Genomic DNA, 96789 nt, shown 5'->3' with positions numbered 1-96789 from the left:
GTTGCCTCCGGCAACATGACGCGCCGTCACTTCGCGACGGAATGCTGTTGCGTTGCTCCGCAACGCTGGAGGAGAGGGTGGGGCGGGTGCCGCTACTCTTTGTGATTTTCGTGAGGGTCGGCGGGGGTGGCTGGTGGTTCGGTGGGAGTGCCGGCTGAGTAGGCTGTGTGCCGTTGGTGGGGTGTTTTGGCTGGTCAGCGGCTTGTGTAGTTGTGTTTCGGTGGGCCCCGCGTCGCCCTCCGGGCTCCTTGGGCCCGCTCTCTTGTGGTTACAGTATGGCAGCAACAAGAGGGGGTGGCAAGCGGGTCGGCGTCGGCTGCTTTCTGACGGTTCATCATAACCATACTCGGCGACGGCTGACAACTGGTCTACACCACCAGAGTAATAGAAAAGGGTCGGTGGCACTTGAAACGAGGTTTCAGGGCCTTGCCGGGATGAAATCTGACAAGAAATCAGAGAAAGCGGCAACAATGCGGTGTGCGCCGCTGCTTATTCTCCGTCAGAAGCCGCTCCATAAAGCGTAACAAACTCGGCCCGAAAACCTGTTACGTAATCCCCCAAGATTTCAACACGTAACACTCGGACGGGAAAGGCGAATTACGCCTTAGCCCGGCAGCCCGGAGCCGGCGGCGACGGTCGAGGGGCGGGCGGGAGGACGCGCACGCGAGCACGCCAGCCGGGACCGGGGGCCGGGCCGGACACCACCAGCGGCCGCAGACCGGGCCCAGGGCCGGACGACGGCCGGACCACGAGGCTGACGGGGCGCGGCACGGCGAGGGGCAGACGGCCGGGGGCGGCATGGCGGACCGGGACGCGGACGGGCCGGGCGCCCGGGGCCCCCGGCGGCACGGCGAGCGCGCGGTCGGGGCCGCAGGGCGCGAGCGCGGCGAGGCCGTCGGCCTCCGGCTCGAGCTGGAGGCCGACGGCCGGCGGCGGAAGGCGGCGCAGCCCGGGCGGCGGGCCGCGGCCAGAAGGCGCAGCTGGTGGCCTGCGAACGAACGGGGCCGGCCCGGCACCACACGGGCCGACGGGCGAGCGGGACCTCCGAGCCGGGTTCGACGGCACGGCGGCGACCGGCGCGACGGCAGACCGAGCCAGGAACGCGGCGAGGAGCCACACCACCAGGACCACGAACACACGGGCACCGTGCGGGGTGGCACCCGGCCCGCGCCGCAGACGACGGCACGCAGGCGCGGACACCGACCAGCCCGCGCCCACGCCCGCGGCGCGGGCGGCGCACGGGGAGCGGCGGGCGCAGCCGGGAGCCGGGGGCGGCGGCGGGCGGCAGAGCGGCGCGCAGAGGGCCGGGGGCCGGGGAGCCGGGGCGGCGAGGCGAGACCCGACGGACGGCAACGCGGGCGGCGGACGCGGGGAGCGGCGACCGGCGGGCGGCGCGGCTGGGCCGCAGGCGCACCGACGGCGCAGGGGTCGGCGGGGAGCGGCCGCGGGCGGCGCACGGGGCCGACGGGCGGCGATGGCGGAGCAGCGCACAGTCACACCACCACCAGGAGGAGCCCGAGCTCCCAGCCCGACACAACCCGACGCAGCGCAGCCGGGCGCAGCCGGACAGCGCCGGGACGCGGCCGGCCCGGCAGGCCGCCGGCGCCGGCGGCCGGGGAGCGGCGACCGGCTCGGCGCCGGAGCGGCGGACGGCGGGGAGCGGCGGACGGCGGGGAGCGGCGGACACCCGGCGCGCGGAGGAGGGGCGAGGCAGGCGGACACCCGGCGCGCGCGGCGAGCGGGGGAGGGCAGAAGAGGACGGCCAGGGCGACGGGGGCGGGGGCGCTACGTTGCTTAATTGGATTTACTGCGGTAGAGTTTGAGGCGTCGGGGCGAGTGATCACGCTCGTCGCCTCACCGCCCCCCCTCAGGATCGCGCCTACCCGAGCAGGAGGTCTCAATGAACAAGCTGGTGATCGGTCGCACAGCCGGAATTGTGCTGGGCCTCCTGCTCGGGCTCGCGGCCCTCGCGGTCCCCGCATACGCCCTCTACGCACTGCATACAGAAGGCATGTCGGGCCTGTCGGCTGTGATCGGTTCACACCCCGGCTGCCGCTAGAAAATCTCTCGGGGTCGGCCGACACACTCCGGCCGACCCCACCCCGTCCACCAACCGACACCCTCCACCTGGAGCACTCATGCCCGCTCTCGCGAACCTCGATCTCGACGCGCTCAACTCAGCGACCAAGTACCCCTCGATCCTCACGTACCACGAGCTCGATCCGCGCAGCGGCGGGCTGCTGGAGACCGCGACCGCCTTCAGCGGCGACGTCATCCTCACCGAGAAGATCGACGGGACGAACGCGCGGATCATCACCCTCCCCGGCGGCGACTACTTCCTGGGCAGCCGGGAGGAACTGCTCTACGCACGCGGCGACAGGATCTGGAATCCCAAGCTCGGGATCGTCGAGGCGCTCCGCCCGCTGGCCGAGCGGATCAGCGCACCCGCTGACGGCATCCGCGTGTACTACCTGGAGGTCTACGGCGGCAACAAGATCACCGCCGCGAGCAAGCAGTACACCGGCGGAACGACACTGGGGCACCGCCTCTTCGACGTGGCGGAGATCGACGCCGCGACCCTGGAGCTCCCGCAGGCCCGGATCGCGAGCTGGCGCGACGGCGGCGGCCAGTACTTCCACACTGAGGACGAACTCACCGAGACCGCGTCAGAGGAGGAGATCGAGATGGCGCCCCGCCTGGCCAGGGTCGCGGCCAGCGAACTGCCCACGGGCATCGATGAGATGCAGGCCTTCCTCACCCATCACCTGTCCAAGACCCTGGTCGCCCTCGACCCGGACGCCGGTGGCCGCCCCGAGGGCATCGTTCTGCGGACCACGGACCGCTCCGTGATCGCCAAGGCCCGGTACCAGAACTACGCGCGCACCCTCCAGCTCCGCGCCAAGCGCAACTGACACCCCGCCCTTCCGGCAAGCAAGGGCGTCAAGCGGGGCGGGAGCGCAGCCTCCCGCCCCGCTTGTGGGTGCCCACCAGAACCGTGCTGAGCCCTCATCACGCCGCCCCCCTGGCTCCTTCGCCGATCGGATAGATGACGTGGATCCCGTTAGCGCAACCCTTGCCGACCTGATCGGCCGCTACCCCTGCGCCTACAGCAACCGAACACAAGCGCTCCATCAGGCGCTGATCGTGCTCGGTAACGGCATGGTGTGGAGGCACGGCCTCCTGGTCGACCGGGCCGGAGACCCGCGAGACTGCAGGGACATCCACCAACGTTCCCGGCTTACGGCAGCCGAGACCAAGTTGTACGCCGCGGCCGGCATCACCCCGTCCACGGAACAGATCACCGGCGCCTGCCCGGCCGAGCCGGTGCGCGCCCGGGCCGCCGAGCTCGCCCATGAGCCAGGGCCGCTGGACCGCGAACCCTACCCGCCCAGCCTCCAGATCCCGCTGTTTCTCATGCCCGCGGACGCCGATCCGCACTGGCAACACGCCGCGCGCGAAATCGCCGCCGTCGTGGCGCCCTTGTGGCAACAGCCGTCCGTGGCTGTGCTTGCCACCGAGAACGAGTACACCGCCCACCAGCGCACAGCCGCCCTGGAGCGCATTGCCGCCCTGCTCACCTGACCCGTACCGCCAAGGCCGGCACGGCACACGAGGAGGACGGCGGGCGGGCGCGAGGCGGTAAGGACACGTCAGCCCTCTATTGCATAATTGGAATTACTGCCGTAGGCTTAGGTCAGGTCGGGGCGCAGGCAGCTCGCACGCTGGTCAGCACTCCCCGCCTCCCCCATCCCTTCACCGCTTGGAGTACCGATGCGACCCACGCTGATCGATCCGTACACCTTCGTCATCCGCCGCCTGTTCCTGGCCTTCCTCCCCGAGGCCGAACCCGGCGAGTGCATGTGGTGCGAGGAAGGAAATCGGCCTGGCGAGCGTCGGTCACTGGATCAGCTGTTCAGTGAGGAATGGATCGGCGACCCGGGCGTGAGCCTCACGAAGAAGCTGGGGGCCCTATTCGCAGAGCTGGGCTTCTGCGGCTTCGAGGCCACCAACGAGGAGCGGGAAGCCTGGACGGCGGCCAACGGCGGCCCCGATAGCGCTGCTTCGCCGGTGGAGCGCGCGGTCCGCCAACTGCACTGGGACACGGTCATGGCGGGGGTGCTGCAGGAGCACACGTCCATCTTGGGTCACACCCACCGGTACCTTCCTGAGATACACCACCGACTCGCCGAGTGGTTCATTTCCCTTGGATACCCGGCGACCCTCGATATCACCATGGATCGCCCCGGACTCCACGACTTGCCCTGACGGGGCAGGCATCATGATTGGACCGGGCCCGACCACCCCGGAGGCCTTGTGACCACCCCTACGCCCTCATCCGCGTCCGCACCGACGATCGCCGATCGAATCCGCACGCTGGCCGAACGCCGTGACGCACTCGGCCGACCGCTCGTCTACGAACACCTGCCCGCCATCCTGGACGGCTCCCGCCTGCCCAGCTCCCTCGACATCGCCCTCATCGCGACCGAAGCCGACGTCCTGGTTGAGCTCCTGCTCGGCACACGCCCGCGCAGGGCCGTCCTCACCTACGCCGACCTCTGGATGCTGCGGTAGCCGATGCGCGGCCGCAAGCCGATCCGAGTCACCGGGCGCACCGCAGCCCCTCGACCGTCCTGGCTGGCCCTGCCGCAGCGGCCAGCCGGCGCAGGCCGACCGTGCGGCGGCGCGAACCCCCATCGAATCAAGTTGCTTAATTGGATTTATTTCTGTAGAGTGGAGCTTGTTGTCAGCCAGTCCGCCCGACTCTCCGACGGGCGCACCCGACAGCCTCCCCGAGCGCCCTCAGGAAGGAATCCCCCATGAGCAGCACCCGCACCAACGACGTCCATGCCGAGCGTGACCGCCGGATGCACGCGGAGAGGCTCACGACCGCTGCGCATGCGGGTAAGTCCAACGCGCTGCGACGGGGCACCACCTCGTTGGAGCGGCTGCGGGCGCCGGAGCTGACGGCTGAGAACGTCCGCATGGACGGGTTCTTCGAGGCCATCACGCTCGCCCAGTACGAGACCGGACTGTGGCAGGCCCTCCTCGACACCCTCCAGTCGAGCCGCGACGCCGTGGCCACCTGGCACGGCCAGTTGGCGAAGGCGGAGCTCGAAGCAGAGCGTCCGGAGGGCGGCATGGGCAATCCCGTTGCCGATGCCCGCCGTCACCTGTGGCTCGAAGCCAACCGCAACTTCGCCCGGGACGCCGCCGACTCCTTCCGTCGCGTCAGCTGACCCATGCGGGCCGGGGCCCCGCCGCGCGGCGGGGCCCCGGCCCGCGACCCCTTGAAGCATGCCGGCGGTGGTCGCCGACTACCTCAGCGCCCCTGCCTCGCTGCGCTACGACCGCTACTCGCAGGAGCGCTATGGGCGGCATCACGACAGCAAGTGCAACCGGCGCCGGCGGCCCCGGCCGCGCCCACGGCCCATCAGGGCCGCGCCGCGACTGCGAGTTGGCGGAGCGGCCCTCCCCCTACTGATCGATTGGACCCCATGAACGACTTCCGCCCCACCGACGCCGCCCTGGCCGGCCTGCGCCTGGACCCGCACGCCCGTCATGTGCCCGCCTGGATGTACGTCCAGCGGGCCGGGGACGGGACGGTCTCCTTCGTGGGCTCCAGCCGCGTCAGCGAGCCGGGCGGCCATGCCAGGGACGCGGACCACCCGCTCCACTACGGCAGTGCCCGCACTCATCAGCTCATCGTGGGGGAGTTGGTGGTCCGGCCTCATTTCATCGTCGGCACCGACGTCCTGCGCGGTCAGGGCCTGGGCGGCATCGCGGCGCTGGGCGGCCACGACCTCGCCCGGTATCTCGGCTGCGGGGACGTGGTCCTCGACCCGTACGGCAAGCTACCGCTCTAGTTGCTTAATTGGATTTATCGCTGTAGGGTAAGGTTCATCGGGTCGGCCACTTCGGGCCCGCCCTACTTCTCCGGAGGTTCAGACATGCAGCAGCGCATCAGGCATCTCCTGTCCACGGCGACCGCCAGCTTCCACGTGTCTCATCGCGCGGGCGACCCGTTGCCCCGCGACCGGTTATGACCGCGCGGCACGCGCCGCCTCCGCCCCCGCCCCATTCCGCCCCGGGCGGGCTTCCCCCGCCCGGGCCCCAGTACCGGGCGCGGCCCGCGCCCCTTCGGCGCGGGCCGCGCCGTTTCCAAGGAAGCCGACATGCCGCTCGACCTGACCTTCCCCGGCAGCCTCAACCGCGAGCCCCACTACCGCCGATACCTCCGGCCGGAGGGGACGATTCACGTCGTGTGCGTGCAGGACTTCGACTACAGGGACTACGACGCCTCCCGGTTCGTCGACGAGGACACCTTCCCCACCAGCGTGGAAGCCGAGACCGCGCCGATCTCCACCTGGCGGCTGGTCCACGCCGTCGAGCGCGGTGAGGACCAGGAGACGCGGGCGCAGGCCGCACGGAACCTCGAAGCGGTCCGCTGCCACGTCACCACGCCCGGACACCGCCCGCAGTGCCGTCCGCACGACTGCCGGTGCGGCTGTCCTCGAACCCAGGACTGCCAGGACTGCCACCGTTGCGTGTGCTGGCGCTCCGCGTGCTGCGCCGAGCAGCCACAGAACCACTGACAGCCGAAGGACATGGGAGCGGGGCGGGAGGCAGTGCCTCCCGCCCCGCTCCCATGTCCTTCGGCCGGCCTGCACCTCGAGCGCGGGACCGCTCAGGCGCCGAGGCCCACATAGGAGACGTACGTGTAGGCACCCCAGTCGCTGTCCAGGTCGGCGATGACGTCGTCCCAGATCTCCTCGAGCTTCTCGCTGTCACCCTCCCGCATGGCGTCTACCGCGTCGTCCCAGATGTAGCGGACGTTCGGCAGGAATCGGTGCGCCTGTTCGCCCATGAGGTTCCGGCGCCGTGCGGGCTCGTCGACGAGATCCTGGTTGATGGGGTGGATCTCGATGGACGTGCCCCGGCCGCGGTTGTTCAGGTGCTGCTTGAAGGCCCCCAGGTTGTTCAGGAACCGCTCGGTGCGCAGGTTCCAGTACGCGGTGTCGATCTTCTCCTTGTTCGCGGGCAGTGGCTGTTGCGTGCCGTCGAACCACTTCTTCATCGTGCGCGGTGTCACGTCGATGCCGGCGTCGGCCATGGCCTGCCGGCCGGCGTCGCTGTCGAGGTAGTTCAGCCGCGCGTTCAACCCGCGGTTCGTGGTGACCGGGGAGCGGATGCCACCCTCGCGGATCTGCCGGGACAGGGCTTCCTCCATGGCCGCGCCGAGCGCTTGGCCGCCGCGGACGTTCTCCGGGGAGCGGTTCGCGCCGAGGCGGCCGAAATTCCTCCAGCCGCTGTCGTCGTACGGCATGGGTTAGTTCTCCCCGAGGGTGTAGAGGCGCTTCTTCTTCATCTCGCCGGGCATCCGGCCTTCTTTCCAAATCTTCTGCCAGTCGCCGACGAGGTGGATCTCGTCTACGCCGGCGACCTGCACCAGCGTAAGGCCTTCCTGATAGGCCCGGTGGGCTTTCAGCCAGAGGCTCGCGAAAGCCTGCGACCGGATGATGTGGACCCAGTCGGCTCGCCGGAGTTCCTGGTTCTTTCCTGATTCACCGATGGTTGAGGTAAATCGGGAGTACATCGCCTTGACGTACTCCTCGGTGGGCTTGTCGGATTCCTGGATTGCCTTGGTGCGTGCCTCGTTCAGGATTCGGCGGAACTTCTCCAGCAGGGCTTCCGTTCCGCCCGAGGTCCATGATTCCAGAATCCTCGGCGGGGCGGATAGGCCGAGTTCGTTGCAGCGGATCAGGAGCCGGACGGTGGCTTCGTCCAGCAGGTACGGGCCCGGCTCGACCCGTCCGCCCAGCGGGTTCGGGAGGTCCTCGTGAGGCCATTCGAAGTGGTCAACGCGGTGGATGCCGGACTCCTTGGGGAGGAACCCGCGGGTGTGGTGGCGCAGGGCGCCGATCGGCAGGTGAGTCTTGAAGGCTGACAGGTAGGCGCAGTTGGTGTCGAGGGCCGTCACGTCCAGCGGCTTTTGCATGCCCTTCTTCACCGCGGTTCGCAGGGCTTCATTGCGCCACTTGTGGCGCCCTTCCCAGATCTGGTCGGATTCCTTCTGTGACGGCTTGGAGAGGAATTCCAAGGGCTCCGGGTACACGGAATGCTCGTATGTGGCGCCGACCCTGGAGAGCTTGAACAGGGCCATAGCGTCCGGCACGGCCTTGCGCTTGAGTAGCTTGATCGCCTCGTCGACGTCGCCGTTGGTCTCCTGGAGCGCCTGGTCCACGGCGGCCGCGATCTTGTTGGTGAAGAAGGTGTAGGTGCGACCGCGCCGGACGTTGCCGGTGTCCTCCGGCGGCACCGTGGTGTCCTGGAACGTCGCCGATGTCTCCTCGTCCGGGTCGTACGGAGCATCGGCGGGGATCTGGTGCTCTTCGGTGTCCCGGGCCGGCTCCTGGACCGTCAGGGAGGCGGCGGGTGCAGGTACGACCGCCGGCGTGATGCCGGCGGCGGCCGCAGCGCGGGCGTAGGCCTCCAGTGCAGCCCGGAGCTCTTGTGTCTCCTCGGTGTGCGGAAGTCGCAGGCGCTGGCCGGCCAGGGACGCTGTCCGCGCCCTCGCCTCCTTGATGGCCTGGTCGTCGCCCGTGCGGAGCGCGTCTCGCAGCTGGGACAGAGCGGATCGGGCAGTGAGGGACAAGGGCCCGGCCTCGGTGAGCAGAGGAAGGGCCGCAGCGACCAGTTCGGCCTCCGCCGGCCCGAGCTCCTTGGTGGCCGCCGGTGTGTCCTGCGGGTCCGGCGCCAGGGTTGTGGGGCGTTCCGGGCGGGGCGCGGAAACGGCGGGCGGCATCGGCGGGCGGGCGGCGGCGTATGCGGTCAGTGCCGCTGCCAGGCGTCGGCCCTCGTTGGTGTCCGGGACTGTCGGGTGGCGGGCGGCAAGGTCGGCCACCGACGTCCGCAGGTCGCCCAGGTCGCCATGGTCCCCGGTGCGGGCCGCTTGCCCGAGCGCGGACAGCGTGCCACGCAGTCGCGCGCCGATACCTTCTGCTGCCCCGGAGATGAACGGGTGCGCCGCCTGAAGGAGTTCGTGCTCGATCTCGTCCGTGATGCTGGCGCTGGGCGTCGTGGTCGGGGTGGGCGGGTTGGGGTCGACGGCCTGCGGTGCCGTGGGCTCCGCGGCCTCGAGCGGATCGGTGAAGCGGGCACACGCCAGGTCCGCCCGCAGCTCGGTGCTCGCCAGGATTCCGAAGTCGCGTTCGGCGTAGGTGACTTCTGCCCGCTCGTCGGTCCGTGTCACTGTCAGGGTGACGTCGGCGTCCAGCGCCTCGACGAGGGGCGTCTCGTCTGTGTCGACCGCGGCCACGACGGGGATCTTCAGGCGTCGCGCCACGTGGGTCAGCGCCTGTGCTGCGGCCGGCAGGGCCCGCCCGGACAGGGGCACCGATGGGTCGTGGACACGCTGCAGTCGGTCCACTACGACCAGGGCGAGCCCGTCGACGTCCTGCGCGGCCTCGGCAATGTCCGATGCGGTCAGCCCGGCCCCGTCGTCGATGTGCCAGACGTTTCCGCCCAGACGCGACAGCAGTTCACCCACGCCGTTCGCCTTGTCCTGCTCGTTTTCGGTGAGCTGGCCGGTGCGCAGGGCGCGGTAGTTCACCCCGGCCTCCGCCGCGATGACGCGCATCGCCACATCGGTGCGGGTCAGACCGGATGCCGCGTAGAGCACCGGGAGCTGTCGGCGCAGCGCCGTGTCCCGCGCTGCGGCTGCCACCAGCAGTGAGGGACCCGCGCCCGGGGCGCCCGCCACCAGCGTCAGCTTCCCGGGCTGCAGGCCGGCCACGACGCGGTCCAGGGCGGGGATTCCGAACCAGGCTGCCTCCGTCGGCGGCGTGTCGGATCCCTGAGGGGCCAGCACCTCCTGGAGGACGGCCTCCAGGGCCGCCACCGGCCGACGGCTCACCGCTCCGGTTCCGGCCTCGAAGTTGGCTGTCGGCTGGTCTGCAGGCGGTGCGTCGGCCCCGGGCGGAGGTTCGGCCGCGACAGCGACCGAAGCGACTGAAGACCCGGTGTCGGCAGGCGCGGCCGACAGCTCCTCCGGGGCCGCGGCATCGGTCCGGAGGTGATCGGCCGACGGTGTCACGCCGGGCTGGTGTGCGGTGGCTCTGGCCGCCTCGTTGCGAGCCATGAGGACCGCGAGCGGCTTCCCGTTCCGCGCCACCACCACGCCGCGCGCAGCGTCCTGTGCTGTCGGCTTGGCCACCTCCTCGACCAGGGCGTCGAGTTCGCCGAGGACGTCGTCCGCGTCGTGCACGGGCCACGTCTTGAGCAGGCCTGCACGTTCGGGGTTCAGCGCCACGACGGGGATCAGCACCGCGCGGGGCGCCGTCGTGGACCGCGACCGGTACACCTCCACCCACACCTCGCCTGCTTCGGCTTCGTCCAGCAGCGACGTCCAGTCCCGGGTCACCTCTCGTACCGACAGCGTGATCTGTCGGCGCCCGGGCGCGGGAATCCGGATCGGGCCGCCGTCGTCAGGGAGCAGCGCGGCATTCACCAGTACGGCAACCGGCGTCTTGTAGTCCAGCAGGACCTGCGGCGTCCCCGGGGTGCCTTGGCCCCCGCTCCCCGCGGCCGCGGCCACCAGGTCCCCCAGCTTGGGCCGGGCAGCCGTTTTGGACAGCGACGGCCATCCTCCGACCTGCGCCCGCGCCGCCGCATCGAGCGACTTCAGCGACACCAGGGCGGCCCGGACCTCCGTTCGCCCCGTCCCCTTGGTCACGACCGTCACGACACCGTCTCGTGCCTTGTCTACGAGGGGATACAGCTGCGTCCGCGCCACCGAGACGCGCAGCACCTCGGGCGCGCCGTCGGGGCCGGCGCCTGCCCACACGGGCCCTGGCTCCGCCTTCGTCGCGTCGGGCGGTACAGAACGATCAGACATAAAGCACTCCAGGAGACGAGGCATCCCGATGCGGCGTGGCCGCCGCAGCAACACAAGAACCCGTAACAGACTGTCGGGTCGACACCGTAACAATAGCCCCGCAGCCACCACGACACCCGCAGAATACGTAACAAATCCCGGAACGCGGGAGGGTGGCGCGCCGCAGAGTCCGTAACACCCGGATGACTAAGTTGGTTAATTGGAAATACTGCCGTAGGGTTTCCCGTATGGATCGCACCGCACTCGCCCGCCGCTCAGCCACTGCGCTCGCCGCCCACGCCCCACACGTCACCGGAGCGGTAGCGCTCGCCGCCCTCGCGCTGCTCGTACTCCCCTTCGACGGCCCGATGGCCAAGTTCATCATCGGGTTCCTCAGCGGAATCGTCGGCGGCAGGCTCGGCCCCCGAGTCGCCGCGCACCTGTCCAGCAGCAAGAGCTGACCGCCCCCGCGCGCGGGGGCGTGTGCTCGGCCCCCGCCGTCTGATCACCCTCACCCGGGACCTGCGACCGCAGGTCCCGGCCGGAAGAGAGAAGCGACAAGCATGCAGATCACGATGCCGTGCGGACTGGGAATCGGCCCCGGCGGACAGTGCTCCGCCGCCATGTGCTTCAACGCCGCGACCCACGTCCTGGAGCACCACACCGACTCCGGCGTCTGGCGCGCGGGGGCGTATTGCACGCCCTGCCTGAACCGGAAGGTCCGGCCGGCCGCGCAGGTCGCGACGGCCGACGAGCTCGACATCATGTACGGGCGCACCGGGCGCATGAACGGCCTTCCCGATGACACGTGGAAGATCCGCGCCTTCGCGCCCGACGAGCTCGCCGAGCTGGAGGCGATCCGCAGCGGCGCCCTCCTCAGCCTGTACGTGGGACCCGGCAACTTCATCTGGGCGACCCAGGCCGACATCGAGGCCGATCGTGAACGGCGCACCGCGGAGGAGGCCGCCAAGCAGGTCAGGCGGAGCCGCTCTCGCCTGTGACGCACCGGGCACACCGGGTGCGCGCGGACACCGGACACGGCTGCCGGTCCACACCCGAGGCCCTCAGGCGGGGCCTGCGCACGAGGGCGCTGCGTGGACACCGCCCCGATGGATTGCATAACTGGATTTACTGCTGTAGTATTTGAGTTGTTGGCGCGGCAACCACTGCGAGCGCCAAGCGCCCACCCAACTCCCGGAGGTTTCCAGTGGCCAGCAAGCGCAGCATCCGACAGCTTCTCTCCTCCGCAACCGCTGCCACGTTCGGCGCCAGCCTGACGCGCCGCCCCGCCCCGGAAGTAGGCGCAGAGAACGAAGGCCGCCGCAGCGAAGCCGTCAAGATCGCGTCGCCCCTCGACCCTCGCACCTACGGCAACCACCGCTTCCACGGACAGGACGGCGTGGTCGAGTGCTGACGGGTCGTGGGGCGGGGGGTCATGCGAGACGCCTCGATTCCCCGCCCCACGACCGTCACCTTCACTGGATCACCCGCAGGCGCCTTTCCCGCCCGACACACCTCAGGAGGCTTCGATCATGCGCAAGTGCAGAGCGTGCGACACCGTCAACAACCCTACGGAAAGGGTCTGCATGGTCTGCGACACGCCCTTCCCCCTCTCCCGCGTGCGCATCAACCTGACCGGCCGCAGGCGGCCGCGCCGGGCGCTGAAGGCGGGTTGACCGCGCCCGGCGGGGGAGGTGATCTCGCCCCTCCAGCAGGTGAAGGCGAGATCACCTCCCCCGCCCCGTGCTGCTCAGGCATCCTGTCGGGGCGGTGAATCCACCGCCCCCGAAACCGAAACCCCGGAGGTTCACACCGTGAAGAAGTTCGGAACCATCCCCCGCGCCCCGTGGCCTCGCTGGGCCCTCCTGTGGGGCGCGCCGTGCGTCGCCGTCGCCTTGGGCTCGATCGGCACCGGCCTCATGGTCGGCGCGCGCTCCGCCACCGGCACCGCCCTCGTGATCGTCGGCGCCGTCGGCGCCCTGTTCGCCTTCGTGCTCACCATGCCCCGGCGCACCGACAGCCACGAACCGGGGTGATTTCACCCCGCACCGTCGCCCCCCTGGCCGCTCACCCCGAGCGGCCATCAGTATTTCCAATTGCACAATCGCCGCTCGCGGGCCTCCGCCCGCACCCCGGCCGCCCCGGCCGCCCGCACCGCCCCCGGCCGCCGTGGCAAGCCCCGTGGGCCCGGCAGCCGTCGAGCCACCCGCCACAACCCAACGCACCGCCGCAGCCAGTCGCACCCCCTCCAGCCTCACCCTGTCCGATGCCGCACCTGTCGTCTCCACCGCTCGCTGGTCTCTGTGTCCGTCCTTCATTCGTCGTCCGTTCTCCGTGTGTGCTCTCCTCCGCTGCTCTGCTCTCCTCCGTTCTGCTCCTCTGCTCCTATTCCTCCTCAACCGCCGGCCTCTGGTACCCCTTCGCACGTGCTGATGCTTGGCCAACTAGCCCTGTAGGGAAGTAGTCGGCGTGCGTGGCGGCTCGGAATTCACGCCCTGAGCTGGAGTTTTGCACCTGTCGACTCATGTCTGCGGCGGAACCCAGGATGACACCTAGGGCGCGACCCGGGGCATGACCTAGGACGCGACCCAGGATGTGACTCAGGGCGCGACCCGGCGATACCGGCCAGAACGATGCGCCGCGCCTCCCGGGCAACGAGCCGCGAGGCGCGGCCCGATTGGGCTGCCGCCTCGGTGGAGCCCTCTCCCGATCACCACGGAAGCCGGGGCAGGGGCAGGGGCGGAAGGGTGCCTGCCGGCAGCCGCCGTTCGCGTCGCCCGGCCCGGGCCGCGGCTTCCACGCAGACCTGCGTACGGCGCCGGGAACGTCGCAGAGTCCAGCCAGGGCGAATTCTCCCCACCGGTCGGCGTGAGGCGGGAGGTGAGATCACCCCTCGTCAGAGGTGAGCCGGGGTGATCTCACCTCCCCGCCCGTACGTAGGGGTGTTCTCTCCCCCGTCAGAAGCCGAGGCGGAATCACCCCCCCCCAGGCGCGCCGGTGCCCTGGCCGTCCTCCGGCAGAAGGGGGAGACGGAGGGAGGTGATTCCGCCCCCGGGACTCGTGACCGTGCTCGCCGGCAGGTCCACGGGCGCCAGACACCCGCAGAGGTGGCGCTCCCCCCGGCTGTACGTGAAGCCATGGCCGTGGCAGTCGGAACAGTCCGGGTCGTGCGCCTGGGGTGCGCCCGCGGTGCAGTCGATGGGTTCGGCCCAGACAGGCACGAAGATGCCGTCGCCCTGGTCGTCCCAGGTAAGGGTGACCATGACAACTGCCGTCCCGCCGCAGCCGCCGGGGCAGTCCGGCTCGTGGGACTGTTCGATCTCGTCGGGGTGCTCGTCGAGGTAGGTCTCCAGCAGGTATTGGCGCGCTTTCTCGTCGCTCGTGCGTGGGCGGCCGTCGCTTTCGCGCACGAGGTGGCCGGCGCGCGCGGCGGCCTGCGCGGCGGCGCGGTCGGCAGGCGCAAGCGCCGCGGCACACCAAAGCAGCAGGCCCCGTGCGATGTGGTGCGCGCGCACCTGGGTGGCCGTCTGGAGGGAGTCGCCCCGCCGTCGGCACTCCCTGGCCACGGTGTCCGTCCAGAGCATGGTGCGGACGAGCCGCGACTCCGTCGGGCAGTACAAGGGCATGTCCGCCCGCTCGGGGGCCGGGTTGTGCACTGCCGTCAGTCCGGCCGCCGGCTGCGGCATGACGTCGGTGCGGCCGTGCAGGGCTGCGTAGTTGGTGCGCAGGTAGTCGATTCCGGACCGGGGAGTGGTGGGTAGGTGGAAGCCGTCGTGGGCGAGGAGGTTGGTCCCGAGCCCGCGTGCCGCCTCGTGAACGTCCAAGTCGTGGGCGCCGCGCAGTGCGAGGACGTCGTACAGTGCGCCGAGGTGGATGAGGTGGGCGCGCTGGATCCGGTGGACCTGGTCGTCGCGGAAGGTTCCCGGGTGCTCGAAGATGGTGTCGCGCTGTGCATGGGCCCAGCAGGCCTCGAGGATCATGCGTTGGACGGAGGCCTGCTCCTGGGCGTACGCAGCGACGGTGTGCTCAGGCAGTGGTGGCAGGGAGGCGGGCACGGGTGTTCTTCCTGGTCGGTGGGTGGGGGTGGTGTGCGGGGATGAGCGCGGTGCAGTCCGTGATCGTGACGCCGTCGAGGTGTCCGAGGTCGTCGTAGGTCAGCTCGACTTCGAGTTGCCCGTGTTCCGTGAGCGGCTTTCGGCACAGGCCGCAGGGCACGCGGGCGAATGCGCCGGCCGGGTGTGCGGCGAGCTGGCGGACGTGCCTGCGCTCCAGGACGAGTTGGGCGGGCCGGCCGTGCGGGGCGGAGCGATTCCCGTGCGCGAGGTGAAGAAGGGCCTCGGCGGGGTTGAACGTGGCTGGTCGTTGCGGGCGGGTCATCATGAGCTCCTGTGCCGTCGGAAACGCCCGGGGCCCGGCATTGCCGGGCCCCGGGCGGTCGAAGTTCAGAAGTGGTCGCCGATGTCGACGCTGTTGTACTCCTCGCGCGAGACGGTCTCCCAGTCGGTCTCCTTGCCGTCCTGCAGCTTCAGCTCCCACTTCGCGGGCTTCTTGTATCCCTTGAAGACGCGCACGGTGGTGGTGCCGCACGGTGCGGAGGGGACGCCCTTGTCGGGCGTGCGGACGCCCGGCGTCGAGCGCGGCGGGTTCTTCGAGGTGTCGGTGCGCGGCGGCTGCGGTGCGTCCGGCTGGTCATCGCTCGTGTCGGCGGGCGGCTTGGGCTTGGGCTTGGGACCCGGCTTGGCGAGCGTGGTCCGGAGCGTCTGGGTGCGGGTGGACCGGCAGGGGGCCGGCCGCTCGACCTGCTCGTAGACGGGGTCCTGGGCGGCCCGGCTGCGCTTGTCGATGACCTTGCCGTGGTCGAGGTCGGTGTCGGAATCCTCGCATCCGACGAGGGTGAGAGCTGCGGTGGTGACGATGGTCGCGGTCGCGATGACCGACCGCACAGCGGCGGAGCGCACGATGTGTCCTTGGGTGTGGTGGCGTTGGGTACGGGAGGGGCGAGCGGGCGGTCGAACGACGGTCGAGCGACCGCCCGTCGCGTGTCAGGCCCGGGGAAGGCCCGAGACCAGGCGGTTGTAGAGCTCGGCGTTCGACAGGGCCAGCGGGTCGGAGCCGACGGCGCTGACGCCGGTGTTGCCCGGGAGGCCGGAGAGGACGCCGAACGCTTCCGCTTCGCCGAACGGGACGAACTGCCAGCGCACGTTCTCGCCCTGCGTGGACCGGAGGAAGTCCCTGGTCGCGGGCGCGTCCTGCGGGGCGCCGTCGGTCTGGAACACGACGAAGGCCGGCGTGCCCCTCTTGTAGGCACGGGAGGAGCGGTAGTGGGCGATCACGGCCTCCATGGCCGGGCGGTAGCGCGTTCCCCCCATGGTTCCCAGGGAGTTGTGCAGCTGCCCGATGCGGCCCTGGTGGGCGCCGAGGTTGACGTCGACGAGAGCCTGCGGACGCCGGAGCAGGCCGCCTCGCGCGATGGTGTGCATCTCGGTGGAGAAGAAGCCGACCGGGACCTTGCCGTCGTCGTCCAGGTGCGCGGACAGGCTGAGGATCTGGTCGCTCAGCCGCTGGACCGAGCCGTCGTTGAAGAAGTCCGTCATCGAGAGGGAGCGGTCGATCACGAGATAGACGGCGGCACGGCCGCCGAGGCGGTCGCTCTCGCGGAGACTGGTCTCGGCGTCCTTGTACATGTCGATGAGGTCGGGCGCGGTGCCGGCGACCTTGTCGAGGCTGATAGCCGAGGTCTTCTGAAGGGAGTGGGTGGCCACGAGTTTGCTCCTTGGCGGGGTGGTACCGGCGAGTGGGTCATGCATAGAGGTGTGCTGCGCGCGGGCCGTGTGACAGGAGGCGTGGGATTTCTTGCGCCGGGCCCGGGGCTGTGTGCCCCGGGCCGTGCTCGGCTTCCGCTGTCAGTGGGGCAGAAGTTCGTCGAGGAGGCGGTCGATGTCGACGGCCTTGGACTCCTGGCCTGCGGCGACAACCGCGTAGGTCTTGGCGAGCCACTCCTTGATGGGGGCTGCCATCCCTTCGAGGCGTGCGTATCCGTCGGGGGTTTCCAGTTCGATGCTGATGCTGCGGTCCTGAAGCGGGCCGACCGGGGTGATCTTCACATCGCCGAGCCCGGCGGGTGCCGTGATGCCCTGGGCGAGCAGCTCCCGGGCGAACGTCCATCGCACGACCTCGTCGGGCGTGACGTCGAAGGAGAACTGCACCGCGTAGGGGTCGGTGTCCTTGTAGTAGAGCCGCACGGGGACCGGCACACGTGTGTCCGGGTCAGCCACGAGCGTCATGTGAGTCTTCAGTTCCAGGCCGGGAAAGCCCATGGGTGATTCCTGTTCTTCGGCGGGAGGCGCACGGCGAGGCGGGCGGCGGAAGGCAACGCCCAACCGATACCCAAACAGTACAGCTATATTTCCAATTAAGCAACACTCTTAATGTGGGTCCGCTGATCGACGACCTCTGCCCCGGCAGTCGAGGAGCGCAGCAGGCCCGAGGGGCGGATCTTGATCGACTGAACGGTCTGCGCAGGTCGCCATCGGCTTCCGATCGCCACAGCGACCGATCGGATCGGCTGCCCTGAGCCGATCGCGACCAGTCGGGATCCGATGCCGGCCGATCAGCGGGCCATTCATGACAGGGCCTCGATCGCCTCCTTGAGGGCGGACAAGTAGAGGCCGCGGGGCGAGCCGTCCAGCTCCCGGATCCGCTCGGAGGACAGGTCGACCTGCGAGGCGTCCAGCTCGCGACGCAGGGCCTTGCCGAGTTCGCGGAGCCGGTCGATGTCGCTCTTGTCGTCCCAGCGCCCCCAGCGGTCGGCGTCGTGTCGCCGCAGATGGGAGTGCAACTGGTCGTAGGTGAGATAGGCCGGATCATGCTCCAGCGTGAACGCCTCCCGCAGGATGCGGACAATGCCGGGCAGGGGCTCGGCGCCGCCCTGCTCGGCGGCAGGGGTGCCGGAGTCCAGGAGTTCCAGGAGCTCGTGCCACGCGTCGAGCAGTCCTGCCTCGTCGAGGGTGAAGGTCAGGTCCGGCCGGCCCGCGGCCGCACGCTCGGCTCCGATCCTGGCCGCGTACTGCGCGGTGACTTCCCGCACCTGGTAGCGGACCGGGCGGTCGGGCATACCAGGCAGGCCCTGCGCGTACAGCTGGCCCGCATCGTTGACCTCGGTGTGGGTGGCTGCCCGCAGAAGATCTGCGCGGTACCCCTCGGCGATTGCTCCCCCGCCCAGCAGCTCCGTGACGTCCACGCGCCGGCAGGCCCCCAGCAGCTTGCCGGACAGCTTCGGGCCGATGGCCTCGCCGAGCCAGTCCCGGGTGCCGAACTGGCTCCCGCCGATCACCCAGATCGCTTCCTTGCGCCCGAGCAGGAGCAGTCGGATCAGCAAGGTCTTCGCCTGGGCCGACAACTGCGCCCACTCGTCGACGAACACGACGATGGCCGGGTGCTCGGGCGAGACGCGCCATTTGTTGCCCCAGCCGTAGCGGGCGCGCTGCCGGGCGCGGGCCGGGCACAAGGTGAGGAGGAGGAACTTCAGGGTTGCGACGATCTTCTCGTCGTCCATGCAGGCGTCGAGCGTGATCGCCTCGCCGAGGTCCCCGACGCCGGTGCCGACCGGGTCAAGGTTGAAGGCGACCGCGTCCTTGCAGGCCGTGACGACCTCGGCCATGGCCAGCATGACGCCTGACTTGCCGGCGCCGGAGTCGGCGACCATCAACAGCATCAGCCCTGCGAGGGCGAAGGCGAGCGGCTTGGCGTCCATGGAGACGCCGTAGTCAGCTGGATCGAGGATCGACATCGACAGCGGCGCCCGGTACGGGACGTCGCCGACCAGTTCCGGGCTGAACGGCGAGCGTTGCATCATGCGGACCGTGCAGGCCTCGCCGGCGTCTGGGTCACCCTCGATCAGCAGGCCGTTACGACGCAGCCTGAGCAGGGTGATCAGTCCCTTGTAGGTGTCGTCCTTGTTGAGGTCGTCAGGGGTGCCGGTCTTGAACGAGACGCGGGCGGACCAACCCCACGGCTCCTGGGTGACGTCGGTGACCTGGTCGACGTCCTGCCCTTCGTGCAGCAGGGCGCGGTGGAGGGCTTCGCCGGCCTCGCCAGGGGTGGTGGCCTGCGCGATCGGGAACGGGGTGAGGTCTTCCTCGGTCTCGTCGGCCGGTGCGCTGCCGGGGGTCTCGGGTGCCTTCAGGGCAGGGAGGTCCAGTTCGGGCAGCAGCAGGTCCTCGGGGACGGGTCGCTCGGCGAGTTCGAGCGGATGGTGGGTCAGCCACCACCCGGCGGCGGCAAGCACCGGGGCCGCGGCCAGCAGTGTGGAGGGGATGCTGGCCGCCACGAGCCCTGCGACGCCCAGAACGGGCAGCAGGGCGCTGAAGCGGCCGAGCGCCATCAGGGAGCGGGCCCGGCGGATCTGCTCCGGGGTGGGCTGCTCGGGAGTGAAGGGCACCGACTGCAGTGCGTCCAGGCCGTTTCGGCGGCGCCTGAGCTCGCGGCTCAGGTCACGGATCGCCTGCTTCTCGGCTGCCTCCAGACCGTACGCCGCGGCGTCCTCGAGCCTGCGCTGGAGCTTCTTCTCCAGCCGGTGGACTGCGGTGAGGGCCTCCTCGCGGCGGGCGCGGTCGGCTTCCAGGGGCCTGTTGACGATCCTGCGGCGGATCTCGTCGTCGGACATGTAGCCCACGCGCAGCCAGTGCCGTGCCGCGGACAGGGCGTTCCGCAGGCCTGGGAGGATCTGGCCGGCGATGGCGGCCGCGGCGGTGCGGGCGCAGTGGGCCACGCGCCGGGCGGCGGTCGACGATCGTGGGACGCGCTCATCGGCCGGCGGGTCCTGCGTCTCGCGCTGAGGGCCGGGCTCGTCCTCGTCGACGATCTCGGCGAATACGAGCTCGCCGTAGGGGGCCAGTTCGGTGCTGTCCGCAGGGTCGTGGGGGTGTTGCATGGGGTCAGGGCTCCTCGCCAAGAGCGGAGGCTGGCGCGGGCGGCCGCCACGCACGGGTGGCGTGCGGGCGGCCGTCGGCGGCGTCAGCCTCCGAAGATCCACAGGCCGATGTTGTTGCCGGTCAGGGTGGTGGCGCTGACGATCACGCCCATGAAGCCGAGAGAGGTGCCGTAGCAGATCGCCACGACCGCCCCGCCAGCCATCTCCTTCCAGTCGGCCGGCTTCCACTTGGCCGCGTACAGGACCACGAGGTAGTAGGTGATGCCGCACAGGCCGATCGCGGCGCCGCCCGCCGAGACCGGTGTGACGGCCGTGCGCGGCGCGTTGGTGTTCACCTTCGCGCCGGCGCCCTCTTCGGCGGCGGCCTGTCCCAGGTGGTTCATGGCGGCGCGCAGGGCTCCAGCTCCTTCGCCGAAGAGCCCGCGTGAGTTCACCGTCACCAGCAGGACGAAGAAGAAGACCAGCACGAACGTCTTCTTCTTTCGGAGGAGCTTCTTCTTGAATCCGGCGATGACGGCCGTCGTGGCCATCGCCCCGAAGAGGAGTGCACCGAAGCCGGCGTTGGCGGATTGATTGTCGAAGATGTCGATCGCAAGGTCCATGGTCAGGCTCCGGCAAGAAGGTGTACGACGGCGCGCCAGGTGACGATCACCAGGCCCGAGACTCCGGCCCAGATCACCGGGCGGGTGATGATCCAGCCGAGGCGGGAGCGCACAAGGCGCCAGGTCAGCCGCCCGATGGTGGTGGCCACCGACAAGGCCGCGCGGCACAGCAGGCCAAGGGGGTGATTGATGCCCGCGCCGATGACGACGGCACCGGCGGCACCCAGGACCGCGCCGGCGGAGACCAGGGGCGCCTCCAGGCCGTGCGCCGTGAAGGCATCGGCTGCCCACCGTGAGGCGGGGGCTCCGTGGAGGGGCACCAGGTTGACGACGGCCAGGCACAGGAGGTTGCGGCCGAGCTGCAGTCGGCTCCAGTCGACCTCGTTGCCGCTGGAGTCCGTGGCGTTGGTGCGCTCGATCACGGCAGCGAGCAGGTCGGTCCAGCCGAACCCGAATGCGGCGCCGACGGCCTTCTCCACACCGCGGCTGACCACCTCGGTGATGTCGAGTTCCGAGCCCGGGGCCGGGAAGGGGGCGTGCGACGGCAGCGCGGGCGGGGGCGCCTCCCCGGTGACCGCGCACTCGGTCAGAGTGGGATCGGCCCTGACACAGGTGTCACGGATCGGGCAGCCAGTGCAGCTGGCCGCCGGAGTTGCCGCGCCTGGGTCGGCCTGCTTCTTGGAGAAGTTGGAGTGGGACGCGGACGGCATCAGCGGCTCCCGGTCTTGATGCCGGCCGCCGCGGTGCGCCGCTCGGGCATGGGACGGCGAGAAGGGGGCCGCGGGCCCAGGCCGTCGATGACGTACAGCACGGGCCTGCCCGATGCGAGGGCGTCCGGGCCGGCCAGGTCCGCGGTGACCTGTTCCGGCGCTCCGGACCTCGTCACCGAGCTCTCGTCCGCAGTGGCGGGTGCGAAGCCCGGGGGCAGCGCGGGCAGGTCGCCGTGTGGCCCGTGCTCAACGCTGAGCAGGGGGACCGCCTGGGTGGAGAGCACTGTGGCCGGGTCCCGCGGGCATGCGGCGGCGAGGGGGAGGCTGGCGTAGGCCTCGTCCTCCCACTGCTGGCCCTTGCGGGCGGCTGTTCGCACCTGGCGTGCCCGCTGGGTGCGGCGTGCCGTGCGCTCGCGGCGCTCGGCACGCTCGGAGGCCGACTCCCGGGTGCCGTAACGGGCCCGGGCAAGGCGGTGGTCGTCTCCGCCGATAAGCCACCGCAGGCGGCCGGGCAGGCGCCAGCGGCCGATCCGGTGCCGGCGGGTGCGGGCGTGGGTCATGATGTGCGAACTCCCGTTTCGTGGAGGAGGGAGACCCGGCCGGGCCCTGGAAAGCGGGCCGGGTCTCCCGGTCTTGGTGCTCCGAGCCGGAGCAGTTGTCAGACGCCTGCGAGGTCCTGGCTCAGCCGGCCCTTGGCCTTGGCGTTGAGGTAGTTGGCGATCGCCAGGGCGCGCCCGTCGGCGATCGTTTCGCCGCTGGAGCGGACCTCGTCCGAGATGCTCCGCTTGCTCAGCGGCTGCTTTCGTGCGAGGAGGCGCTCCACCGCGGCGCGTTCCTTTTCCTCGAGCACCACCTCCTCCTCGTCTCGTTCCGCACCACTGGTGCGCTCCTGTCCGTTCCGGGCGCCGGGATCGTTCCGGTCCGTGCGCCGGTCCGCCCCATCCGGTGCGTGCTGCTTCCGCGCCGGCGTTGCCGCGCCCCGTTCCGCGGTGCGCTCGGGCACCTGTGCCCCTGGCGGCGGGTGTTCCGTTCCGATTCCGGGCGGGGCGGAACGCGGCAGTCCGGTGCGGGGCGGAACGCCGGGAAAGTCCTGCTCAGCCTCGGGGTGGCCGAGTGGAACGAGGCTGTCGTTCCACTCCATTCCGCGACCGTGCGCATGGGGCGTCACCCCTGCAGCCTGGATGGTTCCGGCCCAGTGCGCCCAGGTTCCGGCGGGCGTTCCGCCCGGAACGCTCCAGACCGTGCGGAACGACGGAACGGCGCCCGGACCGGCTCCGGAACGAAGTCCGTCGGTCGGCACGCGGGGAATCACGATGCGGTGCAGAGCCGTGCCGGAACGGAGCGCGTTCCGGTCCGCCAGCTCGATGCCGGCGGCGTTCCAGGCGCGTTCCAGCGTGGACAGTGCGGCGTTGTCGATCGTCAGCGACCAGGCCGTCCAGGACCGCACCGGGAACCGGACCCAGCGGATCAGGCCGATCTTCGGCCGTGCCCGGGAGACCAGTCCCTGCTCCCGTAGGTACTGGCGGTGGACCAGGGAGGCATACAGCTCCCACAGCACCATGCCGACGACGCTCATGGTCGCAAAGGCGACGGACGCCTGCGTCGGCCGGCCGCCAGGCCCGCAGTGATGGGCGTAGTTCATCGCGGCCGCGCCGGACGCGAACACCCACGTCATGATCCGGTAGATGGTGCCGGCATCGCCCTGCTGCCGCGCCTGGTGGTACATCCAGCCGGTGAACGCGGTCGTGAGCTCCCAGGCGGCGGCGAAGCCGAGGGCGAAGACGGTCCACCATCCGAACGCTTCCTTGGCGTAGTCGGTCTGGGACCACCAGGCCACGGCCATCGGGGCGAGGATCGGGCCGGCGACGAGGCCCCGGCGGGCCTGGTTGCGAACCATCTCCCGTATCCACAGGCGCCCCTGGGTGAGGCGGTGGGCGAAGGTCGGACGTCCTGCGGCCTCTTTGTGCTCGCGCCGCGCCGTTGCTCGCTGAATGCGGCCCTGCTGACGCAGACGCTTCCGCTCCTGCCTGCGGGCGGCGCGCGAGCGCGCCCGCTCCCAGGCCTCCTGGGCCTGGCGGAGCAGTTGCTCGGCGGCTTCCTCCTTCTCCATCGCTGCGGCTTCCCGGGCGGCAGCCTTCTCGGCAACCGTGGCGGCTCGCTCCTCGGCTGATGCGACCGTCGCCGCTGCGGTGGTGCGCAGTTCTTCGACGTCGCGGGTGGCCCGTTCCCGTTCGGCCCTGATGCCTGCGGCCGCCTGCCGGCGGAGCTCTTCGGCCGCGGACGTCGCCTCACTGCGGATACGTTTTGCCTCTGCCTCTGCGGCGCGCAGCCGGGCATCAGCTGCCTCGGCGTCGCGACGGGCCGCGCGGGTCAGTTGCTCGGCCCGGAGCCCGGCGTCGTTCAGCTCCTTGTCGGCGGCCAGTTGCGCTTCTTCGCGCAGTCGGCAGGCGTGGGCGGTGGCCTCCTCGATGGCGGCCCGCCCTTCTGCCTCAGCAGTTGCCAGGGTGTCGGCGGCCTGGCGGTCGGCTGCTTCCTTCGCCGCCTCCGCCTGGGCGGCGGCGTCGGCCTTGAGGGCTGCCCCGGCCTCCCGGGCACGGTCCTGGAGCGCCTCGGCCCGGCGCTCTGCCTCCGCTCGGATGTGTGTGGCCTGCGCTTCGGCCGCCACCAGGAGGACAGCGGCCTTCTCCTGTGCGCCGGCCTCGCAGTTCCTGGACTTCTCCTCCGCCAGGTCGACGATGTCGGCCGCGCGGTCGCGCGCATCGGCGAGTACGGCCAGGGCCTCGCGCGCGTCGGCGGAGATGGCCGGGGAGTCGGCTTCCACGGGGCGCGGATTCGGGGCCGGTGGCCCGGGACTGGGGGGTTGGCGGCGTCGACGACGGGACGACTTGCTCACCGTCGTGCTCCTTTGCGGTGGGACGCGTGCGCTGCAGCCGTGTCGCTGAGCGCGGCGTCGGTGGGTGGTCGTGAGGGGGGCGCTGGCTCGCCGAGCTGACGGTGGTCTCCGGCTCCGTCGCGAAGCTGACCTTCCGTCCCGCGGGCTACTCCTCCGCTTCCTGCTCGTCCTCGGCCTCGTGGGGGCCGAACAGGGCACGGTCCAGTTCGGCCTCGTTGGCCAGGGGGCCGTCCAGCGGCGGCGTGACCGCGGGGCTCACGAGGCGGCCTTCCGGCGGCCCAAGGAGTAGAGCCGGGCGCACGTTCCGTCGTCGTGGGCGTCGGCCTGGCTGGTGTACCCGTATCGGGCCAGCAGGCTGGCGGCGATCGTCAACTGGCAGACGGCCGGGCGGCGGAGTCGGCCGCTGTGGAGTCCGCGCTTGCTCGAGGTCGTGGTGAGGGCCATGGCTACTCGCAGAAGTGCTGGACCGGGTAGTACCCGCCGCACGAGACGCAGTAGTACAGCGGCTGCTGCTCGTACCCGATGACGAGGTGCAAGGCGATCGGCAGTCTCATCGTGGATGTCCTTGTCGCTCGGCGGTCCGAGGTCGTGTCATCGCCGTCGGCAGGTGTTGTCCGGCGGCTCACCTCGGCCGTGCTGGATGACGTCCTGCCCTTGCGGTTCTCCGTCGGCCCGGTCGGCGGTGGTGGCGCTGTCGAGGTGTGCGCGCGCTGCCTCCGAGGCGCCGCGGGATACGGCGCCAGTGGTCGGCGGGGCCGGCGGCGGGGCCGGCTGGCTGACCCAGGCCCGGTAGGCGTCGGCTTCGACGCGGGCCTGGTGCCATAGGGCCAGGAGGATGCCGACCAGCGCGGTCGGCTGCGGACCGGCGCCGTCCTGCGCAACGACGGGCACGGGGATGACCGGTAGCGCGCACTTCGTGTGCAGGGCGTGCATCAGGCGGCGGTTGAGGATCCGGAGCTCGTCCTCGTCGGAGCCCTCGGGGGACGGTGCAGTGGTGTGGTCGGTCATGCGGCCCACCCCGTCGCGCGCCGGTGGTTCTTCCGCAGCTGCTCCAGTTTGGAGACTGCGGCGCTGAGCTCGGCGTGGTTCTTGTTGCGGTATTCGGGCTTGACGGACAGACCGATGTGAGACCGGGCCAGCCCCAGCACCTGGCGAGCAGCGTGCAGCCGCATGGTCCGCTGCTCATACGGGGCACGGTCCCGCTCCCGGGCCGCGGCCAGCCGTTCGGCTTCCATGTCGGCGAGGGCGAGCTGGTCCTCCTCGGTGATGCCGCCGCGCACCGCGAGGTCCTGGGGGGCTTCGGGGTAGCGCAGGGCGAGTTCGAGGCATGCCGCGGCGATCGGGCACCGCGCGCAGTACTTGGCGATGGTGTCCTCTCGGCGCGCGTGCCACTGCTCGTCCAGTTCCTCGTCGCGCCGGTAGAAGGCGTCGACATCGTTGGTGGTGCTGCAGCGGCCGAGCAGGAGCGCTTCGTCCAGCTGGTGCTCGCGCATCTGGCCGGCGACGGCGTGCCCGTCGGGACCGGTGAGGTAGCCGCTTTCGGCGAGGGCGGCCGGCGTGTGGGTACTGACGAGTTCGCGTGTGATGTCGTCGCTGGTGAGGGTGATTCGGCTGGCGGTGCCCTGCATGGGGCGACCGGCTGTCATGCTGGTCATTGCGTCGTCTGTCTTTCGTGACGGGAAGGGGTCGGCGTGCATCACCACGGCCTTCGAGGGCTCCAACCCCCTCGGAGGCCGTTTTGCGTGTGGCGCGCCACGGGATGCGGGACCATGCCCACATCTGGCTTATCTGGCTCACGCCAGGTAAGCCAGATGCGATGATGTTGCCCCGCCTTGCGGATCAAGTCAAGGGAGACCGACATGACGATCGCGGCCCTGCAGCCCGCACCGGGGTGGCTGTACGGCAGGATGTCCCGCATGGCCACGCCCCCGACCAGCAGACACGACCTCGCCGAGCGCCTGCGCAAGGAGATCCGCGACGGCGCCCCCGCACGCACCGCCGGCACCGTCGTCTCGGGGCGCCAGCTCGCCAAGGAACTCGGGTGCGCGCGCAACACGCTGATCGGCGCGATGGAGCTCCTCGAGCAGGAGGGCCTGGTGCGGTCGATCCCCAAGGTCGGCTACATGGTGCTGTCCCCCGCGGCCGCCTTCGAGGCGCGCCTCGACAAGCTCGGTCACGTCCACCCCGCCCCCGGGCAGGCCGACGACCGGACCGACATGGTCACTACCGCCGTACGCAAGGCCTCCGCCGACGTGGCAGCAGCCCTGGGCAGTCCACCGGAATCCGCTGTCGTCCTGCGACAGAGCGTCCTCAGCCGGGGCGGCACCCCTTGGGCCATCCGGGAGCTGTACGTCCCGAAGGGCATCGCCGACCTCGCCCGCCGGCTTCTGGACGTCGACCTCGTCGACGAGGACCAGATCCTGAACGGGGCCGGCCTGCCGGAGACCGGGCACTTGCACGCCATCTCGGCGCGGCCGGCATCCGACCAGGAGGCAGCCCTGCTCAAGTCGCGTGCGGTCACCGTGCTTACGGTCCGGCGCGTGAGCTACAGCGGTGAACAGACACGGAGTTGCGAGTTTCTACTCATCCATGCCGATAGAGTCAGTTTGACCGATTCATCAGGGAAGCTGCCCAACTAAGGGGAATTCGCTGTGAAGTGATCCCTGATCAGCGCGACGCGCCGCGTGTACCGGTCCGTCCACAGCCTGTGCACTTCCGGTGCTGTTGGGGATAGGGTGACCATCGATTGATCTATTGCTAGCCCTGACAACACGATGCCCCCAGACCTTGAGCAAGTCCGGGGGCGTATATCGGGTTCGAGAAACCGGATAGGCGGTGTCTCGTGGTGGAGCGTACCCGCACCCACGCACAAATGCACAGTCAGCCCGGCTTCCGCGCTGCGTTCACGACGCCGTCGAGCCGGGGCTTTTTGCTGTGCGGACACCGCACGTCGCTCATCGCCCTCACCGAGGAGGGCGGCATGTCGTAGAACTCTCGGGCGGGCGCTCCCTAGCAAGGAGCGCTCCTCGCCCTTCCCCGCCGGTTCGGAGTTAGCAGCTCCTCTGCCGGCCGTCACCGCTCTTACGGAGTACCAGCTCCGTCGAGCGAAGAGCCAGGCCTTTCGGCCTGGATGATCACTGCCTCCCAGCAGCTAGCCCCGAGGGGCTGACCCCGAAGGGCCTTTGTCATCCCTGGAGTGCACCAGGGTGATCGGAGTACATCTTGCAGTACCGCCATGGCTTTTGTCAGCTCAGCAGGCGCCCGGGACCGCCGTTCTCGGCCATTCACCCCCCAATGGTCACCTCGGTGTCACATTCCGTGACAGCCGTTTGGTCCAGTTCGGGGCGTTCAGCGGCTTCTGTGTCGCCGTCGTCGACGAAGGGGCCGAGAGCAGGCTCTTCGCTCTGTCCAACGGTTTTCGCTGGCTGATCCGCTCTCTTGGCCGAGAAGGCGAAGGGACGCGCCGCGCCTCCCTCCCACCTTCGCCAAGGCTGCCCGCGCTCTGCTGCACGGCACACGCCGCCCGTCAGCAGGTGCGCTCGCGGCACAGCACGCTGTACCGCGAGCGCGCCGGGGTTGACATCCCCTCTGATCGCAGCGGGGCGCATGGTCCCATCTGCAAGGCCGTCTCTGCACCCATCCCGCAGAGGCGGCGGCTCGAGCGCACCGTCGACGGATCGTCACTCCGGCAACGGTGCGCGGGAGAAGTGTGTCCAGTTCCCTGCCCCTCACCACCACGTCCGTTGCAGGTCCGGCGCCTCGGCCGCGGCCCGCGGATTCGTCCTGCCTGTCCAGCAGTCAGGCGCCCGTACGGCGTCAGCGTGTCAAGGTGCCGCTGCGGTTGGTCGAGTCCCCGTACTACGCGGACGTGGCTCTGGCCGTCTACATGAAGATCAAGGCGCTCGGGCAGCGCCCGGAAGGCTGTACCGCAGGCACCACGGTGCTCGCGTCGTACCTCGGGCTGTCGCGGTCCTCCGTCGAACGCGGCATTGCCCAACTGCGCAGGCCCGGGCCGGACGGGGTGATCGAGCTCCCCGTCAACCAGCGACGGTCGCTGCCTGGCGGGTGCGGCACCACGGCGCAGCGCCGTGTACGGCCGATACAGCGGGACGAACGGTTCATCTGGCTGCCGGTCGCCGCATGCGAGGACCTGACCCCGCGGCAGTTGCGTGCATACGCGGTGCTCTGCTTCGCCCAGGTACAGCGCATTCCTCTCACCGAAGGCGAGCTCGCCGGACACCTCTACCACCACTCCGGTGCGCGCGCGGGGACGACACTGTCCGCGGCGTCTGCGGGGAAGGTCGTGGATGCTCTGGAGGATGCCGGCTGGGTGACCGTGCTGCGCAGGTCGGGCGTGCAGGGGCGGCACCAGTTCATCGCCCATGACGTGCCCCCGGCCCCGGGCAGCACCCAACCCTCCTCGCCTGTGGAGAGCACCTCGCCGTCTTCGCGTCTTGATGAGGGATCGGGTCTGGAAGCCGGTGAGGGATCGCTCGCGACTAAGGAAGACCACAGGATTGACCGACCTGATGACGAGCGCCGCCCTGACTCACCCGCCGTAGGCGAAGTACAGGTAGACAAGGGCGCTCGGCCTGTGGATAACTCGGGCTCGAACCCTGCGCAGGACCAGGCCCAGGACGGTTTCGCGCTCCGCGCGGAGCAGGAACTACCCCGCTCTCAGGCATCCCCAGCCGCCCGCGGCCACTACGACGGCCCGCCGCTGACGCTGCACCCGCGCATTGTCGAGGTCCTCGAACCCGTGCAGGTGCTGTACGAGCGGGCGAACACGTTCATGCAGCGGCGGATCGCCCGCGAGGTCGGCCGCCAGCTCGATCACGGATGTGACTCCGAGCGGCTTCGGCAGCGCTTGCGTAGCCGCTTCGCCGGGGTGTTTCTGTCGGACATCAAGGACCCGGCCCGGTGGCTGATGGGGGTGGCTCTGCCGAGGTGGGGCTGCGGGCATCTGGCCTGCGAGAGCGGAGTGATGTGGCCGAGCGGGGAGCCCTGCGCGGCATGTGCGGACATCCGCGCCGCACGTCGACGGGAGCTCGAGCGGGAGCGCCGGATCGAGCTGGGGCAATGTCCCGACCACGGTCTGGGCGGGCCCGGCGTCACGTGTGCCGAATGCGTTCCACCGGCTCCGCGGCGCCCGGTGCTCGGCAACGCCGCCGCCCCGCCGGCGCCCGCGGACCTCTCCGTCTGCCGGGAGTGCGGCTGCCGGATCCGGTTGGTCGGTCCCGCACTCGCTGATCGGATGTGCAGGCTCTGCCGGGAAGCGAGCCGGCCGGCGCGGGCCGTCGCACGGCATCCCGGCCCGGCGCGGCGGTGCTCCGGCTGGCGCGGGGAAACGTGCGACCGGCCGGCGATTCCGACCCGCAGTGTGTGCGCGCGCCACCGGGCCAGGGAACTGCGCGCCGAGGCTGCCGGATGATGCGCGCGGCCGCGATCCCCCGCGCTTTGGCTGGCGCGCGGCGGGACGCGCGCCAGCGAGGTGCGCGTCCCGCCGCGCGGTCCAGCGCACCGTGGTGCGCGCGCCTCGGGCGCACGGTGCGCGCACGGTCCTCCCTCCGGCACGCACGCGCTGACTGTGCCGGCGCGCGGCGCGCGCACTGCCGCACGTCTCCCGGAGCCGACGCGCACTCAGTCAGCCGCGCCGCGCGCCGGTACTTGAGAGTGCCGGCAGCACTCCAGAAGCCTTCGGTACCGCCGTTCCCCCTCACGGGCGCCGGTGACCATGTGTCACCGCCGACAGGCGAAGCAGGTCCTGCGGATTCGGCCCCTATTCCGCGCATCGCCCCCTTGTCCACGTTCCTGGCGCCTTCCGTGGCACCCCCTTGTCCAGCTCGCGGAATCCCCCCTTCCGCCCCTTGTCCACCTCTGCAACCTCCGGCGTGACCCCCTTGTCCACGTCCGCTACCGCAGGCCGGCGTCCTTGGCCAGGTAGCGGCCGACCCGGGCGGACGGCAGTTCGTCTCACGAAACCCGGCGCTGCTCTTCCCCGCCTCGCCAGTCACCCTGCGTCATATTCTCTGGCCTGAGGGCAGACGAAGCGGGCGCAGCGGGTCTGGGCCCCACGCACTGGGCGCCGCACGGGCGTTTGCCCGGGACGCCAGACCGTGCGGCGCCCGGTCTCTCGCGCGCGGGTACGGCGCGCATCGCGCACGGGTACGGCGCGCATCGCGCACCGGCGGCGCGCGCACCCCGCGGGGAACCGCACGGGCGCGCCGATGCGGTGCGGCGTCGGACCGCACCGGCGCGCCCCCTTCCGCCCTCTCGATGCGCACCGACGCGCACCGGTGCGCACCCCCTTGTCCAGGTGCGCGCACCGGCACGCGCACCTCGTGCGCACCCCTTGTCCAGGTGTGCAGCCCACGTCGCCGCAGAGCGCGATTCGACGTGTTTCTCCTTGACAGTCCTCGCCGCCCCACGCGGTCAGACCGCGGACAAGGGGGGTCAAAAGATCGTCAGCGGCATCCCCACCGGATGACGAAGGACGGTCACGGATGTCGCACATCACCAACACCCTCAGCTCTCTGTCCGCCTCGGCCACTGACGAGGGCTCCAGCACCCTGCGGAGCCTGAACCGCGACTGGGCGGTCCTGTGCGAAAGCACCCGCGCCGGCGACGCCGTCGCGCACTGGTCGCACGAACACCTCCACTTCGAGGGCGCTCGCACCCCGCAGGACGTGGTGGACCGGATCACCGGTCTCTTCCGTCGTGGCGCCTGGGAACAGCACGACCAGGCGATGCTCTTCCTGCTGCGGCGGGTCCAGGAATCGGGGTCCGACCGCGACCTCGCCTGGTGCACCGCTGCGCGCGTGATGCTGCCCAAGGCCGTGTCGATGGCCAAGTCGCAGCAGCGTGACGGGATCCGATGGGACGACATCGTCTCGTCGATGTTCAGCGCGCTGTTCGAGGTCGTGGGCACCTACCCGCTCGAGCGGCGACCGCGGGGCGTCTTCGCGAACATCGCGATGGACACGCTCGTCCTGGCGCAGAAGACCCTGGCCGCCGACTACGACAACCGCTCGGTGCTGCAGGAGATAGGGGACACGCTGCTGCCGCTCGCCGGCGACCGGGCCGCGGCACTGCTGCCGTCCGTCGGTCCCGACCCGGCGACGCAGGCGCAGCTGGCCGACTGCCTGGTGCGCGCGGTCGAGCTGGAGATCGTCAGCCGCGACGAGCCGGAGCTCAGCTCCGACGACCCCCGCGCCGAACTGCTCTCCCTGGTGATGTGGGCGGTCGACATCCAGGCGCTGAAGATCTCCGACGCGCAGCGGATCGCGAGCTACTACCTCGATTCCTCCGCCACCCCCGAGCGCACCCCCCGTACCCGGCGGTCGATGGGCAGTGAAGGCGCGCGCCTGCGTCAGCGGGCCAGCCGTGCCGTCCGCCCGCTGCGCGAGGCGGCGCTTCAGACGCGGCGGTCGGCCGCCTGAAGTTTTCCGCCCTCCTCTGTCACACGGCGGGCCGAAACCACACCTCTACGGGTGATCCGCGTACGGCCCTCTTCCCCACTCTGACCACCGATTTCACGGGAGTACTCCATGGCTGCCGCCCCCTTCACCGGTCCCGCCCGCTCCGGTCCTCTGGCCGATGAGGACGAGACCCGCGTGGCCTCCGCTCGCATCACCGCGACCCGCCTGGGGACCGCGTTGGTGCGGGACCCCCTCGACCGGACGGTGCACGAGCAGATGCGCCAGTTCCTCGACAACGACTCGGAACCCGCGCTCCAGTCCTGGGAGGCGCTCAAGGCGCGCACCCCCGAGCAGCTGAAGTCCCGCATCGCCGAGCTCCTGACGGCCCAGGCCCAGCGGAGCGTGTCGTGAAGCGGGCACGCCGCAAGGCTCGCCGCGAGCAGCAGGACTGGCCCGAGGACTCGGTCGCCGAGACCAGCGAGCCGGCCCAGACCGAGCAGGACGACGTCGACGAGCAGCAGTCCATCGGGTGGAAGACCAGTACGGCCGGGCTCGCCGGTCTGACGCGGCTGGCCCGGGCAGGCACCTGGGCGCTGATCGCCTCCGGCCCGCTGATCGGGGTCATGGCCCTGTTCGGCTCGTCGGCACCTGCCCAGAGCGCGGCCAAGGCGACGCCCGCGGTCAAGTCGAGCGCCTCCACCGGCCCAGCCGGGTTCGCGCAGTTGTTCGTGGGCGCCTACCTGGAGGCGGGAGAGGGGACGGAGCAGAACCTGGCCCCGTACTACTCGGGCAGCGTGGCCCTCACACACCCGGCCGGGACTCGAAGTGCCCTGCGGACCCAGGCGATGGACGCCCGCGAGGTCTCCCCCGGCTATTGGAGCGTCACCGTGGCGGTCAACGTCGCGGCGAAGTCCAAGAAGGGCGGCTACACGGACGCCGGCGTGCAGTACTTCCGGGTCGGCGTGCAGTCGACCGGCTCCGACGACACCAGCGCGTACACCGCGGTGTCCTTGCCGGCGCAGGTCGCGGCGCCCGCCGCGCTCAAGCCCGGTGACCTCGGATACCCCACCTCGCGCGGGAGCGGGAGCTCCGACCCCGCGTCCGACACCGCGGCCTCCTTCCTGAAGGCGTACGTCGCCGGCCAGGGCGAGCTCGACCGCTACACGTCCCCCGGCGTCCACCTCTCCCCCGTGGTGCCGACCCCCTACACCTCGATCAAGCTCACCAGCGTCCAGGACAACTCTGAGGACAACGCCGGCACGAAGGTGCCCGGCGACGGCGTCCGCAGGCGCCTGCTGGTCTCCATCGACGCCACCGACGCGGACGGCAACACCTTCCCCCTCACCTACGCGCTCGGCCTGACCGCGCGCGCCGGGCGCTGGGAGGTCTCCTCCCTCGACGACGCACCGGCCACCGCCGCGACGAGCAAGCCGTCCAGCGCACCGAACTCGGCGGCGCCCTCCGCCCCTTCGGCTCCTTCCACGCCCGGCGGTTCCGCGCCGCCGTCCGGCAGCTGACCACGTCGCCACGACCGAAAGAGGAATCGTTCATGCACACGCTGACTGCTGACCCCAACACCGTCGTCCTCGCCGGCGACCTGCTCGACTGGGCCACCCTCAAGACCAACCAGATCGGCACGCTCATCAAGCTGGTCGTGGGTGTGATGGTGCTCGCCGCCGTCGCGATGGCGTACTGGAGGACCAAGTCCTGGGTGGCCACGCTCGTCGCGTTCCTCCTGGGCGCCCTCGTGATGTGGGGCATCGCCAACCTGCCGTCGCTGCAGACCAAGGTCGGCTCGGAGATCGAGGACACTGCCAGCGCCTCCGTGCAGGTGCCCGGTCCCGGGACCGGTGACGTCAGGGCGCTGCTGTGAGTGCGTCCGAGGAAGACCTCATCGGGCATTCCTACACCCGCGCCCGCAAGCACCCGCTCGTCATCGGCAAACTCCCGGGCGCCGGACGGATCCCGGGCGGCCCATACACGATCACCCAGATCGTCACCATGGTCGTCGTCTTCGGCTCCCTGGCCCTGACGCAGGCCCTGTGGGCCCACTTCGGTCTCGCGAACATCCTGATCATGATCGCGCTCCCGTGGGGGCTGGCCTGGGTGCTGCGCTACGCGCGCATCGACGGCCGGGACCCGGCGCGCGCGCTGCGGTCCCTGCTCGTCTACGCCTCGGCGCCGGCGGGCGGGCGGCTCGCCGGCCGCCCGCAGCGGCAGTCCCGCCCCCATCTGACCCGCACGACCTGCACCGTCCGCGTCACCAGCCGGCCCACCGACGAACCCGTTGCCGTCGCGCCGGCGCGGGCCCCGCGCGCCGCGGAACCGACACGGCCTGCGCGTCGGACGGCCGGCCCCGCGCCGATCGCCACGCCCACCGCGCCAGCCACCTCCGCGCGCACGGTGGCGCCGCGCACCGGCGGGCGCAGCCAGCTGCAGAGCCTCCTCGCCTCGATCGAGGACCAGAACTCCCGTCCCTAGCGCCGCTGCCCCGCGCGCGCCCTGTTCACGAAGGACTTCCCCATGCGTCTCCCCGTCCGGCACATCAGCGGCCATCTCATCTGGACGACCAACGCCGCCACGTGGGGCGTGTGGAAGGTCGACAGCGAGAACTACACCCACGGTTCGAAAGCCACCAAGCGGGAGCGCCTCGACGCGCTCGAGGCGCTCTTCAAGGCGTTGCGCGGCGAGGCCCTGCTTCTGAGCCTGTGCCCGCAGGTCGACGCGGCCTCCGTCGTCAAGCGCATGACCGCCGGCGTCGACTGGGACAAGAGCCCGGAGTACGTCGACCTCTCCCTGAAGGTGCTCGACCAGTTGGACGGGCTCGAGCTCACCGGGCGCGTCGACTTCCTGGCGATACCTCTGCCGCACCTGGACCTCAAGCAGACCGCCAAGGCTGTTGCTTCCTCCGCCCAGGTCGAGCTCATGGCCGCGCTCGGCCTGCCGAGCCCGCCCATCTCCGCGGCCGAGGAAGCCAAGCGCCTGCTCCAGGCCAACCGCCTCGCCGCCTCGTGGCCAGCCGGTATCAAGCTCAAGGCCGCCACCGAGGCCGAGATCCTGTGGATCTACGGACATGCGGCACGGCGCGGCCTGGACGAGCCGCTGTTCCCCGAAGAGGGAGCGCCCCGCGGCCTGCGCGGCCGGGGGCACACCGTCGCCGCCCACACCCAGGTCGTTCTCGACGAGGGCGGCCGCGGCGGCCAGCGCCGTAAGGGCCCCTCGAACCCCTTCGCCCGCCGGTACGCCAAGGTGACCACCGAACACGGCAGCAGCTACCAGGCCTTCAGCGTCCTGGCCGAGATGCCAGAGAGCTTCCGGTTCCCCGGCTCGGAGTACCTGGCCGCCCTGGACGATTTCGGCTTCCCGGTCGACTGGGCGGTCCGCCTGAACATCGAGGCCGGCTCGAAGGCCGAGCCGAAGTCCCGCAGGCAGCAGCGCGAACTGGCCCACCAGCGCGGCGAGTACGACGGCGAGACCGCCGGCGTTCCCGCGAGTCTGGACAAGGCCGCCTTCGCTCTGGACGAGTACCGCGACCGGCTGACCTCCTCGGCCACCGAGGTCGAGATCCGTGCTTCCGTCGTCACCTGTGTGTGGGGCGCCACCCCGGAAGAGGCCAACGAACGCGCGGCCTCCCTGCAGCACCACTTCGGCGGCAACGACTACACCCTCACCCGGCCCGTCGGCGACCAGGTGCCGCTCTTCCACGCGATGCTGCCCGGCACCAAGACGCCCCGGCCACTCCTCGACTTCACCCAGTACCTGCTGGCCAGGGACTTCGCCATGGCGATGCCGTTCAGCGGCGCCAACCTCGGCGACGACACCGGCTCCCTGTTCGGCCTGCAGCTGTCCGGCGGCGGCGTGCGCCCTGTCCTCATCGACTTCAGCCACGGCCCGCGCGTCAACGCCAGCGCGAGCGCCGCGTTCGTCGGCGAGCTCGGCTCCGGCAAGAGTGTCGCCCTCAAGACCGCGATGTACTCGATCCTGTCCACCGGGCACCGCGCGGGCCAGGCCCGAAGCCGCGGCCGCGCCCTGGTGATCGACCGCACCCCGCAGCAGGAATGGAGCCGCTTCGCCCTGGCCTGCCCGGGCGAGACCCAGATCATCCGCGTCGACGAGACCGCCGGCGTCTCCCTCGACCCGCTGCGGGTCTTCCGCGGCCCGCGCGCGGCCCGCTACTGCGAGTCCTTCCTCACCCCCCTGCTCGACATCGCCAGCATGTCGGTCGAAGGCGTCACGCTCGCCGAGGCCATCGAGACCACGCGCCTGGGCCCCAACCCGTCGATGACCTCGCTCATCACCAACCTCGGCCTGCGTGCCAAGACTCCGGACCCGGACGAGCCGAACGACATAGCCGTGCGCGCCGCGGCCTCCGAGCTCGTCCGCAAGATGCGGGCCCTGGCCAAGAAGGACTTGGGCCGCACGATCTTCGATCCGAATCTGCCGGTCGTCAGGATCAGCAACGCCGACTCGATCGTGTTCGCCGTCGACCGCCTCGCCCTGCCACGCAAGGAGGAACTCGACGAGCACCGCCTGCGCAGCCTGGAGGTGGAGACACGTTTCGGCTGGCGACTGATGTACCTGATCACCGCGCTGTGCCGCGAGGTCGCCTTCTCCAACCCGGCCGAGTTCACCGGGGTGTTCCTTGACGAATGCTGGTGGCTCACCGCATCCGCCGAGGGCTCCAACCTTCTGCTCGAGATCATCGCCGACGGCCGCAAACACAACGCCGGGGTTTACGCGGGCTCGCACGACCCGTACGACATCGGGCCGAAGAACGAGATCGGCGACAAGATCCGCGCCCTGCTCAGCCACATCTTCGTCTTCCGCCACCGCAGCAAGACCCTCGCCGCCCGCTGCCTCGAGTTCATCGACCTCGACCCCGCCGACGACGAGATGATCAAGCTGATCACGGAGAACCTGAGCCCTCTCAACGTGTCCGACGCCGAGCGCAGCCTGCGCGCCGGCGAGGGCCTCTACCGCGACCTGCGCCGGCGCATCGGCGGCATCAAGGTGCTCATCCCGGCCGACGACGAAGCCGCCGACGCCATCCACACCACTCCGGGGCAGATGGATGAGGACGAGCCGGCCGTCGATGTGCCCATCGAAGGGGCACTGGCATGAAGTCCGCCTCCCGTGCCGCGCCGCGCGGCCGCGCCCTGCGGATCTGGCTCATAGCCGTGCCCCTGGCACTGCTGCTGGGCCTGTCCGCCGCGGTCGCGTTCGCCGACACGGTCCCCAATCCGAAGCCGGGACCGGCGCCCACCGCGCCGGACGCCAAACCGACCCCGAAGCCGGACAAGCCCAAGCCCGAGCCCGGCAAGGACAAGCCGGATCCGTGCGACCAACTGCCCAAAGGCAGCGCCCAGTACAAGTACTGCAAGGGGGGCGACGACAGCGGCAACGACGACAAGCCGGAAGCCAAGCCGAAGCCCGAGCCGGAGGACTCCTACAACCCCATGGAGCCCCGGCCCGGCGTGACGCCGCCTGCGCCGCAGCCGGGCGATGAGAACCGGCCGGTCGAGGACCTGAGCAAGTCGCCCAAGGACGCCTCCGACGGGCTGCTGCAGCCGTTCAACGTCAAGGACAGGGACGGCGTCCCGATCAGCGCGTACAGCGTGGATTCGGACACAGGCGACTGGAACGACATCGACCTGAAGATCTGGAACCTGCTCTCGCAGTTCTTCATGGGCATCGCCAAATGGTTCATCGGCTTCTCGTGCTGGCTGATCGACTGGGCGCTCGACTTCGGTCTCGCCAAGATCCTCGTCAAGCCCGCCGACGACATCGCCACGAGCCTGCGTGACCAGGTCATCAACCGCCTCGGCCTGCCGGGACTCTTCCTGCTCTTCTCCGGCCTGTACGCGGCGTGGCACATCCTGTTCAAGAACCGCAGCCGCGGCTTCGCCGAGGCCGGCATGTCACTGGTCGTGGCCGCCGTGGCCACCACGGTGCTGCTCTCCCCGGCCCAGGTACTGCTGGGTACGCACGACCAGCCGTCCCCCGGCGGCTCCACGATGCTGCTGAGCGACGAGGGGATGGTCGGCAAGGCCAAGGACCTGTCGCTCGAGGTGAGCGCGGTCGTGCTGTCGCAGAACCCCGAAGGAGACTCCAAGCCCGAGGACGTCTCCAAACCGATCACCGACGCCCTCGTCGACGCGTTCATCGTCAAGCCGACCCAGCTCATGCTCTACGGCAAGACGTTCAAGGACCCTGCCTGCTCGAAGGCGTTCGCGGAGGCCTCGCTGGTCAAGTACAACTTCGAGCAGATGGGCATCGACTTCTTCGAGGCCAACCGGATCAACCCCACGGGTGAAGCAACCTACGCAGCCCAGCTCACCAACGCCGGCGAGCACTTCACCAAGGTCTGCAAGGTCAAGAAGGGGGACGCGAAGAAGGCGTCGGCCGACATGACCTTCTCGGCCGCGTTCGTCGCGCTCGCCGCGATCATCGTGTCCGTCCTCATGGTGCTGGTCACCGGGACCTTCCTGGTCTCGCAGGGCTGGTTGGCGTTCGAGGCGATGAAGGGCCACTGGGCCCTGGCCGCCGGCATCCTGCCGGGCGGCGGACGCGGAGTGCTGTGGCGCTGGGTGTCCGCGATCGTGAAGGCGATCCTCGGCGTCATCCTCGCGATCTTGTTCCTCGCCATCTTCGTCGTCGTGATCATCGCGCTGATCGACGCGGAGACCGGGGAGATCCTCGCGGTCAAGTTCATTTGCCTCGACCTGGCCGCGGTCGCCGGGCTCGTCGGCCAGAAGAAGATCAAGGAGACGGCGAGGCAGGTCAGCGTCAACCTCAACCGCCGCCTGGCCAACGCCCGCGTCGGCGGCAGCCGCCAGAGCGTCTTCAACCAGTTCGGCCGCTACGCCGAGACGGCCCCCGGCATCAAGCAGCTGTTCGGCGAGGCACGCGGCGAGGCACGCAAGGTCACCCAGCCGCTCGCCCGAGCCGGACGCAGCGCCAAGCAGATGTGGATGGGACCGCCGCAGCGAGGCAAGCGCGGAGGCCGCCTGCGCTCTGCCGCCCGTCTGGCGGCCAACGCCGCAGCCGCCGTGGGCACCGGCGGCGCCGCCACCGCCGCGAAGGTCGCAGCCCAGGGCGCCGCCAAGCAGGCACTGCGCCGCCGGCTCGCTGCAGCAGCCACAAACAAGCTGTCGCAGTCCCGCGGCGGACGCGCCACCCTCATGGCCGGCAAGGGCGCAGCAGCGAGCGCCCGCTTCGGCTGGAAGGCGACCAAGGTCGCGGCCCTGGCCACCGTGGGCGCCCCGGTCGGGATTCCCCGCGGAATCGCCGCCGCCAAGCGGGGAGGCACGGCCGCAGCCGCGCGGGCCAACGCGGTCAAGGGGCAGCTCACCGCGGCGAAGAACCGGGCTGGTGCCCGGGTCACCGCCAAGGTCGACGGAGCCCGCGCCTTCGGCAACGAGTACCGCCGGAATGTGCAGACCGCCGCGCGGTTCGTCGGCCGTCATGCCGCCAACGCCCAGCTCGGGATGGCTCAGCCGATGGCAGGTGCGACCCGGCCGTCCAGCCCTCCCGGCACACGCGCGGCCGCCACCGCTCCCCCGGTCCCCGGCACAGCCCCGGCATCGACACGGTCCGGTTCCTCACCGACGGTTCCCGCGGTGGATCCGGCGTCCGTCTCCACGCCCGTGCTGAACCTCCCGCCTGTCCCCAGGAAGGGCGATGACCCGCCGGCACCGCCGCCGCCCACCGCCCCGCGCGCCATTCGCAGGGCCACGCGGCCTGCCGGTCCGCCCCGACGCCGCAGCTGATCGATCCACGCGGGGGTGAGCGCACCGCGCTGACCCCCGCGCCCGACTCCCCTCACCCTGCCTCGCCTACAGGAGGTGTCCGATGCCCGCACCCCAGCCCGAGAAGTCGAGCCCCTGGAAGATCTTCGTGCTCTTCGCCGCGGCCGCCCTCCTGGCGATCACCGGGATCCTGCTCCTGGTCGTCGACCCCGGCCGAGCCGCCCCGTCTGCCGAGCCGGGCACGGCCACGGCCTCTCCAGGCCCCCTTTCCTCCACTCCGAGCACATCGTCCGAACCGACGCCGACGGCTCAGGACACCGCAGCAGAGGAACAGGAGCCGTCCGCACCGGAATCAGTGCCGCCGAAGGCGGCCGACACGGCACGCCGGTTCGTCCTGGCGTGGGCCTCGCATGACGCACGCCCGGGACACGACGTCTCCTTCAGCGATGCCGGCCGACGTGCAGCCACGTACGCCACCGACGAGTTGGCCGCCCAACTGCGCGAACCGGGCGACCGGTCCACGCGGCTGTGGCAGCAGTGGCTCGCAGACGAGACCCGCGTGAACTGCGCGGTCGATCGCGTCGCCACCCCCGACGGAGCACCCGCCGCGACATCCGAACGGGCGTACGTGCGGCTCCTCTACACCTGCACGACCCGCGCTGCTGGACAGCCGGCCACCCGCTCCCACGACCAGCTCGCAGTCGAGATGCACCACGTGCCCGCAGGCGCGTGGCGGGTCGCCGCGATCGTGAACGCCTGAGGAGACTACGTTGAAGAAGATCCTCACGGGCCTCGGGATCGCCTGGCTGTGCTGGTGCGCCCTCATCATCGCCGCCGTGATGGCCGTCGTGACCAAGCTCGGCAGCGACAACACCGGCAATGACATCCAGAACGCCGGCTTCGGAGGCGGCATCTCCAAGAGCGCCGATGTCCCGGACTGGCTGCGGACCCTGATCGACAAGGCCATCAACGAGTACGGATGCCCTGAAGTGACTCCGGCCCTGCTCGCCGCGCAGCTGTACCAGGAGAGCGGCTTCGACCCCAAGGCCGAGTCCTACAAGATCATCAAGAAGAAGGACGGGACCGAGGTCAAAGTCCCGCTCGCTCAGGGAATCGCACAGTTCATCCCCGGCACGTGGAAAACACACGGCAAGGACGGCGACGGCGACGGCGACAAGGACGTCTGGGACCCGATCGACGCGGTGCCGGCGGCCGTCGACTACGACTGCGACATCGCCGAAGAGGTCCGCAACATCCCCGGCGACAAGTCGGACAACATGCTGGCCGCGTACAACGCCGGACCGTACAAGGTGAAGAAGTATCAGGGGATCCCCCCGTATACGGAGACTCAGAACTACGTCAGGATCATCCGTGCTCTCGCCGAGAAGTGGACCGATGCCATGCAGCCGAGCAGCCCGGTCCCCGCCGGCAGCGGACGCACCGGTCAGGTGGTGGCCGCAGCCCAGACGGCACTGGGCACCGACTACCAGTGGGGCGGCAACTGCCGCAGGCCGTTCAGCCTGCGGGAGAACAACGGATGCGACTGCTCGAGCCTCATGAAGATGGCCTGGGCCAGCGTCGGCGTGAACCTCCCCCGCACCACCTACGACCAGGTCAAACGAGGCACGGAGATACGGTCGACCGCCGATCTGCAACCCGGTGATCTGCTCTTCAGCCGCGGCAGCGCCGCCCGGCCCGAGCACGTCGCCATGTACATCGGCAGCGGCCAGGTCATCGACGCGCCCAAGACGGGGCTCAAGGTACGGATCAAGCCGCTCTCGTACTGGAAGTCCCAGATCCTCGTCATGAAGCGGGTTGGCTGATCCGACCGTCGACCGGTGTACGGCAGTTCACTGCGACTCGTCGCGCCCTGACAGCCGACGGGTCTGCTCCAGCAGCTGTTCCATCTGCGTCGCCAAATCCTGCGGCACCGCGGGGAGCAGGAACGGGAGCAGGCCCTGGTCCCGTTGCGCCCGCATGGCGTCGACGGTCCGCTCCTTATTCCGAAGGTTCCGGTGCGCCTCGATCGCCCGGTACATCTCGACCACCTGGCCGACCGGAAGCGTGGTCACGGTCTTGTCCGCGCCTCCGCGGACCAGCCCGTGCACGACCACTGGAGGTGTGCCGGAGGACGAGCCGCTCACCACGCCCAGCGGGGCGGGTGCGGGCTGGGGGCGGTTCTCGGCGAGCATCCGCACAGCTTCTTCGCGGCCGGCCTGGTCGAGTTTGGCGGGCAGCTGGCCCGCGTCGGCTGCGGCCTTTACGCGCTGCAGTGCCTTCTGGTAGCCGCAACCGGTTGAGCGGTTCAGCTCGCGGGCAATCCGCTGGTGGTTGGTGGTGTTGCGGGAGGACGGGGCCATCGTTTCTCCATCGTCGCGTCCTGACGCTGCGGTTCGTCCCACCACGAGCATGGCCAGGGTGCGCGGTTCGGAAGAGGGCACCGGTCGTCACTCGCCCCCGCGCGGCAGCACGGTTCACCGGTAGCTCCGGGGGTGGGCCCGGGCCGGCGCGCACAAGCGAGGTGCGCTGCGTTGAGCATAGCGGTCGATGCTGACAACGTCCGAGGACAGCCGCAGCCGGGCCCACGCAGGGCTGCGGACAGGCGTGGTAGCCCAGGCCAGGCAGGCGACGATCGCCAGGAGACGGGGCGCACCGCCAAGGTCCGCTTCGGTTAAGCAATCCGGCAGCTTCCCGGCTGATGTCGAGGACACCTGACCTCCCACCGCGGCCGGACTCCTTGGCCGGCGGCCTCGGCCGGAGATCAAAAAAGTTCAGGCGCCCATGTCACACGGGCGTCCGAAACCGCACCTCTATAGGCATCCGCACTCCCCGTCTCCCCGGAGTTCCGACATGCCTGCTGCCTCTCTCCTTCCGGCCTTCTCGCGCCCAGGAGCCGCCCGATGACCACGAACGACGTCATCGACCGGCTGATCCAAGTCGGACAAGACCTCCCGGCGTACGGGCAGACCGCCATCACGTGGCTGACCGGCAACATGTGGTGGCTGATTCCCGTGCCGGTGGTCGTCGCTGTCTCCGTATCCGTCGCGCGTCGACGCTTCGGCCGGAAGCCGCTCAAGGACCGGCAGGCGTTCGAGCTCCTCCCGACCACCGGCTTCGATCCGGTGCTCGAGGACGTCCTCCGCTTCGCCAAGCAGCTGGCCCAGGCGCAGCGGAGCGTCTCGCGCTGGGCCTTCACTCCGGTGCGCGGCACGGCGGTGCGCGTGCGGCTGCTGTCCCAGGGCGGCCTGCTGACCATGCGCATTGAAGGGCCGGCCCGGGCCGCGGCGGTCCTTCGCCACCAGAGCTACAGCCAGTGCGAGATGCGGGCGGTCGGTCCCGCCGTAGCCAGCTCCGAGCGGCCGGAGATCCGTCTCGGCGTGGACCTCGACACCAGCTCTCAGACCGCTCTTGCGGCGTGACCTTCCGAAGGAGTCTGTGGTGAGCAAGAAGAAGGCGACATCCCCCCGCGGTCACGGACGCGGGCCGCGCAGGCCCAAGCCGCGCAAGGACACGCCCAAGCAGCAGCACGTAGCGCGCGCCGAGCTGGCGTTGGCGCTGCCGGACCACCTCGCCCTGCGCGAGGTGCCGATCAAGCCCGATCCGCTGGAGGCGCTCGCGGCCGCCGTCGCGGATGTGCGTGAGGACCTGGGTGAACGAGCGGACATCGTCTTGGACTTGGTGCCGATATCGCCCTCCCGGGTCGGCCGTCGGCGCAGCCGCCTGCTGGCGCGAGCGCGTCGCAACCCCAGCGGGATGCCGGCGATACCCGGCCTTCCGCAGCAGGGTTCGGGGGGCGGCTTCGGCTTGGACCGCCTGGCGTCCCTGGGAAGCGAGATCGCGGCGGAGATGCGCGGGCAGCAGGGCCGCGGCGGCCAGCGCCCCGCTCAGCGCCAGCGCATGCCGACTGTGTCCGACGTCAAGGCGGCCATGGGCAAGTTCGGTCCGGGCGCGGATCCGGTGTTCGCCCTGCAGATGCTGATCCGTACCTGCTCCTCCGACCCGGCGCGGCCGCGGATACTGCTGGAGCAGATCATGGCAACGCTCGAGGGCTGGGCCGGCGACAACCACCTGCGCCCGGTGGGTGCGAACCTGCTCGTGACGCGGCTGCGCGCGGACTCGCGGCTCTACCGGCGCAGCTTCGACCGCCGATTCGTCACCGGAGAGTTCGCGCCGCGGCGTTCCAGCTGGGTAACCGGCGCGGAGCTCGCCGGCCTTCTCAAGCCCGCCACGAAGCACAACATGGCGGCCAACGTGGCCCGTTCGGGCGGTGTGGTGCCCCCGCCGCCGCCGAGCCTGCCCACGTGGACCGGCCAGGCGGATCTCCTTCCCCTGGGGTGGGTGGCCAAGCCCGGCGGCGGTGAGCGGCTGGCCGGCCTGCCCCTGGCCTACCTGCTGTTCGGGCTCTTCCTCGGGAAGGCGGGATACGGCAAGACGGAAATGTCGCTGGTGCAGGCCATCGCGCTCGCTCACAACGGGCACGGGACCCTCTTCCTGGACCCGCACGGCGACGGCTGGCAGCGTGCGCGGCCCTACCTCGCTCACCCGCACATCGCGCCGCGGCTGTGGGAGATCGACCTGACCTCGCCGGACCTGGACGCGATGGTGGGCTCCTGGAACCCGCTGTCCATGGAGAACCGTGGCGAGGAGGAAATCCCGGACATCGTCAACGCGATCGTCACCGGCTTCGCGAGCGCTCTGAACTGGTCGGACAGCGCGGGGCGAGCCAAGACCATCCTGACGCGATCGGTGCAGACCCTCGCCCATCTGTCCTGGATGTTGTCGCGGGCCGGCCGGCCCGAGTTGGCGCCGACAATCTTCCAGATCCGCACCCTGCTCAACGACGAGGTGTGGCGAGACGCGGTCGTGCCGTTTCTACCGAAGACGCTGCGGGACTTCTGGGTGCAGACCTACCCGAAGTACTCCAACGAGGCAACTCCCGTTGTCACGAACATCATCGAGCGTCTCGACAGCTCGAACGCCTTGAAGGGGTTCCTCGGGTCCTCGCTGAGCACGTACGACATCCGGCACGCCATGGACAACGGGAAGGTCGTCTTCGTGTGCCCGTCCGGCACCGGCGACACCGACCGCATCGTCTCCTGCCTGCTGATCTACGACCTGTTTCGCGCCGGGCTGTCGCGGCGCACCATGCCCGTCGCCGACCGCAAGGACTTCTACGCCTTCATCGACGAGCTGACCGCGGTGGACGGCGCGAGCAAGGGAACGCTCGCCGCGATCGCCGAGCAGCTGCGCAAGTACAAGGTGAAGCTCCTGGCGATGACGCAGATGGCGCAGCGGCTGTCGGCGACCACGAGGCAGGGCCTGCTGCAGAACCTGTCGATCCTGTCCACCACGGCCAGCGACATCGACGAGGCGCAGATGGTGGTGCGGCGCTGGGGCAAGAAGGTCGCTCCCGACACGATCTCGCAGCTGCAGCGCTACCACTACGTCATGTCCGTCACCCTCGACGGCGGCCAGAGCGACCCCTTCCGGGTCCGGGGTGCGAGCGTCGAGGACGTCTACAGCGACTACCACCGCCCCGATGACGTCCACCACCTGGACGCCGCGGTCAACGAGAACCTGCGCCGGCGCCGGGTGCGGGACATCCTCGACGACCTCGCCAGGCTCGACACCCGCATCCGTCTGTTCATGGCCACGCTGCCGCCGCCCCCGCCGGACGACGACGATCCCGGTCCCGAGGAGCCGCCGGTCGACGATCCGGGCCCCGAGCCGCCGGATGACGGCCCGGACCCGGCCGAGCAGGAGCCGGCCCCCAGCAACGTCACCTACCTCACCAAGACCAAGGGGTCACACGTCGGATGAACACTCAGCCCGAATCCGAACTGCTGCACAGCCCGCAGCGGACCCTCAGCTTCCACGCCGTCGCCAAGTCGGCCCTCGACCTGCTGTACCAGCACCGCCTCATGACCACAGATCAGCTCGCCAGGCTGCTGACGCCGACTGCTCACAGCGCGTCCTACCTGCGGCGGCAGCTGGTGGCGCTCGAAGAGGGCGGCCTTGTCCAGCGCCTGCGCGCCCAGGGGAAGGCCAGCCCGGGCCACGGGTTCAACCGGCCCTACGTGTGGTTCCTGACCGAGACGGGCGCCGACGCCGTGGAACAGGCGGCGGAGATCTTCTCCCGCCGCTACCGGGTGACACCCGAGTCGGCGGCCAGCACGCGCCAGGCCCACACCTTGGCCGTCAACGAGGTCGGCATCGCGTTCGTCGAGCACGCCCGCCGGCTCGGGCACGACTGCACGCCCCTTTCGTGGACCCCTGAGGTCGCCCACCGCATCCGCGACGGGCAGCGCCGCTTCGAGGACGATCACGTGATCTCCGACGCCGTCCTGCACTACGTCCACGTCCACCGCGGCGCTCGCACCATGCTGAACGTGTTCATCGAGCTCGATCGGGCCACCATGACCGCGGCCGAGCTCGCCAAGAAGGTCTCCGCGTACGGGCGGCTGTACGAGTTCGTGCCGCAGCACCCCGACCGGGCTCGGCGCTCCGCGGCGTCGACCCGGCCGGCGTGGCAGCACACGTACCCGGCCTTCCCGCGCCTGCTGATCGTCCTCGACGGTGCGCCCGGCCCCACCCTGGCCAAGCGGCTCGCCGACCGCACCGAAGACCTGTACACGCTCACCCGGGTCGACCCGCGCCTGTCCCGGCTCGCCAGCAACCTCTCCGTCGGGGTCACCACCCTTGCGCAGCTCAAGGAGCACGGCCCGTTCGGGCGGATCTTCACGCCGCTGCTGCGCGGAACACCCGAGCAGCGGCATCCCCTCACCGACATGCTGCTGCGCCGACCGGCCGCGGCGGCGCCGGCTCGCCACCCGCCCGCCCCGCTCCCCGCTGACCTGCACGCATAACCCCTTCGGGGCCGGGCGCCTGCGCGCCTGACGACTACCTGTGAAAGGAGGCTCTGCCGATGACCGTCGCCGTTGAGGAATCCCCGGCCCCTGCGCCTGCCGTACTGGGACTGGCCGAGGCTCTGGAGAGTTCGGAGCAACTGCGCCAGCGTCGTTTCGAGATGCTCCCGATGCGCGGTTCGGTCTACACCGACGTGCAGGGCCGCGGGCCAGGCCCGAGCACCAGCCCTGAAGGCCTCGCCGATCTGATCACCTCGATCTCGACCGTCGGCGTGCTCCATCCCGTCCTGGTGGAGGAACTGCCCGGTCCGGACAACCACATCCAGCGGCGCCTGGTGATCGGCGAACGCCGCTACCGGGCCTGCCGCTGGGGCGCGGTCAACCAGCCCGATAACCCGCGGTTCGACAAGCTGCCCGCCGTCATCTGCCCCGGACCGCTGAGTGACGAGGACCGCCGGACCTGGCAGCTGGTGGAGAACCTGGCTCGCGAGGACCTCCAGCCCGGCGAGCTCGCCAAGGCTCTGCTCCTGGAGCGCAGCGCGATCCTGCGTGCCCAGCTCGACAACGCCGGCATCGAGGTGAGCGAGGACGTCCAGCGGCTGGAAGACCCCGTCGCCCGCTTCGAGGCCCTGGAGAAGTTGCGCGGCAGCGACGCCAACCTCGCCGCGCCGTGGAACCTGGTGCTGCGCCGGCTGGGCCTGCAGATTACCCCGCGCCGAGCTCGCGAGGTCGTTGCCGCGTTCCGGACCCTGCCGCGCGAACTGTCCGCGGACATGGACCAGCACCAGGTCGCGCTCGCCGCACGGACGAATCTCGCCCGCCTCAGCCGCGGACGTCGCGAGGCCGCCGCCGAACTGTGGCAGGCCGTCAAGCGTCTCGGCCGCACGGACCTGCTGTCGGCCGCTACCCGGGCACAGGCCACCAACCCGGACATGCCGGCCGACACCGCCGCCAGTGCCGCGGTCACCGCATACGAGCGAGCCAACGCCGAACGAGCCGCAGCACTTGCCCGCCGGCCGGCGCCGGCCGGCGGGCACGACGACGAGGACGATGCCGCAGCTCCGGACGAGACCACAGCGGCCCCCCTGGCTGACAGCGCGGATGCTGAACAGCCGCGACAGGGCGGCGAAACGACGGCCTTCGACGACATCTCCGAGGAACCGGTAACCGCAGGGTCGGGGGGCGAGCAACATCCGCGCGCTGACGAGCCGCTCGAGCCTGCCGAGCCCGTCGATCCGCCCGTCGTGACCGCCGCCCTTGAGGCGCTGCGCGCGCTCAACACCCAACTCGCAGAAGGCCGCGCCCTCCACCGATTCGACGCGGGCTCACTCCGCATGCTCCTGACCGACCTCCAGCGCCACACCAGCGCCGGCGCCGAAAGGACCGCTGCCGCATGACTGTCCCCCTGCCCATGCCCGGAGTCGGCAAGCCCGTTCCGGCACCCGCCTCCGGCTGCGACTGCAACAACTGCCCCTTCTTCATGGACAACCCCAGGGCCGTCGAACCCGTGTGCTCCGGCTGCACCTCCAGCTGCGAGTACTGCGGCTGCGCCCGCGCCGAGGACCCGCTCCCCGGCAGCGAGCCGGGACTGGCCTGCACTCGCTGCCCGATCCGCTGCGGCACCCGGCCCGACCGCGAGGCCTGGATGAAGGACATCGGCGGCACGATGCATTTCACCGGCCTGCGGGCGCCCGGCACCCTCCCCGACCTGCCCCTGTTCACTCCCCAGGTCGACGGACACGACGTGCCGACCCTCGACGCCCAGCTCCGCTGGCCCGCGTACGCCCTCGGGCTGCGCCGCGTCATCAGCCCCAAGACGCACAAGCTGTTCCCCCGCTGGGAGGGCCAGACCGCGCATCAGTTCCTGAACCTGCGGCCCGAGCAGAAGGCCATCCTCAGCGGCTACGCGGAAGACCCTCTCGTCGAGGCGTACTGGACGCGCCGCAAGGCCGACGGCTTCGCCGAGATGCTCGCCGCCCAAAAGTGGGACCTCGTACTCACCCCGAACGCGTCGATGTACTTCAACCAGCCCCGCGCCGAGAACCTGATCAACATGCGGCGCAACCTGATGCTCGCCGCCGAACTCTCCGCCGCCGGCGTCACTGCAGTCCCCAACATCTACTGGCTCCGCCTCGAAGACCTCGACCGCTACCTCGACTGGCTCGACGAGACCCCCGCTCTGCCGCCCGCCCTGGCCATGAACCTGCAGACGTTCCGCACGCAGGCCGACTGGGAGGAGATGGCGGTCCCAGGTCTTACCTACCTGGCCGCCACCCTCCCGCCGGACCTGCCCATGGTCCTGACCGGAGCCAGCCGCGCCGACCGGATCGCCACCCTCAAGGCCCTCTTCCCCGGCCGGCTCTACCTCATCAGCCAGAACCCGCTGCAGTACGCCCGCCACGGCGCCGTCATGACCGAGGAAGGACGCGTCGACACCCACGCGCGCACCGAGGACCTGTTCACCGCCAACGTCCGCTTCTACGCCGGCCTCGCCGACGGCACGATCACCCCACGGAACGAGGCCTGATTATGGGCTCGGGCAGCCGGATCGACCACCAGCACCACCTCGTCGCCACCACCGCGGCGGGGCTGACCATCGAGGCCCCGGCCGAGCGGGTCGACCTCATGCCCGAGGGCCAGCGTGAACTCATCGACCAAGCTCTGGCGATCCAGGCCCGGTGGGAGGCGAACAACGGACGGGCCTCGCTCGAGGAAGCGATGGAGTACTGGGGCCTGCGCGACCGGCTCCGGTTGGAGCACGACCTGTGGAACGGACACGGCCTCATTGCGGACGCCGAGCGCGAAGACGTCCAGGACCAAGACAGCCCCGGTTTCCCGCCCCGGGCCACCGAGCCACCGGCCGACATCCCCGTCCAGCGCGCTGCCGCTCAGCAGGTCCTGGACGAGGTCGCCGCCGAGCACAGCGCTGCCGCGGCGCTCCAGGTGCAGGCCCGTGACCGGTGGCCCGACGAGCGGGAAGTCAGTTTCGTTGAGGACTTCGAGGCCTTCCGCCAGGTCCACGACGCCGCGTGGGACCGGGAGCTCCGCGGCGAAGAAGCAGTGCCCTACCTGCTCGAAGACGCCACCGGCGGCCTCGGCGCCCGCGAAGGCGGGCGCGGCTTCGGCGTGGAGATCGAGTTCGTCACCGACGGCGACTACGACGACCAGGCGGAGGCACTGCGCGCCATCGGCAGGGACCTGCACGAAGCCGGTCTGGCGCGGGACAGCCGGCAACACGGTTATCACTCACAGGCGGCGGCCGGCTACACCGACGCCCCCAACGCCTGGCGGCTGGAGGACGACTGCACCGTGGCCGGCGAGATCGTCTCGCCGATCCTGTACGACGAGCCGCAGACCTGGCAGAACCTCGCCACCGTCTGCGAGATCGTCCGCCGGCACGGTGGCGGCGCCAGCGAACGTACCGGCGGCCACGTGCACGTCGGCCTGCACGACTACGACCACGACGTCGCCAACCACACCCGCCTCATGCAGATGTACGACCACTACGAGGACGTCCTGTTCCGGCTCGCCGCCAATCGCATCGCCCCCGACTCCGCACACCGCGGGACCGAATGGTGCGAGCCCAACTTCGTGCCCACAGGCGGATACCGCTCACTGAGCGAGGTGCAGCGCAACGGCCACGGCCTCGCGGTCAACCTCTCAGCAGCACACGGCCGGCGCAGCGACCACGGCGAGTTCCGGCTGTGGGACGGCTCGGTGGACCCCGCCGTCATCCAGACGCAGATCAACCTCTCCCTGGGCATGGTGAACGCGGCCGTGCGCGGCAGTGCTGCGCAAACCCGGCGCGGGGAGCGGATGCCGCTCGGCCGCCACCGGCAGGACTGGGGGCCCGATCACCGCCTCAGCGTCGGGGAGCTGGAGACCAACAGCCTCCACTTCCGCCAGTTCGCCGACGAGATCTTCCACCGGCGCGCACAGATGCAGCAGGCGGCTTCGCTCTACGCGGTCACCCGCTGGCAACAACCCGAGTACCAGGGCTGGTAGCGCCCGCCGTCACGTCCGCACATCACGCCGCCGACCTGCACCGCCTCGGTCGGCCAGATCACTGAAAGGGGGCCGTACCCATGGGATCCGGCAGCAGAATCGATCATCAGCACCACCTCGTCGCCACCACCGCGGCAGGCACCACCATCAGCGCTCCCAGCCAGGGAGTCAGCCTGTCCCCCGAGGACGAACACCAGCAGTTGGTCAGCCGCGTGCTGCAGCTCGGCACGGCCGTAGCCGAGCGCCGCGAGAACCCGGAGGAGCTCGCCGAGTTCTACGAGCTCCGCCAGCGTCTACAGGATGAGTTCGGGCATGCCGAGGACTCGCTCGACGAGCAGATCGTGCAGGCCGCCGGCACAGGCGTGTCCGTACCCCAGCAGCGGGACCTCCCGCCGGAATGGGGCAGTGCGGAGGAGCGGGCTGTCCAGCGGGCCGCGGCGCAGCAGGTCCTGGACGAGGTCGCCGCCGAGCACCAGGCCGCCACCTCGCTCCAGGAGCAGGCCCGCGAACAGTGGCCGCCCGACGAGGTCAGCTACACGGAGGACTTCGACGCCTTCCAGCGCGACTACGACGCCGCCCGCGACCGCGCCGAACGCGGTGAGCAGGTCGTCCCCTACATGACGGAGAACGCCACTGGCGGTCTCGGCGCCCGCGAGGGCGGCCGCGGCTTCGGAGTGGAGATCGAGTTCGACATCGAGCCCGGCGTCGACAGGCAGCAGGCGATCCAGAACATCGCCCGTGAACTACGCGACGCCGGCCTGTCCCGCACGGCCCGGCAGTACGGCTACCACTCGCAGCAGAGCGCGGGATACACCGACGAGCCGAACGCATGGCGGCTTGAGTCGGACTGCACCGTGGCCGGCGAGCTGGTCTCGCCGATCCTGTACGACGAGCCGCAGACCTGGCAGAACCTCGCCACGGCCTGCGAGATCATCGAGCGTAACGGCGGCCGCGCGTCGTTCGGAACCGGCGGTCACGTGCACGTGGGCATGCACGACTTCGACCACGACGTCGCCAACCACACGCGCCTCATGCAGATGTACAAGGCCCATGAGGATGTGCTGTACCGGCTCGCGCAGAACCCCGCCTCCGAGGGGAACCAGCACCGGGGCACGCGCTGGTGCAGCCCTAACCCCGTGCCGTCCGAGGGATATTCGGCGATCTCGGAGATCAGTTCGTTCCATGGGCAGGCGGTGAATCTCAGCGGGGCTCGGCGCGGCGGGCAGAGCGCCCACGGCGAGTTCCGGCTGTGGGACGGCTCCCTCAACCCGTCCGTGATCCAGACGCAGGTGAAGCTCTCCCTGGGCATGGCCGCCGCGGCCGTGCGGCAGGACACCGCCGTCTCTGGTCCGCGTATGGAGTTGGGTAGCCACCGTGAGCAGCGACGTCAGGCCGGACTCGGGCAGCGGCGGCGGCTGTCCGGTGACGATTGGCGTACGACTACCGCTAACTTCCGGCAACTGGTCGACTCGCTGTTCCAGCGCCCTGAGGATAAGGCTCAGGCCACCGCTCTATTCCACGAAACCCGCTGGCAGCGCCGCTAACCCCTTGGAGATGTCATGACGTTCATCCGCACCCGCAATGCCTCCTCGGCTGCCACGCCTCTCGACCCTCCGACCAAGGACGACGGCAGCAACTACGTCTTCGAGATGATCTACGACGGCGGGAGCTGGCGCGGTTACGCCGATACCCCGACCGAGCTCATGGAAGGCCTGATCCCGGAGTACCCCGAGCTGGTGAGCCCGAAGGAGAAGGCGGCTGCCCGAATCCGGCTCGCCTTGCGTCTTCAGGTCCAGCTGCAGGCTGTGCTCGCGGCATCGGAGGAGTTCGGGCAGTGCTCCCCCGAGCAGCAGCAGGCAATCCTCGCCCCGCGGGACACGCCGCCGGTTGTCAGCCGCTGGGACGCTCCCGTCCCGCTGGTGCTGGTGACCACGTTCTACAAGCCGGCCGGCCGTCTGCCGCGGCCTGAGGGACCCGAGGGCGCGCTGATCTGGATCGAGCCGGACGACGAGTGGAGCCTGCTGGTCTCGCTGCACCAGGCCGGCGTGATCCACGTGGCCGCCGAGCAGGGCGCGCTGCCGCCCAATGTCCGAGGGGAATGATCGTGGGGTCGGGAAGCCGAATAGACCACCAGCACCACAGCGTCGCGCCCACACGAGGCACGGACACGCTCGTCGCCGAGGCCGCGCCGCTCACCATTGAGGAGCGGCCGGAGCGCACAGCGGTCCGCATCGTCGACACCACCTCGGCCGATGCTCCGATCCTGCAGACCTACGTGGTCAGCGGCGACGACCACCTGCTGTTCCTGCCGCGCAACCCTGACATCATCCGGGGCCAAGTGACCGACGACCAGGACGCCCTGGTTCAGGTGGGGGCCAGCGTCTCCGACGAGGACGGACGCCACTTCATCGAGGGCGACGTCCGGGTCAGCCGCGGCCCGGACGGCCAACTCCAGGTCAGCCCGGAAAACTTGAGGTGCACCGGCGGCGACATGCACGCCGGCGACGAGGACGGCACCTGCGTTCACCAGGGCGCCATAGCCAACCTGGTTCAGGATCAGCTCGGCTCGAGCGGCCGCTCCGCGGTCGACCGGGCCGCGGCCCAGGAAGTCCTCGACGAAGTTGCGGCCGAGCACGCCGCCTCGATCGCCGCACAGGACCAGGCGCGCGCCGAGCGGGCGGCCCAGCCCGCGGTGCGCTCCTACCTGGAGGACATGGACGCCTTCCAGGAGGCGTACGACCAGGCCCGAGAGCGCCAGCGGGCGGGCGAGCCTCTGGTGCCCTACATGACGGAGAACGCCACGGGCGGCCTCGGCGCCCGTGAGGGCGGCCGCGCGTTCGGTGTCGAGATCGAATTCGACTACCCGGCCTCCATGACGCACTCCGAGCGGCAGGCCGCCAGCCGGCGCATCGCGCGCGAACTCCACGAAGCGGGGATCGCACCGGACGCCAACGTGAACGGTTGGCATGCCTCGGCGCGCGCGGGCTACACCGACGCACCGAACGCGTGGCGGCTGGAGTACGACAGCACTGTCGCCGGTGAGATCGTCTCGCCCATTCTCTATGACGAGCCGCAGACCTGGAACAACCTGGCGCAGGTGTGCGAGATCGTCCGGCGCAACGGGGGCATCGCCAGTCCGCGAACGGGCGGCCACGTCCACGTCGCGGTCCCCGACTACGACCACACGGTCGAGAACCACAACCAGCTGATCAACACGGTGGCCGGGTACGAGGACGTCATCTACCGGCTCGCCCAGAACCCCGCTGCCGACCGCCATCGAGGGCTGGAGTGGTGCACCCCGAACACCCAGCCGTCGCGCCCGTACACCTCAGTGTCAGCCGTCCAGAGCTACAACAACAGCCATCACATCGGACTGAACTTCCAGTCCGTGCACGGACGGCAGAGTGACCACGCCGAGTTCCGCATGTGGGACGGTTCCTTGGACCCGGGGACCATCCAGGCCCAGGTCAACGTGTCGCTGGGCCTGACGAATGCGGCTTTGCGGGAGGCCGGCAGCACTCCGCCGCCGCCTCCGCAGCGGGTCGGGCACCACCGTCGTGCGAGGGCTCAGGCCGGGCAGCGTGGACCTCTGACCGGCGAGGCATGGACCAATGCCACGCGTTCGTTCCGCGACATGGCCGACAGGATTTTCGGCCGGGAGGAGAACCGGGCGCAGGTGGCCGCGCTGTTCGCCGGCACCCGCTGGCACGACGGCCGGTACTGAGGCCGGTCAAGAGCGAAAAGGGGCCGGGGCACCGCAGTTTGCGGTGCCCCGGCCCCTTTCTTCTTCCGGGTCGATGACCTACTTGCCGCTGGGAGACAGCCACAGCGGCGCCGAAACGGACCGCGAGCGCTGGGGCTCACGCAGCGTTCGGTGACTGCACACCTCCTCGTCGGCCACCTGGTCCTCGATGCTGAAGCCCCGGTAGGCGACGATGTGCGCCAGCCGGTCGTCCTTCGCCCGCGCCGTCGCGGTGAAGCGGCGGTCGCCCACCAGCGCCGGACTGCCCGAGGAGTAGTCGATCATCATCAGCGTGCCCTCTGGCACCATCAGAATCTCGGCGATGGTCACGTCCGCCGCGCGAGCGGCCTTGCGGAACCATCCGGGGTTGGACGCCCAGTAGAGGTTCCCCTCGGTGTCGACAGCGACGGAGAGCGGGCTCACCGCCGTGCGTGCCAGCATGACCAGCTGCGGCCAGCGCCGGTCGGTCCACACCAGAGCAGCCCGGCCCACGACGGACTCCAGGACGTCGAGGGTGGGCAGGATGACCCCGCCCGCCTGATCGAGAGCCTGGTACAGGACCTCGGTGTCGGTGCCCCCGGTCGGACGCGGGAGACCGAATTCCGACCGGAGCGGCCAGGTGTCCACGTCTCCGTTGTGCGTGCCGATGAGCTGCCCCACCTGTAGCGGGCTGGAGTTGACCAGCGTCGTCCCGCCCTGGGTCGCCCAGCGGGTGTGACCGAGAGCGACCGGAGCCGCGTCGAGCGCGCTGTTGTAGGCGGGCTTCCACACATCGCGGAACCGGCCCGGTCCCTTGATGATCCGCCAGCCGCCCGCCGTCACGTCGCGACGGTTGGTGACCGGACGCCGGTCGAGCTTCTTCGTCGCGGAGATGGCGAATGCCAGCCCCGCCGAGTCCTTACCCCGCTCCTCGGCCAGCTGGCCCAGGGCAACGCACATGATGGTGGCGCGGGTGGGGTCACAGGTCTGGTTTCGGACAACTCCGAACAGACCGCACATAGTTGTTCCTTTTCTGCCTCGATTCTCCGCGAGGAGACCGAGGTGTACTGCTCAAGCCGTCAGGCCGCGCCGCGCGCGGCCTGACGGGTACTGCATGGTGGGGTGTTCATCCGCCCACCCCAGAGGGCGGTGTGGATTTACCGGGACTCCGCCTTGACGAAGTCACCGTCGGGGATCTCCTCGGCGTCGGTGAACCAGCGGCGGGACGACTCGCCCGCGAGGTACACGTACGCCTCGATCTCGCTGCCGTCGGCAAGAGTCACGGTGCGGACCTTGCGGTCGTACATGTTGTTGCGACCCTCGCCCCGGTAGCCTTCGAGCCGGTCGAGCCGACGGAGCACGTCGGGCCACTGCTCGGGGTCCACGTCCATGACCTCGCCGACGACCTTCCGGCCGTCCCGCTGGATCGCGAAGGGGACACCGGAACCGAAGATCGCGTAGTCGTTCAGGATCGCGGGGCGCTCCTGAATCGTGGTGCCCTCCAGGATGCCGAAGTAGTTGCCCTGCCCGGCACGGAGCGTGCCATAGACGAAAACGGGCCTCTGCTCAGTGGTGAACACGGGTTCGCCACCTTTCTGGTACTGCTCGCCGGTCACCTTCTCCGGCGTTGATGACTCAACTCTACAGCACTATTTCCAATTATGCAACTCCCCTGATCGACCACACCTTCTACTCCTCGTGTTGCGTAATTGGATTTACTGCCGTACCTTGAGTGTGTCGTCGGGCGTGAACACTCGCCGCCCGGCGGCCCTGTGAAGGAGCCGCCCATGCCGCCCATGTGTGGCTCAACCTCCGCTGCCCCCTCCCAGCACAGCGGAGGCACAGGCCCCGGGCGCGGCGCCCACTGCGCCGCGCCCGGACCGAACTCCCATGCAACCGGCCCTTCAATCAATGGAGTTGCCCATGCCGTTCATGATGAGCACCCGCGCTCTGGCCCGGCTCGACCACGCGGCACTCCGCGCGGCTGGCCAAAGGTCAGCAGAAGGCCGGCCGAGCCGGGCCGGCGGCACGACAGCTCCATACGCCGTCTTCGCCACCGCCGGCTATGCGCGCACCATGCTGCGCCACGTGCTCCGCCTGAGGCAGTGGGTCACCGTCATCAGCCAGGCCGACGACCTCCATCCCCTCATCGAAGGGGCAGTGAGCCCGGCCATCCGGCTGCAGATCCCGGCCGGAACCGTGTCCCGCGAGTTCCTAGCCGCCTACGACAGCACCCGGCATTTCGCCCTGAGCCCCATCGCCCCGTGCCCGCAGTGCGGAGCGCGCGTTCCGACGGTGTGCATCAACAACCTGGCCGACTACGGCGACTGGCTGCGTGGCGCCCAGGACCTCGCCGAGTCCCCGTTCTACCGCACCTCGCCCGCCCATCACGATGACTGCCCGCTCCCGGGTCAGCCACTGACGACGTAGTCGGGTCCGCAGCACCCCGCGTCGCGGCGCCCGAACGCGTCGCAGCGCCCGAATAGATCGAAGCAGTACCGATGACTCGCTCCCATCCCCCGCACCCGCTGCGGAAGCAGGCCGAACCGACCATCACCGTGGTGTCGGTGCCGGCCCCTGCACGACGCACCGAGAAGGAACAGATCTTCCACGACGGCCTCACCGAACACCTCTTGTTCGCGCTGCCGATCGCGATGCTCGAGATCAGCCGCATGCCACCGCACGCACTGGACCCGCTCCGGGCCACGGCGGCCGCGGCCATCGGCGGCCGCGGCGACGTTCTCCAGTTCCCGAGCAAAAAGCACACCGCCGAGGCGGGCCAGCAGTTGGACCTCGGTCTCGCCTACCTGGCGCTGATGACCGCAGGCGGCATCACCAAGTTCGGTGTGCACGCCTGCGCCGCGCCCCATGACGACTGCCCTGCTGACACATCGAGCTCCAACCAGACGGAAAGCACGACATGAACACCAGCTCGACCACCGACACGCCGCACACGAAGCCCAAGGCGCGCCGGTGGCTCCTCACCCAGAACCGGCAACTGCGGGCCGAAGGGATTTTCAACTGGCCACTTCCCGCTTGGGCCGGCCGCTTTTCCGACGGATCGACATACAACGCCTGCCCGGAGGCCGGGGCCTGCGCGAAGCTCTGCTACGCGAGGGTGGGGACCTATCGGTGGCCGGTCGTCCTGGCCGCGCACGAGCGCAACATGTGGATGACGATGCATGCCCTGGACGAGTGGGAAGCCCAGATGGCCGAGGAACTCCGCCACCGGCGGTATCGGGGCAAATGGATTCGCTTGCACGATTCCGGCGACTTCCATTCCGACGAATACTTGCAGGCGTGGCTGCGCATCATGCGGAACGCCCCCGCGGACACCTGGTTCTACTGCTACACGAAATCCGTTTCGCGTTTCCGCCGGCTCGTTGAGCCGAATCCGCCCGAGAATTTCCTGTGGTGCTACAGCCTGGGCGGGAAGGAGGACTTTCTGCTGGACCTGGAGAGCGACCGCCATGCCGACGTGTTCCCCGGCGTCGAGGAACTGGAGGAGGCGGGCTACACCGACCAGACGGAATCCGACCTCCTGTCTGTCCTGAGCGAGTCCCCGAAGGTCGGCATCCCAGCGAACTACATCCCGGCGCTGCTCAAACGGCAGGGTGACGAGACCTTCAGCAGCTTGCAGCGCGCCCTGGACAAGAAGCTCGCCGAGAAGAAGCAGCGCCGCACGGCCGCAGGCAGCCTCGGCCTCGCTTCCTGACCGCCGGCCACCGGCTCGCCGGCCGAGGCCGGGAAATCACCGCACAGCGAACCTCCAGGCGTGCCGGGGAGCGCAGGCTCCCCGGCACGCCCGCGTCGGTTCCGGCGGCGATCCACACCGACACACCCACGACGAATTGCTTAATCGCTTGAATCGCTGTACGTTGCGAGCCGGGTCTCTCCCTGCGCCCTTCCAGCCCCGTCCGGGCATCAGCAAAGGCACAGGAAGGGGCCGCTGGCCACGCACAACAGCATCCCCCCGCCGGCGCATCCGCGGCCCGGCAGGAAACGATCAGGCCACGCAGGCCCTGGAGCAGACGATGATCCCCGCAAACTCGAAGATCAAGCAGACCACGGTCGAAAAGATCGCAAAGCGCTACCACGTGAGCGGCTCGACCGCCGCCTCCTGGACGCTCGAGGAGACCTTCCCGCCGTGCCTCGACAAGGGTTGGGGCAAGACCCAGCTGTACGACGAGGCAGCTGTCGATGAGTGGGTCCTGGAGCACAAGCCGGAGGCCTGGGTGGTGGCTCACCCCAAGCAGAAGGAGAAGGCCACCGCGCTGCCTGCCGGCGGGCCCAAGGACCTTCTCCCTCTGCGCCACATCGGAGTGCTCGAGGGCCGGTTCCTCTCACGCGAGCCCACGCCGGTCGCGACCCTGCGCACGTACATCTCCCGAGGCGTGCTCGCCCGGCCCGACCGTCGCGCCGGCGACGGAGGCCAGCCCGAGGTCACGGAGGACATGTGGTTCCGCGAGACGGCCTACAACTACATCACCCGTCCGCGCCGGGTCCGGCGCAAGACCGGCAAGAGCGACGGTGAGCGGAGGGAACCGAGCGAGTTCCTGCAGCGGTACTTCGAGGAGAACCCGGGCCTGCTCACCCTCGAGAAGATCGCCGAGCTCGACGGCCGGGAACACGATCGCGAGCCGACGGCGCTGTCCACGCTCGACAACTACATCTCTCAGGGCAAGCTGGCGCGGCCGGACCGCAAGCCGGGCGACGGCGAGACGCCCGACGTCGACGAGCGGATGTGGATGCCCGAGAGCGTTCTGCCCTACCTGTGCCGGCCGGACAGCCGGCACGGTGCGCCGAAGCCTGCGCAGGAGGAGGCTGCCGCGGTGGAGGCGAGCGAGTTCCTGCAGCGGTACTTCGAGGAGAACCCGGGCCTGCTCACCCTCGAGAAGATCGCCGAGCTCGACGGCCGGGAACAGGGCCGCCCCAAGGCGACCGCCCTGTCGACCCTGAAGGTCTACATCTCTCAGGGCAAGCTGGCGCGGCCGGACCGGAAGCCGGGCGACGGCAAGACGCCGGCGGTGGATGAGCCGATGTGGACGCCCGAGGCTGCCCTGCCCTTCCTCGCCACCCCGCGACAGGCGAGGAAGGAGGCCCCCGCTGCTCCTGCGGAAGGTGAGCTGCGTGAGCCGAGTGCGGCCCTGAAGCGGTACTTCGAGAAGAATCCGGGCCTGCTGACCCTCGAGAAGATCGCTGAGCTCGACGGCAAGGAACAGGGCCGCAGCAAGCCGACCGCCCTGTCCACGATGCGGGCGTACCGCTCTCGCGGCCTGCTGGCGCCCCCGGACCGTCTGCCGAACGACGGCAAGACGCCTGAGGTCGACGAGCCGATGTGGACGCCCGAGTCCGCCCGCCCGTACCTGCTCCGCCCCCTCGGCCGGCGCGGCGCCGCCGCTGCGAAGTCCGACCAGTAGTCCGACGCACTCCCGCCCCGACCCTCAAGGACGTCCATGACCAACCGCCGCATCGACGAAGCGGGGATCAGCGCCCGGTACGGGGTCAAGCCGAAGGACACCGCCGTGTGGACCACGCTGGTCAACTTTCCGGCGAGGGGCGAGGACGGTCTGTGGGACGTCGCGCTGGTCGACGCGTGGGTGCAGGCCATGCGGCCGCAGTACTGGCCGCCCCGGCCGGAAACGCCTGCGGCCGGCGCGGTCACCAGCCCCCAGAAGGGGAAGCAGAAGAAGGCTGCGGTCGCGCCCGTCACCGAGACCCGGTCCGAGATGGCCAAGCGGTTCGGCATGACCTTCAACGCCGTGGACGCCTGGACCAAGGCCACGGAACGACGTGACTCCAGCGGCAAGGTCGTGGCGGCCGCGTTCCCCCCGCCAGCGTCGGAGGGGCGGTGGGACGCGAAGACGGTGGATGCGTGGGTGCGCGTCCACCGGCCCCGCGTGTGGGCGGCCTACGCCGGCGGCGAGCCTCAGTTCGCGAAGCCTCTTCCCGCAGGGGACCCCAGGGACTTGCTCAACATCACCGAGTACGGCGTCATCCGTGGGAACGCGATCAGTGGGAAGCCCGCATCGCGGCGCACCATGCAGTCGTATCTCCTGCGGGGACAGATCGAAGCTCCTGACCGGCGGCCGGGCGACCGCAAGCGCCCGGAGGTATTCGAGCCGATGTGGTATCGGGAGACGATTTACCAGGAGATCCGTAGACGCCTTACACGGGGAAAGTTGCAGACGGGCGAAAAAGGCGCAGAGGATTAGCAGATTCTCTCTCCCCATCGTTTCTCGCCAAATTGCACCGGTGAAGGCGAGTCCGTTGTCTTTCAAATTCACCCGCGCCGACCTGGTGGGCTCTGCAGTGATGCGCCGAGCAGCATCCACCCAAACCCGCAAAGTTGCATAATTGGATATACTGCGGTAGCTTGAGGCGGGTCGGCGGGTGAAGCCTCTCCCCGCCCGGCACGAACGAACCACTGCGGTTGCACCGGTCCATGATCTGCGACGGTGCCCCCCACCGAGGAGGTCTGCGATGCAGACAGAACCTCGTCTGCCCGCCACCGACGAGTCCGAAGCTCAGGAGTTTCTGGAGCTTCTCGAAGGCGCCCCGTTCACGGCGCCGTACACGGGGCAGGTCGTCGACTGGCTCATCAGAGACAGCACGGTGCACGCCCCAGACGCCTCCCCGGCAGCCCGGGCAGTCGACGCACTGTGGCGCTACGCCGACGGACACGACCTGGGTGCGGGCGAGATCGCCGAGCGCGTGCGGGATGTCGCGCACGCCATGTCCCTGGTAGCGGACGAGCACTACGCGGCAGACCCGAGCCCACGCCGCCCCCGCCCCGTACACGGGCGCAGCGTGCGCAAGCTGTGCGTGGCTGCCGGCCGCCGAAGGAGCCTGGCAGGCCCCGGGCGGACCGTCGTGATCGCGCAGGGCACTCACGGACACACCGTCTACCGCCCTGTAGCACCCTCCGTGCCCCCCGACCGGGCCGGTGAGACACTTCGGCACGAGGTGCTGACGGTGCTCGCCGCCCATGTCCACCTCGCCGACCGCCGCACCTTCCAGGGCAGCGGGGTGGTCGTCGAATGCCGGCACGAGAGCGTCGAGGTCACCTGGTGGTACCCGGACCTGGAGGCGGAGCCCGATCACTACCATCCCGCCTGGAGCACTGGCGGGGTGCGCCTTCTGTGCTCGGCCCTTCTTCGAGGCGAAGGCATGAAGGTGACCGTCCAGCCCAACGGCGCACTGCTCGTCACACGGTGAGCAGCCCCTCCCCACCCTCCTACGCGGACGCCCCGGCCCGCTCACTGTTCAAGGAATCACTATGCGCACTTCGCACCGCTTTCTTCTCGGTCTTGTCCTCGGCACGACCATCACCGTCATCGTCTGGTCCGGCACCGGAAACGCCGAGGCCGCGATCACCCTGGGTGTGGCAGTCCTGGTCCTCGTGTGGCTCGGGCAGTTCATCCTCGACTAGCTCTTCTGAACGATCTTGATGTCACTTCGCTCCCAGTCCTGGACCACAACCCTGTGAACAGCACCCCTCCCTCCGCCCGCGCCTATGAGCGTCTCGTCCAGCGCCTCGCCGACGACGTCGGCACCGCGACTGCGGTCTCCTGGGCCCACGCGACCGCAGTCACCCACCACTGCGTCCGGCACGGCCTGGTCTCCACAACCGAGCCGCCGACCTCACCCGATGCCGTACGCCGGATCCTTGACGAGCTGGCTGGCGCCCACCCCGGGCTCGCCGGTTTCCTCGACCCGCAGGTCGTGCCGCTCTGGACCTCACCGCTCAATACGGCTTCCTGGACAGCCCTCGCCGAGTTCTGGGGAGCAGGGGCTGCCATCGACGACGGGCCGAACCGGGTCGACGGATACCGGCTCGGGGACGCCTACCAGGCGCTGTCGCACGACGCGCGCAGGTCGAGAGCCCTGTGCCAGACTCCGCCGTGGATCGCCGAACTCCTCCTGGAGCTCTCGCTGGAGCCGGCGACCGACGAGGTGGGCCCCCAGAACGTCCGCATGATCGACCCGGCCTGCGGCACGGGGCACATCCTGCTCAGCGCCTTCCACGCCGCCCGCGTCTACCGCCGCCGCGGCCGCGGGCACGGGGTACCGATCGACGCCCGGGCATCGATCGAGCGCGCTCTGCGGACCGTCCACGGCGTCGACCTGGACCCCTATGCGGTGCTCCTCGCCCGGTACCGGCTGCTCGCCACCAGCGCCTCGATTCTCCGTGGCCGCCTCGACCAGCTGCCGCACTCGTGGCCCGTCCAAGTGGCCTGTGCGAACTCCCTGCTGGACCGCGGCGAGCCGCTGCTCGAGCGCGGCCAGTATCACTGCGTCGTCGGGAACCCGCCCTACATCACGGTGGCCGACGCCCAGCAGCGCGATCTGATCCGCAAGGCGTATCCGCGTGTGGCCGCAGGGAAGTTCCCGCTGGCGCTGCCGTTCTGTGAACTCATGTTCTCCCTCGCGGTCCCCGGCGGGCATGTCGCGCAGCTGACCTCGAACGCGTTCATGAAGCGGGAGTTCGGTCGCAAGTTCGTCACCGAGTATTTGCCCCAGTTCGATATGCGGTGGGTCATTGACACCTCCGGGGCGTACATCCCTGGCCACGGCACGCCGACGGTCATCCTGTGCCATCGCGTACGCCCACCCCAGGGCGACACGGTGATCACGGTCCGGGGGGTTCAGGGTGAGCCGGCGATCCCGGCGGACCCGGCCCGGGGAAAGGTGTGGTCGGCGATCGCCGAAGCCGTTCGCCGCAGGCTTGCCGAGGACCGGCTGAAGGAAGCCCTCACCCATCCCCGTTGGATTGCATAATTGGATTTATGGCGGTAGGCTTGTGTTGTGACGGTGACCCGCAGTCCGATGCGGTCGCCGCGTTCCACCGACACGGCCAGGCGCCGTCCGGTCGCCCGACTTCCGGAGAACCATGTCCGTACCTTTTCCAGCCCGTGAGCGCACAGTTGTCCAGGCGCGCCGTGGCACCTCACGCCGCTCGGGCCATGGGCTGGCCGTGACGGCAGCCGCCGCCACCGGGGCGGGCATGACGGCTCAGGCGGCCACCGGCATCACCCCGGCACGGTTCGCCGACGGAGCCGTCACCGTCGACTTCCTGGCGCGCGCCGCGATGCACTCGGCGTACGGGCTCGCCATCGTCAGCGCCATGGCGCTCGCAGCCGTCACCACCGCGGCGCGGCGGCGGAAGCGCCCGCAGCCGTCGTCTCCCAGTAGCTACAAGGATCTGCCATGACCATTTCGCCCACCACCGCGAGCGCCCCGACGCAGCGCACCGATTCGGCCGAGGGCCGTACCGGGCGCGGCCGCGGGTTCATACGACAGGCCCTGGACGCAGGTATCCACCCGGCGACCCGGCGCCCGCTCCAGGCCGGACAGCACTGCGGAGGCTGTGCTCATCTCCAGATGAAGAAACTTGCCGACGACTCGCGGCACTTGAAGTGCGCTCTGGTGATCGGCACGGGCCGCCGGAACGGCGGTCCCGACCTCCACAAGGAGACCCCGGCGTGCGTCGCCTTCGAGGCCGCGCCCCTGGCGCCGACCAACGACGGCACGCGAGAGACCTCATGAATCCGATCACGGTCGCCGAGTTGCGCGCCGACTGGCACGACGCCCCCGACTTGAGCAGCGAACAGAGGCAAGTGCTCGGGCAATTGGCCGAGACGGACTTGCAAGAGGCTCTCGACGCGGCTTTCCGGCGGCACGAGGACACGTACTTCCGGATCCTCGACTCGACCCGCAGCGACGCCACGCGCGCACTCCTGGAACGCATGGCCGCATGAGCGGTGGCTGCCTGGTGGTACGCCCTCCGCCGGGCAGCCACCGCTGGGCGGCGCCACACACAGCCGGCCACGCAGAAGGACGCGCCCCCGCCCACCCAGAGAGAAGCCCGGTACCTCATGCATCCCTCCGCTCGAAGTCGCGCGAGGCAACAGGCATTCGACCTGGAGAGCCAGCGTCACGACATGATCGAAAGGCTTGCCGACGGCGGTCTGCCCGAACCCCGGGCGGCCGCCCTGGTCGACGCCCTGTGCGAGGCCGCCCGCGACCAGATCGCGCAGGATCTGGCCCGTCAGATCCTCCCGCTGCGTGAACGGCACGACGCGGCCTGGGACTGGATCACCCGTGACAGTCTCAGCCACCAGCTCCGCGCCCTGGTCACGGCCCTCGCCACCGCCCTGGGCAACCCGCAGGACACCACGGCTGCGCACGGCTACGTCCGCGCCATGGTCAGTGGAGGCGGCGACGGATCACGAGGCGCTGCGTAATCGGCAGCGGCGCCCGGCCCCCGCACCGCCCCGACCGGGCCGGGCCGGGTCCGTCACGGGCCCGATCCGTACCGGAGGAACACGGCCCGACCCAAACCCCAGCATTCCCCGATTGCATGGCCCTGGCGGCGAGCTCAGCTCCCGCCGGGGCCTCGCGCGTTGCCCCGCTGGCACGCCACCGGCGCCCGGTGCCGGCAGGGCGTGCCGGCACCGGGCGCCGGCGCCCCGCCCGCCGGACCGACCGACAGGAGCTCCTTTTCATGAACCCGACCGCCGCCTCGGATGAGGTCCTCATCCGAGGCGTCACCGCAGCCCTGGAAGCCGACGGAATCCTCGCCTCCGGCACCTTCGACGTCGTGGTGTCACATCGGCGTACCACGCATGCAGTGACGACGCGACCGGACGGGCGCCGTGTCGTGCGCATCCTGCCGACGTCGACGGCCGCCGAGATCACGCAGTTCGTCCGCCAGAACGCCCCGCGCCTGGAGGCCCACGCCCGGCAGATGGCCAAGAGGGCGCCCCAGCACCCGAACAGGCGCCTGGTGGACGGCTGTGAGCTGCTCTGGCTCGGCCGCACCATCCGACTGCACCTGGTCGACACTCCCGTTGCGGTCCGCATGCGGCAGCAGGAGGACGGAACGGGACTGCTCGTCGTCTACCGCGGTGACCTGGAGAGGCACGGCGCGCAGCCAGTCATCGACTGGTACGCGCGGGCGGGCCGGGCCTGGCTGGAGGGCGAGGCGCCGGCGCACTGGTCGCGCATGCGGACCCGGCGCCGGCTCCCGCAGTTGGCGGTGCGCAATCTCGGCCGCTGCAACGGGGCCATCTACCAGGAGCGCGCTCACCGGCTGACTCTGCACTGGGCGGTTTTCCAGCTCCCGCCGGCGCTGCTGGAGTACGTCCTGGTGCACGAGCTGGTCCACGGGACGCGCCCGCGGGGTCGATCCCATGGGCCGGAGTTCCGGGCCCGGTTGCTGCGCGCCATGCCCGACGCGCTGATCCGTCACGAGCAGTTCAAGGCGGCGTTCCGGTTCCTGTGGATCGGCACCACTCTCTAGATTGCATAATTGGAATTAGGGGTGTAATGTCTAGATCCTTGGCCGCGTACCCACGGCGCCTCTGGAGCTGCCGGATCTGAACGCCGCCTCGCCAGTCGCGCCCCCGGCGCGCTTCTCCGACGCAGAAACACAGCAGCATGCACACCCAGCCTCCCGGCCGACCGGCCGAATGGTTCCCCTCCTCCGTCACCCTCAAGGACTGCGGGCCGTATCCGGCCGAAGTCCTCGGCCACCGGCACGACGGCATGATCCAGCCCCGCTTCACCAGCGAGGTGACGGGCCGGATCGCAGCCGAACTCCGGTCGGACGCCTCGATCGCCCTCAACCTCCGGTTCACCGGCGAAGCCATCGAGATCCTCGGCCTCGGCGATCCTCCGAAGGTCCTCGAACGCTGCCGGCCCGACGCCGAAGGCCGCTACGCCCTGGGCCACGGCTTCCTGCCCTGGCGAGAGCACACCACCACCGACCCGGCGGAGTTCGCCCGGGCCCTCGACGGGGCGCAGGCCGGCGGATACCCGCCGGCGGCCCCGGACGCGTGGACGGTCGCCTTCGCCGACCACGGCCATCGCATGGCCGTGCTCGCCGTCTACCGCACTCCGCACGAGGACGCCGCGGCCTACGACGCGCTCTACAACGTGCTGTATGCCAGCGGCCTTTCGTCGTACGAGACCACGGCTGCCCGCGCGGACGACGCCGAACTCGCAGCCCGGCGCCGGTTCAGCAGCCAGCGCGCCCACGTGGAACCCGACACCGTCGTATGGCCGAAGGTCGCACCCGCCACCCGGCTTCCCGCCGACCCGCGCTGAAACGCAGCGCCGGCCGCACGATCCATCAGCACAGCGCACGAAAGTCAGCTTCACCCATGGCACCATCCGACCTGGGCTCCCGCCTCACCGCAGCCCTCGCCTCCGCCCAGCGGCCCGCACCGGCGGCTCTCGCCCCAGCAGGCCACGCGCAACCCGACGGCACCGCCGACTGCAGCGATCCGGGATGCGCCCGGCACGCCGGCACCACCGACTGTCCGCCCTTCCCCATCACACGCCGGCGCGGCTCCGACTTCGGAGAATCCGTCGCCGACGCCTGGTACCGCAGCTGCGGCAGTAGCCGTATGGACATTCCAGCGGGCGTGGTCGCGGCCCTGGCCCTGTGCCCCATCAAGTCCCCGGGCGCGCTCCATGCCGCTCAGCTCTCCCGCTACTTTGCCGCCCAGCCTCCTCGCGTCCTTGCCAAGGGCTACGCCGAGGTGTACGCCGCCACGTGGATGCTGCGCCCCGAGCTCATGGATGTGGCCGCACCGATCTTCCGCTGGACGGAGGAGGACCTCGACGAGCAGGCCCTGCGCGGCGTCGCGGCCGTCACCCGGGCCGCACTGCGCGCGGGCGTACTCCAGTACACCGGCGACAAGGATCCGTACTACCGCTCGGACATCGACCTCATGTCGTGGACCATCACCAATCTGCGGCATCACAGCTCGCGCCGCGGCCTGGGTGAGTACCACACGCCTCCGGAGGTCGCCGACATGATGGCCCGTCTCCTCTATGACGGCGCATCAGACGCCGATGCCGAGCCGGGGCGGGGGCAGTCGTTCAACGAGCCGGCTGCGGGTACCGGCGGCATGTTCCGCTCCATGGTGCAGGCCATGCGCGAACGCGGCGGGGATCCGCACAAGCACGAGTGGGTCATGCAGGAACTCGACCCGATCGCGGCCGCCGGAGCAGCGGTGAACACCGTCGTCTGGGACCTGGGCCCCAAGGCGGTCGTCGCGGTGGGCAACACCCTGGCCCACAGCGACCTGAGCCAGCAGGCCTTCGCGCACCAGCGGAAGATGCAGGCCCACCGAGACCGACTCCGCGACGTCGCCGCCTTCGCCAAGGCCACCCACGACGCCTTCCGCCAGCTCGACACCCTCTTCTCCGCCCGCGCCGCATGAACAGGAACACGATGACCACCCGCCCGCGTGACCTGACCTGGCTTCCGTCCGCGCACGCCCGACGGGCGTTCCTCCCCGAGGATCCCCAGGAGCACGCCCGGCGCCTGATCGACACGATTACGGCGCTGTGGCCCTCCTCGTCGCTGGAGGTCCCCCTGGGCACCACAGCGGCGCTCGCTTTGCTCCCGCTGGCCGATGCGCAGAGCCCGGAACTCGCCCACGACGTCGCCGCTCTGGATCCGGACGACCTCATCGTCGTGCTCCGGCAGATGTGGGCCCACCTGTGGCAGAGCCAGCCGTATCTCGTGGAGCGGGCCGGCCTGCTGTGGCGGTGGCTCGCCGATCCGCCTCAGCAGACCGCGCAGGCCGTGACCGAGATGACCCACCATCTGTTCAAGGGCGGCATCCTTGAGTACGGCGCCGATCCGAAGCGCTATCTGGCGACCGATCTGCTGGGCCGGCTGCTGCAGGCGCTGAGCAACCGCGGGGAGAAGAGCCGCCGCGGCGCCTTCCACACGCCCGACGTCGTTACCAATCACATGGTCGAGTACTTCGCCGACGATCTTCCGCCGGGCACGGTCATCGGCGAGGCGGCGGCCGGCTCGGGCGCCATGTGGCGCGCGCAGGCCCGGCTGCTGCATGACCAGGGTCGCGACGCTGCGCAGTACCGGTGGGTCGGCGTCGAGATCGACCCGCTTACGGCGGCTGTACTCGGCGCGAACAGCCTGTTGTGGCGCCTGGGGACCGATGTGCTGATCGCCTGCGCGGACGCACTTGCCGGCGACAGCGGCCTGACGCAGGCGCACCAGGAACGCGAGGAGGCGATCGCCCGCCGGGACGCGTTCCTGAGCAGTCTCCACCCACCCCGATAGATTGCGTAATTGGATTTATTGCGGTAGGGTGATGCTGTATCAGGGGGTGCCAGCGGGCCCCGAACGCTGCCCGCTGGCACCGCCGCTCACACCACGGAAGGTCCGCCGATGACCACCACGTCCCGCGCCGTCGATATCCGTCCGGTTCTCGACCAGATCAGCCGCCTTCAGGACGACTACGCCGTCCACGAGATCCTGGTCGCCGCCCACGAGCGTCTCACCCGGCTCGAACTGGCGAAGCTCGCCCGGCTGCTCACTCCGGTCATCTCCGGGGTCCAGGCGCGGGAAGACGCCCACGCCCGGCAGCTCGTCGTCCGCGCGGTCGCGTTCGAGCCGACCCGGTCCCAGCCGCAGCCGGTCCGCTACAGCGCAGACGGGCTGTATCTGCCGCTCGCGTCCCGGCGCGGACGCGAATGGATCGAACAGCTCACGGTGCCGCAGGACCTCAAGCCGCAGGCGGAAGCGATCCTCCGCGGGCTCACCAATGCCGCAGTCGGCTCCCTCGCCCCCGGCGAAGAGCTCTACCTCCAGCTCCCGTGACACCGGGCCCAGCAACACGACCGACCGGCAGCGACCGGCCGCCCGGTGTGCCGGGCCGCTGCCCTTCACCCATGCAGGAACCGCATGACCTCCCGCCATACGCTCGTCTGCCTCCCGCCCCTGAACGACCCGCACGACTGGGCGGACGCGATCGACGAGGCGATCGCGCCGTACCCCGACGACCTCTACACCTGGACCGCCTACGGGCGATACGACACTCATCTCGCCGTCCGCCCGGACGTCACACCGAGCGACGGGAGTCTCGTCCAGAGCTCACGGGCACGCCAGTCCCGCCTTCCCACGTGCAGCGGCGGCCGCCGAGACTTGCTGGACTTCCCCGCGATGCGCACACACCGTGCCGCGCAGGCCTCGCGGCTCCACCGTGCGTGGACGAACGCCACGGCCACCCTGCCCCCGGCCGTCCCCCTCAGCTCCTTCCACCAACGCCATCCGCAGGACCCCGGCCGGGCACTGCAGGAGTTCCGCGCCCAACCGCAACTCCAGGTCCTCACCGACCTTGACGCGCCCCGGTCGCACCGCCGGAAAGCCGATACTGCCGCCCTGGTCGCGCTGGACCACGATGCGTTCGTCGAACGCGCCCGGCAGCGGGCCGTTCCCGGCGACCTTCTCCTGACGGTCGACGGCACCCTCCACATCAACCCGTCCTTCATCAACGCCGACGACGACGCCGAGACCGGCAGTACGCGCTACCTGGATCTGGCCAACCGCTACCTCGACGAACTGCCGCCGGATCACCTGGTGTTCAGCCTCGACGTCCGACTCGCCGGATAGGGGCGCCGTCCCCCTTCGATCTGCCTTCCGCCCGCAAGGACCACGCATGCACAACCGACCGAACCCCTCCTCCCTGGCGGCTCTCACGAGCAACAGTCGCTGCTCCCGTTACGAGCGGGGCGGGAGCCGCTGCCACCAGCCGACACGGCGCGCCGACGGGTGGTGCGGCACGTGCGCCGGCTTCCGGCGCCCACAGAAGCCCGCCGACCCGGTAGTCCCGTGCCCGACCGCTCCCTCCACGCGCGAGCCGGTCACGGCCGCCACGGATCGACTGCCTCTGACCTCCGACGAAGCGCACGATCCGCAGCTCGGTGTGACCCGCTCGGCGATCGAGCGGTACTGCGCCACGCACGGGGGCGACGGCGCGACGGCGGAAGCGGAGATCCGCTCGCTGCTGGAAAACCTCATCGCCACCGGCACGCATCAGCGCGTCGAGGGCGGTGCCTGGCGGCTGCTGGCCCAAGAAGGGTTCTCCATCCTGCTCTCCGCTGATGCGAACCGCGTCCTCGGCTACAGCACCGCGCACCGCGACCGGACCTACGGCCAGGTCAAGGCCGGTGTGCCAAGCCGAAGCCGAAGCCGAAGCGGCCACCGCAGGGACAAGCGCTGGGTCCTCGCGCTGCAAGACGACCTCCCGGTCCGCTTCACCACCCTGGTGCTGCGCCGCTTCGCCCGGGACGTACTCGGCACGGAGTTCACCCGCTCGACGGGGAAGAAGGTGGTCGAGGCCGCGTACAGCCGCAGCACCCACGTACAGCCCGACCCCCCGTCGAACCACGCAGGCCGTCGGCGTGCCACGGACGAGGCCGGTCTGAGGTGGCACTTCGCGTACGAACCCGGTGAGCGTCCGGCAGTCATCCACCTCTCGTGGGAGCCGGGCTGCGGGCCCCAGGCCGCCGCGCAGGACGGCGGGTCGTGACGACTGCGGGCTGACACGGCAGCTCCGGGGCTGCCCGTGGCCTCGTCCAGACGGCACCGGAGCTGCCGTTCCGGTGCCATGCCTTCGACATTCCCCGGTCTGAGGCGGTCACCCCTCCCACCCCACTACGGGCTCGACCACCGGCTCCCGGGGCACGGCCCGGGCCGCCCCCTGCCCGCTGCACACCGACCCTCAAGGACGCCCCGCTATGCATACCGACGCCCTCTTCAGCCTCCGCGGCCTCGAGGACCCGCAGGAGGTCCCCGCGGCCGTCCTGGTCGTTCCGAAGCCCAAGCCCAAGCCCAAGCGGAAGCGCAAGCGGGCCGTGCACCCCTCCGTGCCGTTCACGCCGTCGACGACCGTTCCCGATGAGCTGATCCGGGACGCGGACTGGGTGGTCGTGTCGTCCTCCGGCGGCAAGGACAGCCAGGCCATGCTCTCCTATGTCGTCCGCCGCGCGAAGGCTCTGGGAATGCTGGACAAGGTCGTCGTCGTGCACGCGGACCTGGGCCGGGCCGAGTGGGAAGGCACCCGCGAGCTCGCCGAGCTGCAGGCCCGCCTCTGCGGGGTCCGACGGTTCGAGGTGGTGACCTCCGGCGTCGACTTCCTCGACCGGGTCGAAACCCGCCACAGAAAACTGAAAGCGAAGGCGGAGGAGGAAGCTCTCGAGCGCGGCGAGGACCCGGCGCAGGCGAAGGTCGCGCCGGCCTGGCCGTCGAGTTCGGCGCGCTGGTGCACGAGCGGTGAAAAGCGGGGGCCGATCCGGACCCTTTACACCCGGCTCACCAACGAGCTCGCGCACCTGGGGCGTCCCGTGCGGATCTTGGCGTGCATCGGGCAGCGCGCGGCCGAAAGCACCCAGCGGGCGAAGCTCGCCGAGGTGGAGATCGACCGCGGGGCGAGCAACGGGCGCCGGCACATCACGACATGGCGGCCTATTCACACGTGGAACGACCGGAGAGTTTGGCGGGAGATCGCCCGTTCCCGCCTGCCGTACCACCCGGCCTACGACTGGGGAAACCGGCGCCTGAGCTGCGTTTTTTGTGTCCTCGGATGCAACAGCGACCTCGTGAACGGAGCGCGACGCGTGCCGGAGCTCGCCGCGGCGTTCGCCCGGACAGAGGCCAAGATCGGTGCCGACTTCAAGAAGGGCCTGTCGATGCGGGAGATCATCCGACGCGCCGAAGCCCTGGAGGCGGCCGAGGGACCCGCCGCGCGGCCGCCGGCAGGTACGGCGATGGCGGCGCATGTCGGGCGGGCGATGACGACGAAGTACCGCGCCCGTCAAGCTGCGCTGTACGGCCTAGTCGCCTGATCTACCCGGCACGTACGAAGACGCCCTGGGTTCAGCGCAGCGGATCCGCCCCCTTCCGGCGGCAGAAGGACGGCGGCTGACCGCCCGAGGGAGCGAGCGGCAGGCGCCGCCGGCGCCTGCCCACGGCGGGCCGCCCCTCACTGTGACGGATGCCCTGTCGGAGAACCCGGACAGCTGGCCATACCAACTCCGCCGGAGAGCTGACCCGGTTCGCGCTGCGGAGGGTGCTCGGGCCGGCGGGCGGCCAGGTAACGGGGACGACGATGGTCGGCCCGGTCCCGACGTCCTGGCCGACGACCAGTCAGAGGCCAGGGATGTCGGACACTACCCCCGGAGATTGCATAACTGGATTTACGGATGTATTGTGTGGGTAACGCTGGTGAGTGCCCGGGCGGCTGCCCCCGCCACACGTGACGGCACCCACTGCCCAGAGCCGACATCCCCGGGAGACCCGTGAACACCCCAGAAACAGATGCCATCAGCAAGATGGACGCCGCCCGGGCCGCTCTCAAGGAGACCACCCCCGAGGTTCTCGACGCGATCTGTGCCGTGGTGGCGGAGCTCTTCCCCGAGGGCAAGTTCCTCTGTGCCAACTCCCTGTTCGTCTACACGGCGGAGGGCCGCCGGACGATCGGCCCCTTGGACCGGCAGCGGAACCCGAAGTACCCCCACCACCTCGTGTGGGAGTGGCCGCTGGACCGGCTGCCCAAGCGCATCACACGGCCATACTTCGGTGCGCACGCGGACTCCAAGAAGCGGACCCTGAAAGGCCTTTTGAACCAGGCCCGGCGCGCGGGCGCTGAGATCCCGTGCGGCGACATCGGCCGACACTACGCCCCCCGGCTCACCCTCCGCTGAAGGATCACCCCTCGTTCCACCCCGACATCCGGGAGCTTTCATGCCTTCCACCACGCTGACCGCAACGGCCGTCGCCCGTCTGCGGACGGCCTCCGTGCACCCCGACGGCCACCTGCCCAAGGTGGGCCCGAGGATGCTGCGCCTGTTCGTCACGGAGAAGTACGCCTACCGCAACGACACCGACGGCTTCGTTCTCGACGGCCAAGCCGCCCTCGAGGACCTGAACTGTGCCGACGACTCCCGCCCGTTCATCATCACCGCGGCAGGCCGTCGCGCCGCCCTCAACAGGGGGCAGATCAAGGCCCTGACGGAAGAGATCGGGCCTGACGGGCGGCTCGCCCGAGGAGTGCCGTGGCCGACTCAGCAGACCCTGGCGCGGCTTCTGCTCGTCGAGTTCCGCGATGAACAGGGAAACCCCGTCCCCGGAGACGGCACCCCGTTCCGCACAGGCCTCGGCACGCTGGTCGCCGAGGCCGCGCACCACACCATCCACCCGGACGACGTCGCATAACTGGATTTACTTCGATGTCATTGCGAGTGGTCGCGCGGGGCACGGGAGCACCGCCCCGAGCAGCCGCCGGGGGCGCTCCCGGCCAGCCGACGAACCCCGCACCGCGAAGTTCGCGCCCCTCCGCTCCCATCGCCCCACGACTGCCCCGCCCCGCCCAGAGGAATGCCCTCCCGTGACACTCGCCCGCCGCACGCTCACCAGCGGCTCGTTCAGCATTACCGTCATCACCAGCACCAGCTACACCGACACCCAACTCGCCGTCACGGACACCGGGGAGATCACGGTCACGGGCCCGCTCGGCCTGACCGACGAGACCGTCAAGACCTTCGTGGCGTACAAGGAGGCCTGGATCGGCGCCCGGCTGCAGCACTTGGTCAACGTCGCCGCGGACACCCAGTCCGCCGACGGGCCCTGCCCGAGCTGCTACGTGACGGCCGGATCACTGCACACGGATCTCTGCGACCTCGCCCGGTGCGCCTTCACCGGGTTGCAGCGCTCCGGCTGCGGCCACTTCACCGACCGGTGCAGGACGCCGTGGACCGGACGCCTGCCCGGCGAGGCCGAGTGCCACGAGTACGGGTTCTACGCGCGACTGGGCTCCAGCGGCTGGGAGCCATGCCCGGCCGACCACCCGGACGCCATGCCTGACTTCAACCGGCTCTACACCGAGTGCCGGTGGGATGCCCAAGCCCAGCGCATGCGTCTGATCTCAGACTGACCCCTCGCCCGGCCAGGACTCACTGGCCGGGCCCGCCCCACCCCACGTCATCACCCCGATTGGTCCGCCATGCACGATCCGGCTCTGCCGTCTCAGCCCGCTCCACTCCTCCCCCTGGGGCCGCGCTCGGCCCATGCCCGCGTCGCCCCCGTTCCCCTCTCCCACCCTTTCCGCCCCCACCCAGGAGTCGAGCCGGCGCCGCAGGACGCGGCGGCGGAGCTGCTGCTCTGCGCCTTGCGTGACCACCTCCTGGCGGCCGGGCACGAACTGAGCCGATGCACCCTGAAGATGACCGGTGAGCCGCACCCCCTGGCCGTCGACCTGGTCGATCTCTCCTCGGGCCGGCTTGTCGTCGCCCGGGGCACCACCAGCCGCCCGGCCCTCCAGGAAGCCATCGGCGAACTCCTCGACCTGGGCGGACTGTTCGGCGACACCCTCACCAAGACCCTTCTGGTGCCCAAGCCCCCGGACAGCGACCTGACGGGGCTGCTGAGCAGGCTCGGCATCACCTGGCTGTGGCCCAGGGGCGCAGACTTCTGCGAGGGCACCTGGTGTCCGGCGTGAACCGCCCGGACGCGGCCCTGACCCAGCCGGTCCCCCGTCCCGCTCTCCTGTCCGAGCTTCAGGCCCTTCTGGCGAGCGGCATTCTCATCGACCGGGCTGGGACACCGCTCGGGGCACCGTGCCGCTGCGGTGGTCTGGTCGACGGCTACACCTGCCCCCTGTCGATGGACTGCCCCGGGTGCGCGGCGCCTGCGGGCCGACGCTGCCGCAGGCCCAGCGGCCACGAGGCCGCCGAACTGCACGTCCCCCGCCTCCGGGCCGCCGGCGCCCTGGACAAGGTCCGCGAGCGCGACGACGACCCCACCCTGCCCGCGCCCTGGCCCGATCCCGACCCGTCCGCCCCGATTCCATCGGAAGACCGCACGCCGTGACCACCACCGCACCACCGCCCGCACCACCCTTCGAGTTCTTCCTGGGCGCCCACCACCCGGCCTGGCTCGAGACGGCCGACGTCCCCCTGTGTGTCTCACACCGCCGCCTCACAGGCCGGCGGGCCCTGCCACGCGCCCGGCACAGATGGTTCCTCGACAGCGGGGGATTCAGCGAGCTTTCGCTCCACGGAGGGTGGCGCCAGGACGCCCGCACCTACGCGGCGGCGGTCCGCCGTTACCACGAGGAGGTGGGCCAGCTCCACGCCGCCGCCCAGCAGGACTGGATGTGCGAATGGGATGTGCTCCGCAAGACGGGCAAGACGTTGAAGCAGCATCTCGAGCTGACCGTCGCGAACTTCGTCGAACTGCGCTCGCTCGCTCCCGACTTGCCGATCATCCCCGTGATCCAGGGGTGGACGTCCGTCAGCTACTTCCAGTGCGTCGACATGTTCGACAAGGCCGGAGTGGACCTGACGAAGGAACCGCTCGTCGGCGTCGGAAGCATCTGCCGCCGCCCACGCCTGGACCTGCCCGTGATGCTGCTGGCGGACCTCGCGCGGGCCGGCATCCGCATCCACGCGTTCGGCTTCAAGAAGGCCGGGCTGAAGATCGCACACAAGAGCGTGGTCTCGGCCGACAGCCTCGCCTGGTCCTACGGCGGCCGCCACGAGCGCGGATGCAGTGAGTCCCACCAGCGCGAGAACAACTGCATGCGCCACGCCCTGTGGTGGCGCCAGGACCTGCTCGACCACATCACCGACGCCCAGCGCAGGTGCCCATGACTTCGATCATCACGCCGCGGCCCGCCGACCTGCGGGCCATGCAGCTCGGCGACCCCCGCGGTTTCACCCAGCGGTGGCGCTACGGAGCCCCAACGTGGCGCCACGTCTCCGAAGGCGGGTTCCGAGCCCAGCGCTACGCGGTGACCGCCATCCCGGAGGCCACCGCGAAGGCCTTCGTGCAGCGGCACCACTACCTGTCCGGCTGGCCCGCCGTCCTGCACCACCCCTACGGACTCCTCGACCAGGAGGCGCCGCTGGGTGCCGGCGACCTCGCGGTCGAGGGACTGCCGTTGGTGGGCGTCCTGGTGCTGGCCAGCCCCATGAACCCCCGTGTTCTCACGGGCGCCTTCCCGCACCTGGAGCCTTCTATGAACCGCGTCTGAGCGTCGACTGACTCGTTCCGTTCGCGGGCGAGCGGTCCAGTGAGTCGAATCATCCATGTGCCCCTTGGTGCACTCGCGCACGGCTCCAACACCGGTTATGTCGTTGAGTGATCGAGCTGCTACATTCCGCTTGTGTTCGCTGCGGACGGGCCGACCGCCGAGATCCTGCGGGTCGAGGTCACTGACACGCTGGCCTACTGGACGGTTCTTGCAGGGCCCACCTTGAGGGTCGTCGAGGACGTGGACGGCTTCCTCTGCCACCTGCGCTTCGGCCGGGCCCGCGCGGAATCGACCACAAAGGCGTACGCAGGTCACCTCAAGCGCTTCCACGCCTGGTGCGACGAACAAGGCCTGTCGCGGGAGCACGCGGCCGCCGAGCTCCCGCACTACCTGATGAAGCTGCGGACCACGCCCCGGCTGACGAGTGGCCGCAGCCAGGGGCAGCTGCCACAGGACTCCACGCTCGCCCCCGCCCTGGCGGCAATCCATGGCTTTTACCAGCACTTGGCCGACCTCCGCCGGATCAGCGCGAAGGCGGTCGACGCCCTGTTCGTCAGCGCTCCGCACCCGGCCGTAGGAAAACTGGTACTTGAGCCGCGTATCCGCGTCGATCCGCGGCCGAGTCATGCTTCCGGCCGGGCACCGGCCGCCAGCCACGAGGAGTTCGCCGCCCTCCTACGTGCCACAAAGACAGCCCGCGACCGCTGCATAGTCGCTCTGCTCGGTGCGTGCGCGCTGCGCGTCGGCCAGGTCGTCGGCCTGCTGCGCGAGGACATTCACCTCGTCCCGGTCGGCAGTACCGTCCCGGGCTGTCCCTACAACCTGGGTCCCCATCTGCACCTGGAGAAGCGTGATGGCCATCCGCGCGGGGCGGCGAACAAGAACCGCGGCACCGTTGTTGTTCCCGTGCCCGAGCCTGTGGTGATGCTCTACGCCGACTGGATGCGCGAACGCCTCACCATCCCCAGGGCGGGCAGGGCCTCTTGGGCCTTCGTGTCGTTCCCAGGTCCCACGGGAGAGCCGGGCGGGCAGGTCCTCGGCACACGGCGGGTGCAGGATCTTGTGTCGGATCTTGCCCGGGACGCGGGCATTCGGCACATCCATCCGCACATGCTGCGGCACACCTTCGGCGAGACCGCAGCCGACCTCGACGTCGCGCGCGACGTCCTCCAGCGCCTGCTCGGCCACCGTGATGTGGCCAGCCAGAACGTCTACCGCAATCCCTCCGACGCCCGGGTCGCCCACGCCGCCCGGGCTGTGAGCGACAAGATCTTCGGACCAGCATGACGACTTCCGCGTCTCTGCCCGCCCCAGCCCTCGTGGCCGGGTCGGAACCGGACTGGGACTACCTGGCCCGGCACGGCCTCGACCGCTCACCGCTCCAGCTGCGCTTCCCTCTGGGCGCCGACTGGCACTCGCTGCGCCGCTGCCGGCACACCGGGTGCGACCGGCCAGCTACGAGCTGGCCGTGGCTGTGCCACCGCTGCGCGTCCGACTGGCGAGAGGCCGGCGCCCCCGGCGACATCGACAGCTGGTGTGCGAGCGCGCCCGTGCCGCTCGCCCGCCGCACCTACGCCGAGCACCGGTGCCGGGTGGGCTGCGACCGTGCCGCCGAGGTCCACGGCCTGTGCAAGAGCTGCGCCTCCGAGCGCCGGATGCTCCGGGTGACCGTCGAGGAGTACCTCGCCCGGGGCCGCGCCCCTCGTCCGGGCTTCGGGAAGTGCCTGGTCCGCGTGTGCCCGCGCATGGCCGTGGTGCGGCGGAGCCGGCTGTGCCTGCCCCACCAGAAGCAGTGGTCCAACGCGGGGACGCCCGACCGCGAGGCGTGGGCGCTGACGGCAGCAGCGGTCTATACGTCCGTCGACGTGGTCCCGCTCGTCGATCTTGCTCCGGCGGTCGTGGTGCAGGTGCTGCGCGGCTACGAGGCCCAGCTGCGTCAGGGCGGCCGGACCAACCCCGCCCAGGTCAAGTCGGCGGTGCGCTGGTTGTGCGACAACGCGGTCGATGACCTGGCCACCGCGGAACTGCCGGCCAAGGGCGCAAAGACGACGTACCTGCGGCTGTGGCAGCGGACCCTGCCGCTCCTGGAGGCCGACCCGACCATCGAGCACACCCGGACCTTGGTCAGGCTGCACATCCTCAACCCCCGCTACGAGCGCGGGAGCGTCGATCTGCGGGACGTCCACGCTCCCTGGGTCACGCACCTCGCCCAGCAGTACCTCCTGCGCCTCGCCTCCGGCGGCGCCTCCTCGGCACGGTTGATGCTCGTCGGCTTCGCGGCCCGGTGGTTCGCGATGTTCCTTCGCACCCTGCCCGGCGAGGGCCGAAGGCCGGGCGACGTCGGCCGGGACGGCATCCTCGCCTACCTGCGCTGGCTGACTCATCGAGCCCGCGACACCAGCGACTACCAGCTCCTCAACAACGGCGACCCAGTCCGGCAGATCGTCGCCGAGCGCCTCCTGCCCTCCCGCCGCAGCGCCGGACCGTTGCTGGTCACCCCGGTGCGCCACTACGAGCTGGTGAAGACGCTGCGTGAGGTCCTCGAACACGGCCGGGCGTGGCTCGCGGACAATCATGTTGCGGATGTCCATCTGCTGGAGATGGACGTGCCGCCGTACCCGGAGAAGGACGACACGGCCAGCGAGCTGGAGGGCCGCTCTCAGGACGCCTTGCCCGAGCAGGTCTTCCTCCAGCTCATGGACGAGCGCCACCTCGCCCTGCTGCCAGCCGGGACCCGCCGCAACTGCGTGGAGCTGGCCATGCGCGTGGGCCGGCGGCCCTGGGAACTCCGCCACCTGGAGTTCGACTGCCTGCAGTGGCACGACATCCACGTGGAGGACCCGGACGGGACTGTGCGCCGCCGGTCCTACCCCTTCCTCGCGTACTGGATGCAGAAGGTCCGCCGACGGCACAAACTCCCGCTCCATCCCAGCGACGCCGAGGTCATCACCCGCCAGCAGGACCATCTGCGGCAAAAATCCCCGCACCTGTTCGACGAAGACGGCCGGCCCCGCTCCGCCCGCATGGTGCTGTTCCCCACTCCTCGCCGGTCGCGTGCCAACGCGCTCGGCGAGCGGCCGTACGACAGCAGCACGATCGGCTACTGGCTTCAGACCTGGCTCGACCAGTTCGCCGTGACCGACGAACACGGCAAGCCCTTCGACCCGGCACGGGTGTTCCCCTACGCCTTCCGGCACACCTACGCCCAGCTCCGCGCAGATGCCGGCGTTCCGCTCGACATCCTGCAAGTCCTCATGGCCCACCAGGACCCCTCCACCACCCAGGTCTACTACCGGCCCTCGCACCCCCGGCGGGTGGAAGCGGTGCGCGCCATCGCCGCCAAGTACCAGTTCGACCTCACCGGCGGCCGGATCCGCGCCCGCACCCCCGACGACGATATGGCCGACCGGATCCGCGCGGGCGTCGGCTCGGTGCCCGTCCCCGCGGGACGCTGCCACGAGATGAACAACGTCCGCGCCGACGGGCACGGCTGCCCGGTGTACAACCGCTGCTTCTCCTGCACCTTCTACACCACCGACTTCACCCACCTGCCCGAGCTGCGCCAATTACGCGCCGGGAAGGCGGAACAGCTCGCCGCGCTGGAGAGCGCCTACGGCACCGTACTCACCGCGGGCTCCTTGAGCGCGGCGAACCTGGAGCTGCTGCGCAGGGAGATCCAGCAGATCGACGAGCTCGTCGGTAAATGCGAAGCCGACATCGGCTCCCTCACCCTCGAGGAACGGACCACGGTGGAGTCCTGGCTCCACACCAGGGACCGGTTCCTCACAGTCATCCCTGTAGCGGCGGTTCTGGCCGGACGCCAGCGTCTGGACGAGCCGACAGTCGACCCGATCGTCACCGAACGGACGACCGGATGACGCGCCCGGCCGCCCCACGCAAGAAGCCTGGCCAGGCGACGATCCCCGCCGCTCGGGTCGAGGTCCTCGATGCTGGCAGGGCGGCCGCCGTGCAACGGCGCCGTGCCGACAGCGAACAGTGCCGACAGCGGGTCCTTGACGTCCTGGCCGCGATGCGCAAGAGCCGCCAGGTCCTCTCCGACGCGGAGATCACCCGGCGGGCTGCCGTCAATCCGCAGTACCTTCAACGCCACCGCGACCTCAAGGCGGAAGCCGAGACCGTCCGTGCCAACCTTGCCCAAGATGGGCCGCGGGCGGCGGCAGCGGCGACCGCTCGCAAGGAGGCAGCCCTCGAAGTCGAGAACCGCATGCTCCTGGAACAGAACACCGCCCTGCAACGGACCCTTCACGAAGTCCAGAACGAGCTGCGTACGCTACGCGCCCGCGAACTGGGCGCCCGCCTCCGCGACGGCCTGGACGCCCGTTCCATGCGCGACACGGAGATGGAGGAACTGCGCGAGCAACGAGACACGGCACTCGCGGCCGGCCGCCAAGCTGAGACCGCCATGCAGGCACTCCGCAATGTCAACCAGCGGCTGATGGTCGAGAACAGCCGGCTGATTGCCGCAGATGCTCCGGGGCCAGCCCAAACAGCCTCAGCAGCCTCCAAGCCTCCCGGCCCTTGAGGGGCGCGCATGCCGCGTCGGCGGCAGTCGCGCAGCAGGTCGGCCCACGACTCGGTCGACTCCCGCAGGCCCTCGGCCAGGGCGATCAGTGTGCAGAAGCGCCTACTCGCCGCCTGAAGACGCCCGCCTAGTCGTCGTTCGGCAGGTACCACCCGTGCTCGCGATGCCTGGGCTCTGGTGGGTTCGGGTTCTCGCGGGCATAGGCCTCGTTTGCACGGCGCGTCATCTCTTCGTCGTATCGGTGCAGCTCGTCGTAGAGTTTGTCCGCCTCGTTGACATCCCCGCTAGATACGTAACGCTGTCGCAGCGCCTCGCGCTCGTCTTCGAGTTCCGCGTCGGACAGCGGGCGGAGGCTACCGAGGCCACGCGCGATGGCGTCGAAGATGCCCATGCGTTGATGTTGTCACACTGGCGGCTACCGCCGCGCCGTTGTCCCCCAATACCGCCCCGAAGGTGCGCGAAAACGCCCGGCTCGCGGCCGCCGAGATCACCGCGCCGGAAGACCCCATCCACAACTCTTGACTGTTGCTCGAGGTCCTTTGACCGACACCACGGCCGTCTCGAACCCGGCGGACGGAGTCCGGCACAGATGTGCCCGCATAGCAGGTGAGGCCCCTCCTCCGGAGGGACCTCGGCAATTTCCAGGACCAGTGCCGTCGGCGGTCGACCTCGTTCGACCGCCGACGGCAGCTGGAATGGCCAGCCTTTGTTACGGAGTGGCGCGGCCCGGGTCGCGTGCTAGATCTCCTTGAAGTTGGCCGCGATGCCCAGTTCCTGAAGGCGCTGTTGAATCTGCTCGGCGGCATCGGCGTTGAGGACGACCTGGATCGTTCCCTGCAGATAGCTGATCTGTCGTTCGTCCAGGGCCATGTAGAACGCCCGGAACAGTGCGGCAAACCCGTCGGCGTTGTCGGCGCTGGCCAGCAGGTTACTGGTGAACGAGAACGCCGCCTGCTTGTCCTTGGCGGGTGGAGGGGTGTCGGCGTCTGAACGGCCGCCGCTTGTTGTTCGGCTGTCGTCGTTAGTCGGACCGTTCGACGGGCCGGGGCTAGCTGCGCCGCTCGGGGTCGCCTCATCCGGGGCTTCCGGGGCACTGTTCGTCACACACGGGCCCTCGTGGGCTGGTTCGCTGCACGCCGGGCATGCCCGAGGCTGCGGTTTCGCCAGCCGCAGGCTCGTGCTCGCGAGGTTGACCTGCCCGGGTGCGGTGACAGCAACTTCCGTGCCCGTGCCGTCGACGATGCTGACGAGGTTCTCGTTGACGGCGTCGTAGATCGCTTGCTGGAGGTCACGGTCGCCGCCGTAGAGCAAGGGCAGCCGCGGGGCGCTGTAGAACGCGGCCCGGATGTCCGAGAGGGTTTTGCCGTAGTCCTGGTCGCGGAGGTTGTGCTGCAGGGCCCGGGGGGTGAACTCCCCTACGTCGAAGACCTTGTCCCGGGCGGCGAGTGCCTTCCAGACGGCGGTGCCGTTGAGGGCGGTGAAGTTGTCGTCGTCGTGCGTGAGCTCGTCGAGGTAGCGTTCTCCGTCCGGGTCGGGCTGGGCGAGGAAGACGATGTGCTGGTAGGCCCGCTTGAGGGCCTTCTCCAGCTGGTCCTTCGCGGCGGTGAGCTCCTTGGTTCCGGTCGTCTTGAGTTCGCTGTCGTTCTGTACTTCGGGTGCGGCCAGGGCCCTCTGCCGGGCCAGGTACTCGACGGCCAGGCTGCGTACGAGGCTGCGGCGCTGAGTATTCGCTACCGCGTAGACCGCGCTGCTGGCCCACTGGACGGGGAGTCGCTGTGCGCCCTGCCCGAGTCCCATCGCGACGGTGAGCGCCTCGAGGGTCGACTTTTCCATGCCGTTGCGCAGGCTGAACTGCGCAGGGTCGAGCACGATGAGGCGGGTCGTGTAGGCGGTGTCCAGGCCGCTCGTGGCCATGACCTCGGTCGCGGTGCGCTGCAGGTCGGCGGGCAGGAACTTGAGCTCGCGGAACGGGCCGTTGCTGGCCAGTTTCTGGGCGAACTCAGAGATGACCTGGTCACGCTCGTCTTCGGTGATGGTGCGCCGGATATTGGTGACGAGCATCCGGTGGGTGAGCCGGGTGGACAGGAAGTACCGGGCCGGCTTGTTGTTGCCCTGTCCGCGGACGATGTCGAGGGCGCTTATGCCCCGGCCCTGGTCGACGAGTTCGTCGACCACGCTGTCGGCATCCGTGATCGTGTAGCGCATGTCCGGCACGCTGGTGACGGCTTTGACCTCGGGTGCGCTGGCGCCGCGTCCGCGTCCAGGGCGCAGGGTTCCGACGATGCTCGCCAGGAAGATGAAGGTGGCCGCGCGCTCGGCCGCGTGCGGATTGGCTTCGATCCAGGGGGCTTCAGACCGCTCGAGATCCTGTCGGCGTGCGGTTCCCGTGGATCCGTCGTGGTTGACGATCTCGATCTCCGCAAGGCTGCGGTAGTTCGCGATCGTACGGTCGTCCTCGACAAGGCCGCTGCCCAGGAGCGCTTCGCGAACAGTACTGTCCGAGAGCGGGAGGTCGCCTGGGCCAATGAGCGCTGGCGCCCACTCACCGGCCTTGCCGCGCTGCTGCAGGGCATACACCGTGGCAGCGAAGATGCGAATCGTGGAGCGGACCCGCTGGAACCCGGTGACCCTGCTCCACTCGTCCTTCGCCAAGGCCATCAACATGGGGTGGAAGGGATAGCAGGCAGCGACCTCGTCGGACCAGTTGCGTCGCCAGTCAGCACCGATCTGCTCCCAGACGTGCTTGGCCCAGGCCCGGTCGGTGAGCACCGGTTCGTAGAGTGCGGCTGTCGCGGCGAGGACCTCGCGGGCGGGCTCGGTGTCGAACAGTCGCCGGCGCAAGATGTCGGCGAAGTCTCCCACCTCGGTGACCGTGGCTGGAAAGCCGTTGCGTTCAAGCTGGCTGTTGAGGTCGTCGCGGCGTTCCTTGGCGGCAGCCGACAGGGCGGTCTTGTCGGTGTCGGAAGCGATCATCACCACAAGCATGGCTACGTGGGGCACGTCGTTGACTGTGTCGAGCAGGGCTCGGAGGAAGGCCATGTCCTGGGCCGCGAGGTCGGGCTTGTTGCTGCCGTCGAGGCCGTTGCCGATGTAGTCGAGGATCTCGTCGACGATGATCAGCACAGGCCGGTTCACAGCCCGGATTGCCTCGGCGATCTTGTGCTTGTCGCTCCAGAAGGGCTGATAGCGCTCGTAAAGGGCGTAGTCCTTGGAGAACAGCCGCCACAAGAACCTTTCGTGAAGGCTGACTGCCGGCCCGTCGAGTTCCTTCACTCCAGCACCTGCGGTCATGTTGTCGCAGGGAAGAACGACGACATGCGGCTGGCCAAGGTCGCGAGCGAGCGGACGCCCCATCTTTGCACGTGCCCGCTCGGCGACCCTCTCGCCGAGCTCTGTGGCCAGCAGGACCTCAGGGGCGGCGGCCAGATGGAAGGCACCGATGCAGGCGTGTGACTTACCGCCGCCCATGCCCTGGTCGAGACGGGTGACGGCCCGAGCCTTGAGGTAGTCCTCGCCGCCGCCGACACGGACCGCGATCTCGGTGAGCAGGTCGATGAGGCGTTCGGTGGGGTGGGTGATGTCCCCGTAGTAGCCGGCGTCCGCGTACGGCGGCCGATCCGCACCGGTTGCGTGGACGGCCCGGAACAGTGACATCTGCACGTCATCGATCTGGCCGGAGGCATTGAGGATCTCCTGGCGGATCTTCAGTGCCTTCCACCACGGTGTCACGCTCGTCGTCACTGCTGGTCTCCTGGGCTGGTGGTCATGGATGCTCGGACTGTGTTCGTCATCAGTGCAGCCTCAGCTGGGCGTCCTGCTCCTGCTGACGGCGGGCGCTCTCGAGGACGCTGGCAGCGGCGGCTTCGGCGGCGCTGCCGATTCCGGGACGGGTGCGTAGGACGCGGGTGAAGGCGATGGAGTCCGGGTCGTTGTCGGGGAGCCGGTCGGCGAGGAACTGCACGGTCGACCACAGGTAGGTGTCGTCGACTCCTCGCTCGGAAGCCGCCAGCACGTAGCCCATGGCTTGCAGTCCCTCGCCGGATGCTGCGGCGAGCGCCAAGGCGACGTCGATGGAAGCGGAATCCCCGTCGACCTTGCCGCTGTATTCGCGGGAGGTGATGAAGCGGACTCCCTTGTCGGCGTCTGCGACAAGGTTGCGCACCGAGGCCAGGTCGAGGGAGGACGCGAGTGCCTGCCACCGCAGCTCGGACTTCGCCTGGACCTGACGGCCGTAAAGCCTGATCCACCACAAGGCGAACCGGGTGCGGGCGTCGAAGGCTGCCAGCGGCTGACGGTTGACCTCAACCGCCATGGCCTCCTGGACCGCGGCGCGCGCCAGCGGCAGGAACGTATAAATGTCGACGGGCTCGCCCTTGGCGTCGAGGACTTCGCTGTAGCGCCCCACAACTTCCATGGCAGGGCCGGCGGCGGCCATCAGCATGTCCGCAGGTGCCAGGCCCCATCGCTCCCAGTCGGGGTAGCGCTGCTTGATCTCCGTCTTGATCTCCGCCTCGACGGCGCCCTTGCGGCCGGCAGGGCGGCCTGTCGGGGCCGGGCGGCAGGCCATGGTCAGGGTCGTCTCGATGTTGGCCTTGCCCTGCTGGCCACCGGACTCGGTGTTGGCCGGCCAGGAGCCGGTCATCACCAGTCCGGCTCGCTCGATTGAGTGCAGCAGTCGCTGCCACACCTCGGGCTCCCCGTGGCCGAAGACGATCGTGACCACACCGTCGTCCCGGACTACCTGCCGCATCTGGGCGAAGGCATCGGCGATGAGGGTGTCGTAGTGCTCGCGGGTGCGGTGCTCGTCGGGGGCCTCACCCCGTACCCGCTTGACGATGATCTCCTGGCTCTTGTCCTGGCAGCCGTGTGGATCGGCCGTGATGGCGAGTTCCGGCCAGGTGTTGTGCAGGCACCGCTTCGCCCACGTGTAGAAGAGGTCGGAGGCATCCGCGTACGCGATCATCTGGTCATATGGCGGGTCGGTGACGACCGCGGTGAAGGTGCGGGGCGGGAAGGGCAGGGCGGTGGCGGTTCCCCGCTGCACGGAGGCCGGAGCGCCACGCAGGTCGGCGAACAGGTTGCGGCAGGCAGCCAGCACGTTGCTCGCGATCGACTTCCACGTTCCGGGACCGTCTCCGATGCCGGCCTCGAAAAAGTCGTGGGAGAAGGTGATTGACCCTTCGTTGACGAACAGATCCCCGACCTGTGCACCGCCCTTGCTCTGGAACCGGGCGCCGCGTGTGGAGCGACGCAGCTTCTTCACCACGACCGCGGTCGCATACCCAGTTAGGGCCCGCACGTAGTCCCGTGACATTCCGGCGGCGGTCAGTTCGTCGCCGAGCTCGTTGATGATGCGCGCGAGCCGTACATACGACAGGGTCTGGCGGGTGACCATGAAGTCGCCGTAGGTCTTCGCCCCGTAGATGCTCGGGCCGATGATGTTGTTGTTGCCCGGCGCGATGCCTTCGTCCGGGACAGCGGGCAGGAACGGGCTGAACGCCGGCTCCGCGGCTAGCGCCCGTTCGGCCGCTGCGACGGCCTCGCGTTCTGCGTCTGTGGGCTGGCGGAAGGTCTTCTGGCTCTTGACGTCGATGTCCGCAGCGAGGACCAAAGCGTCCTGCCCCTGCCCCTCGTCCAGCAATCGGCGGTGCACGGCCAGCCGGTGGACGTGGTTGCAGAACACGCAGATCGCGCTCTTGCCCGCTACCTTCTTGCCGTTCACCACGGCGTTGGTCAGCGTGGGAGTCCGGGTGGGCTTTCCGGGCGTCACCACCGCCTCCCACGTGCCGGTGGCCCGGTCCGCGTCGATGTAGAACGACACGGCCCCCCTGTCGCCGCGGGCCGGCATCAGCTCGTAGGAGCCAATGAGCGGGAACCGGTGGTGGCATTCCTGGCAGGGGATCGTGACGGACCACAGATAGCCCCACGGCAGGGCACCGTTGTGACGGGGGTAGACGTCGCTCATGGCGGCCGCGTGCCGGGTCTGGATCTCCGCGAACAGCGATTCGAGGTCGCCGAGCAGCCGGTCCGTACGGGACATCAAGAGGTGGTCCCGCTCTTCCCCGAAGGGAAGCTCGGGCTCCTCGCTCCAGTCTTCGAACGGTGCGGAGGTGAGCAGGTGGCTGGCGAGGACCGCGATCGGGCTGTAGTCGACGGCCGACGCCTGGACGGCCAGGCGCGCGGACTCCAGGGGGATCATGCCCCGCCCCGAGAACGGGTCGAGCGTGGTCGCGCCTTCGGGATTCGTCTTGGCGATCTCGGCCTGCAGCTCGTTCCAAGCGGCGTAGCGGCCTGTCATCGCCTCCCGGACCAGATTCTGCAGCCGCGTCTGCTCCTCGGCGTCATCGGGCCACGGCAGCAGCGAGCAGATGGTGGCGGCCTTGGCCTGGGCGGTGGGTCGCTTGGCGAACCACATGAACAGGGAGATCTCGCTGTTGCCGGAGCCCCAGCCCTTGTCGCTGTTGGCCGACACCTCCGCGCTGGGAAACCATCGTTCGATCATCCTGGTCATGCGTTGCTCCCCGGTGCGTTCTTGAGGCTGCTGCCCGGGACGCGGAAGACCGCGTTCCCGGTCATGTCGTTGGCGAAAAGGGTGGCGGGGTCCTGGTAGGCGCCGAAGAAGCGGCCCCGGCCGTCGGCACACTGGTCGATGACGTAGAGCCAGTAGTCCTTGCGGTGCTGGGTGGCGATCAGGACCTCGTTGCCGGTCATCCGGATGCCGTCACTGGCCGCGCTGCCCAGCACGCCCTTGACCTCGACGTGTCGGATCTGGCTGTTGCGGCGGGCCTCCAGGTCGTAGCCGCGGCTCTCCGTGTGGACGTCTTCCACGGTCCACCCGTCGTCTTCAAGGAGGTTCTGGACGTGCCGCATGGAGACCAGTTCGGCATCGATCTCCGCCTGGACGGTGACGTCGGCCGCGGCCAGGACGCGGATCCGGCCGATCAGCTTCGGGTCGGTCAGCTGCACGTCCGCGAGCCGTTCGAGTTCGTCGAGCCGCTCGGCGGTCTGGGCCTGAAGACGGCGCCGTAGCTCCACCCGCTTGGTCCGGTCGTCGATGTCCTCGGTGAGGCTCAGTGGCAGGTTGGTCAGATCCCGGCGCGCCTGGGCGAACCAGTCGGCCCGTACCCGTCGGTGCTCGGTGACCGTGGCGGCGGCCACCTCGCGGGCCGTCGTGAGCGCATGCCCTTCACGTGCAGGATGAGGCGCGGTCCCGTGGTGCTCGGTGGGCACCAGGTTGGCCAGGGTCTCCCACCGCACCGGACGGGCGTTGCCGCTGTCGTCGACCTTGACCAGGCTCGCCCAGATGCTGGCGCGCTTGCCGTCGCTCTCGGTCATGGTCGCCGTGTACGCGTACAGGTCGTACGGGGTGAGGCTGGTGGGGTCGGCGGCGGCGCCGGACTGGTGCAGGTCCTCGGCCAGGGTGTGCTCGGCCATGCCGATCAGGTCGGCGAAGCCGGGTTCGCCGGGCCCGAGGGTGATGGTGTCGCCGACGTCGATGCTTTCCGCGGCCTCGCGTACCGCGTCGCCGCTGGTGGCGATGTGGACCTCGCTCGTGCTGCCGAGCGTGGCCGGGAACCGTGCCCCGCCGGTCAGCGACAGTCTCCGGAATCCGGTGCCGGCGGCGGTAGGGGCGGATTGCAGCACGCCGGCGGCGGCGAGCCGGTCGAGATACGCCTCGACGATGGCGGGGTTGATTCGGGCGAACAGGTCGCGCTGGAGCAGAGTCAGCGCAGCGACTGCGTCGACCTGGCTGGCCAGGCGACGCTCGTTGTCGCGCACCTGCCGGGCCGCCCGGGTGAGTTCTTGCGCCTTGACGGCGCGGGCGGCATCGATCGCCTGCTGCTTCTTGATCTCGTCGTTGCCGTACAGGTCGGACAGCCACTTGTCGTAGTCGATGCCCGTGATCTCGGCGACGGCCGACAGGCTGTCGAACATCTGCCCGCGCAGCTCGTTCGCCGCGGTGACGAAGTGGTCCAGCAGCCGCAGGAGCGTCTCGCCTTCGCGTGTGTCGGTGGCAACCAAGTTGTACAGGTGAACGTCGCGGAGCTGGCCGACGCGGTGGATGCGCCCCATGCGCTGCTCGAGGCGAACCAGTGACCAGGGGATGTCGTAGTTGACCAGTACGTGGGCGGCCTGCAGGTCGATGCCTTCGTTGCCAGCGTCGGTGGTGACGATGACCTGGAACTCGCCTCGCATGAAGGCCCGGCGCACCTCGTCGCGCTCGGGCTTGCTCTGTCGTCCGGAGTAGAGACGGGCGGTGAACCCCTCGGCTTCGAGGCGCCGGGCGATCCACTCGGCCGAGTCCGCGTACTCCGTGAACACCACGGCCTGCTCGCCGTTGCCGGGGGCAATGCCGTGCTTGGCCAGACAGTCCTCGGTCAGCCGCTTCCACTTCGACGGCGTCCACGCCGGGTTACCGATCGTGGCGTTGATCTGGTCCGCGAGGTTCTTGATCGCCGCCCGCTCGGCTCGCGTGGACGTCGAGCTCGTGTGGATGACCTTGGCCTCGTCGATCTCCGCCTCGTCACCTTGGCCCTCGCGGTCGGCGATGAGGGCCGCTTCGGCCTCGCTCATGGCGCCCATGTGGTCGTGGCGCCGCCGGAGCGTCTCGGCGAGCGCATACAGACTGGACGCCGCCCGCTTGCCGTAGACCATGCGGGCGAGCGGCTGGGCCGAGGGCGCGAAGTACCGGTCGACCATGTCCAGCGCGGCCTGGTAGAAGCCGTACTCGGTCTGCGACAGGGCAACGCTGTGGTTGTGGGCGGTACGGCCCTTGAACAGGCGTGTCTTGCCGTCGTAATCGACCAGGTCTTCCTTCATCCGTCGCAGGAAGTGGATCGGGCCCGGCCTGAGCGCGCTGAGCTCGACGTTGGGATCGCTACCCGGGTCTGGGTAGATCTCCGGGTCGACCAGATGCAGAAGATGCCGGAAGAGCCACTCCTTGCCCCGATGCGGGGTCGCGGTCATCAGCAGGGCCCTCGGGGTGTTCTTGGCCAGCAGGCGGCCAACCTGATGGAACCCGGCCGCAGTCGGGGTCAGCCGGTGTGCCTCGTCGAAGACCACCAGGTCCCAGCCGGCCTTGTCCGGCCGGATAGCGTCCTGCACAGCGGGGTTGACCGCGGCCAGCTCCAGGGAGGTCACCCACAGGTCGTTGGAGTTCAGCGCGTTCTCACGGACTGTCGCCGAGGTGAGCTGCCGCAGCCCGCCGCCCAGCAGCCGCTCGAAGTCGTCCACCCACTTTGTGGCCAGGTTCGCCGGGCACACGATGATGGCGCGTTTGACCAGGCCCAGTCGCTGCATCTCCCGGATGTAGAGACCGGCCATGATCGTCTTGCCGGTGCCCGGCTCGTCGGCGAGCAGGAAGCGCAGCAGCGGTTGTGGCAGCATCGCGCCGTACACGGCCGTGGTCTGGTGCGCATACGGCTTCAGCGGCGTGGCCGCCATGGCACTCGACTCTGCGTTCGTGGCCGCCGCGTACATCCACTGGGTCCACATGGCGGCCAGCACCCGGGCAGAATCGGCCCGGCCATCACTGACCAGCGGGCGCACGGTCTGAGTGTCTCCGGCCGCCAGGTTCACCTCGTGCCGACGGTCCTGGTCATCGACGAGGATAAGGTCCCACGAACCCGGCTCGTCGCCCGGAAGGGCAAAGCGGATGGTAGCGAACTCGGGCACTCCGGCGGCCCGGACTCGCACTCGCTGTCCGCGTTCGAACACCACCTCGTGGTCAGGCTGCATGCTCATGCGCGTGTCCCGTAGTTCGTCCGGATCCAACGGGCCAACAGCGGATCGATCACGCGCCACCCCTGGTCTGTGTCTTCGATGAGCCCAGTGGCGACCAAGTGCGGGGCCGCCTTCTGGGCCGTGGTCTTGGGGAGCCCCAGGGCCCGCAAGGCCCGGGCCGCCATGGGCGTGCCGTACTCGGCCACCGCCCGCAATACCTTGCGCTGCCCCACAGTGAGCCCGCTCATCGTGGCGCGGGCCTCCGCGTCGACCTGTCGCAGGGCGACAGCGATCGCTGCTTCGAGATCATCGGTGGTGGCCCGCTCCCCCGCAGGGACTTCTTGCCACAGCAGGTGGGCCAGCAGCATGGTCCTCTGGGGATGCCGCTCGCCCGCCGCCACGAGTCCGTCCACAACATCGGACACGTCCCGGTTCCTCGCAGCGAACCGGTCCTTGATCACTTTGCTAAGCTCCGCGGCCGGCAGCCGGTCCAACTGAAGCGTCCGCGTCTGCCCTATGGGGCGCTCCTCGTCGTCCGGCGCAGTCGACAGCATGCCTGGTCCGCCGCCGGCGAAGAGGTAGGAGACTGTCTGCCGCTGCTGCCACGCGTGCTGCCAGATCAGGGCCTGCGCCTCCGGGACCCCGGCGACGGACTGGAACTCGTCCAGCACGATCAAGATCCGTCCAGGCCTGTGCTGAGCTAGCTGGGCGGGCAGTTCCAGCAGCGCGTGCAGCGCCGGCTCCGGGTTAGTGGTGGGCTTGTCGGCCATAGTCAGCGCGAAGCCAGCCCCAGAGATCGACACGCCGGCCTGAGCGCTGCTGAGGATCTTGCCTGCCGCTGGTCGGAGCTCCTCAGGTGTGTGCTGGGCCCACGCACGCTCCAGACGAAGCACCAGGTCGGAGAGACTGGCAACCTCGAAGAGGTCGGCGGTGACCACCATCAGCCCGACCTTCTCACCCTCGGACGCGATCTTGCGGATCAGGCTCGTCTTGCCGTAGCGCCGCGGAGCCACCAGGGTCATCAGCTGGCTCTCGTGAGTCCATGCCCTGATCGTGTCGGCCTCCGCCCGCCGGTTGATCATGCAGTCAAGAGGGACTGGCCCGTCGAACGCGAACGGGCTCGCGGTGTCCCGCATCGCCGACTCCAAGATGTATGCCGCAGAGATCTCCATAAGGTACGCCGACAGCGTACCCGTCCGGTACGCCGCCGGCGTACGTATTTGACGATCCGCCGCATCGGCCCCAGAACGTGATTCGCCGATAGCGTCGACACCCCTCCCACAGGCCGCGAAGCCCACATGGCAGTCGCTTCACTCCGGCCGCAGGCGTAGCGGCACCGGCGAACGAGGGCGCGCGCTTCTCGCATCAGATTGGGTGATAACGACTTAAAAGAGACCGTAAACGGCAGGTAGGGCGTCCACGCAGGTAGCTGGGGCCAGTCCAGCGCCTCTGCTCGCGGCGAGGAGTTGGTGACCGCGCACGACCGCAGCGAGTTCGAGCGAGAACGGCGCGGACGACAACGGCGACCTGAACCACCCGAAAGAGTAGACAGCCACGGCTGGAAGCCCGAGATCGGAGCTCTGCCGAAGACGTTCCCAATCCATCAATGCATTGACTCATAGATGGCGCGCAATGTGACCTGCGACGACGACCACTCCCGGTGCGCAGAAGGTGCCCTACCGGGAGAGTGCCGAGATCGCGCGCCTCGTCCTCAGCGAGTCCGTACCCAGCAACGGCGAGAGCTTCTTCACCTCGGCCGCGCTGAGATCCGCCGCGGCCGCCGGCCTGCGCGGCGCGGTCATGTTCAGCGATCCCGTCCCACTGAGAATTTCAGTCCTACATGGCACCGATCGGAGATCCTGGCCTGCAGCTACGGTGGCCCCTTTCAGTGATGGTTGGCACTGAATGTCGACGAGGGATGGCACCTCGTGCAGGTTTCAAGCTGGCTGGCGTCCTTGATCACATCTCTCCGTACCATCCGTTTACTCGTGAGGAGCGGACGAGGACGGAGACGGCCATCGACTCCTGCACACTCCGGGCCAGGCTGCCAGTGAGCCGTCTGGCCGACGCATGGGTTCGGAGTCGCTGACACGTGTGCCTCTGCGTCAGAAGGACTGCCTGACGGTTGAGTTGAAGCTATTTTGGTGCGTGCGGTGACCTACGCCGCCGTGGTGGCCAAGCACCACGCGAGTCGCGATCTCCACTGCGGAGGAGATGCCTTGGCGCGAGGACCCCCGGTAACGGCGGGTGGCTTAAGCAAGACCTGATCTCACTCCTTGCCCAGGAGTGACGGCCACCCATTGAAAACCATTCCGGAGACCTGAACAAACAACTGAATACCGATAACTGAATATCGAGCATGAGGGCCAGGTCTCCCAAGTCCTCCAGGAAAGGAGGTTTCTAACTAGCTAGGGAGAATTCGATATGAGCACGAGCGGCAACGCATACCCTCACAAGTGGTGGGCAATCGCAATCTGCTTCATTCTGGCGGTAGTGGCCGGTCTTGGCGCCGTTGCACTACTCGTTGGACTGCATTCAGCGGCACATGTCGTGATTGTGGGTGCCTGCACTACTTTCGCTGGTGGTCTCCACGCAACTCTCGCGCTTGCGAGGGCGGCCGGACTCGTCCACCACTGATGAAGGGGCCCCGGAGCAGCCAGTTCCGGGGCTAGGGTCTGTTGTGAAAGTGCTGGTCACAGCCACTCGTTGATGGCTGCGACCAGCACGGTCGCTTCGTAGCGGACGGCGAGTTTGTCGTACCGAGTGGCCACGGCCCGATGGCGCTTGAGCCGGTTGATCCCGCATTCGACCGCGTGCCGCTGCTTGTAGTCGTCCTTGTCGAACTTCGGCGGCCGTCCGCCGCGCGAGCCGCGCTTGAGGCGGTTGCGGACCCGGTCCGCCGGAACCGGGATGGTGGCTTTGATCCCGCGTCTGCGCAGGTAGGAGCGGTTGCTGCGGGAGTCGTACGCCTTGTCGGCCCGGACCCGGTCCGGACGCCTGCGGGGCCTGCCGAGCCCCAGCCTCGGCACTCGGATGGCTTCCAGGACCGGCTCGAACTGCGGGGAGTCGCCCCGCTGCCCGGCCGTGATCACTATCGACAAGGGCTTCTGCCCCTGCTCGACCGCGAGGTGGATCTTGCTGGTCAGTCCGCCGCGGGAGCGTCCGAGGCCGTGGTCGGCCGGCTCGACGAAGATCCCGCCGGGCGGCTCCTTCTGGAGGTCCCCTTTTTCGCCGCTCCGGCGGCGTGCTGGTGGGCCCGGCAGACGGTGGAGTCGACGTTGACCTCCCAGGTAATCAGGCCCTTCGCGTCCGCCTCGGCCTGGAGCTGCGTGAGGATCCGCGCCCAGGTGCCATCCCGCTGCCAGCGCCGGAACAGGTCATAGACCCGGTCCCACGGCCCATAACGTTCGGGCACGTCCCGCCACGGAGCACCGGTCCGGGTCCGCCACCGTATGCCGTCTATCAGCTGCCGCCGCGTCCACACCTGCGGCCGGCCCGGCTTGATGCCCGTCGGCAGCAGAGGCTCAAGCCGGGCCCACTGGCCGTTCGTCAGATCCCCACGTCCCACAGGACGTGATCATCACCGAACAAGATCCACTTTCGCAACAGACCCTAGTCGGAACCGGCCACTGTTAACCGGCGTGGCCTCACTGGTTGTCAACGAGGGGTGGCACTCTACGCCCGTTTCACCCTTGTTGGCACCTCTTTGATCAAATCTCTCCGTGGCTTCGGTGTCCCCTGTCTGCTGTTTCTATGAAGCGGATCAGTCTGGAAGGGGCCACCGGCTCGCACTTGCTCGAGGGGAGGGTGGTCGGCTCGCTCTGGTCGGATGCGTGTGGCTGGGAGGACCTGGCTCTCACCTGCGGAGAGAGGGCGCTCGGGCTCGGCCGGTCGATGCTGAGCCTCGATCGGGGATGGTCAGCCCGCTGGAGTGCGACGTGGAAGGCCGGCAAAGTGAAGCGGGCCGGCCCGGTCGAGAACTTGAACGGGATGTCGTTGCACGGCTGCGTTCCATGGCGGGGTTTCACCTGGCGGCGAGGGCAGTTCCATCGCCCAGGCCTGGAGCCGATGCTGTCGACAGGGCGCCTGCATGCTTTCGAGTCACATCGCGAGGACCAATTCGTCGTAATGGTGGATTTCGCGGGTGAGGCGGAGGAAATGCTGTCGCAGCCGTTCCTGCTGAAATTCGAAGGCCAGGGCGGCTGGCGTGAGCACATTCCCGATTTCCTGCTGCTGTCCAGGCGAGGGCGGTGGCTCGTGGATATCCGGCCTGAGGGACGGATGAGTGATGACGACCTCATGAAGTTCGCGGCCACGTCCGAGGTTGCGCTCACGTTGGGATGGGGCTACACCGTGGTCACGGGCTGGAGGCCGCTGACCTGGAGAAACGTCGACCTTCTCTACTCCCGGCGCCGACCGATGAGGGACCCGCTGGGCCTGAAGCCGCTGCTGCTGCAGGCGGTCCGGGCCGCGCAGGCCGTGTCGGAGCCGATCACCTTCCGGCAGCTGGCGGACACCTTTGAGTTCCCGGCCCTGGCCCGGCCGGTGATCTTGCATCTGCTCTGGCATCGGCAGTTGGGCGTCGATCTGACGGCTCCCTTCGGTGACAGCAGTGTCCTGCGTCTCGGGCGGGAGACGGCCCGATGATCGGGCAGGCAGCAGGACTACTGGAACTGACGGTCGGTGAGAGCCTGATCCTGGACGACGAGCAATGGCAGGTGGATCTCGTCGAACCGCAGTACGGCCGGGTGCTGTTGACGTCCCCGACAGGGACGCGGCAGACGGTGTCGTTCCGCATGCTCGCCCACCACCCTCGCTGCCGGCGCTCGACGGTGGCGACGGCGTCCGGAGTGCATCTGCAGCCGAGGACCGAAGACGACCTCACCGACCACCAACGGAAGCTCCTGCGGATCAGGCGAGGACACCTGCTGGAGGTCGAGACCGGATACCGCGGCGGCGATCCCCTCCATCCCGGGCCGGGTGAACCGCGACCTGAGTACGACCCGGACCGCACCACGGTCACCCAGCGGCGCCGGGCGAAGGTCGCCGAGCTGAAGGCTCTGGATCCCGAACACGCGAAGGTGCTGGGCCTGTCGCAGGTCAGCTACCGGACGCTGACCCGGTGGGAGTCCAAGCGGCGGGTCGATGTCTCGATGGGATGCGCCGACGACCGCTGGACCCCGGCCTCACGCGGGCACCCGAGCATCACCGAAGAGGTCCGCAAGGCGATCCTGGCCGTCCGGCAGGAGACCCTGCACCGGTCGAAGATCAGCATGCGGGCCCGGGTTGGCCTCATCCACCAGTACGTCTTGGAGACGTTCGGCGAGAAGGCTGCCGAGAAGATCCCGAGCTACGGCACCCTTCGGGTGGTCTGGCAGGAGTGGTTCGGCACGGGCCGCGCACGTCAGCGCTATGCCCGTTCCGCACTGCTGGAGACGACGGGCGAGCACGTGATCGTCGAACGTCCTGGTCAGGTCGTCGCTCTGGACACCACGGTGCTGCCGGTGATGCTGCGGGAGACGGTGTTTGACGACCCGATCACCGTCTATCTCACCTTGGCGATGTGTGTTTACACGCACTCGCTGGTCGGGTTCCGCCTCACGCTGGTCTCGGACACCTCGACCGACGTCGCGATGCTGCTGAGGGACGTGACGATGCCGTTGCCCATGCGGGCCGACTGGGGCGAGGACATGGAGTGGCCCTATCCCGGCGTCCCCGCGGCCCTGGTCGCGGAGTTCGCCGGACACGAGGTGGCCGCTCTGCCGTTCTTTGCGCCGGAGACGGTCACCACCGATCACGGCAGCGTCTATCGCAACCATCACCTCGTGCAGGTCCAGCACGTTCTGGGGGTGAAGGTGCTGCCGGCCCGGGTGCTGCGGCCGACCGACAAGCAGGCGGTCGAGCGGGCCTTCGGGGCCGCACGCTCGATGCTGTTCGAGTACCTCCCCGGCTACACCGGCGTCGACACGGCTGACCGCGGGGCCGACGTCGAGGGCGACGCGGTCCTGACCGTCGCGGAGATGGAACATCTGCTGGCGACCTGGATCGTCAGGGTCTGGCAGAACCGGCGCCTGGGCGAGCATGCTCCTTGCTGGGACCCGGCCGGCGATCACAGTCCGAACACGCTGTTCGCCGCCTCGATGGCCCAGGGCGGATGGGCCCTGGAGATTCCTTCGCCGAGCCTCTACTACCAGCTCCTGCCCCGGCACCAGGCACAGATCCAGGGCAAGCGCGGAGTGAAGATCCGCGGACTCTTTTATGACGGAAGGGCCCTGGACCCATACCGCGAGGAGGAGGGGTCCGGGCGGGGCGGGCGGCACAAGGGCCGCTGGACAGTGCACCGCGATCCCCGGGATGCACGATTCGCGTTCTTCCAGGACCCGCGCACGCATGAGTGGCACGAGCTGCGATGGACGGGCATGCCGCCCGAGGGCGAGATCCCCGCGTTCACCGATGCACGGGTACGCGAACTGCTGACCGCGGCGAAGCAGGCCGGTCTCAAGCCCTGCACGGACGCCGATCTGCTGCCTGTGATGCTGGAGTTGCTCGCCGCTCATGCCACGGCCGAACAGTGGCCTGGGCAGATGACCAAGGCCCAGCGCAACGAGCGGGCCCGTGAGGTCGCACAGGTCAAGGCGGCAGCGGCCGACCGGCCTGAGGCCGGCACGGCCGGCGCCGCCATCGGCAGGCGCCCGCACCGGCCGGTCCCCGTTCTTGAGGCCGTGGATGCCGAACGCCGCAGCCGTCGCGAGGCCGCCGTCTCTCAACCGCCCTCCGCACCTCGCCGGCTGGGTGATGTCGGCGTACAAGCGAACGTGCACCACCTCGTACGGATGAAAGTGCACCATTCCTGATGCGGTGACGGGGTGCCGGCCGTGAGTCTGCTGCTGTCGTT

Annotated in this window: 89 protein-coding genes; 65 read left to right on the top strand and 24 right to left on the bottom strand. The window is 69.7% G+C overall.

Going from position 1 to position 96789, the window contains the following annotated elements:
* Positions 1-1900 precede the first annotated feature (1900 nt).
* The 8 genes from IG90_RS44420 (at position 1901) to IG90_RS0127635 (ending at position 6593) form a co-directional block, all read left to right on the top strand.
* Positions 1901-2059 carry a hypothetical protein gene (locus IG90_RS44420; protein WP_007494487.1) on the top strand — a complete coding sequence of 53 codons (159 nt, stop codon included), beginning with the start codon at positions 1901-1903 and terminating at the stop codon, positions 2057-2059.
* Between the two features lie 79 nt (positions 2060-2138).
* Positions 2139-2912, top strand: a complete 774-nt coding sequence (locus tag IG90_RS0127670) for an RNA ligase family protein (protein WP_007494485.1) — start codon at positions 2139-2141, stop codon at positions 2910-2912.
* Between the two features lie 139 nt (positions 2913-3051).
* Positions 3052-3582 carry a hypothetical protein gene (locus IG90_RS0127665; RefSeq protein ID WP_007494483.1) on the top strand — a complete coding sequence of 177 codons (531 nt, stop codon included), beginning with the start codon at positions 3052-3054 and terminating at the stop codon, positions 3580-3582.
* A gap of 189 nt (positions 3583-3771) precedes the next feature.
* The gene (locus IG90_RS0127660) at positions 3772-4266 is read left to right on the top strand and encodes a hypothetical protein (RefSeq protein ID WP_030590077.1); all 495 of its coding nucleotides are present in this window, start codon (positions 3772-3774) and stop codon (positions 4264-4266) included.
* Between the two features lie 48 nt (positions 4267-4314).
* A complete protein-coding gene (locus tag IG90_RS0127655; RefSeq protein WP_007494479.1) occupies positions 4315-4572 on the top strand; it encodes a hypothetical protein in 258 nt (85 codons plus the stop codon).
* 245 nt (positions 4573-4817) lie between these two features.
* The gene (locus IG90_RS0127650) at positions 4818-5237 is read left to right on the top strand and encodes a hypothetical protein (protein WP_030590074.1); all 420 of its coding nucleotides are present in this window, start codon (positions 4818-4820) and stop codon (positions 5235-5237) included.
* 258 nt (positions 5238-5495) lie between these two features.
* Entirely contained in the window at positions 5496-5864 is a 369-nt protein-coding gene (locus tag IG90_RS0127645; RefSeq protein ID WP_007494475.1) for a hypothetical protein, read from the top strand.
* A gap of 309 nt (positions 5865-6173) precedes the next feature.
* Positions 6174-6593 (top strand): hypothetical protein, encoded by a 420-nt coding sequence (locus tag IG90_RS0127635; RefSeq protein ID WP_030590071.1) that lies wholly within the window; start codon positions 6174-6176, stop codon positions 6591-6593.
* 92 nt (positions 6594-6685) lie between these two features.
* Here the strand turns inward: IG90_RS0127635 and IG90_RS0127630 are convergent, their stop codons facing one another.
* Together IG90_RS0127630 and IG90_RS42525 are read right to left on the bottom strand one after the other, a co-directional pair.
* Positions 6686-7324: a hypothetical protein gene (locus IG90_RS0127630; protein ID WP_007494468.1), complete on the bottom strand. Its 639-nt coding sequence runs from the start codon at positions 7322-7324 to the stop codon at positions 6686-6688.
* A 3-nt stretch (positions 7325-7327) separates the two neighbouring features.
* Complete coding sequence (locus IG90_RS42525; protein WP_157846351.1) at positions 7328-11005, bottom strand: DnaB-like helicase C-terminal domain-containing protein; 3678 nt, start codon at positions 11003-11005, stop codon at positions 7328-7330.
* Positions 11006-11121: 116 nt separating this feature from the next.
* Between IG90_RS42525 and IG90_RS0127615 the strand changes: the two genes are divergently transcribed.
* From IG90_RS0127615 to IG90_RS44410, 5 genes are all read left to right on the top strand, one after another.
* Positions 11122-11334 carry a hypothetical protein gene (locus IG90_RS0127615; protein ID WP_007494464.1) on the top strand — a complete coding sequence of 71 codons (213 nt, stop codon included), beginning with the start codon at positions 11122-11124 and terminating at the stop codon, positions 11332-11334.
* A gap of 102 nt (positions 11335-11436) precedes the next feature.
* A complete protein-coding gene (locus IG90_RS0127610; RefSeq protein ID WP_030590068.1) occupies positions 11437-11874 on the top strand; it encodes a hypothetical protein in 438 nt (145 codons plus the stop codon).
* A 206-nt stretch (positions 11875-12080) separates the two neighbouring features.
* Positions 12081-12287: a hypothetical protein gene (locus IG90_RS0127605; RefSeq protein ID WP_030590065.1), complete on the top strand. Its 207-nt coding sequence runs from the start codon at positions 12081-12083 to the stop codon at positions 12285-12287.
* A gap of 118 nt (positions 12288-12405) precedes the next feature.
* Positions 12406-12549, top strand: a complete 144-nt coding sequence (locus IG90_RS44415; RefSeq protein WP_157846352.1) for a hypothetical protein — start codon at positions 12406-12408, stop codon at positions 12547-12549.
* 138 nt (positions 12550-12687) lie between these two features.
* A complete protein-coding gene (locus IG90_RS44410) occupies positions 12688-12909 on the top strand; it encodes a hypothetical protein (RefSeq protein WP_007494456.1) in 222 nt (73 codons plus the stop codon).
* 939 nt (positions 12910-13848) lie between these two features.
* Here the strand turns inward: IG90_RS44410 and IG90_RS0127590 are convergent.
* The 13 genes from IG90_RS0127590 to IG90_RS0127520 all read right to left on the bottom strand — a co-directional run bounded on the left by IG90_RS0127590 (position 13849) and on the right by IG90_RS0127520 (position 25665).
* Complete coding sequence (locus tag IG90_RS0127590; protein WP_030590062.1) at positions 13849-14928, bottom strand: hypothetical protein; 1080 nt, start codon at positions 14926-14928, stop codon at positions 13849-13851.
* Positions 14900-15250 carry a hypothetical protein gene (locus tag IG90_RS0127585; protein ID WP_033895347.1) on the bottom strand — a complete coding sequence of 117 codons (351 nt, stop codon included), beginning with the start codon at positions 15248-15250 and terminating at the stop codon, positions 14900-14902. Before IG90_RS0127585 ends, IG90_RS0127590 begins: the two co-directional genes overlap by 29 nt.
* Before the next feature lie 65 nt (positions 15251-15315).
* Positions 15316-15831 (bottom strand): hypothetical protein, encoded by a 516-nt coding sequence (locus IG90_RS40855; RefSeq protein WP_007494451.1) that lies wholly within the window; start codon positions 15829-15831, stop codon positions 15316-15318.
* 84 nt (positions 15832-15915) lie between these two features.
* Positions 15916-16635 carry a VWA domain-containing protein gene (locus IG90_RS0127575; protein ID WP_233436090.1) on the bottom strand — a complete coding sequence of 240 codons (720 nt, stop codon included), beginning with the start codon at positions 16633-16635 and terminating at the stop codon, positions 15916-15918.
* Positions 16636-16776: 141 nt separating this feature from the next.
* Complete coding sequence (locus IG90_RS0127570; RefSeq protein ID WP_007494448.1) at positions 16777-17190, bottom strand: SsgA family sporulation/cell division regulator; 414 nt, start codon at positions 17188-17190, stop codon at positions 16777-16779.
* Between the two features lie 305 nt (positions 17191-17495).
* Positions 17496-19805: a hypothetical protein gene (locus IG90_RS0127565; protein ID WP_007494446.1), complete on the bottom strand. Its 2310-nt coding sequence runs from the start codon at positions 19803-19805 to the stop codon at positions 17496-17498.
* An 83-nt stretch (positions 19806-19888) separates the two neighbouring features.
* The gene (locus IG90_RS0127560) at positions 19889-20407 is read right to left on the bottom strand and encodes a hypothetical protein (RefSeq protein WP_007494444.1); all 519 of its coding nucleotides are present in this window, start codon (positions 20405-20407) and stop codon (positions 19889-19891) included.
* A 2-nt stretch (positions 20408-20409) separates the two neighbouring features.
* Positions 20410-21117, bottom strand: a complete 708-nt coding sequence (locus IG90_RS0127555) for a hypothetical protein (protein WP_030590056.1) — start codon at positions 21115-21117, stop codon at positions 20410-20412.
* Positions 21117-21677, bottom strand: a complete 561-nt coding sequence (locus IG90_RS45310; protein ID WP_007494440.1) for a hypothetical protein — start codon at positions 21675-21677, stop codon at positions 21117-21119. The genes IG90_RS0127555 and IG90_RS45310 overlap by 1 nt, the downstream gene beginning before the upstream one ends.
* 98 nt (positions 21678-21775) lie before the next feature.
* Entirely contained in the window at positions 21776-23938 is a 2163-nt protein-coding gene (locus IG90_RS0127545) for a hypothetical protein (protein ID WP_030590053.1), read from the bottom strand.
* Between the two features lie 327 nt (positions 23939-24265).
* Positions 24266-24454 (bottom strand): hypothetical protein, encoded by a 189-nt coding sequence (locus IG90_RS0127535; protein WP_007494434.1) that lies wholly within the window; start codon positions 24452-24454, stop codon positions 24266-24268.
* A 147-nt stretch (positions 24455-24601) separates the two neighbouring features.
* Positions 24602-25018 carry a hypothetical protein gene (locus IG90_RS0127525; protein ID WP_139063544.1) on the bottom strand — a complete coding sequence of 139 codons (417 nt, stop codon included), beginning with the start codon at positions 25016-25018 and terminating at the stop codon, positions 24602-24604.
* Positions 25015-25665, bottom strand: a complete 651-nt coding sequence (locus IG90_RS0127520) for a WhiB family transcriptional regulator (protein WP_157846353.1) — start codon at positions 25663-25665, stop codon at positions 25015-25017. The genes IG90_RS0127525 and IG90_RS0127520 overlap by 4 nt, the downstream gene beginning before the upstream one ends.
* 204 nt (positions 25666-25869) lie before the next feature.
* On the opposite strand from IG90_RS0127520, the gene IG90_RS0127515 reads away from it, so the two are divergent.
* From IG90_RS0127515 to IG90_RS0127460, 11 genes are all read left to right on the top strand, one after another.
* Positions 25870-26649 carry a GntR family transcriptional regulator gene (locus IG90_RS0127515; protein ID WP_030590051.1) on the top strand — a complete coding sequence of 260 codons (780 nt, stop codon included), beginning with the start codon at positions 25870-25872 and terminating at the stop codon, positions 26647-26649.
* A 1229-nt stretch (positions 26650-27878) separates the two neighbouring features.
* Positions 27879-29441 (top strand): helix-turn-helix domain-containing protein, encoded by a 1563-nt coding sequence (locus tag IG90_RS43835; protein WP_233436091.1) that lies wholly within the window; start codon positions 27879-27881, stop codon positions 29439-29441.
* Positions 29442-30513: 1072 nt separating this feature from the next.
* Positions 30514-31449, top strand: a complete 936-nt coding sequence (locus IG90_RS0127500; RefSeq protein WP_007494420.1) for a hypothetical protein — start codon at positions 30514-30516, stop codon at positions 31447-31449.
* A 108-nt stretch (positions 31450-31557) separates the two neighbouring features.
* A complete protein-coding gene (locus IG90_RS0127495; protein ID WP_007494418.1) occupies positions 31558-31839 on the top strand; it encodes a hypothetical protein in 282 nt (93 codons plus the stop codon).
* On the top strand, positions 31836-32945 hold the full coding sequence (locus IG90_RS0127490) for a conjugal transfer protein (protein ID WP_007494416.1): 1110 nt from the start codon (positions 31836-31838) through the stop codon (positions 32943-32945). Before IG90_RS0127495 ends, IG90_RS0127490 begins: the two co-directional genes overlap by 4 nt.
* Before the next feature lie 32 nt (positions 32946-32977).
* On the top strand, positions 32978-33301 hold the full coding sequence (locus IG90_RS39810) for a hypothetical protein (RefSeq protein WP_007494414.1): 324 nt from the start codon (positions 32978-32980) through the stop codon (positions 33299-33301).
* Entirely contained in the window at positions 33298-33909 is a 612-nt protein-coding gene (locus tag IG90_RS46170) for a hypothetical protein (RefSeq protein WP_007494412.1), read from the top strand. Before IG90_RS39810 ends, IG90_RS46170 begins: the two co-directional genes overlap by 4 nt.
* 42 nt (positions 33910-33951) lie before the next feature.
* Positions 33952-36549 (top strand): ATP-binding protein, encoded by a 2598-nt coding sequence (locus IG90_RS0127475; protein WP_007494409.1) that lies wholly within the window; start codon positions 33952-33954, stop codon positions 36547-36549.
* Positions 36546-39197 carry a TrbL/VirB6 family protein gene (locus IG90_RS0127470; RefSeq protein ID WP_030590041.1) on the top strand — a complete coding sequence of 884 codons (2652 nt, stop codon included), beginning with the start codon at positions 36546-36548 and terminating at the stop codon, positions 39195-39197. The genes IG90_RS0127475 and IG90_RS0127470 overlap by 4 nt, the downstream gene beginning before the upstream one ends.
* A gap of 82 nt (positions 39198-39279) precedes the next feature.
* Positions 39280-39936: a hypothetical protein gene (locus IG90_RS0127465; protein ID WP_007494405.1), complete on the top strand. Its 657-nt coding sequence runs from the start codon at positions 39280-39282 to the stop codon at positions 39934-39936.
* Between the two features lie 10 nt (positions 39937-39946).
* Positions 39947-40999, top strand: a complete 1053-nt coding sequence (locus IG90_RS0127460; protein ID WP_007494403.1) for a bifunctional lytic transglycosylase/C40 family peptidase — start codon at positions 39947-39949, stop codon at positions 40997-40999.
* Positions 41000-41026: 27 nt separating this feature from the next.
* Here the strand turns inward: IG90_RS0127460 and IG90_RS0127455 are convergent, their stop codons facing one another.
* Positions 41027-41536 carry a hypothetical protein gene (locus IG90_RS0127455; protein WP_007494402.1) on the bottom strand — a complete coding sequence of 170 codons (510 nt, stop codon included), beginning with the start codon at positions 41534-41536 and terminating at the stop codon, positions 41027-41029.
* Between the two features lie 540 nt (positions 41537-42076).
* Here IG90_RS0127455 and IG90_RS0127450 point away from each other — a divergent pair.
* The 9 genes from IG90_RS0127450 (at position 42077) to IG90_RS0127410 (ending at position 53771) form a co-directional block, all read left to right on the top strand.
* The gene (locus IG90_RS0127450; RefSeq protein ID WP_007494400.1) at positions 42077-42595 is read left to right on the top strand and encodes a hypothetical protein; all 519 of its coding nucleotides are present in this window, start codon (positions 42077-42079) and stop codon (positions 42593-42595) included.
* 19 nt (positions 42596-42614) lie between these two features.
* Entirely contained in the window at positions 42615-44996 is a 2382-nt protein-coding gene (locus IG90_RS0127445; RefSeq protein WP_208865783.1) for a type IV secretory system conjugative DNA transfer family protein, read from the top strand.
* Complete coding sequence (locus IG90_RS0127440; RefSeq protein ID WP_030590038.1) at positions 44993-46042, top strand: replication-relaxation family protein; 1050 nt, start codon at positions 44993-44995, stop codon at positions 46040-46042. The genes IG90_RS0127445 and IG90_RS0127440 overlap by 4 nt, the downstream gene beginning before the upstream one ends.
* Before the next feature lie 59 nt (positions 46043-46101).
* Positions 46102-47439 (top strand): ParB/RepB/Spo0J family partition protein, encoded by a 1338-nt coding sequence (locus tag IG90_RS39805; protein ID WP_051860264.1) that lies wholly within the window; start codon positions 46102-46104, stop codon positions 47437-47439.
* Positions 47436-48569, top strand: a complete 1134-nt coding sequence (locus IG90_RS0127430) for a DUF4417 domain-containing protein (RefSeq protein WP_007494394.1) — start codon at positions 47436-47438, stop codon at positions 48567-48569. The genes IG90_RS39805 and IG90_RS0127430 overlap by 4 nt, the downstream gene beginning before the upstream one ends.
* A gap of 2 nt (positions 48570-48571) precedes the next feature.
* Positions 48572-50047, top strand: a complete 1476-nt coding sequence (locus IG90_RS0127425; protein ID WP_030590031.1) for an amidoligase family protein — start codon at positions 48572-48574, stop codon at positions 50045-50047.
* Positions 50048-50127: 80 nt separating this feature from the next.
* A complete protein-coding gene (locus IG90_RS0127420; RefSeq protein WP_007494392.1) occupies positions 50128-51591 on the top strand; it encodes an amidoligase family protein in 1464 nt (487 codons plus the stop codon).
* A 15-nt stretch (positions 51592-51606) separates the two neighbouring features.
* Positions 51607-52149 (top strand): hypothetical protein, encoded by a 543-nt coding sequence (locus IG90_RS0127415; protein WP_007494391.1) that lies wholly within the window; start codon positions 51607-51609, stop codon positions 52147-52149.
* The gene (locus tag IG90_RS0127410) at positions 52146-53771 is read left to right on the top strand and encodes an amidoligase family protein (RefSeq protein WP_007494390.1); all 1626 of its coding nucleotides are present in this window, start codon (positions 52146-52148) and stop codon (positions 53769-53771) included. The genes IG90_RS0127415 and IG90_RS0127410 overlap by 4 nt, the downstream gene beginning before the upstream one ends.
* Before the next feature lie 78 nt (positions 53772-53849).
* Here IG90_RS0127410 and IG90_RS0127405 read toward each other — a convergent pair whose 3' ends face one another.
* Positions 53850-54788: a class II glutamine amidotransferase gene (locus tag IG90_RS0127405; RefSeq protein ID WP_007494389.1), complete on the bottom strand. Its 939-nt coding sequence runs from the start codon at positions 54786-54788 to the stop codon at positions 53850-53852.
* Positions 54789-54925: 137 nt separating this feature from the next.
* Positions 54926-55348: a gamma-glutamylcyclotransferase family protein gene (locus tag IG90_RS0127400; protein ID WP_030590023.1), complete on the bottom strand. Its 423-nt coding sequence runs from the start codon at positions 55346-55348 to the stop codon at positions 54926-54928.
* 343 nt (positions 55349-55691) lie between these two features.
* Here IG90_RS0127400 and IG90_RS0127395 point away from each other — a divergent pair, with 343 nt between their 5' ends.
* From IG90_RS0127395 to IG90_RS44945, 30 genes are all read left to right on the top strand, one after another.
* The gene (locus IG90_RS0127395; RefSeq protein WP_007494385.1) at positions 55692-56198 is read left to right on the top strand and encodes a hypothetical protein; all 507 of its coding nucleotides are present in this window, start codon (positions 55692-55694) and stop codon (positions 56196-56198) included.
* 71 nt (positions 56199-56269) lie between these two features.
* Positions 56270-56692 (top strand): hypothetical protein, encoded by a 423-nt coding sequence (locus tag IG90_RS0127390; RefSeq protein ID WP_007494383.1) that lies wholly within the window; start codon positions 56270-56272, stop codon positions 56690-56692.
* On the top strand, positions 56689-57483 hold the full coding sequence (locus tag IG90_RS0127385) for a GP88 family protein (protein ID WP_007494381.1): 795 nt from the start codon (positions 56689-56691) through the stop codon (positions 57481-57483). Before IG90_RS0127390 ends, IG90_RS0127385 begins: the two co-directional genes overlap by 4 nt.
* A gap of 319 nt (positions 57484-57802) precedes the next feature.
* The gene (locus IG90_RS0127380) at positions 57803-59188 is read left to right on the top strand and encodes a hypothetical protein (RefSeq protein ID WP_051860265.1); all 1386 of its coding nucleotides are present in this window, start codon (positions 57803-57805) and stop codon (positions 59186-59188) included.
* 36 nt (positions 59189-59224) lie between these two features.
* Positions 59225-59983: a hypothetical protein gene (locus tag IG90_RS0127375; protein ID WP_007494379.1), complete on the top strand. Its 759-nt coding sequence runs from the start codon at positions 59225-59227 to the stop codon at positions 59981-59983.
* 268 nt (positions 59984-60251) lie between these two features.
* Positions 60252-60986 (top strand): hypothetical protein, encoded by a 735-nt coding sequence (locus tag IG90_RS0127370; RefSeq protein WP_007494378.1) that lies wholly within the window; start codon positions 60252-60254, stop codon positions 60984-60986.
* 61 nt (positions 60987-61047) lie between these two features.
* A complete protein-coding gene (locus IG90_RS44405; protein ID WP_007494377.1) occupies positions 61048-61200 on the top strand; it encodes a hypothetical protein in 153 nt (50 codons plus the stop codon).
* A 53-nt stretch (positions 61201-61253) separates the two neighbouring features.
* Positions 61254-62549, top strand: a complete 1296-nt coding sequence (locus IG90_RS0127360; protein WP_030590013.1) for an Eco57I restriction-modification methylase domain-containing protein — start codon at positions 61254-61256, stop codon at positions 62547-62549.
* A gap of 196 nt (positions 62550-62745) precedes the next feature.
* Positions 62746-62982 carry a hypothetical protein gene (locus IG90_RS0127355; RefSeq protein ID WP_030590010.1) on the top strand — a complete coding sequence of 79 codons (237 nt, stop codon included), beginning with the start codon at positions 62746-62748 and terminating at the stop codon, positions 62980-62982.
* The gene (locus IG90_RS0127350; protein ID WP_030590007.1) at positions 62979-63317 is read left to right on the top strand and encodes a hypothetical protein; all 339 of its coding nucleotides are present in this window, start codon (positions 62979-62981) and stop codon (positions 63315-63317) included. The genes IG90_RS0127355 and IG90_RS0127350 overlap by 4 nt, the downstream gene beginning before the upstream one ends.
* On the top strand, positions 63314-63529 hold the full coding sequence (locus IG90_RS0127345) for a hypothetical protein (RefSeq protein WP_030590006.1): 216 nt from the start codon (positions 63314-63316) through the stop codon (positions 63527-63529). The genes IG90_RS0127350 and IG90_RS0127345 overlap by 4 nt, the downstream gene beginning before the upstream one ends.
* Before the next feature lie 183 nt (positions 63530-63712).
* A complete protein-coding gene (locus tag IG90_RS0127340; protein ID WP_007490788.1) occupies positions 63713-64015 on the top strand; it encodes a hypothetical protein in 303 nt (100 codons plus the stop codon).
* 260 nt (positions 64016-64275) lie between these two features.
* The gene (locus tag IG90_RS40845) at positions 64276-65073 is read left to right on the top strand and encodes a M48 family metallopeptidase (RefSeq protein ID WP_051860266.1); all 798 of its coding nucleotides are present in this window, start codon (positions 64276-64278) and stop codon (positions 65071-65073) included.
* Positions 65074-65210: 137 nt separating this feature from the next.
* Entirely contained in the window at positions 65211-65879 is a 669-nt protein-coding gene (locus tag IG90_RS0127330; RefSeq protein WP_030590000.1) for a hypothetical protein, read from the top strand.
* A gap of 56 nt (positions 65880-65935) precedes the next feature.
* Complete coding sequence (locus tag IG90_RS46165; protein ID WP_051860267.1) at positions 65936-67003, top strand: N-6 DNA methylase; 1068 nt, start codon at positions 65936-65938, stop codon at positions 67001-67003.
* Between the two features lie 11 nt (positions 67004-67014).
* Positions 67015-67875: an N-6 DNA methylase gene (locus IG90_RS0127320; protein WP_030589993.1), complete on the top strand. Its 861-nt coding sequence runs from the start codon at positions 67015-67017 to the stop codon at positions 67873-67875.
* A 108-nt stretch (positions 67876-67983) separates the two neighbouring features.
* A complete protein-coding gene (locus IG90_RS0127315) occupies positions 67984-68415 on the top strand; it encodes a hypothetical protein (RefSeq protein WP_030589990.1) in 432 nt (143 codons plus the stop codon).
* A gap of 84 nt (positions 68416-68499) precedes the next feature.
* Complete coding sequence (locus IG90_RS0127310) at positions 68500-69207, top strand: hypothetical protein (protein ID WP_030589987.1); 708 nt, start codon at positions 68500-68502, stop codon at positions 69205-69207.
* Positions 69208-69520: 313 nt separating this feature from the next.
* Entirely contained in the window at positions 69521-70126 is a 606-nt protein-coding gene (locus IG90_RS0127305; protein WP_157846354.1) for a hypothetical protein, read from the top strand.
* A 337-nt stretch (positions 70127-70463) separates the two neighbouring features.
* Entirely contained in the window at positions 70464-71441 is a 978-nt protein-coding gene (locus IG90_RS0127300; RefSeq protein ID WP_209443573.1) for a phosphoadenosine phosphosulfate reductase domain-containing protein, read from the top strand.
* Positions 71442-71894: 453 nt separating this feature from the next.
* On the top strand, positions 71895-72299 hold the full coding sequence (locus IG90_RS0127295) for a hypothetical protein (RefSeq protein WP_157846355.1): 405 nt from the start codon (positions 71895-71897) through the stop codon (positions 72297-72299).
* Positions 72300-72339: 40 nt separating this feature from the next.
* The gene (locus tag IG90_RS0127290) at positions 72340-72810 is read left to right on the top strand and encodes a hypothetical protein (RefSeq protein ID WP_051860269.1); all 471 of its coding nucleotides are present in this window, start codon (positions 72340-72342) and stop codon (positions 72808-72810) included.
* Positions 72811-72982: 172 nt separating this feature from the next.
* On the top strand, positions 72983-73528 hold the full coding sequence (locus tag IG90_RS40840; protein ID WP_051860270.1) for a DUF45 domain-containing protein: 546 nt from the start codon (positions 72983-72985) through the stop codon (positions 73526-73528).
* Positions 73529-73762: 234 nt separating this feature from the next.
* A complete protein-coding gene (locus tag IG90_RS39800) occupies positions 73763-74092 on the top strand; it encodes a hypothetical protein (RefSeq protein ID WP_030589967.1) in 330 nt (109 codons plus the stop codon).
* Positions 74089-74463, top strand: a complete 375-nt coding sequence (locus tag IG90_RS0127275; RefSeq protein WP_030589964.1) for a hypothetical protein — start codon at positions 74089-74091, stop codon at positions 74461-74463. Before IG90_RS39800 ends, IG90_RS0127275 begins: the two co-directional genes overlap by 4 nt.
* Entirely contained in the window at positions 74460-75245 is a 786-nt protein-coding gene (locus IG90_RS0127270) for a deazapurine DNA modification protein DpdA family protein (RefSeq protein ID WP_007490763.1), read from the top strand. Before IG90_RS0127275 ends, IG90_RS0127270 begins: the two co-directional genes overlap by 4 nt.
* On the top strand, positions 75242-75628 hold the full coding sequence (locus IG90_RS0127265; RefSeq protein WP_030589961.1) for a hypothetical protein: 387 nt from the start codon (positions 75242-75244) through the stop codon (positions 75626-75628). Before IG90_RS0127270 ends, IG90_RS0127265 begins: the two co-directional genes overlap by 4 nt.
* A 132-nt stretch (positions 75629-75760) precedes the next feature.
* Positions 75761-76915, top strand: a complete 1155-nt coding sequence (locus IG90_RS0127260; RefSeq protein ID WP_030589958.1) for a tyrosine-type recombinase/integrase — start codon at positions 75761-75763, stop codon at positions 76913-76915.
* Positions 76912-79506: a site-specific integrase gene (locus IG90_RS40835; RefSeq protein WP_078585423.1), complete on the top strand. Its 2595-nt coding sequence runs from the start codon at positions 76912-76914 to the stop codon at positions 79504-79506. Before IG90_RS0127260 ends, IG90_RS40835 begins: the two co-directional genes overlap by 4 nt.
* Positions 79503-80171, top strand: a complete 669-nt coding sequence (locus tag IG90_RS44945) for a hypothetical protein (RefSeq protein WP_030589952.1) — start codon at positions 79503-79505, stop codon at positions 80169-80171. Before IG90_RS40835 ends, IG90_RS44945 begins: the two co-directional genes overlap by 4 nt.
* A 127-nt stretch (positions 80172-80298) precedes the next feature.
* On the opposite strand, the gene IG90_RS0127245 is transcribed toward IG90_RS44945, so the two are convergent.
* The 6 genes from IG90_RS0127245 to IG90_RS42495 all read right to left on the bottom strand — a co-directional run bounded on the left by IG90_RS0127245 (position 80299) and on the right by IG90_RS42495 (position 93462).
* Positions 80299-80562 carry a hypothetical protein gene (locus IG90_RS0127245; protein WP_030589949.1) on the bottom strand — a complete coding sequence of 88 codons (264 nt, stop codon included), beginning with the start codon at positions 80560-80562 and terminating at the stop codon, positions 80299-80301.
* A gap of 347 nt (positions 80563-80909) precedes the next feature.
* Entirely contained in the window at positions 80910-83912 is a 3003-nt protein-coding gene (locus IG90_RS0127240) for a DUF499 domain-containing protein (RefSeq protein WP_030589947.1), read from the bottom strand.
* Between the two features lie 49 nt (positions 83913-83961).
* Positions 83962-86682, bottom strand: a complete 2721-nt coding sequence (locus tag IG90_RS0127235) for a DUF1156 domain-containing protein (protein ID WP_030589943.1) — start codon at positions 86680-86682, stop codon at positions 83962-83964.
* Positions 86679-89915: a helicase-related protein gene (locus IG90_RS0127230; protein ID WP_233436092.1), complete on the bottom strand. Its 3237-nt coding sequence runs from the start codon at positions 89913-89915 to the stop codon at positions 86679-86681. Before IG90_RS0127230 ends, IG90_RS0127235 begins: the two co-directional genes overlap by 4 nt.
* On the bottom strand, positions 89912-91066 hold the full coding sequence (locus IG90_RS0127225; protein WP_030589937.1) for an ATP-binding protein: 1155 nt from the start codon (positions 91064-91066) through the stop codon (positions 89912-89914). The genes IG90_RS0127230 and IG90_RS0127225 overlap by 4 nt, the downstream gene beginning before the upstream one ends.
* 1521 nt (positions 91067-92587) lie before the next feature.
* Positions 92588-93462, bottom strand: a protein-coding gene (locus IG90_RS42495) for an IS5 family transposase (protein ID WP_233436093.1) whose coding sequence is annotated in 2 segments (ribosomal slippage) — positions 92588-93069 and positions 93069-93462 — 876 coding nt in all. Because the reading frame shifts where the segments join, the coding sequence is not laid out codon by codon here.
* A gap of 185 nt (positions 93463-93647) precedes the next feature.
* On the opposite strand from IG90_RS42495, the gene IG90_RS0127205 reads away from it, so the two are divergent.
* Together IG90_RS0127205 and IG90_RS0127200 are read left to right on the top strand one after the other, a co-directional pair.
* Positions 93648-94541, top strand: a complete 894-nt coding sequence (locus IG90_RS0127205) for a TnsA-like heteromeric transposase endonuclease subunit (RefSeq protein WP_233436094.1) — start codon at positions 93648-93650, stop codon at positions 94539-94541.
* Entirely contained in the window at positions 94538-96748 is a 2211-nt protein-coding gene (locus IG90_RS0127200; RefSeq protein WP_051860274.1) for a transposase, read from the top strand. The genes IG90_RS0127205 and IG90_RS0127200 overlap by 4 nt, the downstream gene beginning before the upstream one ends.
* The last annotated feature ends 41 nt before the right edge of the window (positions 96749-96789 follow it).

It is taken from the genome of Streptomyces anulatus (assembly GCF_000721175.1).
In the GTDB taxonomy this organism is placed as follows: domain Bacteria; phylum Actinomycetota; class Actinomycetes; order Streptomycetales; family Streptomycetaceae; genus Streptomyces; species Streptomyces anulatus_C.
This window is presented reverse-complemented; position numbering and strand designations above follow the sequence as displayed.

Coding starts and splice junctions, on each gene's coding strand:
- IG90_RS44420 (WP_007494487.1), top strand. CDS start 1,901: ATGAACAAGCTGGTGATCGGTCGCACAGCCGGAATTGTGCTGGGCCTC.
- IG90_RS0127670 (WP_007494485.1), top strand. CDS start 2,139: ATGCCCGCTCTCGCGAACCTCGATCTCGACGCGCTCAACTCAGCGACC.
- IG90_RS0127660 (WP_030590077.1), top strand. CDS start 3,772: ATGCGACCCACGCTGATCGATCCGTACACCTTCGTCATCCGCCGCCTG.
- IG90_RS0127650 (WP_030590074.1), top strand. CDS start 4,818: ATGAGCAGCACCCGCACCAACGACGTCCATGCCGAGCGTGACCGCCGG.
- IG90_RS0127645 (WP_007494475.1), top strand. CDS start 5,496: ATGAACGACTTCCGCCCCACCGACGCCGCCCTGGCCGGCCTGCGCCTG.
- IG90_RS0127635 (WP_030590071.1), top strand. CDS start 6,174: ATGCCGCTCGACCTGACCTTCCCCGGCAGCCTCAACCGCGAGCCCCAC.
- IG90_RS0127630 (WP_007494468.1), bottom strand. CDS start 7,324: ATGCCGTACGACGACAGCGGCTGGAGGAATTTCGGCCGCCTCGGCGCG.
- IG90_RS0127615 (WP_007494464.1), top strand. CDS start 11,122: ATGGATCGCACCGCACTCGCCCGCCGCTCAGCCACTGCGCTCGCCGCC.
- IG90_RS0127610 (WP_030590068.1), top strand. CDS start 11,437: ATGCAGATCACGATGCCGTGCGGACTGGGAATCGGCCCCGGCGGACAG.
- IG90_RS44415 (WP_157846352.1), top strand. CDS start 12,406: ATGCGCAAGTGCAGAGCGTGCGACACCGTCAACAACCCTACGGAAAGG.
- IG90_RS0127585 (WP_033895347.1), bottom strand. CDS start 15,250: ATGACCCGCCCGCAACGACCAGCCACGTTCAACCCCGCCGAGGCCCTT.
- IG90_RS0127570 (WP_007494448.1), bottom strand. CDS start 17,190: ATGGGCTTTCCCGGCCTGGAACTGAAGACTCACATGACGCTCGTGGCT.
- IG90_RS0127565 (WP_007494446.1), bottom strand. CDS start 19,805: ATGCAACACCCCCACGACCCTGCGGACAGCACCGAACTGGCCCCCTAC.
- IG90_RS0127560 (WP_007494444.1), bottom strand. CDS start 20,407: ATGGACCTTGCGATCGACATCTTCGACAATCAATCCGCCAACGCCGGC.
- IG90_RS0127555 (WP_030590056.1), bottom strand. CDS start 21,117: ATGCCGTCCGCGTCCCACTCCAACTTCTCCAAGAAGCAGGCCGACCCA.
- IG90_RS45310 (WP_007494440.1), bottom strand. CDS start 21,677: ATGACCCACGCCCGCACCCGCCGGCACCGGATCGGCCGCTGGCGCCTG.
- IG90_RS0127535 (WP_007494434.1), bottom strand. CDS start 24,454: ATGGCCCTCACCACGACCTCGAGCAAGCGCGGACTCCACAGCGGCCGA.
- IG90_RS0127525 (WP_139063544.1), bottom strand. CDS start 25,018: ATGACCGACCACACCACTGCACCGTCCCCCGAGGGCTCCGACGAGGAC.
- IG90_RS0127520 (WP_157846353.1), bottom strand. CDS start 25,665: ATGACCAGCATGACAGCCGGTCGCCCCATGCAGGGCACCGCCAGCCGA.
- IG90_RS0127515 (WP_030590051.1), top strand. CDS start 25,870: ATGACGATCGCGGCCCTGCAGCCCGCACCGGGGTGGCTGTACGGCAGG.
- IG90_RS0127500 (WP_007494420.1), top strand. CDS start 30,514: ATGTCGCACATCACCAACACCCTCAGCTCTCTGTCCGCCTCGGCCACT.
- IG90_RS0127495 (WP_007494418.1), top strand. CDS start 31,558: ATGGCTGCCGCCCCCTTCACCGGTCCCGCCCGCTCCGGTCCTCTGGCC.
- IG90_RS39810 (WP_007494414.1), top strand. CDS start 32,978: ATGCACACGCTGACTGCTGACCCCAACACCGTCGTCCTCGCCGGCGAC.
- IG90_RS0127475 (WP_007494409.1), top strand. CDS start 33,952: ATGCGTCTCCCCGTCCGGCACATCAGCGGCCATCTCATCTGGACGACC.
- IG90_RS0127470 (WP_030590041.1), top strand. CDS start 36,546: ATGAAGTCCGCCTCCCGTGCCGCGCCGCGCGGCCGCGCCCTGCGGATC.
- IG90_RS0127465 (WP_007494405.1), top strand. CDS start 39,280: ATGCCCGCACCCCAGCCCGAGAAGTCGAGCCCCTGGAAGATCTTCGTG.
- IG90_RS0127455 (WP_007494402.1), bottom strand. CDS start 41,536: ATGGCCCCGTCCTCCCGCAACACCACCAACCACCAGCGGATTGCCCGC.
- IG90_RS0127450 (WP_007494400.1), top strand. CDS start 42,077: ATGACCACGAACGACGTCATCGACCGGCTGATCCAAGTCGGACAAGAC.
- IG90_RS0127440 (WP_030590038.1), top strand. CDS start 44,993: ATGAACACTCAGCCCGAATCCGAACTGCTGCACAGCCCGCAGCGGACC.
- IG90_RS39805 (WP_051860264.1), top strand. CDS start 46,102: ATGACCGTCGCCGTTGAGGAATCCCCGGCCCCTGCGCCTGCCGTACTG.
- IG90_RS0127430 (WP_007494394.1), top strand. CDS start 47,436: ATGACTGTCCCCCTGCCCATGCCCGGAGTCGGCAAGCCCGTTCCGGCA.
- IG90_RS0127425 (WP_030590031.1), top strand. CDS start 48,572: ATGGGCTCGGGCAGCCGGATCGACCACCAGCACCACCTCGTCGCCACC.
- IG90_RS0127420 (WP_007494392.1), top strand. CDS start 50,128: ATGGGATCCGGCAGCAGAATCGATCATCAGCACCACCTCGTCGCCACC.
- IG90_RS0127415 (WP_007494391.1), top strand. CDS start 51,607: ATGACGTTCATCCGCACCCGCAATGCCTCCTCGGCTGCCACGCCTCTC.
- IG90_RS0127410 (WP_007494390.1), top strand. CDS start 52,146: ATGATCGTGGGGTCGGGAAGCCGAATAGACCACCAGCACCACAGCGTC.
- IG90_RS0127405 (WP_007494389.1), bottom strand. CDS start 54,788: ATGTGCGGTCTGTTCGGAGTTGTCCGAAACCAGACCTGTGACCCCACC.
- IG90_RS0127395 (WP_007494385.1), top strand. CDS start 55,692: ATGCCGTTCATGATGAGCACCCGCGCTCTGGCCCGGCTCGACCACGCG.
- IG90_RS0127390 (WP_007494383.1), top strand. CDS start 56,270: ATGACTCGCTCCCATCCCCCGCACCCGCTGCGGAAGCAGGCCGAACCG.
- IG90_RS0127385 (WP_007494381.1), top strand. CDS start 56,689: ATGAACACCAGCTCGACCACCGACACGCCGCACACGAAGCCCAAGGCG.
- IG90_RS0127380 (WP_051860265.1), top strand. CDS start 57,803: ATGATCCCCGCAAACTCGAAGATCAAGCAGACCACGGTCGAAAAGATC.
- IG90_RS0127375 (WP_007494379.1), top strand. CDS start 59,225: ATGACCAACCGCCGCATCGACGAAGCGGGGATCAGCGCCCGGTACGGG.
- IG90_RS0127370 (WP_007494378.1), top strand. CDS start 60,252: ATGCAGACAGAACCTCGTCTGCCCGCCACCGACGAGTCCGAAGCTCAG.
- IG90_RS44405 (WP_007494377.1), top strand. CDS start 61,048: ATGCGCACTTCGCACCGCTTTCTTCTCGGTCTTGTCCTCGGCACGACC.
- IG90_RS0127350 (WP_030590007.1), top strand. CDS start 62,979: ATGACCATTTCGCCCACCACCGCGAGCGCCCCGACGCAGCGCACCGAT.
- IG90_RS0127345 (WP_030590006.1), top strand. CDS start 63,314: ATGAATCCGATCACGGTCGCCGAGTTGCGCGCCGACTGGCACGACGCC.
- IG90_RS0127340 (WP_007490788.1), top strand. CDS start 63,713: ATGATCGAAAGGCTTGCCGACGGCGGTCTGCCCGAACCCCGGGCGGCC.
- IG90_RS40845 (WP_051860266.1), top strand. CDS start 64,276: ATGAACCCGACCGCCGCCTCGGATGAGGTCCTCATCCGAGGCGTCACC.
- IG90_RS0127330 (WP_030590000.1), top strand. CDS start 65,211: ATGCACACCCAGCCTCCCGGCCGACCGGCCGAATGGTTCCCCTCCTCC.
- IG90_RS46165 (WP_051860267.1), top strand. CDS start 65,936: ATGGCACCATCCGACCTGGGCTCCCGCCTCACCGCAGCCCTCGCCTCC.
- IG90_RS0127320 (WP_030589993.1), top strand. CDS start 67,015: ATGACCACCCGCCCGCGTGACCTGACCTGGCTTCCGTCCGCGCACGCC.
- IG90_RS0127315 (WP_030589990.1), top strand. CDS start 67,984: ATGACCACCACGTCCCGCGCCGTCGATATCCGTCCGGTTCTCGACCAG.
- IG90_RS0127310 (WP_030589987.1), top strand. CDS start 68,500: ATGACCTCCCGCCATACGCTCGTCTGCCTCCCGCCCCTGAACGACCCG.
- IG90_RS0127290 (WP_051860269.1), top strand. CDS start 72,340: ATGCCTTCCACCACGCTGACCGCAACGGCCGTCGCCCGTCTGCGGACG.
- IG90_RS0127265 (WP_030589961.1), top strand. CDS start 75,242: ATGACTTCGATCATCACGCCGCGGCCCGCCGACCTGCGGGCCATGCAG.
- IG90_RS40835 (WP_078585423.1), top strand. CDS start 76,912: ATGACGACTTCCGCGTCTCTGCCCGCCCCAGCCCTCGTGGCCGGGTCG.
- IG90_RS44945 (WP_030589952.1), top strand. CDS start 79,503: ATGACGCGCCCGGCCGCCCCACGCAAGAAGCCTGGCCAGGCGACGATC.
- IG90_RS0127245 (WP_030589949.1), bottom strand. CDS start 80,562: ATGGGCATCTTCGACGCCATCGCGCGTGGCCTCGGTAGCCTCCGCCCG.
- IG90_RS0127235 (WP_030589943.1), bottom strand. CDS start 86,682: ATGACCAGGATGATCGAACGATGGTTTCCCAGCGCGGAGGTGTCGGCC.
- IG90_RS0127230 (WP_233436092.1), bottom strand. CDS start 89,915: ATGAGCATGCAGCCTGACCACGAGGTGGTGTTCGAACGCGGACAGCGA.
- IG90_RS0127225 (WP_030589937.1), bottom strand. CDS start 91,066: ATGGAGATCTCTGCGGCATACATCTTGGAGTCGGCGATGCGGGACACC.
- IG90_RS0127205 (WP_233436094.1), top strand. CDS start 93,648: ATGAAGCGGATCAGTCTGGAAGGGGCCACCGGCTCGCACTTGCTCGAG.
- IG90_RS0127200 (WP_051860274.1), top strand. CDS start 94,538: ATGATCGGGCAGGCAGCAGGACTACTGGAACTGACGGTCGGTGAGAGC.